Origin of the sequence: Helicobacter saguini, assembly GCF_000762875.2 — a bacterium.
In the GTDB taxonomy this organism is placed as follows: domain Bacteria; phylum Campylobacterota; class Campylobacteria; order Campylobacterales; family Helicobacteraceae; genus Helicobacter_A; species Helicobacter_A saguini.
This window is the reverse complement of the sequence record NZ_JRMP02000002.1, coordinates 1-115,343: the sequence shown is the minus strand read 5'-3', so window position 1 is coordinate 115,343 and position 115,343 is coordinate 1. Positions and strand designations below refer to the sequence as shown.

At 37.2% G+C, this 115,343-nt stretch carries 101 protein-coding genes and 5 pseudogenes (1 of these 106 running past the window's edge); 45 read left to right on the top strand and 61 right to left on the bottom strand.

The window, feature by feature from the left end:
- A protein-coding gene (locus LS64_RS01645; protein WP_118949255.1) for a sulfurtransferase TusA family protein crosses the window boundary here: on the top strand, positions 1-1,396 show its 3' portion. It extends 1,049 nt beyond the left edge of the window; the window shows 1,396 of its 2,445 coding nt (coding positions 1,050-2,445); its start codon lies beyond the left edge, outside the window; the stop codon is at positions 1,394-1,396.
- A 75-nt stretch (positions 1,397-1,471) separates the two neighbouring features.
- Here LS64_RS01645 and LS64_RS01640 read toward each other — a convergent pair whose 3' ends face one another.
- Both LS64_RS01640 and speA read right to left on the bottom strand, forming a co-directional pair.
- Positions 1,472-2,182, bottom strand: coding sequence for a YqiA/YcfP family alpha/beta fold hydrolase (locus LS64_RS01640; RefSeq protein ID WP_118949254.1), 711 nt, complete (start codon positions 2,180-2,182; stop codon positions 1,472-1,474).
- Between the two features lie 45 nt (positions 2,183-2,227).
- Positions 2,228-4,066, bottom strand: a complete 1,839-nt coding sequence (gene speA / locus LS64_RS01635; RefSeq protein WP_034571830.1) for an arginine decarboxylase — start codon at positions 4,064-4,066, stop codon at positions 2,228-2,230.
- A 320-nt stretch (positions 4,067-4,386) separates the two neighbouring features.
- Between speA and ftsH the strand changes: the two genes are divergently transcribed.
- From ftsH to LS64_RS01615, 4 genes are all read left to right on the top strand, one after another.
- Entirely contained in the window at positions 4,387-6,282 is a 1,896-nt protein-coding gene (ftsH, locus tag LS64_RS01630) for an ATP-dependent zinc metalloprotease FtsH (protein WP_034571832.1), read from the top strand.
- Between the two features lie 169 nt (positions 6,283-6,451).
- Positions 6,452-7,903 carry a hypothetical protein gene (locus LS64_RS01625; RefSeq protein WP_034571836.1) on the top strand — a complete coding sequence of 484 codons (1,452 nt, stop codon included), beginning with the start codon at positions 6,452-6,454 and terminating at the stop codon, positions 7,901-7,903.
- 17 nt (positions 7,904-7,920) lie between these two features.
- Complete coding sequence (locus LS64_RS01620) at positions 7,921-8,706, top strand: hypothetical protein (protein ID WP_034571839.1); 786 nt, start codon at positions 7,921-7,923, stop codon at positions 8,704-8,706.
- Positions 8,707-8,716: 10 nt separating this feature from the next.
- Positions 8,717-9,901, top strand: coding sequence for a sigma-54-dependent transcriptional regulator (locus LS64_RS01615; protein WP_034571841.1), 1,185 nt, complete (start codon positions 8,717-8,719; stop codon positions 9,899-9,901).
- Between the two features lie 60 nt (positions 9,902-9,961).
- Here the strand turns inward: LS64_RS01615 and LS64_RS01610 are convergent.
- The 7 genes and pseudogenes from LS64_RS01610 to thrS all read right to left on the bottom strand — a co-directional run bounded on the left by LS64_RS01610 (position 9,962) and on the right by thrS (position 17,675).
- Positions 9,962-10,706 (bottom strand): annotated as a pseudogene (locus tag LS64_RS01610) (IS1595 family transposase).
- Between the two features lie 59 nt (positions 10,707-10,765).
- Positions 10,766-12,796: a 3-phosphoshikimate 1-carboxyvinyltransferase gene (locus tag LS64_RS13890; RefSeq protein WP_052062456.1), complete on the bottom strand. Its 2,031-nt coding sequence runs from the start codon at positions 12,794-12,796 to the stop codon at positions 10,766-10,768.
- Position 12,797: 1 nt separating this feature from the next.
- Positions 12,798-14,015 carry a 50S ribosomal protein L11 methyltransferase gene (locus LS64_RS01595; protein ID WP_118949253.1) on the bottom strand — a complete coding sequence of 406 codons (1,218 nt, stop codon included), beginning with the start codon at positions 14,013-14,015 and terminating at the stop codon, positions 12,798-12,800.
- Positions 14,016-14,041: 26 nt separating this feature from the next.
- Positions 14,042-14,329 (bottom strand): hypothetical protein, encoded by a 288-nt coding sequence (locus tag LS64_RS01590; RefSeq protein ID WP_034573934.1) that lies wholly within the window; start codon positions 14,327-14,329, stop codon positions 14,042-14,044.
- A 233-nt stretch (positions 14,330-14,562) separates the two neighbouring features.
- Positions 14,563-15,183, bottom strand: a complete 621-nt coding sequence (locus LS64_RS01585; protein WP_052062733.1) for an META domain-containing protein — start codon at positions 15,181-15,183, stop codon at positions 14,563-14,565.
- A gap of 96 nt (positions 15,184-15,279) precedes the next feature.
- Positions 15,280-15,798 (bottom strand): translation initiation factor IF-3, encoded by a 519-nt coding sequence (infC, locus tag LS64_RS01580; protein WP_034573933.1) that lies wholly within the window; start codon positions 15,796-15,798, stop codon positions 15,280-15,282.
- A complete protein-coding gene (gene thrS, locus LS64_RS01575; protein WP_419879996.1) occupies positions 15,795-17,675 on the bottom strand; it encodes a threonine--tRNA ligase in 1,881 nt (626 codons plus the stop codon). The genes infC and thrS overlap by 4 nt, the downstream gene beginning before the upstream one ends.
- A gap of 525 nt (positions 17,676-18,200) precedes the next feature.
- Here thrS and apt point away from each other — a divergent pair.
- The 9 genes from apt to LS64_RS01530 all read left to right on the top strand — a co-directional run bounded on the left by apt (position 18,201) and on the right by LS64_RS01530 (position 23,969).
- Positions 18,201-18,776, top strand: coding sequence for an adenine phosphoribosyltransferase (gene apt / locus LS64_RS01570; protein ID WP_034575176.1), 576 nt, complete (start codon positions 18,201-18,203; stop codon positions 18,774-18,776).
- Positions 18,777-19,180: 404 nt separating this feature from the next.
- Complete coding sequence (gene rpmJ / locus LS64_RS01565) at positions 19,181-19,294, top strand: 50S ribosomal protein L36 (RefSeq protein WP_034573932.1); 114 nt, start codon at positions 19,181-19,183, stop codon at positions 19,292-19,294.
- A gap of 3 nt (positions 19,295-19,297) precedes the next feature.
- Positions 19,298-19,660, top strand: a complete 363-nt coding sequence (rpsM, locus tag LS64_RS01560) for a 30S ribosomal protein S13 (RefSeq protein WP_034573930.1) — start codon at positions 19,298-19,300, stop codon at positions 19,658-19,660.
- Positions 19,661-19,669: 9 nt separating this feature from the next.
- Positions 19,670-20,065 (top strand): 30S ribosomal protein S11, encoded by a 396-nt coding sequence (rpsK, locus tag LS64_RS01555; RefSeq protein ID WP_034573928.1) that lies wholly within the window; start codon positions 19,670-19,672, stop codon positions 20,063-20,065.
- A 9-nt stretch (positions 20,066-20,074) separates the two neighbouring features.
- On the top strand, positions 20,075-20,701 hold the full coding sequence (gene rpsD, locus LS64_RS01550) for a 30S ribosomal protein S4 (protein WP_118949251.1): 627 nt from the start codon (positions 20,075-20,077) through the stop codon (positions 20,699-20,701).
- Positions 20,702-20,713: 12 nt separating this feature from the next.
- Positions 20,714-21,721, top strand: coding sequence for a DNA-directed RNA polymerase subunit alpha (locus LS64_RS01545; protein ID WP_034571125.1), 1,008 nt, complete (start codon positions 20,714-20,716; stop codon positions 21,719-21,721).
- Positions 21,722-21,962: 241 nt separating this feature from the next.
- The gene (gene rplQ / locus LS64_RS01540) at positions 21,963-22,316 is read left to right on the top strand and encodes a 50S ribosomal protein L17 (RefSeq protein ID WP_034571122.1); all 354 of its coding nucleotides are present in this window, start codon (positions 21,963-21,965) and stop codon (positions 22,314-22,316) included.
- A gap of 57 nt (positions 22,317-22,373) precedes the next feature.
- Positions 22,374-23,114, top strand: a complete 741-nt coding sequence (locus tag LS64_RS01535) for an aminotransferase class IV (protein ID WP_034571119.1) — start codon at positions 22,374-22,376, stop codon at positions 23,112-23,114.
- Between the two features lie 75 nt (positions 23,115-23,189).
- Positions 23,190-23,969, top strand: coding sequence for a thiazole synthase (locus LS64_RS01530; RefSeq protein ID WP_034571116.1), 780 nt, complete (start codon positions 23,190-23,192; stop codon positions 23,967-23,969).
- A gap of 3 nt (positions 23,970-23,972) precedes the next feature.
- Here LS64_RS01530 and LS64_RS01525 read toward each other — a convergent pair whose 3' ends face one another.
- The 3 genes from LS64_RS01525 to LS64_RS13885 form a co-directional block, all read right to left on the bottom strand.
- Complete coding sequence (locus LS64_RS01525) at positions 23,973-24,395, bottom strand: hypothetical protein (protein ID WP_034571113.1); 423 nt, start codon at positions 24,393-24,395, stop codon at positions 23,973-23,975.
- A 65-nt stretch (positions 24,396-24,460) separates the two neighbouring features.
- Positions 24,461-25,153, bottom strand: coding sequence for a Bax inhibitor-1/YccA family protein (locus tag LS64_RS01520; protein ID WP_034571111.1), 693 nt, complete (start codon positions 25,151-25,153; stop codon positions 24,461-24,463).
- A 131-nt stretch (positions 25,154-25,284) separates the two neighbouring features.
- A complete protein-coding gene (locus tag LS64_RS13885) occupies positions 25,285-25,725 on the bottom strand; it encodes a methyl-accepting chemotaxis protein (protein ID WP_237416339.1) in 441 nt (146 codons plus the stop codon).
- A gap of 2,008 nt (positions 25,726-27,733) precedes the next feature.
- Here LS64_RS13885 and LS64_RS01510 point away from each other — a divergent pair.
- Positions 27,734-28,999 (top strand): aromatic amino acid transport family protein, encoded by a 1,266-nt coding sequence (locus LS64_RS01510; protein ID WP_034571109.1) that lies wholly within the window; start codon positions 27,734-27,736, stop codon positions 28,997-28,999.
- 150 nt (positions 29,000-29,149) lie between these two features.
- Positions 29,150-29,944: a tryptophan synthase subunit alpha gene (trpA, locus tag LS64_RS01505; RefSeq protein WP_034571108.1), complete on the top strand. Its 795-nt coding sequence runs from the start codon at positions 29,150-29,152 to the stop codon at positions 29,942-29,944.
- A 31-nt stretch (positions 29,945-29,975) separates the two neighbouring features.
- On the opposite strand, the gene LS64_RS01500 is transcribed toward trpA, so the two are convergent.
- Positions 29,976-30,887, bottom strand: coding sequence for a PDC sensor domain-containing protein (locus LS64_RS01500; RefSeq protein ID WP_118949250.1), 912 nt, complete (start codon positions 30,885-30,887; stop codon positions 29,976-29,978).
- Between the two features lie 204 nt (positions 30,888-31,091).
- On the opposite strand from LS64_RS01500, the gene LS64_RS01495 reads away from it, so the two are divergent.
- Entirely contained in the window at positions 31,092-32,021 is a 930-nt protein-coding gene (locus LS64_RS01495; RefSeq protein WP_118949249.1) for a ribose-phosphate pyrophosphokinase, read from the top strand.
- Between the two features lie 39 nt (positions 32,022-32,060).
- The gene (locus tag LS64_RS01490) at positions 32,061-33,335 is read left to right on the top strand and encodes a TolC family protein (RefSeq protein WP_034571328.1); all 1,275 of its coding nucleotides are present in this window, start codon (positions 32,061-32,063) and stop codon (positions 33,333-33,335) included.
- Positions 33,336-33,462: 127 nt separating this feature from the next.
- On the opposite strand, the gene radA is transcribed toward LS64_RS01490, so the two are convergent.
- The 4 genes and pseudogenes from radA to LS64_RS12270 all read right to left on the bottom strand — a co-directional run bounded on the left by radA (position 33,463) and on the right by LS64_RS12270 (position 37,717).
- A complete protein-coding gene (gene radA / locus LS64_RS01485; protein WP_081948424.1) occupies positions 33,463-34,812 on the bottom strand; it encodes a DNA repair protein RadA in 1,350 nt (449 codons plus the stop codon).
- A gap of 168 nt (positions 34,813-34,980) precedes the next feature.
- Positions 34,981-35,082 (bottom strand): annotated as a pseudogene (locus LS64_RS13005) (hypothetical protein); the annotation flags it as partial.
- A gap of 2 nt (positions 35,083-35,084) precedes the next feature.
- Entirely contained in the window at positions 35,085-36,605 is a 1,521-nt protein-coding gene (locus LS64_RS01480) for an MATE family efflux transporter (protein WP_202391508.1), read from the bottom strand.
- A gap of 116 nt (positions 36,606-36,721) precedes the next feature.
- The gene (locus LS64_RS12270; RefSeq protein WP_034571323.1) at positions 36,722-37,717 is read right to left on the bottom strand and encodes a shikimate dehydrogenase; all 996 of its coding nucleotides are present in this window, start codon (positions 37,715-37,717) and stop codon (positions 36,722-36,724) included.
- A gap of 90 nt (positions 37,718-37,807) precedes the next feature.
- On the opposite strand from LS64_RS12270, the gene LS64_RS01470 reads away from it, so the two are divergent.
- From LS64_RS01470 to LS64_RS01445, 7 genes and pseudogenes are all read left to right on the top strand, one after another.
- Entirely contained in the window at positions 37,808-38,224 is a 417-nt protein-coding gene (locus LS64_RS01470) for a hypothetical protein (protein WP_034571320.1), read from the top strand.
- Between the two features lie 40 nt (positions 38,225-38,264).
- A complete protein-coding gene (locus LS64_RS01465; RefSeq protein WP_034571317.1) occupies positions 38,265-39,410 on the top strand; it encodes an acyl-CoA dehydrogenase family protein in 1,146 nt (381 codons plus the stop codon).
- Between the two features lie 288 nt (positions 39,411-39,698).
- Positions 39,699-40,352, top strand: a pseudogene (locus LS64_RS13000) (septal ring lytic transglycosylase RlpA family protein); the annotation flags it as partial.
- 132 nt (positions 40,353-40,484) lie between these two features.
- Positions 40,485-41,243, top strand: a complete 759-nt coding sequence (locus LS64_RS13755) for an SPOR domain-containing protein (RefSeq protein WP_337190731.1) — start codon at positions 40,485-40,487, stop codon at positions 41,241-41,243.
- Positions 41,244-41,272: 29 nt separating this feature from the next.
- A complete protein-coding gene (locus tag LS64_RS01455) occupies positions 41,273-41,827 on the top strand; it encodes a L,D-transpeptidase family protein (RefSeq protein WP_034571045.1) in 555 nt (184 codons plus the stop codon).
- A 51-nt stretch (positions 41,828-41,878) separates the two neighbouring features.
- Entirely contained in the window at positions 41,879-42,265 is a 387-nt protein-coding gene (locus tag LS64_RS01450) for a GtrA family protein (protein ID WP_052062397.1), read from the top strand.
- Positions 42,266-42,359: 94 nt separating this feature from the next.
- Positions 42,360-43,004, top strand: coding sequence for a trimeric intracellular cation channel family protein (locus LS64_RS01445; RefSeq protein WP_034571048.1), 645 nt, complete (start codon positions 42,360-42,362; stop codon positions 43,002-43,004).
- A gap of 52 nt (positions 43,005-43,056) precedes the next feature.
- On the opposite strand, the gene LS64_RS01440 is transcribed toward LS64_RS01445, so the two are convergent.
- Positions 43,057-45,681, bottom strand: coding sequence for an ATP-dependent Clp protease ATP-binding subunit (locus LS64_RS01440; protein WP_052062398.1), 2,625 nt, complete (start codon positions 45,679-45,681; stop codon positions 43,057-43,059).
- 259 nt (positions 45,682-45,940) lie between these two features.
- Here LS64_RS01440 and LS64_RS01435 point away from each other — a divergent pair, with 259 nt between their 5' ends.
- Positions 45,941-46,561: a DedA family protein gene (locus LS64_RS01435; RefSeq protein ID WP_052062399.1), complete on the top strand. Its 621-nt coding sequence runs from the start codon at positions 45,941-45,943 to the stop codon at positions 46,559-46,561.
- Between the two features lie 53 nt (positions 46,562-46,614).
- Here LS64_RS01435 and LS64_RS01430 read toward each other — a convergent pair whose 3' ends face one another.
- Positions 46,615-47,748 (bottom strand): pyridoxal-phosphate-dependent aminotransferase family protein, encoded by a 1,134-nt coding sequence (locus tag LS64_RS01430; protein WP_052062400.1) that lies wholly within the window; start codon positions 47,746-47,748, stop codon positions 46,615-46,617.
- Positions 47,749-47,908: 160 nt separating this feature from the next.
- On the opposite strand from LS64_RS01430, the gene LS64_RS01425 reads away from it, so the two are divergent.
- Positions 47,909-48,406 carry a flavodoxin gene (locus tag LS64_RS01425; protein ID WP_034571051.1) on the top strand — a complete coding sequence of 166 codons (498 nt, stop codon included), beginning with the start codon at positions 47,909-47,911 and terminating at the stop codon, positions 48,404-48,406.
- Between the two features lie 247 nt (positions 48,407-48,653).
- Here the strand turns inward: LS64_RS01425 and LS64_RS01420 are convergent, their stop codons facing one another.
- From LS64_RS01420 to rpsO, 5 genes are all read right to left on the bottom strand, one after another.
- Positions 48,654-51,197, bottom strand: coding sequence for a TonB-dependent receptor (locus LS64_RS01420; RefSeq protein ID WP_118988382.1), 2,544 nt, complete (start codon positions 51,195-51,197; stop codon positions 48,654-48,656).
- Between the two features lie 550 nt (positions 51,198-51,747).
- On the bottom strand, positions 51,748-52,569 hold the full coding sequence (locus LS64_RS01415; RefSeq protein WP_118949245.1) for an amino acid ABC transporter ATP-binding protein: 822 nt from the start codon (positions 52,567-52,569) through the stop codon (positions 51,748-51,750).
- Positions 52,566-53,261, bottom strand: coding sequence for an amino acid ABC transporter permease (locus tag LS64_RS01410; RefSeq protein ID WP_034571804.1), 696 nt, complete (start codon positions 53,259-53,261; stop codon positions 52,566-52,568). Before LS64_RS01410 ends, LS64_RS01415 begins: the two co-directional genes overlap by 4 nt.
- Positions 53,262-53,455: 194 nt before the next feature.
- Positions 53,456-54,412 (bottom strand): tRNA dihydrouridine synthase, encoded by a 957-nt coding sequence (locus LS64_RS01405; RefSeq protein ID WP_034574348.1) that lies wholly within the window; start codon positions 54,410-54,412, stop codon positions 53,456-53,458.
- Between the two features lie 347 nt (positions 54,413-54,759).
- Positions 54,760-55,035: a 30S ribosomal protein S15 gene (rpsO, locus tag LS64_RS01400; protein WP_034571802.1), complete on the bottom strand. Its 276-nt coding sequence runs from the start codon at positions 55,033-55,035 to the stop codon at positions 54,760-54,762.
- Between the two features lie 299 nt (positions 55,036-55,334).
- Between rpsO and flhA the strand changes: the two genes are divergently transcribed.
- Both flhA and LS64_RS01390 read left to right on the top strand, forming a co-directional pair.
- Complete coding sequence (gene flhA, locus LS64_RS01395) at positions 55,335-57,602, top strand: flagellar biosynthesis protein FlhA (protein WP_034571800.1); 2,268 nt, start codon at positions 55,335-55,337, stop codon at positions 57,600-57,602.
- A gap of 130 nt (positions 57,603-57,732) precedes the next feature.
- Positions 57,733-58,134 (top strand): hypothetical protein, encoded by a 402-nt coding sequence (locus tag LS64_RS01390; RefSeq protein ID WP_118949244.1) that lies wholly within the window; start codon positions 57,733-57,735, stop codon positions 58,132-58,134.
- 41 nt (positions 58,135-58,175) lie between these two features.
- Here LS64_RS01390 and LS64_RS01385 read toward each other — a convergent pair whose 3' ends face one another.
- The 7 genes from LS64_RS01385 to LS64_RS01355 form a co-directional block, all read right to left on the bottom strand.
- Complete coding sequence (locus tag LS64_RS01385) at positions 58,176-60,479, bottom strand: motility associated factor glycosyltransferase family protein (RefSeq protein ID WP_064773704.1); 2,304 nt, start codon at positions 60,477-60,479, stop codon at positions 58,176-58,178.
- 66 nt (positions 60,480-60,545) lie between these two features.
- Positions 60,546-61,829 carry a lipid A deacylase LpxR family protein gene (locus LS64_RS01380; protein WP_034571158.1) on the bottom strand — a complete coding sequence of 428 codons (1,284 nt, stop codon included), beginning with the start codon at positions 61,827-61,829 and terminating at the stop codon, positions 60,546-60,548.
- 83 nt (positions 61,830-61,912) lie between these two features.
- Positions 61,913-62,287, bottom strand: coding sequence for a chemotaxis response regulator CheY (locus tag LS64_RS01375; RefSeq protein ID WP_034571156.1), 375 nt, complete (start codon positions 62,285-62,287; stop codon positions 61,913-61,915).
- Between the two features lie 72 nt (positions 62,288-62,359).
- A complete protein-coding gene (gene hisA, locus LS64_RS01370; RefSeq protein ID WP_034571152.1) occupies positions 62,360-63,058 on the bottom strand; it encodes a 1-(5-phosphoribosyl)-5-[(5-phosphoribosylamino)methylideneamino]imidazole-4-carboxamide isomerase in 699 nt (232 codons plus the stop codon).
- A 15-nt stretch (positions 63,059-63,073) separates the two neighbouring features.
- Positions 63,074-64,423, bottom strand: a complete 1,350-nt coding sequence (locus LS64_RS01365; RefSeq protein ID WP_034571151.1) for a sodium-dependent transporter — start codon at positions 64,421-64,423, stop codon at positions 63,074-63,076.
- Between the two features lie 125 nt (positions 64,424-64,548).
- Complete coding sequence (locus LS64_RS01360; protein ID WP_034571149.1) at positions 64,549-65,763, bottom strand: phosphoglycerate kinase; 1,215 nt, start codon at positions 65,761-65,763, stop codon at positions 64,549-64,551.
- A 271-nt stretch (positions 65,764-66,034) separates the two neighbouring features.
- Positions 66,035-66,337, bottom strand: coding sequence for an HU family DNA-binding protein (locus LS64_RS01355; protein ID WP_034571147.1), 303 nt, complete (start codon positions 66,335-66,337; stop codon positions 66,035-66,037).
- A gap of 277 nt (positions 66,338-66,614) precedes the next feature.
- On the opposite strand from LS64_RS01355, the gene LS64_RS12710 reads away from it, so the two are divergent.
- The 5 genes and pseudogenes from LS64_RS12710 to LS64_RS01330 all read left to right on the top strand — a co-directional run.
- Positions 66,615-68,033, top strand: a complete 1,419-nt coding sequence (locus LS64_RS12710; protein ID WP_081948291.1) for a type I glyceraldehyde-3-phosphate dehydrogenase — start codon at positions 66,615-66,617, stop codon at positions 68,031-68,033.
- A gap of 102 nt (positions 68,034-68,135) precedes the next feature.
- Positions 68,136-68,315: pseudogene (locus LS64_RS13750) on the top strand (phosphoglycerate dehydrogenase); the annotation flags it as partial.
- Between the two features lie 195 nt (positions 68,316-68,510).
- A complete protein-coding gene (serA, locus tag LS64_RS01340; RefSeq protein ID WP_034574119.1) occupies positions 68,511-70,112 on the top strand; it encodes a phosphoglycerate dehydrogenase in 1,602 nt (533 codons plus the stop codon).
- Between the two features lie 16 nt (positions 70,113-70,128).
- Positions 70,129-70,515 carry an O-fucosyltransferase family protein gene (locus tag LS64_RS01335; RefSeq protein WP_118962071.1) on the top strand — a complete coding sequence of 129 codons (387 nt, stop codon included), beginning with the start codon at positions 70,129-70,131 and terminating at the stop codon, positions 70,513-70,515.
- Positions 70,516-70,547: 32 nt separating this feature from the next.
- Positions 70,548-71,135, top strand: a pseudogene (locus LS64_RS01330) (alpha-1,2-fucosyltransferase); the annotation flags it as partial.
- Between the two features lie 79 nt (positions 71,136-71,214).
- On the opposite strand, the gene lpxD reads toward LS64_RS01330, so the two are convergent.
- The 6 genes from lpxD to rpe all read right to left on the bottom strand — a co-directional run bounded on the left by lpxD (position 71,215) and on the right by rpe (position 78,115).
- Positions 71,215-72,360, bottom strand: a complete 1,146-nt coding sequence (gene lpxD / locus LS64_RS01325) for a UDP-3-O-(3-hydroxymyristoyl)glucosamine N-acyltransferase (protein WP_034573312.1) — start codon at positions 72,358-72,360, stop codon at positions 71,215-71,217.
- Positions 72,361-72,497: 137 nt separating this feature from the next.
- Entirely contained in the window at positions 72,498-73,394 is an 897-nt protein-coding gene (gene lpxC, locus LS64_RS01320) for a UDP-3-O-acyl-N-acetylglucosamine deacetylase (RefSeq protein ID WP_034573314.1), read from the bottom strand.
- Between the two features lie 206 nt (positions 73,395-73,600).
- A complete protein-coding gene (locus LS64_RS01315) occupies positions 73,601-74,686 on the bottom strand; it encodes a hypothetical protein (RefSeq protein WP_052062653.1) in 1,086 nt (361 codons plus the stop codon).
- Between the two features lie 149 nt (positions 74,687-74,835).
- The gene (gene fabD / locus LS64_RS01310; protein ID WP_034573316.1) at positions 74,836-75,756 is read right to left on the bottom strand and encodes an ACP S-malonyltransferase; all 921 of its coding nucleotides are present in this window, start codon (positions 75,754-75,756) and stop codon (positions 74,836-74,838) included.
- A 103-nt stretch (positions 75,757-75,859) separates the two neighbouring features.
- Complete coding sequence (locus LS64_RS01305; RefSeq protein WP_034573319.1) at positions 75,860-77,392, bottom strand: Mur ligase family protein; 1,533 nt, start codon at positions 77,390-77,392, stop codon at positions 75,860-75,862.
- 81 nt (positions 77,393-77,473) lie between these two features.
- Positions 77,474-78,115 carry a ribulose-phosphate 3-epimerase gene (gene rpe / locus LS64_RS01300; protein WP_034574945.1) on the bottom strand — a complete coding sequence of 214 codons (642 nt, stop codon included), beginning with the start codon at positions 78,113-78,115 and terminating at the stop codon, positions 77,474-77,476.
- A 438-nt stretch (positions 78,116-78,553) separates the two neighbouring features.
- Here rpe and LS64_RS12265 point away from each other — a divergent pair, with 438 nt between their 5' ends.
- Entirely contained in the window at positions 78,554-78,706 is a 153-nt protein-coding gene (locus LS64_RS12265) for a hypothetical protein (protein ID WP_160662255.1), read from the top strand.
- On the opposite strand, the gene LS64_RS12260 is transcribed toward LS64_RS12265, so the two are convergent.
- Entirely contained in the window at positions 78,654-78,809 is a 156-nt protein-coding gene (locus LS64_RS12260; RefSeq protein ID WP_160662253.1) for a hypothetical protein, read from the bottom strand. The genes LS64_RS12265 and LS64_RS12260 overlap by 53 nt on opposite strands.
- Positions 78,810-78,813: 4 nt before the next feature.
- Here LS64_RS12260 and LS64_RS01295 point away from each other — a divergent pair, with 4 nt between their 5' ends.
- From LS64_RS01295 to pyrF, 3 genes are all read left to right on the top strand, one after another.
- Entirely contained in the window at positions 78,814-81,495 is a 2,682-nt protein-coding gene (locus LS64_RS01295) for a TonB-dependent receptor domain-containing protein (protein WP_034573322.1), read from the top strand.
- Between the two features lie 60 nt (positions 81,496-81,555).
- Positions 81,556-81,774 (top strand): FeoA family protein, encoded by a 219-nt coding sequence (locus tag LS64_RS01290; protein WP_034574947.1) that lies wholly within the window; start codon positions 81,556-81,558, stop codon positions 81,772-81,774.
- Between the two features lie 66 nt (positions 81,775-81,840).
- Positions 81,841-82,539 carry an orotidine-5'-phosphate decarboxylase gene (gene pyrF, locus LS64_RS01285; RefSeq protein ID WP_034573324.1) on the top strand — a complete coding sequence of 233 codons (699 nt, stop codon included), beginning with the start codon at positions 81,841-81,843 and terminating at the stop codon, positions 82,537-82,539.
- A gap of 1 nt (position 82,540) precedes the next feature.
- Here the strand turns inward: pyrF and LS64_RS01280 are convergent, their stop codons facing one another.
- The 3 genes from LS64_RS01280 to ppsA form a co-directional block, all read right to left on the bottom strand.
- Positions 82,541-83,326 carry an ABC transporter ATP-binding protein gene (locus LS64_RS01280; RefSeq protein ID WP_052062655.1) on the bottom strand — a complete coding sequence of 262 codons (786 nt, stop codon included), beginning with the start codon at positions 83,324-83,326 and terminating at the stop codon, positions 82,541-82,543.
- A gap of 25 nt (positions 83,327-83,351) precedes the next feature.
- The gene (locus LS64_RS01275) at positions 83,352-84,017 is read right to left on the bottom strand and encodes a hypothetical protein (protein ID WP_034573327.1); all 666 of its coding nucleotides are present in this window, start codon (positions 84,015-84,017) and stop codon (positions 83,352-83,354) included.
- A gap of 74 nt (positions 84,018-84,091) precedes the next feature.
- Complete coding sequence (ppsA, locus tag LS64_RS01270; protein ID WP_034573329.1) at positions 84,092-86,503, bottom strand: pyruvate, water dikinase; 2,412 nt, start codon at positions 86,501-86,503, stop codon at positions 84,092-84,094.
- Between the two features lie 302 nt (positions 86,504-86,805).
- On the opposite strand from ppsA, the gene LS64_RS01265 reads away from it, so the two are divergent.
- Complete coding sequence (locus tag LS64_RS01265; RefSeq protein WP_034573330.1) at positions 86,806-89,307, top strand: TonB-dependent receptor domain-containing protein; 2,502 nt, start codon at positions 86,806-86,808, stop codon at positions 89,305-89,307.
- Between the two features lie 21 nt (positions 89,308-89,328).
- Here the strand turns inward: LS64_RS01265 and LS64_RS01260 are convergent, their stop codons facing one another.
- From LS64_RS01260 to LS64_RS01245, 4 genes are all read right to left on the bottom strand, one after another.
- On the bottom strand, positions 89,329-90,159 hold the full coding sequence (locus LS64_RS01260; protein ID WP_237416248.1) for a YceI family protein: 831 nt from the start codon (positions 90,157-90,159) through the stop codon (positions 89,329-89,331).
- A 114-nt stretch (positions 90,160-90,273) separates the two neighbouring features.
- Complete coding sequence (cysS, locus tag LS64_RS01255) at positions 90,274-91,752, bottom strand: cysteine--tRNA ligase (protein ID WP_034573332.1); 1,479 nt, start codon at positions 91,750-91,752, stop codon at positions 90,274-90,276.
- 181 nt (positions 91,753-91,933) lie between these two features.
- Positions 91,934-93,313, bottom strand: a complete 1,380-nt coding sequence (locus LS64_RS01250; RefSeq protein WP_034573335.1) for an FAD-linked oxidase C-terminal domain-containing protein — start codon at positions 93,311-93,313, stop codon at positions 91,934-91,936.
- Positions 93,314-93,347: 34 nt separating this feature from the next.
- The gene (locus LS64_RS01245; protein WP_034573342.1) at positions 93,348-94,025 is read right to left on the bottom strand and encodes a bacteriohemerythrin; all 678 of its coding nucleotides are present in this window, start codon (positions 94,023-94,025) and stop codon (positions 93,348-93,350) included.
- Here LS64_RS01245 and LS64_RS12255 point away from each other — a divergent pair, their 5' ends adjacent.
- Positions 94,026-94,208, top strand: a complete 183-nt coding sequence (locus LS64_RS12255) for a hypothetical protein (RefSeq protein ID WP_160659327.1) — start codon at positions 94,026-94,028, stop codon at positions 94,206-94,208.
- 119 nt (positions 94,209-94,327) lie between these two features.
- On the opposite strand, the gene LS64_RS01235 is transcribed toward LS64_RS12255, so the two are convergent.
- Both LS64_RS01235 and LS64_RS12990 read right to left on the bottom strand, forming a co-directional pair.
- Positions 94,328-95,068, bottom strand: a complete 741-nt coding sequence (locus LS64_RS01235) for a hypothetical protein (RefSeq protein WP_034573344.1) — start codon at positions 95,066-95,068, stop codon at positions 94,328-94,330.
- Between the two features lie 68 nt (positions 95,069-95,136).
- On the bottom strand, positions 95,137-96,396 hold the full coding sequence (locus tag LS64_RS12990; RefSeq protein ID WP_052062656.1) for a DNA methyltransferase: 1,260 nt from the start codon (positions 96,394-96,396) through the stop codon (positions 95,137-95,139).
- Positions 96,397-96,562: 166 nt separating this feature from the next.
- On the opposite strand from LS64_RS12990, the gene rfbA reads away from it, so the two are divergent.
- Positions 96,563-97,435 (top strand): glucose-1-phosphate thymidylyltransferase RfbA, encoded by an 873-nt coding sequence (gene rfbA / locus LS64_RS01225; RefSeq protein WP_034573345.1) that lies wholly within the window; start codon positions 96,563-96,565, stop codon positions 97,433-97,435.
- Between the two features lie 37 nt (positions 97,436-97,472).
- On the opposite strand, the gene LS64_RS12985 is transcribed toward rfbA, so the two are convergent.
- The gene (locus LS64_RS12985; protein WP_034573348.1) at positions 97,473-99,932 is read right to left on the bottom strand and encodes an AAA family ATPase; all 2,460 of its coding nucleotides are present in this window, start codon (positions 99,930-99,932) and stop codon (positions 97,473-97,475) included.
- 258 nt (positions 99,933-100,190) lie between these two features.
- On the opposite strand from LS64_RS12985, the gene thyX reads away from it, so the two are divergent.
- Together thyX and LS64_RS01205 are read left to right on the top strand one after the other, a co-directional pair.
- Positions 100,191-100,706: an FAD-dependent thymidylate synthase gene (gene thyX / locus LS64_RS01210; protein WP_160659326.1), complete on the top strand. Its 516-nt coding sequence runs from the start codon at positions 100,191-100,193 to the stop codon at positions 100,704-100,706.
- 2 nt (positions 100,707-100,708) lie between these two features.
- Positions 100,709-101,494, top strand: coding sequence for a hypothetical protein (locus LS64_RS01205; RefSeq protein ID WP_034573353.1), 786 nt, complete (start codon positions 100,709-100,711; stop codon positions 101,492-101,494).
- Between the two features lie 203 nt (positions 101,495-101,697).
- On the opposite strand, the gene LS64_RS01200 is transcribed toward LS64_RS01205, so the two are convergent.
- Entirely contained in the window at positions 101,698-102,357 is a 660-nt protein-coding gene (locus tag LS64_RS01200; protein ID WP_237416247.1) for a portal protein, read from the bottom strand.
- Positions 102,358-102,469: 112 nt separating this feature from the next.
- Here LS64_RS01200 and LS64_RS12250 point away from each other — a divergent pair, with 112 nt between their 5' ends.
- A complete protein-coding gene (locus LS64_RS12250) occupies positions 102,470-102,640 on the top strand; it encodes a hypothetical protein (protein ID WP_160659325.1) in 171 nt (56 codons plus the stop codon).
- Between the two features lie 190 nt (positions 102,641-102,830).
- On the opposite strand, the gene LS64_RS01195 is transcribed toward LS64_RS12250, so the two are convergent.
- From LS64_RS01195 to LS64_RS01185, 4 genes are all read right to left on the bottom strand, one after another.
- Positions 102,831-103,667 (bottom strand): tetratricopeptide repeat protein, encoded by an 837-nt coding sequence (locus LS64_RS01195; RefSeq protein ID WP_138127226.1) that lies wholly within the window; start codon positions 103,665-103,667, stop codon positions 102,831-102,833.
- 470 nt (positions 103,668-104,137) lie between these two features.
- Positions 104,138-104,266 carry a hypothetical protein gene (locus LS64_RS13510; protein ID WP_272916610.1) on the bottom strand — a complete coding sequence of 43 codons (129 nt, stop codon included), beginning with the start codon at positions 104,264-104,266 and terminating at the stop codon, positions 104,138-104,140.
- Positions 104,267-104,610: 344 nt separating this feature from the next.
- Positions 104,611-105,249, bottom strand: a complete 639-nt coding sequence (locus LS64_RS01190; protein WP_118949240.1) for a hypothetical protein — start codon at positions 105,247-105,249, stop codon at positions 104,611-104,613.
- Between the two features lie 214 nt (positions 105,250-105,463).
- Positions 105,464-106,513, bottom strand: a complete 1,050-nt coding sequence (locus tag LS64_RS01185; RefSeq protein ID WP_034573365.1) for a D-alanine--D-alanine ligase — start codon at positions 106,511-106,513, stop codon at positions 105,464-105,466.
- Between the two features lie 178 nt (positions 106,514-106,691).
- On the opposite strand from LS64_RS01185, the gene LS64_RS01180 reads away from it, so the two are divergent.
- Entirely contained in the window at positions 106,692-107,129 is a 438-nt protein-coding gene (locus LS64_RS01180; RefSeq protein WP_034573368.1) for a pseudoazurin, read from the top strand.
- A 140-nt stretch (positions 107,130-107,269) separates the two neighbouring features.
- Here the strand turns inward: LS64_RS01180 and LS64_RS01175 are convergent, their stop codons facing one another.
- From LS64_RS01175 to LS64_RS12245, 8 genes are all read right to left on the bottom strand, one after another.
- Positions 107,270-108,064 (bottom strand): energy transducer TonB, encoded by a 795-nt coding sequence (locus LS64_RS01175; RefSeq protein ID WP_034573371.1) that lies wholly within the window; start codon positions 108,062-108,064, stop codon positions 107,270-107,272.
- Positions 108,027-108,422, bottom strand: a complete 396-nt coding sequence (gene exbD, locus LS64_RS01170; RefSeq protein WP_034573373.1) for a TonB system transport protein ExbD — start codon at positions 108,420-108,422, stop codon at positions 108,027-108,029. The genes LS64_RS01175 and exbD overlap by 38 nt, the downstream gene beginning before the upstream one ends.
- 22 nt (positions 108,423-108,444) lie before the next feature.
- A complete protein-coding gene (exbB, locus tag LS64_RS01165) occupies positions 108,445-108,873 on the bottom strand; it encodes a TonB-system energizer ExbB (protein ID WP_034574966.1) in 429 nt (142 codons plus the stop codon).
- Between the two features lie 299 nt (positions 108,874-109,172).
- Positions 109,173-111,401, bottom strand: a complete 2,229-nt coding sequence (locus LS64_RS01160) for an NADP-dependent isocitrate dehydrogenase (RefSeq protein ID WP_034573377.1) — start codon at positions 111,399-111,401, stop codon at positions 109,173-109,175.
- A 312-nt stretch (positions 111,402-111,713) separates the two neighbouring features.
- Complete coding sequence (locus LS64_RS01155; protein ID WP_052062659.1) at positions 111,714-112,367, bottom strand: DNA polymerase III subunit delta'; 654 nt, start codon at positions 112,365-112,367, stop codon at positions 111,714-111,716.
- Positions 112,368-112,387: 20 nt separating this feature from the next.
- Positions 112,388-113,482, bottom strand: coding sequence for a ribonucleotide-diphosphate reductase subunit beta (locus LS64_RS01150; RefSeq protein ID WP_081948381.1), 1,095 nt, complete (start codon positions 113,480-113,482; stop codon positions 112,388-112,390).
- Between the two features lie 241 nt (positions 113,483-113,723).
- Complete coding sequence (locus tag LS64_RS01145) at positions 113,724-114,557, bottom strand: HesA/MoeB/ThiF family protein (RefSeq protein ID WP_034573380.1); 834 nt, start codon at positions 114,555-114,557, stop codon at positions 113,724-113,726.
- Positions 114,558-114,595: 38 nt separating this feature from the next.
- The coding region (locus tag LS64_RS12245) for a bacteriophage T4 gp5 trimerisation domain-containing protein (protein ID WP_161976967.1) at positions 114,596-115,343 on the bottom strand (748 nt) is incomplete at its 5' end.

The window sequence follows — 115,343 nt, the reverse complement described above, 5'->3', positions numbered from 1 at the left end:
GCTAAATATCCATGAAACAACCATTTGCTTTACTGCAAATCAAAACTTTTATCTGCGACATTTAAAGGCTAGTGATGTTATCGCCCTGCATCCTATTATAGAATCTTTTTCGCACCAGAGTAAAAAGCCCACAATTATCGGTGATATGGTCGCTTGCACGGGCGCTGCCACTTGTCAGCTAGGCATTACGCGACCGCGTGGGGCGACTTTGGCAATCGAAGAATACTTGCGTAAAAAGAAGCTGAACTTGGATAAATTGCAAGGCTTTAGAATCAATATGTCTGGCTGTCCTAACTCATGTGGAAATCACGCTACGGCTAATCTTGGCTTTTTTGGAAAAGTGCTTCGTCAAGGAGAAATCGTATATCCTGCATATAATGTTTTGGTAGGTGCGGTAATAAAAGAGGGTGAAACGCGTTTTGCAAGGAAAATCGCCGAAGTGGCGGCTTTTCACGTTCCAAAATTCGTCCATGAAGTGCTAAAAACTTATATCGAGGTGCAGCCGCGTTTTAAAACCTTTGAGGCGTGGGTAGATAGTGAGGGAGAGGCGATTATCGTTGATATTGCGAAAAAATATGTGGAAGTCCCATCATTTGAGAAAGATAAAAATCCATTTTTTGATTATAGTAGCAATGAGATGTTTTCGCTTAAAGGGCGAGGGACTGGCGAGTGTAGCGCGGGTATGTATGACTTAATTGAGGCGGATAAAAAGGCGTTAAATGAAGCGATTAATGTCGCTATAGAATCTAATTTTGCTAATGCGGATTTGAGTTTAATTAGGCTACTTGCGTGTCGTATGCTTTTAGTTGCAAAGGGCGAAGATGCGCGCGATGAGGCAGGGGTAATAAAGGCATTTAAGCGACTTTATATTGATAGTGGGTTGATAGAATCTAAATATACGCCTTTACTCAACTTAGATTCTAAGGCGTTGGAATCTGCTAAAACGTCTAAAGATTCTAAGGTGCGAGATTCTATAGTCCAGCTTGGTCGTGATGTAATTGCGTTGTATGCTACGATGGATAATTCGCTAAAGTTTGCTAAGGAAAAAGAAGCAGCAATAAATGCGAGCATAGAATCTAGTAAGGATGATTCTAATGGTGCAACTTCGCAAGTAGTGGCGAAGAAATCTAGTCATGTTGAGCGAAGCGAAACATCTAAAAAAGATTCTAAACCCGATAAAACCAAAGATTTACGCGGTGTAAAATGCCCTATGAACTTTGTGAAAACAAAAGTCGAGCTATCAAGTATGCAAAATGGCGAGATTCTAGAAATCCTGCTAGATAATGGCGAGCCCATTGAAAACGTGCCAGGTAGCGTAAAGGGCGAAGGACACGAGATTCTATCACAAATCCAAAAAGACAACTTCTGGCAAGTCCTTATCCGCAAAAACGCCTAATTTATTTGTATATTCACCCACACAAACCCCACAAACTATAGAATCTAAAAACAAAGATTCTATAAATTTATATTACTATTTACTATATTCCACGTTATAGTTATCGTTTTGTGAATTTTCAAAATCTCTTAAAACCTTAGCAAAGGGCGAGAAATCATAAATCTTGTGAGCGCTATTAAATGTGATAATTTCGCTGCTATTTTGCCAATATTTTATGGAATCTTGCGCGTTAATTAGCTCATCTTGCAGGGCGATAAAGACATATCGCGCAATAGAATCTTTTGTATTTCCAGCGTGATTTAGGGCGTTTTTGTAGGATTGCAGCGTGGCATTGCTAAAGTCAAAATGCGTGTTTGTCGTGGTATTCAGGTTGTCGCCGATGTATTTTGTAAGCTGCAAAATGGCGTCACGCACGGGATTAAAAAGGAAAAGCGCACGCGGCTTTGGGAAGCTCTTATCAACCACGCTAAACGCGGCAAGTTGCGATAGATAAAACGCGCCTTGCGAATTACCGATAAAGCAAAATGGCGGATAATTTTTTGGCTCAAAAGTTTCATTATTTATAACTTTTTGTGTGCTAAAATTTGCACTCAACTTAGAATCTGTTTTAAAATTCGCATTCAAATAACTTAGAATCTGCTCCTTTAGCCACTTAATATTATCAAGGAAAAGCCCACCATTTGCGTATTCTAACTGCACAGGATTAATCTTTAACCCATCGCAAAGCCGCTTATACGCATCGCAATTAAGACTTGAGTGAAATCCATAAGTGTAGAAATATAGCATTTTTGTCCTTTTACATAAATTAAGATTCTAAACATTAAAAGTAATTTATCGCATGATTGTGCGGAGGTAGCCGTTTTCGCTAAGCATTACATATAGTTTGCCTAGCACGATTTTTTTGCTTTCAGAATCTAGGTTGCTATCTTCGATATGTTGTTTTAAAATGCGTTCGATATCCTTTGTGTCGTAGTCTAAATCGTCCAAAACATCTACGATTGTTTGGGCTTCCAAAAGATTGCTAATCTCATAGCCTTTGTTAGAATCATCATCAAAAATCACGCTAAACTCTGTAGGGTGCGTAAAAAGATTATGCCGCATACCTAGCACCTCCTGATACGCGCCAACTAAGAAAAATCCTAAAAAATACTCCTCTTTGCTAACATCCACATCATGCAAAAACAAAGGCATTTGCGGGTCAAAGCTAATCTCACCATCGCTATCACATGTAATATCCCAAAGGCTTGCCGCGCGTGTGGGACGCCGCTCAAGGCGATTTAGTGGCATAACAGGAAAGTGCTGTTTTAATCCCCAGTAATCAGGCAAACTTTGAAAAAAGCTGCAGTTAAGCAAATATCGTTCCTGCACACTTTTTTGAATTTTCAAAATCTCATTATGATTTTTATATTTCAAAAGTTTTATGACTTTTTTTATTATCAAATGCACCAAAACTTCGGTATTACTGCGGTCTTGCAAGTCAATATAGCCTAAGTCAAAAAGTGTAAGCAAAGATTCCATATTATCCAAGCTATCGTGTAAAAACTCAATGGCATTTTTTTCATTTATCGTGTTGTAAATCTCGTGCAGCTCGGCAATTAAGGGTGGATTAGAATCTTTTAAATGCAATGCCGCTTCATCATATTCCTGCGAAAATAATTCTAGCACAGGCGTAACCAAAACCGCGTGTGATGCGGAGATAAAGCGACCAGATTCTATAAAAATATCAGGCTCTGGCTCTTTTTTATTACTCGCGATTTCTTTAAGGCTAAAGACGACATTGCTTGAAAATTCATTTAATGTGTAATTTTTGCAGTTTTGATTTTCATGCTGTGTATATTCTACCGCTAAGCCGCCGCCGATATTTACGGCTTTAAGATTACTTGCGCCCATTTTACGCAGTTCCGCATAGATATTTCCCACTTCTCTTATCGCCTTTTTTAGCGGCGAAATATCGCTAATTTGGCTACCGATATGAAAGTGAATCATTGTAAATTTATGCAAAAGTTTTGATTTTTCTAGCATTTTCATCGCTTCTAAAAGTTCGGTAGATGTTAAACCAAATTTAGAATTTATACCGCCACTTTTTGCCCAAATGCCCGTGCCTACGCTATGCAAGCGGATTCTAAGCCCGATATTTGGATAAGGCTCACACATTTCACTTGCGACCTCGATTATCGTTTTTAGCTCGTTTAGCCCCTCAATTGTAAGCGTAATATTATGCCCCATATTTGCCGCGATAAAGCCTAGTGAAATCATTTCTCTATCCTTAAAACCATTCACGGTTATAGGACTTTTCATATTCGTATAAGCCATCGCCACGATTAGCTCACTTTTACTTCCTGCTTCTAGCCCATAGATTCTATCGCGGCTAAGCTCGACAAGTGGCAGGACAAAATTTGGCATTTGATTGACTTTAAGGGGGAAAACTGCCTTAAACTCGCCTGTGTAGCCATACTCGCTAATGCTAGTCTCAAACGCATCAAAAATCTTTGTGATTTGATTATCAATAAGATGTGGGAATCTTATAAGTAGTGGTCCGCGATAGCCACTCTCACGCACTTCTTTAACTATATCAATTAGGGCTGGTTTAGATTTAAAATTAACTTTTACCACGCCATCTTCGATAATAAAATCATCATTACTCCAAAATTTTATACCATAATCTACCATGTTTAATCCTTAGAACTTATCAATAAGATAATGATAAAATTGAATTTACCGCATCAGAATCTTTTTTGGTTGTTTCTCATTTTCATTTGCACTAATGGTATCCTAAAATTATGATAATGAAGAAAATATATTTTCAATTTAAGTCACAATTTACATAACCAAATAACACACACAAGGATTCTATAATATCCGCTCAAAATCTCCCAAAAATTCGAAAAAATATAACAAATAGTTTAGTGTAAATTAAGAAAAAAATTATATAATAATAGAATCTATTTTTTGCTTTAAGGTGAAAGATTTTAAGGAAACAAGGTGAGAATATGAATGATATGAATAACAAAAAACCTAACTCTAAGAACTCAATACTTCTATTTATCATAATTGCGATTGCTGGGGTGATGCTTTTTAAGATGCTATCGCCCGGAGATTCTAGCCTATTTAGCGGGCTTAGTGGCTCTAGCACTAGCCAGACTATCGAGTATAGCGAGTTTAAAAACCTTGTAAAGAGTGGGCAAATTAGCGATGTTTCAATCGGGCAGACGATGATTAAGGCGGTAAGCCGCAATACGCAGCCTGTGATTTATTACACGACTAGAAAGGTGCAAGACGCCACGCTTATTCCGCTACTTGAGGAGAAAAATGTCCGCTACAGCGGCTTTAGTGAGCAGAATTTCTTTACGGATATGATAGGGTGGCTTATGCCTGTGCTTATCATTATGGCGATTTGGATTTTCCTTACTAATCGCGTGCAGAAAAATATGAGTGGTGGGATGTTTGGCTTGGGTAATGCGAATAAGCTTATAAATGCCGAGCGTCCAAATGTGCGATTTGATGATATGGCGGGGAATAAAGAGGCTAAAGAAGAGGTCGTGGAGGTCGTTGATTTCTTAAAATATCCTGAGAGATATGCTGCGGTGGGCGCTAAGATTCCAAAGGGCGTTTTATTAGTGGGGCCGCCTGGGACGGGGAAAACCTTGCTTGCTAAGGCTGTGGCTGGTGAGGCGAATGTGCCGTTTTTTTCAATGAGTGGTAGTAGCTTTATTGAGATGTTTGTGGGGCTTGGGGCTAGCCGTGTGCGCGATTTGTTTGAAAAGGCAAAAAAGGATGCCCCTAGCATTATTTTTATCGATGAGATTGACGCGATAGGCAAGAGTAGGGCGGCTGGTTCGGTTGTCGGTGGCAATGATGAAAGGGAGCAAACGCTAAATCAGCTCTTAGCGGAAATGGATGGCTTTGGTAGTAATGCGCCTGTGATTGTGTTAGCGGCTACGAATAGACCTGAGGTGCTTGACCCTGCGTTATTGCGTCCGGGGCGATTTGATAGGCAAGTCCTTGTTGATGCGCCTGATTTCAAAGGTCGCATTGAGATTTTAAAGGTGCATATTAAGGGCGTGAAACTTGCTAAGGATGTGGATTTAAACGAGATTGCGAAATTTACGGCTGGACTTGCTGGTGCGGATTTGGCAAATATCATTAATGAAGCGGCACTCCTTGCTGGGCGTGAGAATCAAAAAGAGGTCAGCCAAAAGCACTTTAAAGAGGCGATGGAGCGCACAATGATAGGCTTGGAAAAGAAGTCGCGACGTTTATCGCTGAAAGAAAAGCGAATCGTAGCATATCACGAGAGCGGACACGCGCTAATGGGCGAGGTGACAAAGGGGGCGCATCGTGTGAATAAGGTCTCGATTATCCCGCGTGGTATGGGTGCACTTGGCTACACACTGCATACGCCAGAGGAAAATCGCCACTTGGAGCAAAAGCACGAAATGCTTGCTACCATTGATGTGCTGCTTGGTGGGCGTGGGGCTGAAGAGGTTTTCTTAGAGGAGATTTCAAATGGCGCTAGTGATGATTTGAGACGGGCGACAGGCATTCTAAAAAATATGATTGTATATTATGGTATGACTGATGTTTCGGGCTTAATGGTGCTAGAAGATTTTACAAATCGTAACAGATTTTTGGGCGGTGGGGGCAATACGCGTGAGTATAGCAATGAGACCGCCCAGCGAATCGATGAGTATATACAAAAGCGCCTTGAGGAGCATTACACACATGTAAAGCAGACCTTGCGTGATTATAAAGGTGCGATTGAAAAAATGGCACAAGAATTATTAGAAAAAGAAGTAATAGAGGGCGAGAGAGTGCGTGAAATAATAGAAGAGTATGAGAGCGAAAATAATATGGAATCTAGGCTAGTCAAAATCGAAGAGGCTTGAAACAAGAGACTAAAATATTTTATTTATATTCCATAAAAATTTCTAATGCTTAAATATGACTTTTTGTTCTATTTTGAAATATAATTTTATATATTTATTATTTTGTAAATATAAAAAATAATGCTAAAATATAGCCTTTAAACTTAGCAAAAACAAAAGGTAAAAACGAATGAATAAACTTACAAAATCTATCATAACTATCGGTGCGGTGGCGATTTTGGCTTTGGTTATCGCGCTATATTTTATCAGTCAAAAGGTCACAAAAAACATTGAAGAGCGCATTAACACAGGGCTACATGACGCACAAAACCTACTGCGTGAAAACCCTGATAAATACAACATCTCCGACTTTACATTCGAGCCATTTGAGTGTCATGGGCTTATGGATTACACGTGCAAATCTAGCAAAATGAGTATTTTTGTAACAGACCCAACTACGCGTGATAATACGCCTTATGAAAATGTGCAATTAAGCGATATTATCCTTGATTTAAAGGATATTAAGAGTAAAAAGCGGCTTAGTTTGAGTGTGAAAACGAATGTTGGTTATCCAAATATTGACAAATTTTTTGGTGTGGAGAGCGGAGATTCTAATAATGATTTGCTGATTTCTTTCCTAAATAAAAACGCACAAGCCCTGCTGCCTAGCACTTTGGAGTGTTCGCAAGATTATAATTTAAAGGATGTAAGCGAAGATTCTAAATCTAGTATAATCACGCTAAATACGATTTGTGATTTTAATTCCGCCCTTTTAAACACTAATCTTACGACTACAAATGTCTTTAATCCGCCGATAAATAAAAGCCACATTTTAGGCATTTTTTATGAAATAGCAATGGCAAATAATGATGATTCTATAGAATCTAGCCTGCGAGATTCTAAAGATTCTAAAGTTACAGAATCTGTAACTTCCACCACGCAAAAACGCCAAGATTTGCAACTTTTAAATATCCCACACGAACTAGAATTTATTAATTTAACGTTAAAAAATAAGCAAACTTTTAAAGAATTTTTAGCAAATAATAAAAGCCTTGATGATAAGCAAAAAGCCGAGCTACAGGCTAATTTTAATGGTGCGATAACGAGTGCTAAGATGTTTTCTACCTTTGGCAGTAAGATTTTTGGTTCATATCTTGGTGGGGCTGGGGAGAAAATTATTTCTAGTTTGATTGATTTAGCACAAAATAATATTAAGGAATTTAATGTGCAATTTAGCTTAAAGGGCGAAGATTTTAAGCCGCTTGAAGCCTTTTATACGCGAAATATTATTGAATGGCTTTCTTATTTGAATGAAAAATATGATGTGAAACTTGCTATAGATTCTAAAAATGTAGAGATTAGTAACACTAAAAAGGCTATTGAGAGTAACGAAACTTATGAAGTAACGCCTGATATTATTGATAATCCTAGCTTAGAATCTAGCATTATTGATAGCGACTCTAAAGATACTAACTTGCAAGATTCTAAAACAGATTCTAATAAAGAAAAAGAAAATGATTTAATGCAGCCGCCGGGCATTACAGAATCTTATTTAGAATCTAATTTTGAGAATTTATTAAAACGTGATGTAAAGTCGCTTTTTATTAGAGATTCTATAGAATCTAGTGAGACTTTGTTATAAATTTTAGAAGTTGTGATATGAAAGGCTTATTAATTTTATTATTTTTTATTGTTAATATTATAGAATCTAAAGCAGCAGATTCTAACCTTTATAACTCACAAGGCTACCCAAATACAACCGATAGTCTTTATGATACCGCCCCGGCAGATTCCAAAGACCAAGAGATACCACTCCCAAAGCAAGATGATGAAACAAAAATGCACCAAGACCAGCTAGGATACATTAAAAAAGAATATAAAGGAAACCCCGCAAATACCGATAGAATCTACTATCGACAAAACGAAAACATAAAAGAAATAAATAAAGATTCCACACTAAAAATAAGCCCAAGCACTAAGCCTGAAATCGAGGTAATGAGCGAGACACCGCAATATGAATTTATCATAAACTACGCCTTTAAAATCGTAGATGAAGTCCCCTTTGGCGAGACATATAGAATCTCCACGCCCTTAAACGCCTTGAATCTAAGAGCAACAAAATATGAACTTTCTAAAACTTGCGAGTTAAATCTAAAAGAAAAAAGCTTTGAAGTCCTGCTTTATCCGCACTATACGCAAGCCCAAACTAATGCTAGCCTTAAAAAACAAATGCAATTTTTGTTGTATAATTTCTTGCAAGATTACAAGGGCGAGGTTTTGGAATGCTTGATTTTAAATGAGGCGAGGCTAGATTCTATGGATACGACCATAAATTTAGAATCACGCACAAAAACGCTTACGCATGTAAAATCATATATGCTAGTTGATTTTAGCGGTGGGATATTAAAATTAGAAGTTTTTAAGCCTAAAAATTCTAAATATTGAAAGGATAGAGATGAAAATAGCTATTGTAGAAGATGATATAAGTATGCGAAAAAGCCTTGAGCTATTTTTCAAGGATTATAAGGATTTGGAAATTGTCGCGTTTAAAAATCCAAAGGACGCCCTAAAAGCCCTTGATGAGAGCTTTGAGCTAGTTATAACTGATATTAATATGCCGCACATGGATGGCTTAGAGTTTCTAACACAGCTAAATGGCAGGTATGAGGCGATTGTGATTACAGGCAATGCGACACTAAATAAGGCGATAGAATCTATTCGGCTAGGCGTTAAAGATTTTTTTCAAAAGCCCTTTGAGCCGCAGGATTTATTAAATGCGATTTATCGCTCAAAAAAGATTTTGCAGTTTAATAAAGAGCATACAAGCGGGGCGAAAAATAGCGGCAGCGTGGCAAATGCTAAGAAAAATAAAAAGCTTTTTAAATCGACTTCATCGCGTCTTGAAGAGGCTAAAAGCCTTGCCCTAAAAGTCGCCCCAACTGATGCTAGCGTGCTTCTTTTGGGCGCTAGTGGCGTAGGAAAAGAAGTCTTTGCAAAATTCATACATGAAAACTCAAAACGCGCCGCCGCACCCTTTTTAGCGTTAAATATGGCGGCAATCCCAGAGCATTTATTAGAATCTGAGCTTTTTGGCTACGAAAAGGGCGCATTTACCGATGCAACAGCACCTAAGCCCGGATTATTAGAATCTGCGCAAGGTGGCACGGTTTTCTTAGATGAAATCGGCGAAATGCCCTTAGGGCTACAAGCAAAGCTACTTCGCGCCTTGCAAGAAAAGGAAATAATAAGGCTAGGCAGCTCAAAAACTATCAAAATTGATGTGCGATTTATCTCGGCTACAAACGCAAATATACAAGAAAAAATCGCAAATAACGAGTTTAGAGAAGACCTTTTTTTTAGACTACAAACCGTGCCTATAAAAATCCCACCACTGCGTGAAAGAAGCGAAGAAATCTTGCCCCTAGCACAAATCCACTTGCAAGAAGTATGCGAGGCTTATGGCTTTAGTCAAAAATGCTTTGATGATAGTGCAAAAGAGCGACTTTTAGCATACTCTTGGCCTGGCAACATTAGAGAGCTTTTAAGCGTGGTGGAACGCGCCTGCATTTTGAGTGAAGGCAACACAATCACGGCAAAAGATTTATACTTAGATGAACGTGAAAAGGGCTTAGTGGGCTAGAATTTATTAAATAGAGTAGGGTAGTGTGATTTAAATAACCTAAATAATATTTTATTTGGCTCAAGACAACTTAAGCGGATATTTTCTAATCAATTTTAGTAAAATTTTATACAAATCTTTACCTTCATTTTTGACATTATATCTAAATTACTAAAGAAACTTCGTTTTCTGTTTCTTTTAAATGTAGGTAAAAATTTTCTTTTTTTATGCCTAACATTTGCTAATCTATGCTTTGCATAACCCCAAAAATTTTCGATTCCATTGATGTGATTTTTACCATTTACAAACTCATTTTCGCTGTGTTTCACTCTATAATGCGCCAACGCTCCATAATCAACTAAAGCGTCATAAGATTTCCACGTATCACTATAAATTATAGAATCTTTAAGGGCTGAAAACTGCGTAATTATCGGTATTAACTCGGTCTTGGAGCAATTTTTTACAATCTGCGTATATACCTTTCCATTGCGTTTTAGCATACCATGAAATTCCGCAAGGACAAAAACAGGCGTTTTTTTGCTAGCTCCTCTGCCTTTTTTGCCCTTTACTCTTTTTGGTCCAAAGTAGGATTCATCTACTTCTATTTCGCCTTTTAATTGTGAAATTTTTTCACATTCTTTTGCCATCAATTTTCGAATTTCTTTGAATATTTTATTGAGAGAATTTCTAGAAATTTTGCAAATTTTTGCGATTTTTACTGCTTCAATATCAAGACAAAAATGCCACAATGCCACAAAACTTCTCTAAATTTAGCCTCCGAAATTCGTGAACGTATTATAAAGCCATTTTTCATCGGTGTAATCATAACTTAAAGCCCATTACAAAAGAGCTTAAGTTGTCTTGAGCCTTTATTTTTTTGTTAAGTTACAATAGAAAATCCACGCCTAAAGTTTTTAGAATCTGCAAAAAATTTGGAAAGGAAGTATTAATACACTCAATATCACGCACATAACCACCAAAAAGACACGACAAAATTATAAAGCTCATAGCGATACGATGGTCACCTTTAGAATCTGCAATTTTAGTCGCTACAAAATTAGCATTTTTAGAATTTACAGAATCTTGTAAGTTAGAATCTTTGCCCTTAGATTCCATAACTTTGCATTTTTTATTATTAGTATTTTTAGAATTTTTATCCTTAAAAATATCAAATCCTATAATATCAAATCCATCATCAAATTCCACACACTCCACACCAAACGCTCTCAAACCAGCAAGCAAAACGCTTATTCTATCGCTCTCTTTGACACGCAACTCACGCGCATTTCGCACGCTTGACTTCCCAGCCGCCACAGCCATCGCCACGCTCAACGCAGGGATTTCATCAATGAGCCACGCGATATTGCTACTCACGCTCACGCCCCGCAGCCGCGCGTGTTTTATGGTAATATCGCCGCTTTTTTCGTAGTCATTTTTGATATTTTTGTAAGTGATATTCGCTCCCATTTTTTGCAGGATTTTAAAGCCCTCAATACGCGTAGGATTAAGCATTACGCGCTTCAAAGTAAGGTTAGAATTTGGAATTATACACGCCAAAATCGCGAAAAAAAACGCAGATGAAGGGTCATTTGCAATCTCAATATTAAAACTTTTCAAAGGTTTTTCGCCGCGATTATAAGGCTTAAAAGTGCTAAATGGCGAGATTTTTATTTTTTTATTTTGCGTTTCTACTAAATCTATTTTTATAGAATCTTTTTTATTTTTCGCCAAATCTTTATCGCTAGATTCTATAAAACTTAAAAACGGGGCTTTTTGAAAGGCAAGGAGCATATTTTCAGTGTGGTCGCGGCTTAGCGTTATCTCGCTATACACGCTAATTTCACTACTTTGGAGCGCGGCTAAAATCATTGCAGATTTCACTTGGGCAGATGAAATTTTTGAGTGGTAATTAAAGCCTTTTAATTTATTTTTTTGTGGGATTATAGTTAGCGGAGCTAGGATTTTTTCTTGAAGTTGATTATTTTTAGAATCGATATTTTTAGAATTTTTAGGCTTTAAAGTTTTAGATTCTATAATTTCTAAATTTTGTAAGTTAGAATCTTTTTTGCTAGATTTTGTATTTTTTGCTAAAATAGTTTTAGATTCTGTAACTTTAGAATCTTGTGTTATATTAGATTTTATAACTCGCCCAAAAATATTCGCACCCACTTCATTCAAAGGCTTTAAAATGCGTCCCATAGGGCGATTGTGCAAATATTTATCACCACACAAAATCGCATAAATATTCGCCCCAGCAAGTAAGCCTGTGTAAAGCCGCATACTCGTGCCAGAATTACCACAATAAAGCACATTACTAGGCGATTGCAGGGCATTTTCAAGCGGTGGATAAAGCAGTAAAATCTGCGAAGTTTTAGAATCTAAACTCTTAGAATCTTTAGAAATTTTAGAATCTAGTTTCTTGCAATCTTTAGAATTTTTAGCCTTTAAAGTTTTAGATTCTATAATTTCTAAATTTTGCAAGTTAGAATCTTTTTTGCTTGATTTTGTATTTTTTGCTAAAATAGTTTTAGATTCTATAACTTTAGATTCTATATTTTTAGAATTTCCCAAATTAGATTCCATATTCTTAGAATCTAAAGAATCTCTCAAAGTAGATTCTATAACTTTATTATTTTTATAACCCAAATTTTTAGAATTTTTCTTATAAATACTTCTAGATTCTATAAGTTTAGAATCTAGCTCACTTTCATTTATAAACTCATATTTTAGCCCTAATTCACTAGCAATTTTAAGGCTATTTAACGTGTCCTCAGCCTGCAAAAAACCTCGCACCACACACACATCATCGGCAAACAAGCCAAACATACACACACGATGACTAATACTCTTATCACTCGCAAGTATGTCAATCTCCGCATCCACCGCACTTTTTAACGCTTTTATTTCAATATCCATTTTATATCCTTGTTTTAATAAATTTAAAACTTATCCATTCATCAATTTGTTCTGATTCTAATAATTTTAAACTAGAAAAATTAGAAATAATAGTGTTTTCTTTTTCTTTTAAAATGCCTGATAAAATTAAGATTCCATTTTGCTTAAGATTATTAATTAGCTCATTTTTTAGGATTAAAATTATAGAAGTTATAATATTTGCCACGATAATATCATATTTATTAGAATCTTTTGTAATACTCCCACACCATAACTTTTTGTATTTTAAGTTATTAATTTTGAAATTTTTCTGCGTTTGTGAAATCGCAAAGCTATCAACATCACACGCATAAATATTCGCCCCAAGTTTAGCACCCACAAGCGATAAGATTCCGCTACCACAGCCCACATCTAGCATATTTTTATTTTTTAAATTGCAATATTGTGAGTTAGGATTTTGTATAGAATCTTGTTTAGAATCTTTAAAGTGCAAATTGCTTAACAAATTTATACACATCGCCGTGCTAGCATGATGACCGCTGCCAAAGCTAAGGGAAGGGTCAATTATTAATTCTATAAGTTTAGATTCTATAAAGTTAGAATTTTTAGAAGATTCTATAAGATTTTGCATTTTAGTAATATCATTAGATTCTAAAAGGCTTTTAAGCGTTGCAGACCAGCTAGGGCGAATATAGAAATTCCCACACACAACAGGCTTAATACTTTTTTGATATTCATTTACCCAATTCTTATTTTCACAAAGGAAAATATTAGTATTTATGAAGTTTTTATAGCTTTTAGATTCTATATTTTCTAACTTTTTATGTTTAGTGACAAACTTAGAATCTATATAGAATCTAGTTTTATTTTTCCTAACTTTTTGCTTTAAAAATTCTTTATTAAAAAATCTAAAATCTCGTTTCCTAAGTCTTTTGTAAAATTTATCACGCAATAAATTATCATAAAAATTAGCTTTTTTATAACTTTTATAGAATCTAGATTCTATATTTCCACGTCTATTTTTAGTTTTCAAATGATTAGAATCTATAATATTAAAATCCACACTAGATTCTAAACCAAGCTCTTTTAATAGCCCAAAAACCCTAGCATTTATTTTGGACAAAACATCCAAGATTGTAGGTAAATCCAAGTGCGAACGCCAAATAATATTGTTATTCCCAAGCTTTATATTATTAGAATCAAGCTTTTTACCAAAAATTTTATAAGAAAGATTAGCCATATAAAATTAAGCTTCTAAATTTGATGTTAATATTGGGTAAAAATAGCTTTATCTTTAGCGTTGAAAAAATACTCAATATCACTTAATGCTTTTAAGATATTTTTCTTTTTACCCTTAGCCTTATTCTCATTGTATTGAGATAAAAAATCATAAAGCTTCCTTACCTCATTTAGACTAATTCTAAGTGCACCATTTTCTTTACGCCAAAAATCCCTAGAAGACAAATCTTCTTTCCTAAAAAGGTTTTGAATAAATGCTAATTGTTCCTTTGCAATTATTTTTTTTAAATAAAATTCCCGCTCAATCTCTTCCATAATATCATCCTTACAACTTAAATCTAAATTTAACGCCGTAATTATAGTATCTTTTTTTTAATAAATATTAGTTTTCTGTTTTTTTTTTTTGTTTTCTTAAATTCAATATAAAATATCAAACTTCTAGATATTAATAAAATTATGAAAACTTGAATTTTCAAAATTTTATATATTAATTTTAAGTACTATATTATTAATTTATTATGTATTATATAATTTATTTATTTTATAAATTATTTTAAGTATATTCTAAGTTTTCCATTATTAAGGACATAACCTTTGCGATTTGTGAGTTTTGCGACCGTATAAATTCCATCAAGATTTCGTATAAAAGTATTTTGAAAGTCGGCTATTTCTTTTGGTGCACAAACCTTTCTTGTCCCAGCTGCACCAGAAATCACAATTTTAGTTGTGTCTTGCCAAAAAAATTTAGCAGTATAATCATTGCAACCAGCTTTACCATAAAGCATACCTTGTGTTTTGTCTAAATTAAAAGTAGATACTAAAGTTATATTTGCTAATTCACTAAGTGGTGTGCCTTTGTCTTTGGATTCACTTTGTGTTTTTAGTTCAGCAAATGCATCATTTATATTATCAATGCGATTTGCCTGTCTGCTTCTATTTATTTCATACATTTTTGTGATATCTTCTACACTTAGATTGCTATTTAACCTCTCTTTTGCTTCACGTGTTAGCTCTTGAGGGCTTAAAATCACTCTATTATCGATTTCTAATTTAACAATTTTGTAGTTACTTTTATCTAAAATTCCCTTTGTACCAAATAAAAAACACCCAGCAAATACACTTATAAAAATTGTCAAAATAAATAATTTCACACAATTAGTATATTTCATAAACTAAACCTTACCCAAGTTTTATATTAATAATAATTTACCCTACCCTACATCAAAATTATAGAATCTAAGTATCAATATTTACTAAACTACTAACTACGCTTTCTTATTCGGCAACATCAAAATACTAGCGTATTTGCCCTCGACTTTGGCTTCTTTATCCGCGTGGGCTAAGTCCTCTACCATAGCACACACTTTTTTTAGAATCTCAAATGCCTGTCCGGGATTTTGGATTTCACGCCCACGCAAATATACGCGAAATTTCACATGTTTTCCCTCTTCGAAAAACTCACGCGCATGCCGCACCTTGTAGTTTATATCATTTTGTGCGATTTGCGTGGAGAGCTTGATTTCTTTGACCTCGACTTGCTTTTGCTTCTTTTTAGCTTCCTTGCGTTTTTTCTCAAGCTGGTAGCGATACTTGCCAAACTCCACGATTTTACACACCGGCGGGGTCGCATTTGGCGAGATACACACTAAGTCCAACCCTTGCTCATTTGCAAGATTTTGCGCTTCCTTGCTACTCATAACGCCTAGCTGTTCGCCATCTTCACTCACACATCGCACCTGTTCAAAGCGAATTTGATTATTCACTAAAGTATCATCTTTACTCAAAAACTTACCTCACTATTTAGATTTTTTACCTTGACTAAAAAGTCGCTAATTGCAATGTCATACTGCAAAGATTCTTTAGAATCTTGCGACTTGTTAGTCCTATCACGCAGGGCTAAGGACGCATTTTCCACTTCCTTATCCCCGATAATTGCAATAAATGGAATCTTTTGCTTCTCGCTACTTCTAATCCGCTTATTTAGCGAGTCTTTCAAAGGCGAAATCTCAGCATAGATTCCAACATCACGCAAATCTAGTTGCAATTTTCGTGCCAACTTTTCGTGATTCTCATTTATCGGCACAATTGCGACTTGCGTTGGCGCGATAAAGAAAGGAAATTCCCCGCCAAAATGCTCGATTAATATCGCAATAAATCGCTCAAAACTCCCTAAAATAGCCCTATGTATCATCACCGGTTGCGAATGCTCATTATTTTCATCAATAAAACTTAGCGAAAAACGCGCTGGTAAATTCATATCCACTTGCACCGTGCCACACTGCCACTTTCGCCCTATCGCATCAGTGATTTTTATATCAATCTTTGGACCATAAAATGCACCACCGCCCTCATCAATATTGTATTGAATCTTATTTGTTTCTAATGCGTTTTTTAACGCAAGGGTCGCACTCTCCCATACAGAATCTTCACCGATAGACTTCTCTGGACGCGTGGATAATTCCATTTCATAGCTAAAATTAAACGCATTTAGAATCTTTTGAGTAAATTTTATAATGTTATTTACCTCAGATTCAATTTGATTTGCGCGACAAAAAATATGCGCATCATCTTGCGTAAATTCTCGCACCCGTAAAAGCCCGTGCAGCACGCCACTTTTCTCATGTCTATGCACCACGCCATATTCATAGAATCTAAGCGGCAACTCGCGATAACTTCGCACAGAGCTTTGATACACCTTTATATGCCCAACGCAATTCATAGGCTTTATACCATACTCGACATCATCAATTGTCGTAAAATACATATTTTCCTTATAATTTGTGTAATGTCCGCTAATTTTCCACACATCGCTTTTCAAAATCTCAGGACCACGCACAGGCTCGTATTCATTGTGGATTAGGGCTTTTGTCAGCAAAGATTCTAAACGTCTTCGAATGCGCGCACCACGCGGTAGCCAAATAGGCAGCCCAGCGCCCACTTGCTCATCAAATGTGAAAAGCTGCATTTCATTACCAAGCTTTCTATGGTCGCGTTTCTTAGCCTCTTCTAGCATAAAAAGATATTTTTTAAGATTTTCCTTATCCGCAAAGGCAATGCCATAAATGCGCGTTAGCATTTCAGCACTCTCATCACCCCCAAGATACGCTCCAGCAAGTTTTGTTAATTTAAAAGCGTGTAAAAATTTAAGATTTGGCAAGTGCGGACCACGACACAAATCCTCAAAATCGCCCTGCTTATAAATGCTAAAGTTATCGCCTTTTATGCGGCTCATAACGGCTTGTTTTAGCTCGTCATTATGGAATCTTTTTTCAGCATCGCTTCGGCTTAGGTGGATTTTCACTAGCTTTTCGCCCTTTTTTGCGATTTCTTTCATTTTAGATTCTATCTTAGGCAAATCCTCTTCACTAATCTTAGAATCTATTTTAAAATCATAATAAAAACCCTCATCTACTACAGGTCCTACAAAAAATTTCGCCTCTGGATATAACGCCTTAATCGCCTCCGCCAAAAGGTGTGCGCAAGTGTGGCGGATAATTTCGTGTGCCTCCTTGCTATCATCAAAATATATGGGGGTTATAGATTCTGTGTTTTTAGAATCTAGATTCTGTGTTTTGTTAGAATCTAACGCGTTTTTAGAATCTTGCGTGTTTAGATTCTGTGTTTTGTTGGAAACTTTAGAATCTGCTTTATTAGATTCTATATTTTTCTTAGAATCTTCTTTTGTTAGATTCTGTTTGCTCTTAGAATCTTTGGCTTTAGATTCTATGTGTTCTTTAGAATCTTGTGTTTTGTTAGAATCTGCTTTATTAGATTCTATATTTTTCTTAGAATCTTGCCCTATTTTAGAATCTAGATTCTGTGTATTTAAGCCGATTTCACTTGCTGTTTGCGTATCAATAATAGAATCTTTATAAATATAACCGATAATTTCATTATGTCCCAAAATACTTCCTTTAAAATTTTGTGAATAAAAGCAAAATTATACATTAAAACTTTTTGTAATAAAATAGATTTTATAGAATCTTATAGCATATTTACTAAAAATAATTGATTTTTACTTATTATTCATTTTGTAGATTCTATAAAAGGAATGGTTATGTTTCACCGACTGAATTTTCTCAAAGAAAGCATGGTAAAAAAGAAAAGTAAAGAGCTTGAAAAGCCCGTGAATGCCTTTAGTATCGAGGATTTGGCAATCGATGAGCAAAGCCATAATGATGTGAAAATGGCTAAACACACGCCCACGCTAAGAGAGGAGATTGAGGCGGCAATTACTGATGTGCCGGACTTTCCTAAAAAGGGCATTTTGTTTAAGGACATCACGACTTTTCTGCATAATGGCAAGCTTTTTAGCGAGTATATAGCCATGCTTGCAAACCGCTATCAAAGCTACAAAATCGAGTATGTGGTAGGCATTGAGGCGCGTGGATTTATTCTTGGAAGTGCGCTTGCTTACGCGCTGCAGGCGGGATTTGTGCCTATTCGCAAGAAAGGCAAACTGCCCGGCAAGATTTTGAGCCAAAGCTATAGTTTGGAGTATGGCAAAGATTCTATTGAGATAAAAGATGACGCGTTTGCTGGCATTAAGGGCGTGAATGTGATATTGATTGACGACTTGATAGCCACAGGCGGCACGGCAAATGCGGCGTTGAAACTTATCACAAAGCTAGAGGCAAAATGTATAGAGTTTCCTTGCCTTATCAATTTGACTGAGTTTAGCGAAAGCAAAGAACGCAAGGAATTAGAATCTAAAACGCACATTTTCCCACTAATTGATGTAGAGCCAGATTCTAAAAAGTAGATTTTGGTTTGATGTAACCATATTTAACAAAGTCTTATTTTTTAATGAACTTGGCTTTGATTCCTTGCAAAATTAAACTTTTTTTTATATAATCTTAAGTTTAATTCAATTTTTGGGTTAAAAAGATAGATTTAAGGGCTTTTGGTTGATAAAATGAGTTTTAGAATCTAGGCTAAAATTTTATAAAAGATTCTATATTTTATAAGAAAAAATGTAGTGCTTTTAAGGGTTTTGCGTGGTTTTTATTTTTTTATTGATTGAGAGCTTTTAATAAAAATGGGATTTGCAAGTTTAGATTTTATATTAATTTAGATTCTATAAATTTTATAATTTTTTGTAAAAAAAGTTAGAAATTTTAGATAATATTAGAATCTAATTTGCAAGATTCTATAAGGAGAAAAGGTATGAAGGTTAGACCATCGGTCAAAAAGATGTGCGATAAATGTAAAGTTATCAAACGAAAGCGTGTGGTTCGCGTCATTTGCGTGAATCCAAAACATAAACAACGACAAGGATAAAATATGGCTAGGATTGCTGGTGTAGATTTGCCAAAAAAGAAAAGGGTTGAATACGCCCTAACTTATATTTATGGTATAGGATTGAAAAGTTCTAGGGACATTTTGAATGCTGTAAATATTTCTTTTGATAAGCGAGTTAATGATCTCAGCGAAGATGAAGTTTCACGGATTGCTAAAAAGATTCAAGAAAGCTACATGGTTGAGGGTGATTTGCGTAAAAAAGTAACAATGGATATTAAGGCATTGATGGACTTGGGTAGTTATCGTGGGTTGCGTCATAGAAAGGGTCTGCCCGTTCGCGGTCAAACGACTAAAAATAACGCACGCACACGCAAGGGTAAAAAGAAAACCGTAGGTAGCAAGTAAGGAGAGGCAATGGCGAAAAAACAAGCGAATGTGAAAAAAAAGGTTGTTAGAAAAAATATTGCTAAGGGAATCGTGTGTATTTCCGCTTCTTTCAACAACACTAATATTACGGTTACCGATGAAATGGGAAATGTGATATGCTGGGCTACTGCTGGTGGCTTGGGCTTTAAGGGTAGTAAAAAATCTACGCCTTATGCCGCGCAACAAGCTGTAGAATCTGCAATGCTAAAGGCAAAAGAGCATGGTATCAAAGAAGTCGGTATCAAGGTGCAAGGACCAGGTAGCGGACGCGAGACTGCTATTAAGAGTGTGGGCGCGACAGAGGGCGTGAAAGTGCTATGGATAAAAGACGTAACACCACTGCCACACAATGGCTGTCGTCCGCCTAAAAGAAGAAGAGTGTAAGGAGGAAGTATGGCTAGATATAGAGGACCTGTTGAGAAAATCGAGCGTAGATTTGGTATGTCTTTGGGACTAAAAGGGGAGCGTAGAATAGCGGGTAAATGCTCACTTGAGAAGCGAAACTATGGACCAGGACAGCATGGACAACGCAAGGGAAAAATTAGCGATTATGGTTTGCAGCTACGTGAAAAGCAAAAGGCAAAGTTTATGTATGGAATAAGCGAAAAGCAATTCCGCTCCATTTTTAGAGAGGCAAATAGGCAAGAGGGCAATACAGGTGAGAATCTAATTCGCTTGCTTGAAACGCGTCTTGATAATGTCGTGTATAGAATGGGCTTTGCGACTACTAGGAGATTTGCAAGGCAGCTTGTAACGCATGGACATTTGCTAGTAGATGGCAAACGTGTGGATATTCCTTCTTATGTGGTAAAGCAGGGGCAGAAAATCGAGATTAAGGAAAAGAGTAAAAATAACGCGCAAATTGCGAAATCTCTTGACTTAACCGAGCAAACAGGACTTGTCCCTTGGGTTGATATTGACAAAGATAAACGCTTTGGAATCTTTACGAGAAATCCAGAGCGAAGTGAAGTTGAGATTCCAATCGAAGAGAGATTGATAGTCGAGCTATATTCTAAATAATGGGAGAGTGTGATGAAAAGTATAAAGATAAGACCATATATCCCAGAGAGACTAGAGATAGACGAGGTGTCGCCTAATCATATTCGTTTGCACGCATATCCATTTGAGCCAAATTTTGCGGTGACTGTGGCACATCCTATTCGGCGATTGTTGCTATCGTGTTGCGTTGGTTACGCGCCAACGGCAATTAAGATTGATGGCGTAGCACACGAGTTTGATTCAGTGCGTGGCGTGGCAGAAGATGTAGCCCCATTTATCTCAAATCTTAAGAATCTAAATTTTAAAATAAATGATGATTTTAAAAAGCAGGATAAATTCGAGCTAGATTACGAGTTTGATGGGCAGATGGAGCTTTTGGGTAAGCATTTGAGTAATGAGATAATTAGCGTAATTGACGCTGATTCTCACCTTGCTAGTATTAATGCGGAGGCAAAGCTGAAGTTTTCTTTGATTATCCAAAAGGGTATCGGCTATGTGCCTAGTGAAGATATTAGAGAGAGCGTTGGTAGTGATTATATCCCGCTAGATGCGTATTTCACGCCGGTTAAAAAGGCTGTGTATGAGATACAAAATGTCTTACATGAGAGTAATCCTAACTTTGAAAAAATCGTCTTTGATATTGAGACAAATGGACAGGTAGAGCCTATGGATGCGTTTAAGGAAGCGGTAGGGATTATGCACTCGCAAATGAGCGTATTTGGCGCGGAGCTGAGCGATGTGCCGACAAGCAATAATCGCTTGAATGATGATAGTCCAGAGCTAAAGACGTTGTTATCGAGTGTTGAGATTCTAAACCTTGAGCATCGTCCTAGCAATTGTTTGCAAAAATCAAACATTAAATACATCGGCGAGTTGGTGCTAATGAATGAAAGTGAGCTTAAGAATATCAAAAACTTAGGCAAACGTTCATTTGATGAAATCACACAAAAGCTAGCCGAGCTAGGCTATAACGTAGGACAGGAATTGCCAAATGACTTGGCTATTACGTTAAATAAACGATTAGCGAAGCTTAAGGCGTAGGTAAAAACACCTTAAAGGGTGGTAGGGTGCGAATAGATAAAAGTAATTTAAAATATTTTAACCCTATTGCCCTTTTGGATTGAGATTTAGAATCTAGATTCTATAAATTACCTTAAGTGGCGATAGGGCTTAAAATAGATAAAAGTAATTTAAAATATTTTTATTCCTAACGCCCACCCACCACCCTTTTTTTAGAGTGGATAGAATCTAGATTCTATAAATTATTATTAAAGGATAAAAAATGAGACATAAACATGGATACAGAAAGCTAGGTCGCACTAGCTCACACAGAAAAGCACTGCTAAAAAATCTTAGCATTGCCCTAATTACGCATGGCAAGATTGAAACAGGCGTGTTTAAAGCAAAAGAATTGCAAAGTCATATTGAAAAGCTAATAAGCACTTCGCGCAATGCAGATTCTAACACGCATAGGCTAGTATTTGCGGAGTTGCAAAATAAGGATGCGACTAAAAAAATCATAAATGAAATCGCTCCAAAATACGCAAATCGCAATGGTGGCTACACTAGAATCCAACGCACACGCACACGCCGCGGCGATGCCAGCACTATGGCAATCATTGAATTTGTGGAATAGATTCTAAAATTTACATGAGTTTTTTCTGCAAAACTTTCAAAAAGATATGGAATTGGGATGCAATACGATATATTTGAAACGATGTTGGTTTCAAATAATAAGATTTTTATCTTAAACCATCATTTACATCGCATGTTAAAAAGTGCTGAGATTTTAAATTTTAATACTTTTAATTTATTATCTAAGTTTAAAATTTTTTTTGATAGTAGTTTTTCGTATTTCGTGAATAAAAATATAAAGTTGACATCTTTAACCTTAGACAAATTTAAAAAAATAGATAATTTATGGTTCAATTTTCAAGATTTTTCTAAAATGCTTGGCTTAGAATCCATGGAGCTAGATAATAAAAACTATATTTTGAAATTAATTTTAAAATGTGATGGAAATCTTATTTATGAAGTATTGCAATTAAATAAATTTGCAAATAGCAATATTATTATTTCAAAAAACATTATAAATTCTAATAATATATTCTTGTATCATAAAACAACAAATAGAAATATATTTAAAGATTCGGTTGGTGATATACAGCTAAATAAATGTTTTGATTATATATATTTTAACGAAAAACATGAACTAACGCAGGGTAGCAGGAGTAATATTATTATAAAATTCAATGGAAGTTATCTTACCCCAAATGTAAAAAGCGGACTACTTCGTGGAACTTTATCTAAGTTACTTTTAGATTCTAAGATATGTAAAGAAACCATTATTTATATGGAAGATTTATTGAACGCAGAAAAAATTTTTTGTGTTAATTCAGTTCGTGGAATTTTGCAAGTGAATCTGCAGGAGTGATTCTAATATAATATACATTACGAATTAAAAAATTATATTTTTATGTTAGAATCTAGGCTATAAAAAGGAGAAAAAATGCCACTAATTATCGCAGGAAAAGAATTTAAATCACGATTAATCGTAGGAAGCGGGAAGTATAAAAATTTCGACATAACAAAAGAAGCGACCTTAGCAAGTGGCGCGGAAATGATAACCGTTGCCGTGCGGCGCGTGAATATCATGGATAAAAACTCGCCAAATTTGCTTGATTATTTCAAGGATACGCATATCACATTTTTGCCAAACTCCGCTGGGTGTGTGACCGCAAAAGAAGCCATCACGCTATTTCGCCTTGTTAGGGAGGGCGTTGGCATTGATTTTATCAAGCTTGAGATTATCGGCGATACGCAAAAGACGCTCTACCCTGATGTGCTAGAAACGCTTCAGGCTACCGAGATTCTAGCAAAAGAGAGCTTTAAGATTTTGGTTTATACAAACGATGATCCCATTATGGCAAAACGCCTTGAAAATGTAGGTGCGGCGGCTGTAATGCCGCTGGCTGCGCCTATCGGTAGCGGCTTAGGTATCCAAAATCGCTACAACATCGCCTTTATTAAAGAAGCGGTAAAAATCCCTGTGATAGTCGATGCGGGCGTGGGATGTGCTAGTGATGCTGCGATTGCTATGGAGCTGGGGGCTGATGGCGTGCTAAGCAATAGCGCGATTGCCCTAGCAAATGACCCTATTGAAATGGCGGTGGCTATGAAGCTCGCCGTAGAAGCAGGGCGTCTAAGCTACAAAGCAGGTCGCATACCTAAAAAGCCCTACGCCACGGCAAGCTCACCCACGGACTTTATGCCGAATTTGAATTTGTGATGTTTAATGGATAGATAGACTGCACAAAATCTCTTTATGCAAATTATAACACTCATAGCGAATAGCTTTAAATGTCGCAAAGTCGCCAAAGCTGTGGCAAGATTCTATCTTTAGAATCTCTTCTAACACCCTAGCACTCTCAAATGCGCGGTGGAAATTCGCACTCAATACCCCTTGCAAATTTTCACGCACACACTCACTATCAATGCTAGTTTTCCCTACATCTTTTATCACATCGCGACTTTGCAAAAGCTCACTCTCACAGGCTAAAATTGCCCTGTGTCGCAATGCTTTAAGCCTACTTGTGCAATCTTTCTCATCATAGATAAATCGCATAATATCTTCAATCACACGCAGTGCTTCTTTCAAGCGATTAAGATTCGCATCCAAGATTCTATATAATGCCAAGCTATCAAAAGAGTGCAAGATAAAACCTAAAAGTTATAGAATCTATAATAAGATTCTATAAAAATTCTAAAAATCATAGAATCTTAATCTTTACTACTACTCATACCCAAAATCTGCAACAAAGCAGTGAAAATATTTAGAATATCCAAATATAAGCCAATCGCTGCCATTAGCGGATTATCATATCGCCCACGCACAATGTTTTGCGTATCATACGCGATATAAAGGCTGAAAATAATCACCACCACGCTAGCAATCGCAAACTGCATCATAGGGCTTTTGAAAATAAACATATTCAAAAGACCAAACACAAAAATCACAACCACAGACCAAAACAACGCCACGCCCATATTGCCCAAATCACGCTTAGTCTTAAGCGCATAAAGGCTCATAATGCCAAAGATTATCATAGTCATAGCAAGAGCTTGAGCGATAATAGCAGGGTCTTTCATCATTACCATAGCCAAAAGCGGCACAAGCGTCATCCCACTAATAAACGAGAAAAGCGCGAACACAACGACATTCACACCCGGCTTATCCTGCACAAAACCTAACGCAAAAATCAGCACCAACTCGCCGATAAACAACGCCCACTTATACTGATAAACCATCGCAATGTCCTGCCATCCCACAAGCACGCCAATTAGGGCGATAAAAAGGCTCGCCGCCAAAAACTTATAAGTCGTCTTTACAAAGCTCACAAGTGCGGTATCGCTGTAACTTGACGCGATATTCACATCTTGCTGCTTGTTGTAATCTCTATCATACAAACTCATTTCTATCTCCTTTGAATAAAGTTTTGTTATGATAGCTAAGAATTATTAATAAAGAATAAAAATATAAATTATTTAAATGGATTTTAGGAATTTATAGTAAGACAGTATAGAAAATTATTAGGCCATCTCCATTAAAACTTTTTCTTATTCACATCATCCAAAATGTCGGTGGCGATTTGATTTACATTGTTTGCTATGGTTTGGGTTTCCTCAGCAATGGTTGAGTTATTTTGCGTGGTCTCCTCTAGCCCTGAAATCGTTTGATTGATTTGCTCGATGCCTGTGGTTTGCTCCCTAATAGATTCCACCATATCATTAATGCTTTGGCTTAGCACATTTGTATTCGCCTCAATCTCGCTTAACGATTTCTGTGTGCGTTCCGCTAGTTTTCGCACCTCATCGGCTACAACGGCAAAGCCACGTCCATGCTCTCCAGCCCTTGCCGCCTCTATTGCCGCATTTAGTGCCAAAAGGTTAATCTGGTCTGCTATATCGTGGATAATGCCCGTTACATTCTTAATATCCTCGCTTTGTGAGATTACCTCGTGCGTTTTACTATTCACATTTTGCATTGATGATGAGATTTCATTTACCGCCGTTGCCGTCTCCTCAAGGCTACTAGCCTGCGTATTAGTAGATTCTGTAAGTTTTTTTACTGAATCTTCTAGCAGCTGACATTGCGCCTCTAAGGTCTTAGCAAAGCCAGCAGAAGTCTGCAACATTTTCTTAATCTCCTCGCCCAAAATGTTAGTCGTAGTCTCCACATTCCCATACGCACTTTTCACCTCAGTGGTAAAATCTAGGCTCTTATAAGATTCAAACACACGTTTGATTTCATTCAAGTCGCGTCCTATGCGGTGTTGCAACACCTCAAGCATATTGTTTAGCACGTCACGCAAACTTTTTAACTGCGGATTATTCGTCTCGCCCTCAATTTTCACTTGCAAGTTACCATTTTCCACATCTTTTACGACCTGAATAGCGGCATTTACAAGCTGTGTATCCTTATTTAAACTCTCTTGTGTTTTCTCAATATTATTTGAAATCACCTGCGACATTGTGCCGATTTCATCATAGCTTTTAACTTTCAGTGGCTCTGGCTTTTGCCCCTCGTGATTCATATATTTAAAGAATTTCATCAAAAACTCATTTAATCTATGCAACCGATTAATAATCTGCAGTCGCATAAATGTCACAAGCACGACTAACAGCACACTTTGCACAAAACAGCTTGCAAAAATGGTCTGCAGCCGCAGTGAATAATACTCTTTTAACACATAATCACGCGGAATAAACGTAATCACATGCCAGTCAGTGTCAGTAAAAAGGTCTAAATCCATATTCGAATGCGCCGCAAAAGTGCGTTGTTTGCTAGTATCAACGACTTCTACCATTAGCTCCTCTTTATTCATAACGCGCTCTACCACAGGCTTTAAATGCGGCTGAATCGTGCCTAGCTGGGCTAAAGTCGCCCCCAAAATCTTAGTATTAGTCGCGGCGATAATCGTGCCATTTTGCGTAGTGAAAACGCGCGCATCCTTTAAATTACTTGGAATCTTCATAAAAGATTCAGCAATTTTCCCCACATCAAAAATACCACCTAACATACCGACAAGCTCGCCATTTGCGATAATAGGAAAGGCAAAAATGATGGCATAAATCTCTTCATTATTTAGCTTAATCTTAAGCGGATTGCTAATTTGCATTTGCCGTGAGCTAAGCACATCTTTAAAAGTCGGCAACTCCGCAATATCCTTTGTCGGCGCATCAATATGCCCCCCGCTATCATTTGCAATAATTAGCAATTCATTTCCCAAATGATACTTAGAATCTAAGTGCGAATAATCCCTATCACGCAGATACAAAAAGCCATGCGTAACGCTAGGACTATCCTTAACAATGCTACCAATACGATTAGAAATAGCCTCAGGAGCAAAATCGCGATAAGTATTCAGTGAATCTGCATACGCGTGAAACAGGTGCAAACCCATATTTATCTCATTTGAAATGCTGCTACCATAATACTTTGACATAAGTAGCATATTTTCCTTAGCGTTGTCGCCCTCGCGAGATTTCATACTTAGCAACACAAAAAAACAAAGGGCAGTAACGCACACTGCAGTGGTCAAAAGTGTGCAAAGCAGGACTTTTGTCGCAAGGGACATCGACTTTTTTATCTTTGTGTTTGGCATTCACATCTCCTTTTGCTTGGGCTTTTTGTATTTAGATTCTATAGAATCTGCGTTTGAAATTCTACTTTAGATTCTATTTTTGTTTCTATAGATTCTATAACTTATCGCAGATTCTACTAAAATGCAATTTTATCAAAACACGATAAGCAAAAAGCGTATTATACAATATTATTTAATTTACTTTTATTACAATGTTAAAAAATGTTACATATTTTAAAGTGTTTAAAAATGCGTGTATATCGAATATTTAAGTTTTTTTTCAAAAAAGATTCTAAAAGTATTTTTTACATAGGCTTTTAAAATAACGCATAATCGATAATTTTGTGTAGAATAAAAATAGTTATAAAAAGGTTATTTATAGAATCTAGATTCTAAACAAAGGACAAAAATGAAACTAAAAGAAATCGAGCAGGAGTTTATCTCCGAGCTAAAAGGACACCCAAAGACAAAAAAGCTAACATTTTTGGAGGGCGTCTCAATGCTAGTTGGCACAAATATCGGTATCGGCATCCTTAGCATAGCCCACACCGCAAAGCACGCAGGCTTTTTCCCCTTGCTTTTTTGGCTAGTAATCGGCGGCATTTTAAGCACAATCACAATGCTCTACATCGCCGAAGCCACGTTAAGAACCAAAGCCCACTTGCAGCTTACAGGCTTATCCGTGCGATATATCGGTCCTGTGGCAAAATACCTAATGTTTATCTCAGTCGCCGTCACATCTTATGGCGCGCTCACCGCGTATGAAAAGGCAGCTGGCGATGTAATGCATGATATTTTTGGCGTGCCGCACTATCTTGGCTCGCTTTTGTTTTTTATCCCAGCAGCGGGCGTGCTTTGGCTAGGGCTAAAGGCGATAGGACGCGGTGAAAAGCAAGTTGTAGGCATAATGTTTGTGATTTTAGTCGTGCTAATCATTGCGACATTTTTTAAGGCGGATATAAATTTCGCAAATACGCTTGAAATGCACTGGAGTTTGGGTGCGATTTTGCCTATTTTTAACACGGTCGTGTTTGTGTATTCATCTCAATATATCGTGCCTGAGATGGCGCGTGGCTTCTCGCACAAGCCTACGATGTTACCAAAGGCGATTTTGCTTGGCAATTTTATCACTTTTGCGATGTTGGCTCTTGTGCCACTATCGGCTATTGTGCTTGAGGGTTTGTCGAATATCTCGGAAGTCGTGACGCTCTCTTGGGGTCGGGCAATCGGTGATTGGGCATTTATCATTGCGAATCTTTTTGGGCTTTTTGCGATACTTACTAGCTACTGGGGCTTAGGCGGGATGTTTATCACAAATATCGCCGACCAGCTAAATAAGGACGCGGATAATAATTTGAGGCTGCGGTTTTTTATTTTGTTATTTGTGAGCTTACCGCCGCTATTTTTTGTGCTTTTGCGTGTGGCAGATTCTATACAGGATGCGATTTACTGGCCTGGTGTCGTGGGTGCGTTAATCCTTAGCTTTTTCCCGATTTTAATCTTGCAAAACTCGCGTAAAAAAGGCGATATGCAGGCTAGCTGGGTATGCCCTGCATTTCTTACTACATTTGGTGCAAAAGCTACCATTGTAATCGTATATTTAAGTGCCACGGTCTTTAGCATCGCAGCAAAATATGGCTTTTTGGATAAACTCATCGCCATTATTAGCGGATGAATTATTATTTATATTGCATTCTTGAGATATTCCAAATAGATTCTATATTTTTATAATTTTTTATTTATTTTAGTCGATTTTGTATTGTCTGTTGTTATTTTTTAGAATCTAAATTAAGTTTAAATATAAACTATTTAAAAAGGGCGTGAAATGCGGAATAAAATCGAGCTTATGGGGCATATCGTGGCGGGCTATCCTAGCATTGATGCGTGTTTGAAGGCAGGGGTTGGAATCTTGCGTGGTGGGGCAAATTTCCTTGAGGTGCAGTTCCCTTTTAGCGATGGAAATGCCGATGGGCTGCTTATCCAAAATGCGAGTGATTATAGTATTAAGCATGGATTTAGCGCGCGTCATGGCTTTATCGTGCTGCGTGAGCTGTGCAAGACAAATAAGCATATTTTGGTTATGACGTATGCGAATATTATCCTAAATTACGGCGTTTCCGCGTTTATTGACGAGCTAAAAAAGGCTGGTGCGTATGGGCTGATTGTGCCTGATTTTAGCTTTGGGCAAGATGATTTTAATCTGCGGTATTTGTGCTATGAGAATAATTTGCATTTTATCGAGCTTATCGCGCCGCTAACGCCTGTGAAACGCGTGCGTGAGATTGCTTGTGGGAGTGCTGCGCCCTTTATTTATGTAATCGCGCGAAATGGCATTACAGGTGCGACAACCGCCCTAAATAACGAGGTTTTGGAGTATATTGAGAGTATAAATGAGATTTGTCGCTTGGAGGGAAAGGAGATTATGCTAGGCTTTGGCATTAATGATAGTTCGCAAGTGGCGCGTCTGCGTGGGAAAATCTATGGCGTGGTGGCTGGTAGCTATTTTGTCAATGAGATTAATAAGAATATAGAATCTAGCGATTTGACAAAGGCGATGACGCAGGCGAGCGCTAGATTGCTTGGCATAAATGATAATATAATCTTTGAAAATCTAAAATAATAAATTTTTTATTAATGGATTCTACCCTACCCTACTCATCACTATCTTGCGCGCTAAAGGCGAATTTGACATAGATAGCCAAAGCGATTAAAAGCACGGCTACACCGACAATTAGATAGACTGAATACAGCAGCTTTTCAGGCGAGTAAATGGTAAATTTAAACACAAGCATTAACGCCTCAATGGCGAGTGCCACGATGATTGAGCCTAAGAATCTAATCATGGTTTTATGCACGGTGTAGGTTTTCTGCCCGACATTTTTGCCTAGCACTTCCTCCTCAAATATCGCTTTGACCAAATCAAAAATTGCCAACGCCAAAGTTAGCAAAATCGTAGATTCAAAAATATCCTCAATCTTAAAATTATCAAATCTTAGCAAATCCTCCGACCAAAATTTCACCATACCCTTAATCGTCAGCACCAACGCGATAAAAGAAAGCGAAAGCGAAAAAATAAAATACATCGCAATGCTAAAATTCGAAAATGAGCCAAAAAACCAGCTAGGCGAGCTAATCTTAATGGCGTCCTGCAAATGAATATCGATACACACGACAAAGAGCAACTCATGGTCGTGATTATACACAGGATAGGCGGCGGTAACGACCAAATTGCCATCCACACGCGATGGGTAGGGATTTGTGATAATACATCGCTGCTCGTCCAACGCCTCGTAAAAATACGCACGATTTGCGAAATTTTTACCATCATTTTTTATCACTTCATCGTGCTGGTAGGTATCGCTTACTTGCGTGCCATTTTTATCCAAAATATACATAGAATCAAAGTCTTTAATTTCACTTTTGATTTTCATTAAGCCCTTTTGCACGACATCTAGGCTAACACTTGGCATAAAATTCTTAATATTTTGCGTAAAAAGATAGCACATATACGCGCGCAGCTCATATCGCGTCTTAGAATAGGTTACAATATCGCGTGATAGCATAAAAGTCCTTTTTGTTAGTGAATTTATAGATTTTAGATAAACTAAAAGATAAATCTAAATCTAATTTTATTAGTTTATTGTTAAAACATTGACCATAAAAGTAAGTTGATAGGTCAAAATAATTGGTTTATATAATTTCAAGCATATTTTTTGCTACAATAATTCATTTTAGAATCTATATTAAAACACACAAAGGACAATGCGATGAAAGGCTTTAAATTATTCACAGGTAGTGCGCACAAGGAGTTTAGCAAGGAGTTAGCCCAGCACCTTGACTGCACGCTCTCAAAGGCGATACTCACGCGATTTAGCGATGGTGAAATCAATGTGCAAATTAGTGAATCTGTGCGTGGCAAAGATGTCTTTATCGTCCAGCCCACTTGCGCGCCCACAAATGACAATCTTATGGAGCTTCTCATTATGGCGGATGCCTTTCGCCGCAGCAGTGCAAACTCGATAAATGCGGTCATTCCCTACTTTGGCTATGCGCGTCAAGACCGCAAAGCCGCGCCGCGTGTGCCGATAACCGCGAAACTTGTGGCGAATTTAATTGAGAGTGCGGGGATAAATCGCGTGATTACGATGGACTTGCACGCTGGGCAGATTCAGGGCTTTTTTGACATTCCTGTGGATAATCTTTATGGCGCGATAATTTTTCGAGATTATGTGCGGCATAAAAATCTGGCAAATCCCATCATCGCTAGTCCTGACATCGGCGGCGTCTCGCGGGCGCGATATTTTGCTGATGGGCTGGGCTTGGACCTTGTCATTGTCGATAAGAAGCGACAGAGAGCAAATGAGAGCGAGGTGATGAATATTATCGGCGATGTGAGCGGGAAGGATGTGATTTTGATTGATGATATGATTGATACGGCGGGGACTATGTGTAAGGCTGCAGCGGTGTTAAAAGAGCGGGGCGCGGCAAGTGTAATGGCAATAGGCACGCATCCTGTGCTAAGCGGACAGGCGTATGAGCGCATAAATAATAGCGTGCTAGATTCTGTGATTGTGAGTAATTCTATCCCTTTAAAGCAGGATTCAAGTAAGATTAAGGTGCTATCTGTCGCCCCATTATTTGCGGAAGTCGTGCGTAGAATCTATCATAACGAAAGCGTAAATTCGTTGTTTATATAGAATCTAGATTCTATAAACTTACAATTTTTTGGATTTAATATGAAAAAAGTTATATTTTTTATAATGTTGATTTTTTTGCAATTATTTTCGCAAACGCATAATCACAGCCAAGATTCTAACAAAACAGATTCTACAAAAAACACTAAAGAAAACCCGTCCCACACGCATTCTTTAAAGGCTTTTTACAACCTAAAAGCCCTAGAAAATAATGAAAAAATAAAGCAGCTAAACTACGAAATACAAGCTATAGAATCTAGAGCAAAAGCCGCGAAAAAATGGGACAATCCGCGTCTAAATTTTGGCTACAATAACGCGGAAATCACGCAGCCTTTTAACCTAAACGCGAATGATATGCAAAATATTTTTATAGGCATTGAGCAAAGTTTTGACTTAAATGGGAAGCGAAAAATCCTTGCAAATACCTTGCAAAAAGAAGCTCAAATTAAGCTTTTAGAGCTAAAAAATCTAAAAAATCAATACATTTTTTCACTCATTAGTAATGCAATTAATATTAATAAGAATAAAGAGATTCTAAACGCAACTAATAATGCTATTCATAATGTAAATGTTGTGCTGGAGAGCCTAAAATCAAGCAATTACAACCCTTTGCAGCTCCAAAAGCTAAATATTTTGAAAGCCAAACTGCAAATGAAGCAAAATGAGATAAACAACATCCTTAAAAGTGCGCATATTAGCATAAGTGAGACGAGTTTTGAGAGTGTAGAAAACATTGATATTAAGGATATTTTAAGCCATTCACTAAATGAGATTGATTATGAAAAAGTTTTAGATTCTATTCTTAAGAATAATTATGAAATTAAGGCAGAAATCCTGCGTGAAAGCATTAGCAATGATTTGATAAGCTCGGCAAAGTCGCAGTTTTTGCCTGATTTAAACATCGGCTTTACATATATGTATCGCACAAATCGCAGTGATATGTTTGGGCTAAATTTCAGCCTGCCACTTGCGATTTTTGGCACTGAGAGTGCTAAAGTGGCGGAATCTAAGTCGCAAAATTTGATTGCAAAAAGCCTTGTTTTAGAGACGCAAAACCGCGTCAAACACAATGTTTATAGCCTTTTTAACGATTATAAGACCTTGAGTGAAAATCTTAGCCTGATAAACAAAGTGCTACTGCCTTCAAATGAGCAAATAATTAACCTTTATAGCCATCACGCCACAAGTCAGGCAAACCTGTTTCAAGAGTTCTACAACGCCCTAAATGACAAGGTTGAAGCCGAAATTTTACGCCTTGAAATCTTGGCAAAAATGAATATTATTTATTGGAATCTTTTGAGTTTGAGCGGGGAGTAAGAAGTATTAGCTAGCTATAAATTTACATTTTATCTTAATGTGGTAAGATGGTTTTAATACAATATAATAATAAACTTAACATAATTAATAAAAATTTATTTTTTATGACAGACTTATGGAACTTACCCTACATCCACTCGATGATTTTGGCGACTTCATCAACTGGAATGCACTTTATGTCGCCTTTGTAACTTTTGATAAATTTGCTACTTGCCCCGCTTGCGCCTGGGATTATCGCTTTTGCAAAGCCAAAGTTTTCAAGCTCTTTTAATCGCATTTCAAGCGCGGAAATGTCGCGTATATCACCTATCAAACTTACCTCGCCCAAAAATGCGGTGCTTGACTTCAAAGCGCGATTTTTATAGCTTGACAAAATGCTGGCAATCACGGCTAAATCGGCACTTGGCTCGCTAATTTTTATCCCACCAGCCACATTGATAAACACATCGTGGCGGTGCAGATGAATGCCCATTTTTTTCTCTAACAACGCCAAAATCATATTCAGCCTGTTGCTATCAAAGCCGTTAGTTAGGCGCTTTGGCACGCCAAACTCATTTTCACAAGTGAGCGCTTGAATCTCAACCACAATGCAGCGGCTGCCCTCCATAATCGCCGCCGCCGCACTTCCTGGCATATCGCGTTTGCCGCTAAAAAACTTTTTTGTCGCCTCAGTCGCACTCACCAAGCCATTCTCACGCATCTCAAAAATGCCGATTTCACTGGTCGTCCCAAAGCGATTTTTAAAGCCACGCAGGATTTTTAGCTCGCTACTTTTCTCGCCCTCAAAATACAAAACGCAATCAACCATATGCTCAAGCACGCGCGGACCGGCAATCTGCCCATCTTTTGTAATATGCCCGATGATGAAAATGGCGATATTTAGGCTTTTGGCGAGGTGCATTAGCTCAAAAGTGATTTCACGCACCTGCGAAATGCTGCCCGGTGCGGCATTCAGGGCTGGTGAATATAGCGTTTGAATGGAGTCGATTATGCAAACTTCAAAGCCGCCATTTAGCAGGTTTTCTCTTATTTCATCGATATTTATTTCGCTTAGTAGATAAAGATTCTGGCTTAATGCGTTGCATCTTTGGGCGCGATTTCTTATTTGGCTTAGGCTCTCCTCGCCACTTACATATAATACTCTTTTTGGTTTTATAGATTCTATATTTTGAAAGTTATTAGAATCTATAGTTTTAGATTCTGTAAGTTTTTTAGAATCTTGATTTTGTATAGAATCTTTTTTAGAATCTTGCACGTTAGATTCTATAACGTTTTTAGAATCTACACCTTGCGCTAATGAGCCGGCGACTTTCAATAAAAGCGTAGATTTACCAACACCAGGACTACCACCGATTAAATAGAGCCCACCACGCACGATTCCCCCGCCCAAAACGATGTCAAGCTCACTTTGTGTCGAGCTAAATTTCTCCAAACTCTCCTGCATAATCTCTGTGATTGCAATCGCATTTCCTATCATTTTAGGCGATTTTTGAGAATCTAGCAAAACAGAATCCGTAAAAACAGAATCTAGCGAAATATTAGAATCTAAACGCGTAGGAATGCTCTCAAACCCACGTTTCACACCAGCAAAACTAGACGCACTTTGCAAATAGCTAATCTGCTCTTTTTTAAGCTCGACCAAACTCTCCCAACTCCCGCAATTAGGGCATTTCCCAGTCCATTTGCTACTTTGCCATCCGCAATTTTGACATTCATAAAGACTACTTTTTTGCTTTTTTATCGCCATTTTCACACCTTATAATTATTAGAAACCCTGTAAAGCACCGCAACACTTGTAACAAGTGCCAGAATCTGCGAGATAGGATACGCCATAATAGCCCCATCAAAGCCAAGCAAACGCGCCATCAAAGGCAGTAAAATCACAATAAAAATCAATGTGTAACTCATCGTAACAATAAAACTTGCCAAAGCGCGTTGCAAACTTTGCAAATACAAGGCAATAATTAAGTTTATCCCCAAAAATATAAAACCAAAAAAATACACGCTCATAGCCGCCGCTGACTGCGTTTTAAGGCTCATATCTTTTAGAAATGCCGCTGCGATATACTCGCTAAAAATAAAAAAGATTCCATAAAGTGCGATAGAAATAAGCAATTCCGCCACGATATAAAAACGCAAAATAGCCCTTAAACGCGTAAAATTTCGCATACCATAGTTGAAACTTGCAATAGGCTGAATGCTCTCGGCTAAAGCAAGTAAAATCGTAAAATAATTAAACCCCGCATACAAAATCGCGCTATAAATGGCAAGGGCGGATTCACCCCCGATGCCTTTGAGCGTGGCGTTATAAAGCCACATCACAAAGCCCACACTTGCCTCACTACTCGCATAGGGAATGCCAAGTTTAGCCGAGCGAAAAATAAGCCGCCAACTAAAAGTGCGAGTAAAGCACAAATCGCCCTTTTTAGTTAGCAAAGTGCTTTTAGATTCTAAAAAATTACACAATCTAGTGCCAAAAAAAGTCGCAATTTTCACGCGAATTTCACTAGGAATATAATGAATTACCAGCACCAAGCTGCCGATAATATGCCCTAAAATCGTAGCCCACGCACTCCCAACAATGCCAAACTCAAACACAAATAAAAACAAATAATTCAAAATCACATTGCACGCCGCGCCCAAAAACATCGCAAACATCGCAAATCGCGGACGCTTATCATTCACCACGCAAATATCTAAAATCGGGTGCATAATAATGCCAAAAAGCCCGACACATACGCCTTTTAGATACTCGATTGCCATTGCTTTGACTTCGCTACTTAGATTTTTGACAAGCAGCTCAACAAGGCTATCGGCGTTAAAGTAGCAAAGGATTCCAAGAACAAGTGAAAATGGGAAAAGCAGGTAGCAAATGCTGCTAAAAATGCGACACGCAAGCTCTTTTTTGCCCTTAGCCAAGTAGTAGCTTATAAGACTTGCACCACCTAGTGCGAACATGAGCGCAAATGCCATAAGCGTGGGAAATATGGGCCAAGTCGCCACGATTGCCTTCATCGCGTCATCGCCTAGCTTTATGCTAACAAAGATTCCATCCACGGTGGAGTAACTAGCCATCGCCAGCATCGCAAAAAGCATGGGCAAAAAGTAGTTTAAAAATAGCTTAAAAATGCTGTCCGTGCTTAGGTTTATCGTGGCTTTAGATTCTATATTTTCTTTAGAATCTAGGCTAGAATCTTTTTTTAAATCTATGTTATATTTAGAATCTTGCGACTTAGATTCTATAGTAGAATTTGTATTATTAGATTCCATATTCACTTTAATTTCACCCTTAAAAATTATCAAAAATGTAATTTTATAGAATCTTTGTTGTGAAAAGAGAATATTTCACAATATTTCATTGTATTTCTAGTAACAATTTATATATTCTAAATTACCAAACTTTTATTCATAATAGTTATGATATTTTGAAGTTTAGAATTTTCTAAATTATGGAAGTATAGAAAGGAAAATGCTCCTTGAAAAACTAGCATATTTTTGCCATCTAAAAAGGGCGTGTGTGTGGCTTTTGCAAGATTGCAAAAAGGCGTTAAAGCGTCTTTAGAATACATTAAATCAAAGGCAAGTTTTGCGTTTTTAAATAAAGATTCTAACATATTAGAATCTAGTGGCAAAAGCCCTTGCACTCCGCTACTTGTGGCATTTACGATAATATCAAATGCGTTTTGCGATACCCATTTAGAATCTATTTTATCAAAAGTGATAGTGTTACAAAATTTCTCAAAATGTTTGAGTTTTTCGTGGCTACGATTTGCGATTGTAAAGGGGATATTGTGGTGGGATAAAATCGTGGCGATACTTTTAGCGCTCCCACCAGCCCCGAGTATTAGGACGTTTTTATTGTTAGATTCTATGGAATCTTTTTTTGAATCTTGCAAGTTAGATTCTATAAATTTATTAGAATCTTTAGAATCTTGCGACTTAGATTCTATAGAATCTTCGCCCTTAGATTCTATAAAATCAAGTTTAGAATCTCCATTCAATATAGAATCTACACAGGAGTAAAAGCCGAAAGCATCGGTATTATAGCCCTTTAAAATTTCTTTTCCTTTAGAATCTAAAAGCCGCACAATCGTATTTACTGCGCCGATTTTCTGGGCTAAAGTATCGATAGAATCTAGCGTCCCAAGCGCGATTTCTTTAAAAGGAAGCGTAACATTTAGCCCAAAAATATCGCTACTAAAAATAAAATCTTTTAAAAATTTAGCATCAATTTCGCGTGGCAGCAAGATTTTGGCATAAAACGCATTTAGATTCAGTGCATTTATCGCGGCGTTTTGAATCTGTGGCGAGAGAGAATGCTTGATAGGATTGCCTATTACAGCGTATAGTTTTTTTTTATTTGTTGTGATATTAGATTCCATACTTTTCCTTTACAATAGCTTAAAAACGCAAAAATTTACGAAAAATTATAGCTTATATGATAGAATCTAGCGAAATTTTAAGGAGAAAATATGAAATTTTTGGCGAAATTCATTGCGATTTTTAGCATTTTTGCGTGCGTTTTAAAGGCTGGGGCGGGGTTTGAGAGCGAGAGCTATCTTATTTGGATAAAGTCGTTTTGCCCTGTGGCTAGCACGACTTGCACGAATGTCGAGTATCATCAAACTGAGAAAAGTAGCGGTAAAAGCGTGGTTGTAAAGGGCGGTGAGCCTATTGTTGGCACGCTTTCTGGCAATCTTATCGGCTACAAATTTTATGATAAAAAAAATAACTTTGTGTATGAGCTGTCAATGGATTTGAATGGCGCATATACGCTATTTGTGCGAGCTTATGATGGCAAAGTAATCGGCAGGAGCTTTAAGCAAGAAAAAATCAACCCTTTAAAAGAGGAAACTTATAATAAAAAAATCGCTAAGATTAAGAAGTAGATTCTATAAAAAGTTAGGAAATTCATAATAAAGGAGAAATATGCCAGATTCTAATTTAGTGCTGAATTTAGAAAACTTAGAGAGCGTGACGCACGCATTTGCTAGGAAGTATATCGCGCCATTTACCAAAGAAGTCGATAGCAAGGGCGAGTTTCCGCGAGAGGCTTATGATGCGATGCGGCGGCTGAAATTCCTTGCGTTATTCGTGCCAAAGGAGTATGGCGGCTTGGGCGGGGGGATGCGAGATTATGTTACTATTTGTTACATTTTTGCGCAGTATTGCCCTACGACTGCCCTGTGCTACACGATGCATAGCGGTGGGACGCTCGCTATTGCGAAGTTTGGGACAGATTCTATGAAGGCTGAGTTGCTCCCAAAAATCGCAAATGGTGAGATTGTGATTGCCCTTGCGTATCGTGAGAGTGGGTCGCATTTTGGCATTGATATGACAGAGAAGCCAGAGAGCAAAAATGGCGTCCCGGGCGTGATTTTAAGCGGTCGTAAAAGCTTTGTGACTAGCAGCAATTACGCTGATTTTTTCCTTACATATACAAATTCGCACGATGTCAAAGGTGGGCGAAATAACTGGCTTGTGAGTGCAAAAACGCCCGGTCTAAGCGTTGAAAGTAGCACGTGGGACGGCTTAGGAATGCGTGGGAATAACTCCGCGCCGATTGTGTATAATGATGTGTGGGTTGATTCGCGTTATCGAATAGGTAGTGATGGCGAGGGTGGGACGCAGACGGATTTTACGATGATTTATGGAATCTTGGGCTTTGCTGGGGTGTATAGTGGCTTGGGACGTGCGGCGTTTGAGTGCATTTTGTCGCACTGCAAAAATCGCAAGTATGACGATGGTAGCAGCATTGCGGATGTCGAGCTGGTGCGGCTTGAGCTGGCTGATATTTACACAAAGGTGGCAAGCCAGCACGCACTGACTTTTAATGCGGTGGATGCGTATGAGCGAAGTGATGTGAATGCCTTGCGGCTGGCGTTTGCGGCGCGACTTAATGCCACGCAAAATGTGCTTGAGATTTGTGGCTTGTCAATGAAGCTAGGTGGGGGAATCGCATATAGCAAGCACTTGCCTTTGGAGCGATATTTACGCGATAGCTACGCATCTTTGGCTATGTCGCCTACGCCTGATATACTTAAAAAATGGCTTGGGGAAGACATTGTGAAGTAGGATAGCATTCTTGATTCTATTAAATCTTAACAATTAAAATATAGAATCTAATTCTTGTGTATGCGAAGTGAAGTTATAGAATCTAAAATTTTTCAAGGGAATATGTTGCGATATTTTGTATTATTTATGTTTATTTTTATGTTGGTAGGATGTGCGCCAGAGAGTAAATATCGCGGCGGGGCTGGGAGCTTTAAAAGCTATGAGGGCTTAAGCGACTACAATAATAATGCGGTGAAATACAAAAGCGAATACGCACAAGGTGGGCAAAGTAGCTTTGATACGCCATTAGTGGAAAACTCAAGTGTAGGGCAAAGTGGTGGCTGGGGCGGTTCAAGCGGCACTTCTAAAAGTGGCACTAAAGGCACGTCCAAAGGTGTTACAAAAAGTAGCAAGGATAAAGATTCTAAAACTTATGAGCCGCCGGTGGCTGGTAGCGGGCATTTCACGCCAACAGAGAGCCTAATGGGCGGTATGCGCGATAGCGAGGCGATACAGCGCGCCACGATGAAGCCCTACACCGTGCGTGGCAAGACCTACACGCCGCATCCTGTGAAGGTCGGCGATACTTTTGATGGCATTGCGAGTTGGTATGGTCCTGATTTTCACGCGAAGGCGACAAGTAATGGCGAGACCTACAATATGCACGCCCACACCGCCGCGCACAAGACGCTGCCGATGAATACGATTGTGCGTGTGTTTAGCAAGGATACGGGCAAAAGCACGGTGGTGCGGATAAATGACAGGGGTCCGTTTGTGGAGGGGCGCATTATTGATTTATCAAATGTCGCGGCGCACGATATTGCGATGGTTAGCAAGGGTGTGGCGAATGTGCGGCTTGAGGTCGTGGGATTTGGCGGGGATTTGGCTAGTAATAAGGGCGAGGATGCGCGTGATTCTAATAATTTGAGTAGGGATTCTAAGGCGGAATCTAAGGGAAGTGAAAGTGTGAAAACTATACAAGATTCTAAACAGAATATAGAATCTAAACCAAGCAAAACGACTAAAAAATCGCAAGATTCTATAGAATCTAAAGTGACTGAAACGCCCAAAACTACGCAAGATTCTAAAGATTCTATGGATTCTAAAAAGCCAGAATCTAAAGTGGAATCTAAGCCATTTACGCCAAAAGATTCTAAAGTGGAAGTGATAGAAACTACAGATTCTATAGAATCTAAAGCGGGTGAAACCACGCAAACACCGCAAGATTCTAAACCTAGTGAAATCTCCAAAGATTCTATAGAATCTAAAATGCCGCCAAAAGATTCTAAGAGTGAAGATTCTATATTTGAGGAGGAGTTGCTAAATGAGGAGCTAGATTCTAAAGGGAATGTGAAAGAGCCAAGCAAGGACACCAAAGAGGCTAAAAAGCCGCTTGAAAACGAGGTCACAAAAGAGCTAGAATCTATCAATAAAGAGCTTAAGGAAAACTTAAGCAAAGATATAGGAAATGCGAATAAAGACCTAGATAACGCCCTAGATAAGCTAAAAGATTTGACAAATGATATAGAATCTAAGAGCCAAGATTCTAAAGCTGTGCCGCAAGATTCTAAAGATTCTAAAATCGAGCCAAAAAATATAGAATCTAAATCACAAAATATAGAATCTAAAAAGGGCAATTTTATGATTTCGCTAAACGCATTTAGCAGCGAGCAAAACGCAAATAAATTTTTGCAAGAAATATCTAAAAACCCCGATTACAGCGACTATCAAGCCGACATTGTAATAACTGATAAGGGCTTATATCGCGTAGCACTTCGCGGCTTTAAAACTTATGATGAAGCCAAAGCCTTTATTGAAACCCACGCCATCAAAGGCCACATTGTAAAAGAGTAATCTTAAAAGATTCCAAAACGGAGAAAAAAATGAAAAAAATTTTATGTATTATAGGGTTTAGCATTGTTGCGATTTGTGGGATTTTCTTTTATTTGCAAGGCAAGGAAAAGGCGACTTATAGCATAGATTCCAAACTTTTAGATTCTAAAGGCGAGAGTAAAATAAATAAAATCATCGTGCATAAGGGCAAACGCGAGCTTAGTGTGTATCAAAATGACACGCTTTTAAAGACTTATAAAATCGCGCTCGGACGAAATCCTGTGGGGCATAAGCAATTTGAGGGTGATAAGAAAACGCCTGAGGGCGAGTATTTTATCGATTCTAAAAATCCAAATAGCAAGTTTTATATGAATCTTGGCATTAGCTATCCAAATGCGAAAGATAGAGCTTACGCGGCTTCGCAAGGTAAGAGTGCTGGTGGGGATATTAAAATCCATGGGCTACCAAATGGCTTTAATGGGCTGCGTGAGCTTTTTGCTAGCTATGGCGACTGGACTGATGGCTGTATCGCGCTATTTGACGCGGATATGTATGAGCTTTATCACGCGGTGCCACTGAAAACTAAGATTATTATTTTGCCCTAAGAGATTGTATAAATTAGCTCTCTTTTTCTTAAATTAACAAGGAATAATAAATTGAAAATTCTAACTAGCAATTTTATAAAATATCTATTTGTCGGTGGCTCTGCTGCCTTAGTGAATTGGGCTGTATTTTTTATTTTTAATGATATTTTAAAATTTCATTACTTATTTGCTGGATTTTTGAGTTTTATTATTGCAACTTTATGGAATTTCATTTTTGCGAAAAAATTTATTTTTATAAATTCTAAACATACACTATTTAAGGAAACTTTTTTTATTTATTTAGCTAGTTTTCTTGGGTTATTGATTGATATGAGTATGCTTTATGTTTGTGTGCAATTTTTTTTAATGCCACCACTTTTAGGTAAGATTCTAGCCACTGGTTTAGCTTTTATCTTTAATTTTAGTATTCGCCATTTTGTGATTTATAAATTAAGCTAGAATTTATTTTGTGTTAAGTGTTAGAAAATATTGTAGAATCTAATTAATTTAACCATTAATTCTTTTGGTTAATAACACTACACAAAGGTAAAAAATGATACTCCAAACCCTATATATCATCGCGATTGTTTCAGAATCTATCACAGGCACGCTTGCGGCTGGGCGGCATAAGATGGACCTTTTTGGCGTGCTTTTGATTGCGCTTGTAACGGCAATTGGCGGTGGGACAATCCGCGATATTGTGCTAAATATGCACCCGATGACTTGGGTAAAGCACCCTGAATATGTGCTGATGCTTTGCTTTTGCTCTATGCTAACCACCAAGATTCCATACTTTTTTGCTTCGCTCTCGCGACTTTTTTTGATGCTGGATGCCATTGGGCTGATTGCCTTTAGCATTATTGGCGTAAATAAGGCGATTGAGCATGAGTTTGGCTTTATTGTGTGTGTGATTTCTGGCGTGATTACGGGGATTTCTGGGGGGATTGCGCGCGATATTTTGTGTAATAAAATTCCGCTTGTGTTTCAAAAAGAGCTTTATGCGAGCGTGTCGATTGTGGCGTGTGTGCTGTATTATTGTTTGTATTTTTATACGCCTTTGAATGCCGATGTCAGCGTGATTTTGACGCTTATTTTTGGCTTTTCTTTTCGCATGATTGCGGTGAAATTTAAGCTAAGTTTGCCTGTGTTTATTTATGAGGATTCTAAGAAAGATATTGATAAAGATTCTAAAAAGTAGATTCTAAAACTATTTAAAATGTTGATATTTTTTTTAGCCAAGATTCTAGAATCTATTTTGCTTTGCTTTTGGCGCTACCTTTTTTAGTAGCGTTTTTAGAATCTGTTACTTTTGTAATGACCTTTTCATCCTTTATATCAAAAAATATTTCGCTTTTTTCATGCACTTCATTATTCAAAATAAGGTCGCTGATTTTATCTTCGATTATTCGTTGCACGGCGCGTTTCAAAGGGCGCGCTCCATATATAGAATCAAAGCCGATATTTGAGATATAATCTTTAATCTCTTCACTTAGTCTCAAAGTGATATGCCTATCTTTTAGCTTTTCTTGCACATTATTTATCAAAATGTCAATAATTGTGCGAATATCCTTAATGCTAAGCGGATTAAAGATAATTTTATCATCCAAGCGATTTAAAAACTCTGGGCGGAAAAAGCCCTTAAGCGCGTTATTTATCGCCTCTTCTCTCTCATTATCACTCATATCTTGCAAGATAAATTCGCTTCCTATATTACTTGTCAAAATGATAATTGTATTTTTAAAATCAATCGTCATTCCCTTATTATCAGTCAATCGCCCATCATCTAGAATCTGCAGCAGCACATTAAAGACTTTAGGGTGCGCCTTTTCTACTTCATCAAAAAGCACCACGCTATAAGGCTTCCGCCGCACCGCTTCAGTTAAGATTCCACCCTCTTCATAGCCAACATAGCCAGGGGCTGCACCTGTTAGCTTTGTCGCGTCAATTTCTTGCATATATTCGCTCATATCAAGGCGAATCAATTCTTTTTCACTATCAAATAAAAATTTTGCTAGCGCCTTAGCACTCTGCGTTTTGCCTACGCCACTACTACCTAAAAATAGAAAAGAAGCAATCGGGCGATTTGCATCATTCAATCCTGCCTTATTTCGCTTTATAGCCCTTGCAATAGATTCTATAGCGACATCTTGCCCTATCACGCTTTTTTTCAAATTCTCCTCAATTTGCAAAATCTTTTGCTTTTCGCTCTCTAGCATTTTGCCAACAGGGATTTGCGTCCAACGTGACACGACTTCAGCAATGCTCTCTTTACTAACCGAGTGCCGCAATAACGACCCCGCCTTTTGTATATCATCCCACTTAGATTCTAACTCTTTGAGTTTAGATTCTAAACTTGGAATCTTTGCATTTTGAATCTCAGCAGCCTTATTATAATCGCCGCTGCGTTTGGATAAATCTAGCTCGCGTTTCATAGAATCTATCTCGCTTTTAGTCTCGGCAATGTCCTTAAATACGCCCTTTTCATTTTCAAAAACCGCTTGGAGTTGTGCTAGATTCTCACGTTTATCGGCTAGTTCTTTTTCGATTTCTTTTAGCCGCTCTGTGTTTTCTTCGCTTTTTTCAAGATTTAATGCCGCTTTTTCTACTTCTAGCGTTTGCAATTCTCGCTCAGCTTTCAATATCTGCTTTGGCTTAGATTCTATTTGCATTTTTAGTTCTGCTGCTGCTTCATCAATTAAGTCGATTGCCTTATCTGGCAAATATCGATTTGTGATATAGCGGCTTGAAAGTTTCACGCTCTCCACAAGTGCGCCATCAGTGATACTAACATTATGGTGCGTCTCAAGGCTCTCTTTTATCCCACGCATAATTTGCAGTGCCTCATTTTGGCTTGGCTCATTCACACTTATAGGTTGAAAACGTCGTGCCAAAGCGGCATCTTTTTCAAAATATTTGCGATATTCTTTAAGCGTTGTCGCACCGATTGTTCGCAATTCGCCCCTTGCAAGGGCTGGTTTTAAGATATTTGCCGCATCCATCCCACCTTCACTAGCCCCCGCACCAACTATTGTGTGAATCTCATCGATAAATAAAATCACATCATTATTTTTCTTAACCTCATCCACAACAGCTTTCAGTCGCTCCTCAAAATCGCCCCGATACTTCGCCCCAGCCATAAGTGCGGTCATATCAAGTGCGACAACCCTTTTACTTTGCAGGCTAAAGGGGACTTCACCTTTGGCAATTTTTATAGCCAAGCCCTCCACCACCGCAGTTTTCCCCACGCCTGGCTCACCCAAAAGTATAGGATTGTTTTTTGTTTTTCTAATTAGAATCTGCATCATTCGCTCAATTTCTTCATTGCGACCGATAACGGGATTTAGCGAGTTTTCCTTAGCTAATTTTGTCAAATCAATGCCATATTTACTCAAAGTTTCTAGCATATCATCGCTACTTTGAGAATCTATTTTTGCACCCTTTCGCATATTTTTTAACGTATTTAGCAATTCTAGCTTGTCAATATTCTTAAGATAGTCTTTAAAATAAGAATCAAGATTGCTCCTTATATAACTATCCAAGCCGATGTAGCTATCGCCCTCCGTAGTCGCAAGGGCAAGGGCGTTTTGCAACGCATTATGCGTATCCTTTGAAATGCTCATATTTTCAGCATTTGTATTGCTAGTCTTTGGCAACTTTTCAATAGAATCTGTTAGCGTGGCTATGAGTGCGTTTATATTCTCATTATCTTTTTCTAAGGCTTGATACATAAGATTATTAGAATCTGCCACCATTGCAAGTAGCGTGTGTAGCGGCTCAATCTCTGGATTTTTATGCCTTATGGCAAACTGGGCTGCATTATTTAGAATCTCTCGCATTTGATTTGTCAATTTATCAAAAATACTGCTTTGGCTCATCGTCTCTCTCCTTGTGATTCTATGTTTTTAGAATCTTAATGTTATTTTACAAACGAAATCTTAACATATTTTTTAGCAAAATGGTAAATAAACTGCTAAATTTATAGTAATAATATAAAATAATATTAGTCTAATGCTATAAACTTTTATTAGTTAGATTCTATAAATATTTAGATTCTAAGAAGATTCTATAATGCAATGGAGCTAATCTTAAGGTTTTGTTTATATAATGTTAATTATTTCAAACAAAGGCTAAATCTTGGAAAATGAAGCATTTGAGATTCTAAAAAATTATAGCAATTTAGAGAGTTTTGGCTATCTTATTTTATTTTTGTATTGTATGGGCGGCGGGTATGTGGCGATTATCTCCGCTGGCGTGCTGGCGGCTATGGGGAAGCTTGATTTGAGTGTGAGTATCATTTTGGCTATCGTTGGGAATGTGCTTGGAAGCTCGATGTTTGCACTGCTCGCGCGTTTTCAACGCAAAGATATTGCCAAAATGCTACGAAAACATCGCCGCAAAATCGCGTATTTGCAGGTGATGATTCGTCGATATGATTGGCTATTATTTTTGGTTAGCAAATTTATCCATGGGGCGCGCACGTTCGTGCCTTTGGCGGTTGGCATTAGCGCGTATAATATGGTGAAATTTTTGGTGATAAATGCCGTGGGTGCAGTGCTTTGGGGCGTCTCGCTTGGGCTTTTGGGCTATTATGCCAGCGGCTTTTTCCTTGAAATCATAAAAGTGTTACTAAAATACCCATATTTCGCCCCACTCGTCTTTATCGGCATCGTAATCCTCATCGCATTTTACATGTATATCAAAAAACGTCTAAAACATAATGTGTTTTTGCAGAATCTAAAGAATAAAAATGAGTGAAATATAGAATCTAGATTCTATACATTTGTAGTTGTAGTTGATAATATTGTTTTTTAAATTAGACTCTCAAAAAAGGTGCGGTTGGCGCTCGAGTCAAATTTGCGAATGGAGAGTTTATCAAGGGCTAGTTCGATTGCATTTAGCACAAATGATATTTCATGTAATGGAATGTAGCCCATGTGATTTATGCGAAAGATTCTATCTTTAAGCCTATCTTGTCCGCCGGCTAGGTTGATTTTAAAGTCATTCTTTAGAATCTTAGCGACATCTTTTGCATACTCTGCTATAACTACACTCATACTATTTGAGGGAGTTTTGGGATATATTTTTAGTCCTAAGGACTCAAGGGATTTGCGTGTAGCGGTAGCAACTTTTGCAGTATAATGATAAATATCATCCATATTAAAGCCTGTTGATTCTAACATATCAAAATACGCCTTAAGCCCGATAATTATGCTAGTTGGCGCAGTGTAGGCGGTTGTATTTTTGCGTTGATTTTTTAGCTCTTTTCCTAGATTAAAATAGTATCCGCACGAGTTAGATTCTATATGTTTTACAGAATAAGAGCTTAAGCCTAAAATGGCTAAGCCGGGGGGCAACATAAATGCCTTTTGGCTGCCGCCTATTAGCACATCAATGTGGCTTACATCTAGCCTTTCTACGCCCATCGCGGTTATGGCGTCCGCTATGACAAAAGTGTGCGGGGAACGTTCTTTCAGCGCCTTTGCGATTTCTTTATATGGATGGCTCAAACCGCCTGCAGATTCACATATTTGAAAGCATACGCATTCCACATTAGAATCTAGATTCTGTAATATAGAATCTACACTCACAGGCGTATCCCATTCATTGATAATCTCGACTACTTCGCGTCCTAAAGCCCGTCCTATTGCTCCAAATCGCTCGCCAAATTTCCCACTATTTATGGTTAGAATCTTTTTTGTAGAAAAGTTAGCAATAGCCGCTTCCATTGCCCCTGTGCCGCTACTTGCTAGCATTAGCACTTCTGGCATTTCTAGCATTTTTAGCAGTCTAGCTCTTGCAGTGCTAAAAATAGATTCAAACTCGGGGGTTCTGTGATGAAGCGTAGGAATTGCCATCGCATTACGAATAAACTCAGGGCTAGGTGTAGGTCCGGGTGTGAAAAGTAGCGGTGTGGTAATGATTTTTGTGTGTTTAGATTCCATAAATTTCCTTTAAAATGTAAAGTTTTGTAAAAAAATGTAAAAATATTTTGCAAGTATAGCAAAAAATAATGCGTGAGTTAAGCAAATTATAGTATCCTTGCGTATAACAAACTTTAAGATTCTATCTTTTAGGTTGTAAATTTAATTTAAGGAATTAAACATGAGTATTGGAATATTTGTTGGAAGTGATAACGGGACTACAACTGAGGTGTGCGAAAAGCTAGCAAGTAAGCTAGGGGACGCAAAGCTAATTGATGTGGCAAGTGCGAAGCCTAGCGATATTGCAGGATACGACAAGATTATTTTGGCGAGTAGCACTTGGGGTGATGGCGAGTTGCAAAGTGACTGGGATAGCTTCGCGGATGCATTGAAGGGCGATAATGTGAGCTTTGCAGGGAAAACCGTGGCACTTTTAGCACTAGGCGATGCGGATAGCTATAGCGAGACATTTTGCGATGCGTTGTATCATTTGAAAAATATCGCAAAGGACGCTAAAATCGTAGGTGAGACTAGCACTAGCGGATATGAGTTTGATAGCTCAAAGGGCGCTAAGGATGGGAAGTTTTTTGGCTTGGCAATTGATGAGGTAAATCAGGATGATAAGACTGAAGACCGACTAGACGCTTGGGCTAAACAGCTTAAAAGCGAAGGGTTTTAGTTAGAAACTTCTTTTAGATTCTAATTTTATAATTTTATGTGCTTATAAATTATGGTTTTTGTAAGTGCTTAAGATTTTTTGTTATGTTACTTTCATTTAATTTTGTTTAAGCTTTAAGATTAGCTAGATTCTATAGAATCTAACTTATATAATAACAATACAAACAATAGCTAAAATATAGTGAAAATCTTTACAGATTGTCCTACAAATATGTTTTTTGACAATCTAGATTCTATAATTTGTATGATTACATCTTATAGCGGAGTTCTAGGTAGTAGGTGCGACCTGGGGCTGGGTAGTATAGTTGGTCTGTGTAGCCTGTGATTGTGCCACCTCGTCCTATTATGCCTTGTATTTCTGTTAGTAGGTTATATTCGGTATCAAAAAGATTGCGAATGCCCCCGCTAAGAGTAAAATTTGAAATATTATACACTAAGCCTAAATCGGTTAGATTATAGCCATTTTGCCTTTGATAAGTTGTGCCTTGTGCGTTAGTAAGTGGCATAGTTTGAGAGCCATAAAAAATCGTATTTACAAATAGATTTAACTTTTGATTACCAAAGTCAAAAATATCAAAGCTAAAGCCTAAAAATACCTTATAATTTGGCACGAATGGAATCTCATTTCCCGCATTTTCGCCACGTTGAATCTGCGAATACACATAGCTAAAGCTTTGATTTAAATGCAGCCAGCTAAAAAAGTCTTCTTTTGCATTGATTTCAAAGCCTAGACGCCCTGTCATAGCGTAGTTTGAATATCTCCAGCCATTCGCACTCATAAAGCCACCTGTGATAAAAATCTCATCGTAGGTTTGCGTATAATACACCGCACCACTTAAAAATATAGAATCTAAAAGATAATCTTTTGCGCCGATTTCAAATGTATCATAAGTTTCAGGCTTTACACCGCTATCGCTATATACGCGATTTGTACTTGAGCCTACTCCATTTGTTAGCTCTGATGGAGATGGCGAGATGTAGCCACGTTCATATTTTATGTATGCGTTTCCTGTGTCGCTGTAATTAAAGCTAGGCATAATTTCGATTGCAAAGTTTGTATAATTGCTAGTTGGATTTTGTATCGTGGTGACAGGTCCATTTGGCTGTGCTACAGGCAAAAGTTTTTGATATGAACGTCTATAAAGTTGATAAATCGTGTTTTCGATTCTAAGTCCAAAAGATGTATCAAGCCATGAAGTCCAAGTATTGCGATTTAGGGCAAAAAGTGCGTTTGAAAATTTCGTAGGATTATTTGTAATATCAATGATTAAAGGCATAGCGGAAGTGTTTTGATAACTTCTCCTACTCCCATTCGCCCACATAAACTCATATCCGCCGATTAGCTGCCCTTTAAAAAAGTTATAATCCCATTTCGCCTTTGTATTTAGCCCAGCCTTATTATCAAAAAAATGCCCTTGTGTGCCAACTAGCGTATTATTATCATAAGTGTAATATGCGGTAGCGTCAAATACTAAATTTTCTAATATTTTGTAATTATAATTCAAACTTATCAAAGTGGCGATTTTCATAATGTTATTTTGTGAATCTCCTTGCTTATATTGACGGCGATTAGCTTTTAGCTCATCGGCTGTAAGCCCATTAGCTAGTCTAAACCAGTCTTGATAAAAGTTGAAATTAAGGCTCAAACTCTGCTTTTCACTCAAATCATAAGTGATATTACTAGCCAAGTTATACCCACGATTAAACTCGCCCTCTCTAAAGCCATGCTTGTCATAATACCCAGCAGACGCGGTAATGAAAAGATTCTGCCCTGCTTTAAAACCGCCATTTACCGATACATAAGGGCTAAGACCATAATAATCATTCGCACTTTTTAAGCCATTAAAGCCAGTGCCGATAATTGCGTTAAAATAAGGCGTCTGCGATGCGCGTTTTGTAATAAAATTTACCACGCCACCACGCGTGCCATTACCATAAAGCACCGCGCCACCACCTGGGATAATCTCGATTTGCTCGATATTATTCACATCAATCGTATCAATGGGCGTGCGATTGTAGGCAAAGGGGCTATCAATAAGATTAAGTGTGACGCCATTTTGCAGGATTTTTACCGCACGCGGACTTGCTGCGCCTTGCCCACGCATATCGATATTTGGCGAGTTAAAGCCATTGTAGGTGAAAGTGATTTGCGTATTTTGCAAGGCATCGACTACGCTTGTGTAGCCTTTATCTTGGATGTCGCTGTTTTCGATTATTTGGACATTTCGCTGCTCTTGTATGAGCGTGGTTTGGAAGCCTGTGGCGGTGGTAACGACTTTGTTAAGGCGGTTTGTTTTGGTGGCTGGTATGCTTTCGTGTGGGTCGCTGTTGTTATACGGGGGGGGGGGGGTGATAGCTATATTTTCTGTGCTATCTGTGGCGTCCGCTAGTTTTATAATGTTAGATTCTGTGTTTGTAGAATCTTTGTTGTTAGATTCTATATGTTGTGTAGAATCTAAGTTTTTAGAATCTAATCTAGCTAGTGTTATAGAATCTATTTTATCCGTCATGTTTTTATCCGTCATGTTGAGCAATAGCGAAACATCTAGATTTTTTCTATTAGATTCTAATGTTTTTATAGAATCTTTGTTGTTAGATTCTATGTGTTGTGTAGAATCTATTTTTGTAGATTCTATGCGTTGTTTGGAATCTAAGTTTGCAAGTTTTATAGAATCTAGCCTTTTAGATTCTATATTTTGTTTAGAATCTCTAGATTCTATACTTCCACTCGCACCTAAACCCATTCCATTTAGTAGCACAAAAGCTACACTAATACTAACATATTTTCTCATAAGTTATCCTTTTTGTAATTTTAGATTCTATATTTATTTTAGATTTTATAAAATCTCGTCATTTTAGCTTTAGCAATACATCTATGCTTTTATAAAGGAGAATTTTGCTCCACTTAAAATAACACATTTATAGTCTAGATTCTATTCACTTCTTTAAAAGGGTGGTGAGTGGGCGTTAGGTTTATAAATTTATTTAAATTTATATTTTAAATCTATTCTAAGCCCTGCCACCCCTTAAGGTAAAAAATATTTTATAGAATCTAGATTCTAAAAACCTTTATCTTTAAAATCTTTCATAATGCAACTTAGATTCTATAAATTTTATAGACAATATTCTAAAATGCAATATTTAAAATATTAATAGAATAAATATCATTTTATCTTATCAAAGGTTAATTTTTCCTTAAAAAATAAAAATTAGATTCTATAATTTCTAATTTTTTCTTACAAAAAGTAACATACCATTATAATATATAAGAATTGTTATTGAAATTTAAAAGAAATTATATTTATTTTGAAAAAGTTTTATTAGCTTTGTATTAGATAAATCTCACACATATTTTTTATAATCCTGCATTTTGCTTAAGAATTGCTTAATGCGAAGTTGTTTAGAATCTAAAATCCTAGAATCTTCTTTGTTAGAATCTTGCAAATTAATTTCCGCATTATTAGATTCCAAAAAGCTAGATTCTAAGCCAAAAAACTCCCTTGGCGGCGAAATTTGCAAGATTTCGCCCGCGTCCATAAATACGATTTTATCCGCTATTGCGCGGGCGAAATTTAGCTCGTGCGTTACGATTAGCATCGTCTTGCCCTTGATTTCGCGGATTGTCTCTAGCACTTCGCTTACGAGTTCTGGGTCTAGCGCGCTTGTTGGCTCATCAAATAGCATTATGGGAAGATTTAGTGCCAAAGCGCGTGCGATGCCGACACGCTGGGCTTGTCCGCCGCTTAACTCATGTGTGTAGCTTAAAGCTCTGCTAGCCATTCCTACCTTTTCTAACGCCGCAAATGCCGCACTTTCAGCCGCTTTAGAATCCATTTTCTGCACGACTTTTAAGGCTTCAGTTACATTTTGCAAACAATTCTTATTAATAAAAAGATTATGACTTTGAAATACCATCGCACTTTTTCGCCTTAGATTCAAAGCTTCAAATTTAGTAAATTTTGCGTAATTTAGTTTCATATTTTCTAATTTAATTGTTCCACTTTGTGGCGTCTCAAGGAGATTTATAGTTCGCAACAGACTGCTTTTCCCAGCCCCGCTAGGACCGATAATCGCGATAATCTCGCCACGTCCAACATCCAAATTGATATTTTTTAGAATCTGCTTTTTGCCAAAACTCATATTCAAATCGCGAATTTCTATCATTTTGCCCTACTTCTAAAGATTTCTAGTCGCTTTTCAAAACGCGAAAAAATAAACTCTAGCCCCACGCATATCACCCAATAAAGCAATGCAGCCATTAAATAGACTTCTAAAAATTTCGAGCTAGCCCCAGATTCCATATCTGCAGCGCCCATCAAATCGCCAACGGTTATTATTGATACAAGCGAAGTATTTTTGAGTTGCATTATGAAAAAATTAAGCAAATTAGGAAGCGTTATCATAAAAGCCTGAGGTAAAATAATTCGCCAAAGTGCCTGTGTATAGGTCATCCCAACCGAATACGCCGCTTCAAGCTGCCCCTTATCAACACTCAAAAGTGCAGCGCGCGTAATCTCGCTAAGATAGCTACTCGCATACAAAGAAAAAATAAAAAGTGCGTAATATAGGGCGTCAATCTCATTAAGATAATCGCTATCAAAACCCAAAGTCCTTAGCATAATGGGAATGCCATAATAAAACATAAAAAGCTGCACAAGTAGCGGTGTGCCACGCAAAAAGGAGACATAAAATGTCGCAATTTGACAAAGCACAGGCACTTTATAAATGCGAATTAAGGCAATAAAAAAGCCCAAAATCCCGCCCACAACAAACGAAAAAATGGTAATAAAAAATGTAATAGGAATAGCAGGCAAAAGTTTAATAAAAACACTCAAAAAATACTGCGTATCAAACATTTTTTTCCTTTGATTCTGTAACTTTTATGATAAAAAACTATGAATTTACTAATCAACTCAAATCAAAAATTCAATTTATAGAATCTAGATTCTAGCATTTAAATATAAAGAATATAGATATTGAGATACTAAAATATTTTTTATTTAAGTGGAGCTTAGACAAAGCAGAATGAAAATAAATTATGTTTAAAATCTCACACGCTTTTTTTATTAAAAATGGGGGTTAGGTCGGTTGGTTGCAAAGTGTTAGATTCAAAAAAAGTGATGATAGAATCTCGCAAGGCGTGATAGTTGCGCTCCGTATTTACAAAGTCTTTATAGCTACTTGCATTCGGGACGCCCTTAGCATACGCGTGCAGATTCTTGCGAAACATCACCACGCCACGTTCGCCATAAAACTCAAACATAGAATCTAAATGACTTAGCACCAAGTCGCGTTTTAACTCAAAAGGCAGTGCCGAAGTATTGTTACGAATCTGCCAAAAAATCCAAGGCGACTTTAGCGCCGCACGCCCTATCATCGCCCCCGCAGCCCCAGTGCGACTCATCACCGCATTAAAAGATTCCAAAGAGCTAATCTCACCATTGACAATTAGCGGCACGTGCAGCCTTTCACGCATTAGTGCCACACTATCATAATCAATTTTTTCTTTTTTATAAGCATCCATTTTTGTGCGCGCATGCACGACCGCGTAATCTACGCCGCTTTCATTAATCGCATCCGCCAACTCTAGCGGGATTTTTTTATCATATCCTAGCCGCACTTTCACGCTATAAATCTTTTTAATTCCAGCCTTGCGAATGTTTTTTAGAATCTGCGTAAGTCGTGGCAAATCCTTTAATAAAGCACTGCCATTGCCGTGATTTGCGACCTTTGGGGCTGGACATCCGCAGTTAAAATCAATAATATCCACCCACGCAAAATCATTAATTTTCTCAACCGCTTTTTGCAAGATAGAATCTTTACTCCCAGCAATCTGGAGCGCGAATGGAATCTCATTAGGCGACTTCAGCGTCATAAGATTTGTTTTTTTATTTTCATACACGAGTGCGTGAGAGCTAATCATCTCGCTAACGGTAATATCCACGCCAAAAGTTTTCACCACTTTACGAAAGGGCAAATCGCTATACCCAGCCAAAGGAGCTAGCATTAAAAGTGGCTGTGGCAGGGGGTTTTGACCCTTACTTGCCTTAAAATTTTGCAGGTGAAAAGAAAGCAAATCTGCGTTATTATAAATCGTATTATAAGTCATTTTTTAGCCTTTTGCGTGTTTAGATTCTATGATTTTATAAAATATTATTATCGCTAGAACAAGGAATGCTAAAAGAACTATAATCTTTTGTGGAGATTAAATTCGATGTAACAATTATTTAAGTAATACTATACGATATTTTGAAGTATCGATTACATAAACATTTTATAAAATCTAGATTGTCACGCCTTTTGCCACGCAAAAGTCTCGCAATGACAAAACCACGCCTTAAGATTCTATAGAATCTATGCTTTATCTTTTATGCCTAGCTCTTTTATGGTTTTTACATAGGTTTCATATCGCGTTTTTTTAAGATATTTTAGTAGCGATTTTCTATCACTTACAAGCTTTAAAAGCCCAAGACGCCCTGAGTGGTCTTTAGGATTATTTCGCAAATGCTCTGTTAGCTTATTTATCCTAGCACTAAGCAGTGCGATTTGCACCTCACTTGAGCCTGTATCCTTGCTATCACGCGCAAATTTCGCAATGATTTCACTTTTATTCGCCAATTCCGTAGCCATAATAGCCTCCTAAATGGTATTAAAAATCAAAAATAAGCTTGAATTTTAACATAATTTTGTTTTATTTTTGCTAAAATTCAAAGTTTATTTATAAAATATCAAAGAAAGATTCTATGGAATCTAGATTCTAAAGGTGTAAAAGGCTTTTAAAAAATATCCTAAACGCCCACCCACCGCCCTTTATTGTGGATAAATTATAGAATCTAGATTCTAAAAATCGTGGTAGGTGGCTTTAGCCTAAAAACAACAGCCAAAAGCCCACCCACCGCCCTATTAAAACCAAAGGACAAACCAAAAAAATGGCAGCAACCGAGCAGAAAAATAGCATTTTACAAAAGGCTTTCCCTTTCCTAAAACTCGTAGGAAAGTCCAAAGACTTGGCTGTTGTCGTATTTATTATTGCCATTTTGGCGGTTATCATTATTCCGCTTCCTAGCTGGGCGTTGGACTTCCTTTTAACGATTTCAATGGCACTATCCATTCTCATTATTCTAATCGCGCTATACATTAATAAGCCTATGGACTTTTCAACTTTCCCTACATTGTTACTATTTGTAACGGCGTTTCGACTTGCCCTAAATGTCGCTACCACGCGTATGATTCTAAGCGAAGGGAGTAGCGGGGCAGGGCATGTTAGCAAGATTGTCGAAGCCTTTGGGCAATTTGTCGCTGGGGGCAATTATGTCATCGGCGTTATCATTTTCACCATATTAGTGATAGTGAATCTATTAGTAATCACAAATGGTTCAACACGTGTAACAGAAGTGCGTGCGCGTTTCGCACTAGATGCGATGCCTGGAAAGCAAATGGCAATTGATGCCGACTTAAACGCAGGGCTAATCGATGAAAAAGAAGCCAAATCACGCCGCGAGCTACTAAGCCAAGAAGCCGACTTTTATGGCGCAATGGATGGTGCGAGTAAATTCGTAAAGGGTGACGCCATCGCTGCTATCATCATTACGATTGTAAATATCGTGGGTGGCTTTGCAATAGGCGTTTTCCAAGATGGTATGGATATGACGAGCGCGGCTAAAACCTTTACGATTTTAACTATCGGCGATGGGATTGTAAGCCAGATTCCAGCGTTGATTGTCGCGACTGCCACAGGTATCGTGGCTACAAGGACTACGCGTGGCGAAGAGGAGAATTTTGCAAATAGCCTTGTAAAACAGCTTACAGATAAGTCTAAAACGCTTGTAATTGTAGGCTTTGTGCTATTTATTTTTGCCCTTGCTCCTAGTTTCCCAGCTGCGCCTTTAATGCTTGTCGCCCTTACATTTTGGCTAGCCGCATGGCTAATAAATCGCGATAATAAAGATTCTATACTTACAAGTATCACAAATCTTTTTGCACCCAAAAAGGCAAAAGCAAAAAAAGATTCTAAAGGTGGTGTAACGCCTAGTGGTGCGGCAGGGAGCACAGGTGCGTTACCGCAACAACAAGCCGCTAAAAAGCCCCCCAAAACGCAAGAAGAGATTAAAAAAGAAGAGGAAAAAGCGATAAATGAAGTCTTAAAAGTAGAATTTTTGGAGCTACATTTAGGCTATAACTTAATTCGCCTTGCAGCAGTAGACCAAGGTGGCGACTTGCTGGAGCGAGTGCGTGGTATCCGCAAAAAAATCGCCCGTGATTATGGCTTTTTAATGCCACAAATTAGAATGACAGATGACCCAGGAATAGGACCTACGACTTATCAATTCTTTTTAAAAGGCATTGAAATCGGTAGTGGCGAGGTTATGCCAGATAAGTTTTTAGCGATGAATATGGGAATGGTAGGAAAGCCCATCGATGGTATTCCCACAAAAGAGCCGGCATTTGGGCTTGATGCGATTTGGATTGATGCGAATTTGAAAGAGGATGCGATTATTCAGGGCTACACGGTTATTGACCCTAGCACCGTGATTGCTACGCACATGAGCGAGCTTGTGAAAGAATATGCGGAGGAATTTATCACAAAAGATGAGGTTAAAAAGCTTATGGATAGGCTTGAGGGCGAGTATCCAGAGGCTATTGCAGAGGCTAAGAAAGTGCCTACCAGCCTTATTCGCAAGGTGCTACAGAATCTACTGCATGAAGGCGTGCCAATTAAGGATATGCTAACGATTTTAGAGACTATTACAGATGTCGCGCCTATGGTGCAAAATGATGAATCTATCGTTACAGAGCAAGTTCGTGCGCATCTTTCACGCGTTATTACTAGCACGTTTAAAAGCGAGGATGGGACGTTAAAGCTTGTAAATATCTCAATGGATACTGAAACGCACCTGCTAAATAAGGTAAAAGAGCATAATGGCGCGATTTTGCTACTAAATCCAAATGAAATGCAAAAGCTAATTAGCGCTATAGAGCAAGAGTGCGTGCGTGTGGTGCAGCGAAATATCTCGCCTGTGATTTTTGTAGTCGACCCAAAACTGCGAAAGCCGCTATATAGCCGCATAGAGCAATTTAAGCTAGATTCTGTCGCTGGTAAAGGTGGCAATGGTATCGTAGTGCTAAGCAACGCGGAAATCGACCCAAATGTCACATTTGAAATTGTCGGCACCTTACAAGTGGATTTCCAAAACTAGATTCTAAGATTTATAGAATCTAGAATAAAATTTGCTTTTAGATTCTGTCAAATAGATTCTATAAAATTAGATACTACAAAGTTAGATTCTATAATTTAGATTCTATAAAAGTGTGCAAAAGGGAGAAAAAATGTATTCATATTTGTATTATGTGATTTTGTGGGTGGCGGGGCTTGTGCTTAGTATCCCTGTGATTATCGTGGGTGTGATTTACATTTTTATGAGTAATAAGCCTAAAAAAAGCAAGGATTTTACGATAAAAGATATGCTTGCGATGATTAAGGGCGCAAAAAGTGAGAATGATTTTAAGTCCGCGCTAATTCATTTCAAAAGCAAATACAAAGTGTTTAATGACGAGAAAAACACGGAAACTTGGCTAAATTGCATTAAAGATTTGGCGCATTTTAGCTATTGGGATACTGATGCGATAGCAAAATTTGGTCAAGAAATGGAGGATGCAAACCCTGCAAATGCTAAAAAAGTCTCCATTGCCATCGCCACGGTTCTAAAGACAAAGGAGCAAAAGAAGTGAAACTTCAGTGACCTAAAAAAGATAATGATTAATATAAACTACTATTTAGAATCTTTCTTTTTTTCTTCTTTTAGGCGTTTGTCTTTTAGGCTAATGTAGGGCTTGCCTGTAAGGTATTCTAGGGCTTTGCGAACAACGGTTACAACGGTATCAATGCCCCCAGCCAAGCTAAAGAGCCAGTAGCGATGGCAGTATAGCCACTCTAGCTCTTTGCCCCTCTTTTCCTCCTCGCTATTTATGGGCTTTACTAGCAAATACGCTATATCTAGCTCTTGGTGAAAAATGTAGCTTTGCAGTGCGTCAGTGAAATAATCATGGAACACACGCGAGTTAAAAGTATCCTTAATATCATCAATATCAGTGATTAGCTTATCCATTTTATCATAGTCAAACTCCTCAAGCCGCCCCTGCTTATTTAGCTCCTCTATCGCCTTTAAAAAATCAAGCAATTCTAAGAAAACTTTTTCAATATTTTCTTGCTGTGTCTCGCCATAATCTATCCAGTTTTGACAAGTCTCAATCGCCTTTTCTAGTCTAGAATCTCCCTCTGCCTTGCTAGGATTTTTCAAAACAATAGGCTTTTTTTTCACCTTTGGGATTAGCTCGCAAGCTTTTGCAAAAGGCATTTCAATCGTGCCTCTTATTCTAGCCCCGCCCTCAGTCGCATTTATCACCTCGATTTTATAAGGCGTATTTGCGATGTCCTTTTCATAGAATCCTAAGAAAAGCTTCCATACTTCAGTAGTCTCAACCACGCCGCCACCGCCATATTTTTCCACATATAGCTTTTCTTTTTTAGGTTTTATTTCATTTTCGCCATAGACTGCGCCTTTTGAATGCGAAGTGCCATCCGCACCAAATGCCAAATCCTGCCCGATAATGATACAACGCTTAAACTGCGAATGCACCACTAGCTCATACGCCATATTTGCCGCACTCATACCGATTCCCAAGTAGCCATATTCATGGAAATTAAAAAGCGTGGTATAGCCAAAAGGGCGGAAACTAAATTGTTTCACACCCTTTGTAATAGCGTGGATTGTATCCTCATGCACGATTGATGTAAGCGAGAAAATAACGCCCTCTTGCGCCTCAGTTGGCGTATCTGTGTAGAATCTAGCACTCTCTTTTACTCGCTCCAAAGAAAAAACAATATCAGGCTTTATGCCATGCTTTGTCAAAATAGGGAAACTCGCATCAATGCAAAAAAGTGTCGCATAGGGCGCGATTTCTTTTAGCTTATCAAGCTGCTTATAAAGGCTAGGACCAGTGGCGACAATTATGGCGGTATCACGCCCTTTCAATTTGCGATGAATGTCAATTAAAGATGGCGAATATAGCACATATTTCATATTCTCAATATGCTGTTTTATGCCGACAATCGCGTCCCGCGTGTCATTTCCCACACTTATCACATTATGCTCAATCGCCTGTATAAAGTCCTTATTGATTCTCAAAATCTCGTCATTATACAACTCATAATACGCATAAGGCAGCAACAAATCATACACTTTTGAATACACTTTTGAAAATTTATCCATATCAAAAAGCGAATTTATCATGTGAAAATTGCACTGCGGCGAGTGCATTAAAATAAGCCTGTTATTATAAATATCATCGGCAAAATCAATCAGATTCAGCACGATATAAATAATCTCAAGCTCTGGCTCAATCACCACAATGCGCTTTAAAATCTCGCTGCCTAGCATCATCTTATACAAGATTCCATTACCTAAACCATAGGCATAAAGGTAAGGATAGTAGCGATAGGCTTCGTATTCTTTCAGTCGCTCAAGGTTTTCTTGCAGTGGGTCACCAGCGTAAAGCGGACGATTATTTTGCGTATCGATAATGTTAAAATTAGCGCTATCGCTACCCATATAAACCTCGTATTTTGTGTTAGTTTCGATATTTATAAGGTTGTAAAAAAGCAGCGGGTCGCGAAAACTTAGGGCGTGGAGATTGCGTTTATAAATGGAATTTTCCGCGATTTGCGTTTGGGCATTTTCGTTATTTTGGTTGGCTAATATTTCGCTTATGGGCTGGAGATTTTCGTCATTTTCTATATTAGATTCTATGTTTTGCTCTGGTTTTTTGGTGGATTTTTTAGAATCTTTTTTTGTGGGTTTTTTAGATTCTTTTTTTACGCTTTTAGATTCAGTAATTTCTTTAGAATCTTTACTAGCTTTTGGAGCTTTTGCATTTGCAAAAAGTTTTATATTTTGTAATTTAATGCTATCATTTATTATAGATTCTATAGAATCTTGCCCTACCCTACTCTCTTTAGAATCTTTTATAGAATCTTTTTTAAAACTTTTTATAGAATCTTTTTTAAAACCAGCCATAAGAAACCCTTAAAATAAAATAAATTTAGATTCTAACAAAAATTTATGAATTTAAAATTTACCAACTTAAAAACTGATTTCTAGGCGGAAGGTGGCGAAGTTGTCACTGCCTATTTGCGTGGAAAATTCTTGGCTTCTAATCGTGTAGTTTAGCCCTAGTGAAAAGCCTTTCCACGCACAAAGTGCGCCGATATTTAGCTCATAAATTAGCGGATTTAAGGCGAGATTTGTTTGCAGTCCGCCAAAAGTGTTGCCTTGAATGAAAATATTGCGAGCGACAAGACGCGCTAGAATGTCAAGCTGTGCGTAGATTCTAAACGCGTTATTAATGCTAGTAGTATTAAAGCCACTATTTCGCGCGTAAGAAAAGCCAAAATCGCCATTTACGCCATAGCCAGCCCTTAGATTCAAAGCTAGGTCAAGGTGTGTGTGGGCGTTGCCAAGTGCGATTGCGGTGCGTGGGATAGCTTCAATAAAGCTCGGCAAAATGGGCATTTTGTAGGCGGCTTTGTAGTAAAGATTAAAAATCGGCTCATTTTGTAGCTGATAATTCCAGCCGGGATATTTGCCTACATTCAAGCTATCATGGATGCTATCTTGCGTCTCGCGACCTAGTGCGTAAGGTCCTACAACGCCGATATTTACGCTAGTTTGCTCTAGGAAATTATGAATGCGATTTTGTGCCATCGCACTTAGGTAAAGATAGCCTGAATAGGGCAAGTCATCTCTTGGCGTGTCAATGGCGAATTTATTGTGCGGGGTGTTTATTTCTTGAGCGGCGGAAAAGGCGTAGCGTGAGATGGGCTTACTTTGCCATTTGTTATGGAATCTGGTAATAAATTTTTGGGTTTTAGATTCTATGTTTTGTGGTTTGGAATCTTTTATGGAATCTTTTTTAGAATCTTGCAAGTTAGATTCAGTATTTTGTGAAAAATCTTTATTCTTAGATTCTATATTTTTAGAATCTAGATTCTTTGATTTTTTTTCAATAAGCCATGCAAAGCCGATAAAGCGTAAAATAGAATCTTCTCTCTCGCTATGCGTGTAAGTTAGCGAATGCCCGGCGGTGTAGTATCTATCTTTATCAGTGATGGGGAAATATGCGTCATTATCGGTAATTAGTGTAATTGTGCGTTTTTTGTAGGGAATTTGCAAGGTAGATTCTATAAAATTTTGCGAATTTTTAGAATCTTTAGAATCTAGATTCTGTGAATTTAAAGTGTTTTTAGAATCTTTAGAATCTTGAATGTTAGAATCTTGCGACTTAGATTCTGTAACGCCATTAGATTCTATAAAATCATTCCCAAAAATAACACCAAAAAGCAAAAACACCAAAATACATATTTTCACAAGAAACCTTAAGAAAATATCAAATAAGAAGAAAAGAATAAAGTTAGGAAAATTATAATTTAGATTCTAAAAAGTTATAGAATCTATTCATTAATACCAAGCACAACCTCTAATTTCTCTTTCAATACCTGCGGTGTAAAAGGCTTAACAATATAGTTATTCACCCCAGCTTTCAAAGCCGTGATAACCTCAGTCTTACCGCCCTCAGTGGTAACCATAATGATAGGAATATCCTTATATTTCTCCTCAGCACGCACCTTTTTAACAAGCTCTAAGCCATTCATTTCAGGCATATTCCAGTCGGTAATTAGCACATTTATGCCATCCACGGTGCACATCTGATTCCACGCATCAAGCCCATGCTCGGCTTCCAAAATGTCCTCGTATCCTAATCTTTGAAGCGTATTCTTTATAATTCTTCTCATCGTAGAGCTATCATCAACCACAAGCAATTTCAATTGTTGCTCCTTAAAAAACTTGATATTTTTGAAATTAGTGCGTTATTATAACATAATTTTAATAACCAAAAATTAAAAATTTACTTTTTTTAAATCAATCGCGTTTTCATAAAACGCCCTGCCGATTATCACGCCGCCGATTTTGCTGTATTTTTCGCCCTTTTGCAAGTCGCTAAGTCCATTAAAACCGCCACTTGCAATGGTGAATTTGTTACTTTTCGTAGCAATTTCTTGTGTTAGTTCCCAGTTAATCCCACCAAGCAGCCCATCCTTATTAATATCCGTGCAAATAATCGCTTCAATTTCACTATCTTTAAAGCTCTCCGCAAAGGAATCCGCCGCAATTTCACTCACATTTACCCAGCCATGCGTTGCTACCTTGCCATCTTTAGAATCTATGCTAATTGCAAGTGGATAAATCTTAGCCATTTCCTTGCAAAATTGCGGATTTTTAATCGCTATTGAGCCTAAAATCACGCGATTTACACCGATATTTATGTATTTTTTTATCGTGTTTTCATCTCTTATACCGCCGCCTACTTGCACGTGTAGTTTTGTAACATTTCGTATAGATTCTATCGTGTCTAAATTCTTAGGACTGCCATCAAATGCCCCGTTTAAATCCACGATATGCAGCCATTTCGCCCCACAAGATTCAAAATATTTTGCAAAATCTAGCGCGTCCCCATACACTTTCGCACTCTCCTTTTCGCCTTTAGTTAGCCGCACAGCCTTAGAATCTAGCAAATCAATCGCAAGAAATTTTTCCATAACTTTCTCCTTTGCCTACTTCAAAATATCATATATTTTATTTGCAAAAATTATTAAAATCATAAGTGGGGCTAGAATCCTAAGACAATAATACCACATATTAAAAATAAAATCACTTTTAAAATAACTAGCCGTCCAAGACCGCAGAGTAGCGCGTGGCACGAAGTAGCCGATAAAAATTGAGCCAAAAAAGCTACCCCAAGTTAGCAAAATATTCGCACTCAAAAGTATGCTAAGTTCAAACAAACTTTTGCCAAAAAGGCTAAGATAATCTCGCACACTCTCATTCATTGATAAAATTACGATAATGCCAACTAGGAAGATTCCAAAAGTTACAGAATATGTAATTTTTGCCCTACTTTTCTTAGTCCTATCGTGGAGATATTTTACGCAGGGTTCAAGCAGTGAAACCGTGCTAGAAATCCCAGCAAAGAGCAATCCAACCATAAAAAACACGCACAAAATACAGCCAAAAGCGCCCATTTTCCCAAACATCACAGGCAATGTGATAAAAATTAGCCCCACGCCATCAGCCACATTTCCATTATATTCAAACACAAAAGTGAAAATCATAAGCCCCGCAATAAGCGAAATCAAAATGCCAGAAAGCACGATAAATAGGCAGCTACTAAGCAGATTCTGTCTTTTGCTAATATGGCTTGAATAAGTCAAAATGCTACCTGCTCCAAGTGAGAGTGAAAAAAAAACTTGTCCCATTGCATCGGTAATCACATTAGAATCTAATTTGCTGAAATCCGGCTTAAACATAAAATCCACACTTTTAGCAAAACTAGGCAAGGTCATCGCATAAATTAGCAAACCAAAAAAAATAAAAAACAACAGCGGCATAAGCACAAAATTCAGCCTTTCAATCCCGCTAATCCCATGCACGACAAAATACGCCGTAGCAAATAAAATCACGCCAAAACAAGCGATTTGATAAAGCAAATACGCATTTGTCTCGCTAAAAGATTCAAAAATGGCGCGAGATTCCACCATATCATGTGGCAGGGAAAAACTAACGCTAAAAATATAATACAAAACCCAGCCCAAAACAGCGCAATAAAATGTGAGCGTAACAGGTCCTGTAATAAGGATAACGCCCATATATCGCCACTTTGTTTTTTTATTTTGCGAGATTTCTTTAAAGCAATCAGGCACATTTTTTCGCCCATGCTGCCCGATTAGCATTTCGGCAATTAACATCGCAATGCCGATAGTAAGGGCAATGGCTAAATACAAAAGCACAAACGCACTCCCACCGCTAGTGCCAGCCGCAGTAGGAAATCGCCAAATATGCCCTAAGCCTATCGAGCTACCTAATGCTGCCAAAATAAAGCCTAATTTTCCAAAATCACTTTTCATTTTTGTCCTAAGTTTTGTCCTAAAAGTTTTTAGATTCTATAAAATAAAAAATATAGCAAAAAATATTTAAGATTGTAGAAGCTAAAAGCAAGAATGACGTATTTAAAAAGACAAATAAGAAAGTTTTATTCTTTCCTATCCAGCACCTCAAAAGCGGGGAGAACGTTGCCCTCTAGTAGCTCAAGGCTAGCGCCCCCGCCTGTGGAAATAAAGCTCATATTATCGCGCTGCCCAGCCTTGTCAATGGCATCCGCCGTATCGCCACCACCGATAAAGCTAAAGGCGTAAGTATTCGCAATCGCATTTGCGATATTAAATGTGCCGCGCGAAAACTGATGGATTTCATACACGCCTAGCGGACCATTCCAAATAATCGTTTGGCTTAAGCCAACCACCTCGCTAAAAAGCTTCACACTCGCAGGACCAATATCCACCGCAATGTGATTTTCAGGCACATCTTGGGCTGGGCTAATTTTTATATCCTTTGGATTATCGATATTATCGCTGCTGACAATATCCACAGGCAAATAAACCTTGACATTTTTTTCCCTTGCTAAGTTTAGAATCTTAGTTGCCTCAGGGATTAAATCGCGCTCCACAAGGCTTTTTTGCATATTAAAACCAAGTGATTCTAAAAACGTATTACTCATCGCCCCGCCGATAATGATTTTATCAACGACATCAAGGACGCGCTGCAACAAACTAAGTTTAGAGCTGACTTTAGAGCCGCCAACTATCAATAATAAAGGACGCAAGGGATTTTGTATCACTTTTGCAAAGCTATCAATTTCTTTTTTTAGCAAGATTCCAGCGACTTTTTCACTCACAAATTTCGCAATGCCATAAGTGCTAGCATGCGCCCTGTGGCTCGTGCCAAACGCGTCATTGACATACACATCACAAAGGCTTGCTAGCTTTTTGCTAAGCTCGGTATCATTCTTAGTCTCGCCTGGCTCAAAGCGGATATTTTCAAGCAAAATAATCTTAGAATCTTTGCCATTAGAATCTAGCTCGCGTTTGGCAGATTCTATGCTATCGGCAAAAATAATGTTGCGATTTAGTAGCCGCTCAAGCCGCTTTATAATATGCTTTAGCGAAAAATCCACACTTCGCGCCTTTGGACGCCCAAGATGGCTAACTAGCACGATACTTTTCACACCAGAATCTATGCAGTAATTAATAGTCGGCAGGGCTTCACGGATACGCGTATCATCGCTAATGTTAAAGTCCTTGTCCATCGGCACATTGAAATCCACGCGGATAAGCACGCGTTTCCCCTTAATATCAATATCGCGGATACTTTTGACCTGCTGCATTTTGGCAATGTTATTTTTTGACATTTTGACTCCTTTTGGTTTATAAATCGTGGTTAGATTCTATATTGTATTAAAGATTGATTGAAATCCACATTCATAGAGATGTTGGATAGAATCTAACACAAATTCTTAATTTTACTATAACAATATTAAGATTCTAAAAACAATAAACTTAAAGCATAAAATGTTTATTCATCGAATGCCTAAAAGTTTGGATATAAAAGGGGGAAATAAATAAAGAATGTAGAATCTAGATTCTAAACATTAAAAGAATCTAGTTAAAAAAATGTGAAATCTATTTTTTCTTAACCTTAATCTTAGCGACTTCATCTTTCAAAGATTTTCCGGGCTTAAATTTAGGCACATACTTATCTTCAGTCTTATATTTTTTCTTAGGATTAGACCCTGGGATGATACCTTCCTTACCCTTCTGCAAAGCATTCTCAAACTTACCAAAGCCGACAAGCTCAACGCTCTCATTTTCTTTCAACACTTTGTGAATAGACGCCACGACAGAATCTAAAGCCTTTTCAGCTTCTTTCTTCTCGCTGTAACCGCCAACCTCTTTGATTGTTTTCACAAAATCACTCTTATTCATAACAAAACTCCTAAAATTAAATAAAATCTTTATCTTAAAAATAAAGTAAAAGAAATTCTATTTTAATTTTTCTTTAAAATCAAGACTAAAACGCAAAAAAATGCAAAATTTCTCATCTTTTTGTGTCATTTTCGCAAAATTTGGCAATTTTTAGCACAAATCGCTCTTTTTTTAACCCAAAAATTAACGCTAAAAAGTTAGAATCTACTTTGCAAATCAACTAAGATTCTATAAATTTCTTTAAAAACATAGAATCTAAAAACAAAAAGGAAGCAAAATGAGCATAAAAGTAGCAATAAATGGCACAGGGCGAATAGGACTTTCAGCCGCTAGAATCCTAGCCCAAAGAAGCGACCTAGAGCTAGTCGCAATCAATTCTACCGCACCCATTGATACATTAATACACCTTTTGCGATATGACTCAGTGCATGGAGTATGTGACGTAGAAAAGCTAGATTCTAACACGATTCGCATAGGTGGCAGGCTAGATTCTAACTTTGATTTAAACAAGGCTCAAATTGATAATATTATAGAATCTAACACGGCTTTACTCAACGATTTATTAGAATCTAGCATTGATTCTAGCGATTTCAAAGCCTTTAAAGACAAGGCAGTAGGCAAACTCAAAGCATTGATAGAATCTAAACAGGCTAGAAACATTAAAGGCGAAATCTTAGGCGGGGCGCGAAATGTCAAAATCATAAGCGATAGAGACCCAAGCAAACTTGACTTTGGCGAAGCAGAGTGTGTGATAGAATGCACCGGCAAGTTTAACTCGCTAGAAAAATCAAGCGCGCATTTGCGAAATAATGTCAAACGCGTGATAATCTCCGCTCCAGCGGACAACACGCCCACATTTGTATATGGCGTAAATCATAGCGATTATAAAGGGCAGAGCGTGATTTCAAACGCGTCCTGCACGACAAATGCCCTAGCGCCGATTGTAAAAGTGCTAGATTCTAACTTTGGCATTGAAAATGGCTTGATGACTACGATTCATAGCTATACAAATGACCAAAATCTGCTAGATGTGCGGCACAAGGACTTGAGACGGGCTAGGGCTGCGGCACTTAATATGATACCAACTAGCACGGGTGCTGCTAAGGCTATCGGCTTAGTTATGCCGCATTTAAATGGGAAATTGAATGGGATTTCCATTCGCGTGCCTACGCCTGATGTGAGTTTGATTGATTTAAGCGTAAATCTACGGGCGGCGGTTAGTAAAGATTCTATATTGAAAGCCTTTGTGGATGCGGCAAGTGGCGTTAGCTTAAATGGAGAATTACAGAATCTAATCTTAGTAGATAACGACTTACGCGTCTCTAGCGACTTTGTAGGAAGTCGCGCTAGTAGCGTAATCGTGCCTGATAAATGCGTGGTGATAGAATCTGCAGATTCTAAAAACGTAGATTCTAAAAATGGCGGTAACTCTATTTCCGCTGGCTCCGATGGTTCTAATGGCGGTAGCTCTATTTCCGCTGGCTCCGCTGGTTCTAGTGGCTCTAATGGCTCTAGTGTTTCTAGCGGTTCTAGTGGCTTTGGTAGTTCTAGTGGCGGTAGCTCTAACTCTCTTGGCTTTAATTCTAGTGGTTCTAGTGGCGGTAGCCTTGTTAAGATTCTAGCGTGGTATGATAACGAAATGGGATACACACACCGCCTAATCGATATGACCGCCCACATTTGCAAGGATTTATAGAATCCATATCTAGAAATTTATTCTATATGTTTATGAAATAATAGTTAATTAAGATAAAACTTAAAAGTTACCTTGTATAATTTGTGTTTTTGAAAAGGAGAGATGATGAAAAAGCATATAATTGTTTGCGACCACATACACGAAGAGGGTTTGAAAATCTTAAAATCTCAAAAAGATATTACTATGGAAAATTTGGCGAGTTTGCCAAAAGATGAGCTTTTAAAGCATTTGCATAAGGCAGATGTTTTGATTACTCGGAGTTCTACGGCGGTGAATGAAAAGTTGCTTAAGGCGGTGTTTGGAGATTCTATGGAATCTAGCTTTGCAGATTCTAAAGGTATAGAATCTAAAAACGCAAAAGCAGATTCTAAACAAACTATAGAATCTAAAAGCACAAAAAGCGTAAAAGAACCCACCCCCCTAACCCCCCTCCGCAAGGGAGGGGGGAACAACCCCACAAAAGATTCTAAAAAAACCATAGAATCTAAATCTACAAAAAACATAAAAGATTCTAAGATTACAGAATCTAAAAGCACAAAAAGCGTGAAAGACGCACTTAGTAAGGGGGGGGATAAATCCACCGCAGAATCTAAAAGCCTAAAAGATTCCAAAACCGCAGATTCTAAAAGCAAAGATTCCAAAACCACAGAATCTAAAGCCAAACTAAAGGCAATAGTGCGCGCTGGGGTCGGCGTAGATAATGTCGATATTGACGCTTGTTCAAAGCTTGGCGTAGTGGTAATGAATGTGCCAACTGCAAATACAATCGCCGCAGTAGAACTTACAATGACGCACATGCTAAATGCTATCCGCCGCTTCCCCGGGGCAAATCATCAGCTAAAGAGCGAGAGAAAATGGAAACGCGAAGACTGGTATGGCATTGAGTTAAAGGATAAAAAGCTAGGCGTTATCGGCTTTGGCAATATCGGCAGCCGCGTAGGTATCCGCGCAAAAGGCTTTGAGATGGATGTAATAGCCTACGACCCATATATCAACCCAAACAAAGCCCTTGATGTCGGCGTAAAATACACTAAAAACTTCGATGATATCCTAAACTGCGATATTATCACCATCCACACGCCTAAAAATAAGCAAACCACAAATATGATTACCGCGAAAGAAATTGCTAAGATGAAAGATGGCGTGATTTTGATAAACTGCGCACGTGGCGGGCTTTATAACGAAGCGGATTTATACAAGGCATTGAAAAGTGGCAAAGTGGCGTGGGCTGGGCTAGATGTCTTTGATAAAGAACCTGCTACTGATAATAAACTGCTAGATTTGCCAAATATTTATGTGACGCCGCACATAGGGGCTAATACGCTTGAATCGCAAGAAAAAATCGCCATCGAAGCCGCTGAAGCCGCCATTTCAGCTGCACGTGGCTCTGCGTTTCCTAACGCTTTGAATCTACCGACTAAAAATCAGGATATTCCAGATTCTATCACTGCGTATTTGGAGTTGGCTCAAAAGTTGGGCTATTTTGCCGCACAAGCGGTAAATGGTGCGATTAGCGCGATTAGTTTGCAAATTCACGGCGATGAGCTTGAGAAATATAAGGACGCCCTTAGCACTTTTGGCATTGTGGGTGCGTTAAAGCCTAGTTTGGATGATAAAATCAACTATGTAAATGCGCATTTTGTGGCAAAAGATAGGGGCATAGCGGTCAAAACCACGCTAAAACGCAACGATAGCGCCTATCGCAATCTTATCACTTTGAGTTTGAGAGGCGATAAGGACACGATGAGCGTGAGTGGCACCGTGTATGATGGCAAAATCGTGCGGTTTAATAACATAAATGGCTTTAATATGGATTTAGAGCCGCGTGGGAATATGATACTCTTTAAAAATACCGATGTGCCCGGCGTAATCGGCAATGTGGGAAATACGATTGCAAAGCATAAGGTGAATATTGCGGACTTTCGGCTTGGACGCGCGGAGAGCTTTGGCTCAAGTGGCTCTAAGTCTAAGGGCGCGGCTTTGGCGTTAATCTTGGTGGATAATAATGTAACCCCTGCATTGCTAAAAGATTTACAAGCGATAAAAGAGTGCATAAGCGTGCGAAATGTGTTGATGTAGAATCTTAGGGCATAAAATGGTAGTAAATATTCAATGTGGTCTTGGGAATCAAATGTTTCAATACGCCTTTGCCAAGGCATTGCAACTTAGATTTGGTAAAAATGTGAAGCTTTTTGTGCCTGTTGGGTATGATAATATGATAAATAGCGATATTAGGCGACTCGAGCTGCTATCTTTTAATATAAGTTTAGAATTTTTACAAGAAAATCAAATGCAAGAGTTTTTTAAACAGCATGATTTTGGCTACTATTTTGTGGAATCTAATCGTGATAGTAAAATATTTAAGATTCTAATGAGCTTAATCCCTAGAAGGATTCGTAAGCAAGGGTATAAATATTTGATTGAAGATTCTAATAATTTACTGCAAGATATAAACTCCATAGATAACGGGGGGGGGGGGTAACAACCTTTAATGATGGTTCTTATTTTGTAGGATATTTTCAGAATCTAGCATATTTTGATAATATTAGAGATGTTTTGTTAAAAGATTTTAGCCTTAAGATTCCCTTAGATTCTAAAAATATAGAGACAAAAAGGCAGATTTTAGCTACGCAAGATTCAGTATCTTTGCATATTAGACGCGGTGATTATCTAAATTATGACAATATTTTTATAAATCTTGGCAGTGGGTATTATAATGGTGCGTTAAATGCTTTGCAAAAGCGGCTTAAAAGTGCGCATATTTTCGTATTTAGCAATGATATTTTATGGTGTAAAAAGCATTTTTTAAGCCATATAGATTCTAAGTTTAGGGCTGATTTTAGCTTTAGTTTTATTGATAATAATAGTGAGGGCAATGCCACATTTGAGCTAGAATTAATGAAAAGTTGCAAACATAATATCATTGCAAACTCCACTTTTAGCTGGTGGGCGGCGTATTTGAATGAAAATCCACAAAAAATTGTAATCGCCCCAAATAAATTTTTATCAATCACTCCAAGTGACGCGTATAAAGACCACGAAGACAAAATCTATAAAAAAGAATGGATAAAAATCGACTATGTCTGGGGCGATGAGATTTAGATTCTATTCTATCCATAAATTATCAAGTAGGCGCACTTCTTTTGGGTTACAACAAAATATAAATTCTTGAATATTGATACTAAGGTTTAGAATCTTCCCTCTCTTTCAACAATCTCCGTAAATTCACATAAAATTTCATCCACGAGTCAAGTGGCATAATGGGATGTCCGCCCCACTTTGTGTTTGGCGGTAGATTTTTGCTAACCGCGCCACGCCCAGCCACCTGCGTAAAATCGCCGATATGCACATGCCCACCAGTGCCGACTTGCCCGCCCAGCACGACATTTCGCCCCATTGTAGTAGAACCTGCCAAGCCTACTTGCGCAATCAGCAGTGAATGCTCGCCCACCACGCTATTATGTGCAATCACGCAGCTATGCCCAACCTTGCTCCCACGCTTCACACGCGTCTGCCCAAAAACAGCCCTGTCAATCACATTATTCGCGTGAATCTCCACATCATCCTCAATCACGCAAATGCCGTTATGCTCGATTTTCTCATGCTCTCCCTTAGCAGTTTGCGCATAGCCAAAGCCATCCGCACCTATCACAGACCCAGCGTGAATTAGCACTCTATCACCCACTCTGCTATCTCTATAAATCACGACATTTGGATAAATCACGCAATTTTCACCGATTTCCACATTATCACCGATAACGACATTTGGCATAATGTGCGTTCCTTTGCCAACTTTTACATTCTTGCCAAAGACTACATTACTCGCAATCTCCGCAGTTTCATCAATGTTAGATTCTATCTTTGGGTATTCTTTAAAGTCGCTTTTTCTAAAAAGCTGGCTTAAAAGTGCGAAGGCTAAGTGCGGATTATCAACGATTAGAAATTGCGTTTTTTTATGGGTATTTTTAGAATCTAGATTCTGTGTATTTTGGGCTAAAGATTCTTTAGTGTTGTTAGTTATAGAATCTTTAGTCTCTTTAGCTAAAGAATCTTGCGATAAACTTTGTATAGAATCTTTAGTCCCTTTAGATATAGAATCTTGCAAGGCTTTATATAAAGAATCTTGAATAAATATCGCTCCAGCCTTGCAATGTTGCAACTTAGATTCTAACTCATGGCTAAGCTTAGAATCACGAATATAACACGCCTCGCACTCATTAGCAGATTCTAAAGGCGCTAAACCTTGCAACTCAAAATCCCTAGCAATCTCATTTTTTAAGCTTAATTTATCCTTAAACGCCCTTTTTATCGCCTCGCTTAGTAGCATAATCTCTCCTTTTTAAAACTAGATTCTATAATGTTTTAACTTATTTTTGCTATTCCGTAATATTATAAAATACTTTAATATATGTTTTTTAACTAACATAAACAAGAACGTTAAAACATAAGATATTTATGTAGATTCTAATTTGCAAAGCTTGTGGCAAGGGCTTTTTCTTTTTCAAGGGCTGTTTCACCAAGCTCGACTATTTCATACGCATTACTTGACGCCATAAGTTTTTTGGTTAAGAAATGATTAAGTTTATGACTACCCGCAAAGGAGAAATATCCGCCCATAATAGGCATCCCAAGCAGGCTCATATCGCCGATAGCATCAAGGATTTTGTGTCGCACAAACTCGTCTTTATACCGCAGCCCATCCTTATTCATCACGCCATTTTCATCCAGCACAATGCAGTTATCAAGGCTGCCGCCAAGCCCTAAGCCCATAGCACGCAAGGCATTTACCTCCTGCACAAAGCCAAAAGTGCGAGCCCGCGCTATCTCATCTTTATATTTTTGCGTGCTAAAAGTAAATTTATAACTTTGCTCCATAATCGCCCTGTGCGGAAACTTTATGCTAAAATCAAAAATCATAGAATCTGAAGGCTCCAAACGCACAAACTTGCCATTTTCAGCCACTTCAATAGGCTCTTTTATCGCAATCGCCTTTTTATTCGCATTCAATTCGACAATCCCAGCCTCCTCCAAAAGCATACAAAAGCCGATACTTGAACCATCCATAATAGGCGCCTCCTCATTATCAAGGACAATACGCAAATTATCGATACCATAGGCATTTATCGCGGATAGCAAATGCTCAATCGTGCTAATTTTCGCGCCACTCTTACCGATAACGGTTGCCATAGTCGTATCTATCACATTCTCAATCTTAAGCGGAATGCTAACGCCCAAATCGCTACGATAAAAGACAATGCCGCTATTTTCAGGCAGTGGCTCTAAAATCATCCTAACCGGCACGCCCTTATGCAGCCCGATACCCACAAGCTCGATACTTTTGGCTATAGTTCGCTGTTTCATAACTTTATCCTTAAAATTGTTATAAATTATAAAATTATAGAATCTAAATCGTCTATTTTTGTAAAGATTTAAGATTAATTCTTAAAATTTCTAACTTAAAAATTTCTAATTATCCTAAATTTTTGCTTAAAACCACCTTAAAATTCGGTAATTTTTTGCGTTTTTTTGGCTAACTTTTTTGCTAAAATATTATGAAATTCATAACTTTAACTCAAATCAGCAACCTTAATTATACCATTTTCAACGTTTAGAATCTTTAGCTTAGAATCTTTAAGCCTGCTTAGCATTTTTGCTTCCAAACTTATATTTTTTAGTGCAATTTTTGTTCCATTAAACTTTTTTAGCATAATAAAATCGCCAAAAGATTCTATATTACCCTCGCAGTTTGCGTAGATTTGCAGGTTTCCTTGCGTTATGATTTTTGCACCACTATTGATATTTTTTAGAAAAATCGCATTTGCATTTAAGATTAGCTCCTCGCCATTTCGCACCGCGCGATTAAATGTGATAGTTGGGAGATTATTACTTGTAACATTATTTCCAAAGTTATTATTTATAGAATCTTTTTTAGTATTTATACTAGATTCTATAAGTTTTATAGAATCTATTGTGCTTTTAGATTCTATAGAATCTTTAGAATCTTGCGTAGTTTTAGATTCTATAATTTTAGATTCTATAAAGTTAGGATTATTAGAATCTTTTAAGCTAGATTCCACCACGCTAGTAATAATTTTATTGCTTTCTAAATCAAGGGAAAGTTTTATCTTTTTTGGTTTTAAATTATCATTTTGCTTAGAATCTTGGGAATTTATAGAATCTGTTTTTATAGAATCCACTTTTATAGAATCTTGGGAAATATTTTGCGAATTTATAGAATCTTTATTTGTAGATTCTGTAATGTTAGAATCTTTTTGCGTGTTAGATTCTTTCGCTATAAAATCTTGTGTGTAATTTTGTAACATATTATTAGAATCTTTAGAATCTATTTTTATAGAATCTTTATAATTTTTAGAATCTCCTGCTTCCTTAGATTCTAATATTTTATTAAAATTAATACCAGATTCTATAACATTAGAATCTTTTTCCTTAAAAATATCATAACTTTTTATACAAAAATAATTTAGATTTTTTGTCCGCAAAAATGCCCTTAATTTCGCATCGATTTTAAAATCAAATGCAAGGCAATGATTCTTAATAAAATACATATTTTGCGAAATATATTCAATGAGTTTTTGCGTCTCATTTTTCTTAAATTCTAAGATTATAATTTTTCGCTGCCGCATATTTATCATAAATTTACCTTAAGATTCAATAAAAGGGCGGCGGGTGGGCGATAGGTTTAAAATATAGATTCTATAATTACAAGCCTACTCCGCCATTTTAGTGAATGTTTAGAATCTAATTTAATAATTCCTAATCGCCCACCCACCGCCCTTTTTTATTACTTCAACTTATTCAAAGATTCAATACTATTCACACTAATAGTTTCAATATTTGTAATTTTATTATTTAGCCCAGCTAGCACATTTCCATTCCCAAACTCTATAAACTTTTCCACACCAACATCCACCGCCTTTAACACACACTTTTCCCACAGCACCGGCTCTACAATCTGCTTAGTCAAATTCACCAACGCATCACTTTTTAGCCGATACAACGCCAAAGTCGCATTTGAAATCACATCCACATCGCAATCCTTAATCTTAGATTCCAAAAGCTCTCCAAAGGGCTTTACAGCATCGCTCAAAAGCGGACAATGGCTTGCGATGCTCATTTTTAGTAGCATTGCACGTTTTGCCCCTGCTTCTTTCAAAGCCACCGCCAAAGATTCTAAGTCGGCTTTGACCCCGCCAACCACAATTTGCGTGCTTAAATTAAAATTTGCCGCCCACACTTTGCCGCCCTTAGTTCGACTTTCTTCGCACAATTTTGCCACGACATTAGAATCTAGCCCAAGACTAACTAGCATTCCTACTTCAGAGCCGCTTTTATCGCAGGTTTCCTGCATTAATTCGCCGCGTTTGTGTGTCAAAATTATTGCATCTTCAAAACTCGCCCCACCATTCAAACAATAGCTACTTACTTCACCCAAACTATGCCCAAAAGCAAGCGCGCATTCTAGCCCAAACTCGCTCTGTGCGACACTTTGCGCCATCGCACTAACTAGCAAAATCGCTGGTTGTGTGAATTTAGTTTGATTTAGCAAAGTTTCATCGTTTAGAATCTTATTAAAATCTTGCCCTAACGCGTCACTAGCACGCTCAACTAGCTCACGCGCGACTTTGAAATTTGCCACAAATTCACTTCCCATTCCCACACTCTGAGAACCCTGTCCGGGATAAATAAACGCCAACTTACTCATAAAAATCCTTAAAAATATGGAATCTAAAAGCCAAAATTATACAAAAATTTATAAATTAGATTCTAAATTATTTGTAACTTTAAAACAATATCATGCAACCTACTTAAATAAAACTAGGGGCGTCATTTGCAAATAACACCAAATCGCCACTTTTTAAATGCGCGGCTAGAATCTCTTGCATTTCGCCCTTATCTTTCATTATAATCTTTTGCGGTTTGCTTATCTTAGAATCTAAAAGTGCGGCATTTAGGCTACCTGTGATAATCGCAAGGTCAAAGACCTCATTTATGCGCTTTGCAAGGGCGATATTACTAGCCTCATCGCACTCAATTAAGCCAGGCGTAATAATCACCTTTCGCCCATTATGCAGGCTTGCAAGTCGCAGCGCTTCAAGCATCCCATCCAAATTCCCATTAAAACTATCATCAAGGATAATCTTGCCGCCCGCATCAATGCGTTGCAGCCGATGCTCCACAGGCTTTAAAGAAGCCACAGCGCGTTGCAAACTCTTAGAATCTAGCCCTAAGTAAAAGCCCAAAAGAGCTGCCACAGCGATATTATCCACATTAAAACGTCCCAAAATTTTCGTCTCAAAATCCACCCATTTAGAATCTAAAAGCATACTAAATTTTGTAAAACTCAAAGTAGATTCTATATTTTTGATAGAATCTGGCGGTGGATAAGTTATGATTTTACTAATATTTTCTCTAAAATCTTGCGAAATATAGTCTTTTTTAATCTCATTATCTTTATGCATAAATGCCTTAATTAATCGCTTAGAATCTAGCAATTCTAATTTAGTTTTTAGCGTATTTTCTTTGGTTTTAAAATACTCAATATGCGCACTGCCAACCTTGCCAATTACCGCGTACTGCGGGTTTAAAAGCCTTGCAATAGAATCTATATCGCCACGCGCCCTAGCCCCAGCCTCAGCCACATAAATATCGATATTTCCGCTCACATTTGCGTTAATATCAGCGACCAAACCTTTGAGCGTATTCACACTTTTTTGCGTGCGATAAACGCGGTATTTTTCACTTAGAATCTCTGCTACAAAATTTTTCATACTTGTCTTGCCAAAACTGCCTGTGATGGCGATAATTACAAGATTTTCTAGGCTTTCTATCTTTCTTTTTGCCCTATTTTTATAGCCTTGAAACAAAATAGATTCTATAATGTGCGATAAAAAAACACTTAAAAAAATGCTAAAAATATAAAGAAAAAAGCACAAAACAAGGCTAACTTTAGAATCTAAGTCATTATAAAAATAATAACTTAAACTTGATAAACTTATAAAAATTATAATGAGTAAAAAATATCGCTTCACTCGTCCTGTAAAGACTAGCTTTTTATCCAAGCCCTTTATCCATAAAATAAATGCTGGGATATAAATCGCACAAAGCCCGATAGATACGGCAATCGCGCTATATTTAATAGGTAAGGTTACTAAAAGTAACAACGTCACAATGATAGGTAGCAAGAAATAAAAAAAGTGCCATTTTTGCTTATGATGTTTAAACAAAACTCGCCCTAGCGAATAATTATACCACTGCAAATTTGTAATCAAATAATACGCCAAAAGTAAGGCTAACACAGCGAAGTTAAAAATATTTAAAATAATTTGTAAAGTTTGCATAAAAGTCCTAGATTTATTTGAATTAAATTAAAATTATAAGATTAAATTACAGAATCTATCTTATTAAAATTAAACAAAATCTCACACTTTCAAACTCGCAATTGCCTCTTTGCGATTAATCTGCTTAAAGATAAAACTCCCAGCCACAGCGATGTCTAGCCCCGCATTTTTCAATGCCAAAATGTTAGAATCTGTGATACCGCCATCGGCTTGGATTAAGCAATTTGGATTGCGTTTTTCTATCATTTCTTTTAAATCTGTGATTTTTTCGATACTAGATTCTATAAATTTCTGCCCGCCAAAGCCCGGATTTACGCTCATTACAAGCACCATATCAATATCGCCCAAAATATATTTTAGCCCCTCGATACTTGTGTGCGGATTTAGCGCCACAGCTGGGCTAATATCAAGGGCGCGAATCTTTTGGATAACGCGGTGCAAATGACGCTCAGATTCTATATGCACGCTCATATATTTGGGCTTCAGCCCCGCATACATATCGATAAATTTCTCCACGCCCTCAACCATAAAATGTATATCAAGCGGAATGGGCGTAAGCAGCGGAATCTGCTCTAGCACGCAAGGACCAATAGTCAAATTCGGCACAAAATGCCCATCCATAACATCGATATGCAGCATATCGCAACCCGCCTCAACGACACTTTTTATATCCTCTTCAAGCCGCAAGAAATTCGCAGATAGGATACTTGGCGCAACTTTCACTCTATCATCTTTGGCGAGATTATTGACAAAACTCTGGCTAGCACTAGCCTCCTCATTCATATTTCGCACCGATAAATTCGCCAAATCCTCAAGGCTGTGGCTCTCTTTTAGTGAGCTAAGCAGCTGCTCAAATTTTGGATTTAATCCTAACATAAGATTTCCTTAAAATTTGTTTAAGGTAGAATTATAGCATATAGAATCTATGTTAAATTTAAAATTATGAAAAATGTTAAATTGAAATTAGATTCTATGAATGTTTAGAATCTGTGTAGAAATTCGTAATTTTTGGAAATTTTTACAAGTAAATTTTAATCTTTTTTAATTTTTAAGATTAATTACTATATTTTTTTGCTAGAATATAGGGAGTGATTTAGAATTTTTTGAATATAAAAAGATTCTAAGTTATGAATTTTATAATTTTCACTCAAAAGGATTAGTATGAATGTAGGTATTAAAAATGTAGTTATTTCTAGCCTTATCGCTTTTAGTGCGTTAGATGCTAGTAGTTTTATAAAACCAGATTCTATAGAATCTAGCGTTAGCGACTACGAGAGAGAGAGAGAGAGAGAGAGAGTAACGCACGCGTTTTAAGCAAGGCAAACTCTAAAGATTTTATAGAATCTAGCCACGTAGATTCTATAAAACTAGCTAGTTTAGATTCTAAAAATATAGAATCTAGCTCAAAAGATTCCACACAAATGGCAAATATAGAATCTAATTTGAGAGATTCTAAAGATTCTATCACTTTGGCTAGTTTAGATTCTAAAAACATAGAATCTAGCCACGTAGATTCCATAAAACTAGCAAGTGCGGATACTAAAAGCAATGATAGAATCTTAAGCCTAAATGGTAAGATAGATTCTACAATTACCTTAGCTAATAATATAGAATCTAATAGCCAAACGCACACCCACCGCCCTATTTATAATACAGAATCTAATAAGATTCTAACTTTAGCGGATAATGAAACTTCGCAAAATATAGAATCTAGCACACAAACGCCACAAAGCCCAAGCCAAGATTCTAATACAGGGCAAAATATAAGCCAAGATTCTAACAATACGCAAAGCAACGCACAAAATAGCACACAAACAACAGATGCCAAAAAATCCTATAAATTAGAATCAGTAGTCGTCTCCGCAAGTGGTAATGAGCAAGAATACACCCTAGCCCCAGCAAGTATCAGCGTAGTAAGCCCAAAAGAAATACAAACGCGCCCCTTTAGAGACTTAGCCGAAGCCTTGCAAAATGTCCCGGGCGTAAGCATTGATGATAACGTTACAAAGACAGGCGGATATGGAATCTCCATTCGTGGTATGGGTAGTTCTTACACACTCATACTAATTGATGGGAAACGTGTGAATGCAGATTCTAGCCTTTTCCCTAATGGCTTTGGAGATTCTCAAACTAGCTTTATGCCACCACTATCCGCTATTGAGCGGATAGAAGTGATACGCGGACCAGCTTCCACGCTTTATGGTAGCGATGCAATAGGCGGCGTGGTAAATATTATTACTAAAAAGAATTTTAGCAAATGGGGCGTATCCGCTAGTTATGACTACACTTTTCAAGAAAAAAGACCATTTGGTAATACACAACGCTTTCAGTTTTTCTCTGCAGGTCCCTTAAATAGTGCTAAAAATATGGGACTTATGCTACGTGGTAGCGTATATACTAGAGATGGGGTAACTACGGCTGATTTAGCGGTAAGCCCTACTAATACAGGAGCGCTAGGCAGTAATGGCACGATACAAAACTCATCACTTACCGCTGGCGCGATAGTAGGTAGTGCGCCCGGGCGTGTGTATAATGTGGGCGGACGCTTTTTGTGGAATAGTCAATCTTATACAGGGAGCAAACCTACACATAGTGCGTATTTAGACTTAGATTATTCACAGCAAAATTATGATAATTCACTAGGGCTTGTAATGAGTAATAGAAATGCAAATTCATTTAATATCACTTGGAGTGATGAAATGTTTAAACGCAGAAGTGGCTATGAGAAAAAGTATAATATCTATCGTGGAAATGTGGTCTTAAGCCATACAGGACATTATATTGATAATGTAGATTCTATCCTTGCTAAGCTTAGTAGTGATACATCACTTATTTATAATGTAATGAATAATGATGGACGAACGGTAGCCTACACCGCTGTAACTGGTGCTGGTGGGACAGCTGATACTACAAATTATATAAGTAGTGTAAATGGCGTTACAAGTGGGGATAGCAGGGAATTATTTAGCAATGATATTATTTTAGATTCTAAAGCAAATGCGTTTTTAAATATTGCTAAGTGGTTTAATATCAATGCGACTTTGGGCGGGCGATACTGGTTTAATAGCTTTAATGATAAATTGCTACAATTATCTACAAATAGCTCTTTTAAATATCAACATATAGGTGCTTTATATGGTGAAGCGGAATTTGGCTTTTTAGATAGAATCTTTCTTACCGCTGGTATAAGGGGGAATTTTAACTCGCTTTTTGGTGCGAATATAAGTCCTAGATTCTATATCTCATATAACGCAATAGACTCTTGGCTAACTATTAAAGGTGGTATAAGCACAGGGTATAAAAGCCCAGCTCTAAATAATCTAATACCTGAAATAGTAAGTTTAAGTGGTAGCGGTCAAGCCCCAACTTATGGTAATCCAAACTTAGTGCCAGAATCTAGTATAAATTATGAATTGTCATTTTTAAGTGATAATGAGTGGTTTAGTGCGTCTATCACAGGCTTTTTTATACAATTTAATAATAAAATCACGCAAGTAGGCGGTCTTGCAGGTGGTATAACAAATGGTAGTGTCGTGCCAATCCCAGGAAGCCCTACATGTAATGCAGGACCAAACTATGGCTGCTCATATTATGATAACGCAGGGAAAGCTATAAGCTATGGTATTGAAATCTTTGCAAGTATGAAGCCTTTAAGTCTTTGGCTAGGATATTTAAGTGCAAATGCGGCATATACGTGGAATTACACAGAGATAACGCAAGATAATACCGCTAGTGATGTAGGCACACCTTTTAATGATGTGCCTTTGCATAGCTTTAATGCAAGTATAAATTATGACTTTAAAAACTATGGATTTTATTTAAGAGAAGAGATAAAAGCAGGTATATGGCGTGGGAATCCAAGCGTGGCAAACTCGGCTGCTGCGGCTTTAGGCGAATATTATAAGCCATATTTTCTAACGCATTTAGGTGGATATTATAGCTTTAATGAGAAATTTAGGCTAAATGCCGCAATCTACAATCTTTTTGATTTTAACTTTATACAATACACAGCCTATGGGACTAATAACGCAAGTTATGAAAATGCCTTTAACTATGTGCGCGAAGGTCGCCGCTACTACATAGGCATCACGATGGACTTTTAGGAATATTTAGTGATTTTTGTTATAATCTACCTTTTAATTTACATAAATGGTTGGTTACAGATGAGTATAATTAATTGCAAAATAGGTGAATTTCACGAAATAAAGTCCATAAACACAAATGATAATGAACTTTTACAACGTCTTTATTCAATGGGCATTTTCGAGGGTAACTTAATCGCACTAGAACATATATCTGCGTTTCACAATACTTATAGTATTAGTGTTTATGGCTCTCAAATTGCCTTGCGTAAAAGCGAGGCAGAAATAATTGAGGTTTAACATTCAAAAAATATTATACGTAAATTATGAATGTATAAAATCTAGATTCTAAGTAAAAGGCGTTAAATGAAACTTTGTATAGCGTTAGATATGGATAGTAGGGATTGCAACTTGGCTTTGGCTAGGGAGATTAAGGATAGTTTTAAGGAAAAATGTGCTGATATTTGGCTTAAGGTTGGCTTAAATGCCTTTATTCGAGATGGTATTAGTTTCGTGCAAGATTTACAGAATCTAGGTTTTAGAATCTTTTTAGATTTGAAACTATATGATATTCCAAATACAATGCTAAATGCGATAAAAGAAATGGACAAACTTTGTGTTGATATGGCTACAATCCATGCTAGTAGCGGACTTAAGGCGATGAAAAGTATCGCACAATATCTTAGGGAAAATAATAGTAAGATGAAAGTTATCGCGGTAAGTGCGCTTACAAGTTTTGATAATGAGATGTTTTCGCAGATTTATAATGCAAGTATAGAATCTAGCGTGCGAAATTTTGCAAATATTGTGTATAAAAGTGGTTTAGATGGGCTTGTTTGCTCTATTAGTGAAGTAGAAATTATTAAAAATATTTCACCTAGTTTGCTTTGTGTAACGCCTGGAATACGACTAGATTCTATAGAATCTAGTGACGACCAAGAGCGAATTGCCACGCCAAAAATAGCTAGGGAAAAAGGAAGCGACTTTATCGTAGTCGGTCGTCCGATATATCATGCAAAAGATAAAATAAAAGTTATAGAATCTATTTTAAAAGAAATCAAATAGCCTATATCACATATTTTTCTTGCGTTGTGGTTTGTGGGTATTTTAGGGCTTCATAGATTTCTTCTTGCAAGTTGTTAAAGTAGGAATCTTGCTTGTTATATTCCCTATTTTGCGTGATTTGCAAGGCGATGTTGCCCTCGATATTATTCATCACCACGATTTTGCTGCCTAAAATCATAGATTCTATCACATCATGCGTCACAAAAATGCAAGTGGTCTTAAGCCGCTGCACGATTAATTTTAGCTCATTTTGCAAATTCTCGCGCGTAAAGCTATCAAGCGCACCAAATGGCTCATCCATCAAAAGCACTTCAGGCTCGACACTAAGGGCGCGCGCGATACTTACGCGGCTTTGCTGACCGCCGCTTAGCTCATGTGGGAATTTATAAATATGCTCCTTTAGTCCTACAAGCTCAAGATAGTTTAGTGCGATGTCCTTAATCTCACCCTTAGATTTTTTAATATTTGCCGCAGCAAGACTTGATTTTAAGGCGAAAATGACTTGATTTAGCGCATTTTTCCACGGCAAAAGCACATAATTTTGAAACACTTTAATACGCGTAGGCGAAAGGTTGAGTGTGTGTGTATAAACTTTAGAATCTATGCTAATCTCGCCGCTATCAAAGCTACTAAATCCGCCCAAAATATTAAGCAAAGTGGTTTTCCCACAGCCACTACTGCCAAGCAAGGTCACAAAATCACCAGCGTTTATATCAAGGGAAATGCCACGCAAGATTCTAGCTTTATCATAACTTTTTGTAAGGTTTTTAATGGAGATATTTTGCATATTAAAACTTTTAAGGTAAAAAATTCTAATTCAACGAACTATTATAAATATACTGCACAGGGCGGCGGAAGTCCATTCTAGTAATCGTATCACTCATCAAAGTATTAAGCACCTGCAAATCCGTGTAAGTCCCAGTCTCAATCGTAGTCGTGCCAGCCACATACAGCACACGCACCTTTTTATACACATCAAGCCAGTCAAACGAAATCTTGTAAGAATCGCGTATCGGTCGCTTAATGCTATTCGCAGTCGCCTCGCTATTTTTGGTATCCACGCTACATCGCGGCACGCCATTTACCACATTACACACACCTGTCGCGTTAAAAGTGTATTGATAGTTGCTAGATGGGTCAAGCCGCTCCTTGCTAACCTTTACATGTATCACATTTCGCGCGAAACTTGGGTCAATTTGCCCTTGCAAATAAATGTTGTTAAAGCCACGTTTTTTAAAATATTCCAAAGCCAAACCAGCGTAATATTTCGAGCTTAAATCCCACGGGTCAGCCACGATGATAGTTGGCGCATTCGTGTCAAAATCGTAAGTTGGCAGCACCGTTGAGTAGTATTCAGCCTTAAGCCCTTTGCCACCAAAAATGGAACATCCCAAAAAGAATGCAACAACAAAAGCATTAAATGCCATAATTACAAATATTTTTCTATATTCCCTTATATTACAATAACGTCCCATCATAACAATCCTTGCAGTTGCATATTAGAGTTTAAAATTCATTAGCAAAAAGGATTCCAAACTTTAATTTATAGAATCTAACCTTTTAACTTCTTCTCAAGGTTTTCAATGCACTCCCAGGTTTTGACTACGGAGTCGGGGTTCAAGGAGACGGATGTGATGCCCTCTTTTACTAAAAATTCGGCTACTTCTGGGTAGTCACTTGGGGCTTGACCGCAGATTCCACAATATTTATTGTGTTTTTTACAGGCTTGGATGGCTTGTTTAAACATTTCTAGCATAGCTGGATTTCTCTCATCAAATATGTGGCTAACTAAGTCGCCATCTCTATCCACGCCTAAGGTTAGCTGTGTTAAATCATTTGAACCGATTGAGTAGCCATCAAAAAGGCTTAAAAATTCATCCGCTAAGATAATATTTACAGGCAGTTCGCACATTACATAGATTTCTAGTCCATTTTCGCCCTGCACTAGCCCATTTTTCCGCATAATTTCTAGCACTTTTCGCCCCTCATCTGGCGTGCGTAAGAATGGAATCATAATTTTCATATTAGTTAGCCCCATTTCATCACGCACCATAGCCAACGCCTGACACTCCCACTCAAATGCAGCGCGATACTGCGGTGAGTAGTAGCGAGATGCCCCGCGATACCCTAGCATAGGGTTTTCCTCTTGAGGCTCATAAAATTCGCCCGAAATCATACCGCGATACTCATTACTCTTAAAATCACTTGTCCGCACAATCACAGGCTTAGGATAAAACGCGGATGCAATCATCCCCATACCCTCCGCGATTTTTTTCACAAAAAAGTCTTTTGGGCTATCATATCCATGTATTAGTTTCACAACCTCATCTTGGTTATGTATCGTCTTATCATTTTGCAAGTCAAGCAATGCCAAAGGGTGTGCGACAATTTGGTGCAAAATAATATGCTCCATTCGTGCTAAACCTACGCCATGATTTGGTATCATTGAAAAACCAAAGGCTTTTGCTGGGTCGCCGACATTCATATAGATTTTCGCCTTTGTCTCGCCTAAATGCTCTAGGCTAACAGATTCTACTTCGTAATCGTGGATTCCTGCATATACATACCCCTCTTCGCCCTCAGCGCACGATACGGTTACCTCCATACCTGTGTAAAGCCGCTCTGTTGCGCCATTTGCTCCAACTATCGTAGGCACGCCGATTTCCCTTGCGACTATGGCAGCGTGGCACGTTCGTCCGCCGCGATTTGTAATAACTGCTGCTGCCTTTTTCATTACCGGCTCCCAGTCTGGGTCAGTATTATCAGTTACTAGAATCTCGCCATCCTTAAAGGTATTCATGTGTTCTATATCATTTATGATTCTAACTTTTCCATTGCCGATTTTAGTGCCAATTGCCATTCCTTTTAGCACGATTTCACGTTTTTCATCTGGGTTTTTAAAGTGGAATTTCTCAATTTTTGCGCCTTTTCTTTGGCTTTGCACGGTTTCAGGTCGCGCTTGGACTATAAAAATCTCGCCACTTTGCCCATCTTTAGCCCATTCCATATCCATAGGGCGATATTCGCCTGCTTCTTGCGTATAGTGCTTTTCAATATTTATCGCATATCTTGCTAGTGTCAAAACATCCTCATCAGTGATAGAAAAGCTCTCCATTTCTTGATGTGTCGCCTTTACATTCATCGTAGGCTTTTCACTACCAACGGGGGCATATACCATTTTCACATCTTTTGTGCCTAGCTTCCTTTTAATTATAGGTCGTTTGCCCTGCTCTAAAGTCGGCTTAAATACATAAAATTCATCCGGATTAACCGTGCCACCCACGACATTTTCACCTAAGCCCCAAGAACTTGTGATAAACACCGCATCCTTAAAGCCTGTCTCAGTATCAATGCTAAACATAACCCCAGCCGCACCTTTATCAGCCCTAACCATCTTTTGCACGCCAACACTTAAGGCGACTTTAAAATGGTCAAAGCCCTTGCTAGAGCGGTAACTTGTCGCCCTATGCGTAAAAAGGGACGCAAAACACGACTTAATATAATGCACAAGCCGCTCCTTACCCTTAACACTCAAATATGTATCTTGCTGCCCAGCAAAACTAGCATCAGGCAAATCTTCCGCAGTAGCACTACTTCTAACCGCGACATCCGCCTCCTCCATACCATAACGCGCCGATAATTTCTCATAGGCTAAGAAAATCTCCTCTTTTAAATCGCTAGGCAAAGGCGTGCTAAAAATTAGCTTTCTTATCTCGCTACATCGATTGCGAAGCACGTCCATCTCGGTATAATCCACATCTTTTAACAAATCCTTGATTTTTTGCTCAATGCCGCCGCTACGGAGCAGATACCAGTAAGCATCGCTAGTGATAGCAAAGCCATCAGGCACTTTAATCCCGACAGAAACAAGCTCTTTAAACATCTCGCCGATACTCGCATTCTTACCGCCAACAAGCGGGACATCCTTATTATTCAGCTCTTCAAAGAATTTTATATACTTCACAATCTCTCTCCATTTAGAAATGCTATATTTTAGTGAAAAAAAGTAAAAAAGATTCAAAATATTCAAAAAAATGTAAAATTTGTAATCTTGTGTGGTAAAAAGTTAGAATCTATTAGGTTGTTAGCTTAGTTTCTTGTTATTTTTACTAAAGATTTATAATAAAATTTTACATATTTTGCAATAAATTCGTTATTTTGGGTTGTATTTTGAGAATCTTTACTTAAAAATTACTTTAATGTGATATTCATTCTTATATTTTTTATGGTAGAATTGCAAACATATTATTTTTTAAAGAAATGAATATGTTGTGTAGAATCTTAGTTTTTTTATTATTTATTAATATTGCGATAAGTAAAGATTCTATAGAATCTAACAACATAGAAACCAAACAAAACATAGAATCTATAACCCTAGCAAGTAACGATATAATTCAAATAAATACCACCGATAAACAAATCGAGCTAATAAACCAAGATTTAGCCCAAAATAATATAGAATCTAAGAAAGATTTAAACCAAGATTTAGCCCAAAATAATATAAAATCTAACACAATAGAAAGCCTAGAAAATGAAGAACTAGCCTTAAATGATAATTTCCCCCCACCGCGTGAGAGCTACACCATAGATAAAGTCGTCACATCCGTTAAGGGAACTGAGCAATTACTCAAAGATGCCCCCGCAAGTATCACCATTATCACAAGCGATGAGCTAGAAAATAAGCCACACCGCGACTTAGCCGAAGCTTTAGCAGATATTCCTGGCATTGATACTGCTACGCATATCGGTAAGACGGGCGGTTTTAATATTTCCATTCGCGGAATGCCAGCTAGCTACACGCTCATCCTAATCGATGGCAAACGCGTTAGCAGCGGTGGCGATGTCAATACTGCAAATATCGGCTATAGCGAGGCAAACACGAGCTTTATGCCGCCACTAAATGCAATAGAGCGAATCGAAGTGATACGCGGTCCTATGGGGACACTTTATGGTAGTGATGCTATCGGTGGCGTGGTAAATATCATCACTAAAAAAAGCTTTGATAAGGCTGGGGTAAATCTTAGCTTTGATACGATACAAAATGAAAATCGCAATTTTGGCGCAAATTATATGCTAAATTTTTATGCGGTTACACCTTTAATAAAGGATAAACTAGGCTTACAAATTCGCGGTAGATATATGTTTCGCCCTGAATCTAGGGTAAATTATACCTACGAAATAACGCAAAATCCGCCAACTGATTTAAACGCAAATACCACAAGATTCCCAAATAAGGGTGAATTTGTAACGCAAAGCCCACGATTTACAGGCTCTCCTACAAGAGCTTTCATACACGATACAGCTTTTAGGCTTCTTTTTAATCCAAGTGAGAATCACAATCTATATTTTGACGTGCAATATGCTGGGCAGATTTATGATAATAGCAAAGGGCAAATTGACTTCCCACAAAGCACGGCTAGTGAATACAAAATCACGCGAAATAACTATGTCCTAAATCACCGCGGCGATATGCAAAATAGCGTTAGTTGGAATATGGATAACACAATTCTTTTTAATATTAATGAGAATGATGGCAGGCTTACAGGCACGCAGCCAAACCGCCCGCGTGAGATAAAGGCAAAGGATTTGATAGTAGATTCTAAACATTTTTTTGACTTGCCTTTTAGCAATTCTTTGAGCGTTGGAATCTATTATTGGTATGCGTGGATGCAGGATTTTATCGCTACGCCGCATTCATTTTCGCAACACACAATTTCGCTATTTGCTGAGAATGAATGGGAGGCATTTGATGGGTTTAAGATTACACTTGGAATGCGTGAAGACTGGAACTCGCGGTTTGGATTCCACAGCTCCCCTAAGGCGTATATTGTGTATGAAGCCTTGCCTGATTACTTGATACTAAAAGGTGGTGTAAGTATGGGTTATAAAGCGCCCTTTTTAAATGAGCTAATTGATGGGAGATTTGGCGCGGATGGTCCAGCGGAGTTTTTTGGGAATCCGGATTTAAAGCCAGAATCTTCGCTCTCTAGCGAAATTAGCGTAATTAGTGATAATGAATATTTTGAGTTGGGGGCGACTTATTTTTACTCACTTTTTTGGGATAAAATTGATTTTTCTTTGCCGGTAAATAACGATGTAAAGCGTATAAATGTGGGTCGTAGCTATATTCAAGGCGTAGAGACTTATTTTGGTATTAAGCCATTTTGGGGGCTAAATTTTGATATTAATTATACATTTTTAGATTCTATGCAGCTAACAGGTTTAATGCGTGGGAAGCCGCTGAATGACACGATACATCATCGCTTAAATGCGCGGCTTGGCTATACTTTTAAGGATTTGAATGTGTATGTGCGTGGGGAGCTTTTTGGGGAGCGATTTCGCGGGACGTCAAGCTTGGCAGAGCGCGCTGCTTTGGGCGAATATTACAAACCTTATTTTTTATTGCACTTAGGAGCGACTTATAGAATCAATTCGCGTTTTAAACTAAATTTTGCTGTGTATAATCTTTTGGATGTGAATTTCGCCCGATATACGCAGTATGGCTGGGAAAGCTCTGCTGTTGGCTCTTCTGGCTCTTCTAGCTCTGGCGGCTCTGGCGGCTCTTCTAGCTCTGGTGGCTCTGGTTCTAGCGGTGGCGGTTTGGGTGGCTCATCTGGCGGTTCGGGTTCTGCTGGTTCTGCTGGTGGCTCTAGCGGTTCTGCTGGTGCTAACACACGAAACTACACAGGAAACGCTTTGGCTGGAAACGCCTATCCATTCATAATCGAAGGTCGCCGCTACTACGCAAGCATAAATATGGAATTCTAAATCTAAAAAATACACAATTTGTCAATTTGACGCTTCAATGATAATTTTCACATCCACAAATTCGCCGAGCAATTCACGTGGCGTGGTGGGCGAAATGTTAAAATCAAAGCGATTAATCCTGCCCTCTAAAACAATGCCTAGCACATTATCACCAAAGCTCACATAGCAGCCGCAATCTTCCTTATTATCGCTTAAATCTTGCGTTGGAAAGTGCGGATTAATTAATACATTTTGCGTGTTAGAATTAGTGCTAAATAGCGGATTTACCGGGCTTTTAGATTCAATATTTTGCTTGCTTTTAGAATCTTTAGAATCTTTTATATCAAGGCTAGGATTGCGAATGGGACCTGTGATTTTCACATTGAACTTTACAATTTTTGTAATTCCATTTATACTAACTTTTGCATATAAAATATTATCTTTTTTGGAAGTAGATTCTAAACTAATATTCTTAATTATGAAAAAATCGGTATTCCTTAGCTCCTCATCGCGCCCCACATTAAACGAATTGACACTATCCACATCTAGCGAGCCCTGCAATCGCAAATCACGCGTATTTTTATCATAAAAAATCTGCCCGCTAAAATCAGTGAAAACGCCGATAGTATCGGCAACACTCAAGTGCTTTACCGCGAAACTCACACTTGAATGCGTTGGGTCTAGCATATATTCTTGCAAATTTTGCGATTTAGATTCTATATTTTTAGATTCTTTGCTTTTAGATTCTACATTTTTAGAATTTTGGCTTTTAGATTTTATAGAATCTTGCGACTTTAAAGCCTCTTTAGCAAACATAGAATCTAAGCAAAAAATCGCACACAAAACGCCCAAAAAGATTCTAAATTTTCTCATTTTCACCCCTTTATTCGCATAATCTAAAACGCATATTCTACTTTTTTAAAAACAATATTTAAATAATTCTCATTTTATAATATCCTTTGAGTTATAAATATAAATTTATAGAATCTACATCTTTTCCCATTCGGTGATGTTGCCTGGTTTGTCCATTATGGCGATGCCTTGTGCTAGTAGTTCATCGCGGATGGAGTCGGCTAGGGCGAAGTCTTTATTTTTTTTCGCTTCTAAACGCGCATTGATTTTAGATTCTATATCTTTTTTCATTTCATCACTTACGCCTAGCTGAAAATATTCCACAAAGCTAAGTGCCCCCAAGCCTAAAGTAAAATCAATTAGCTCTAAAGTGGCTTTCAACCTTGCTTTTAACGCCTTATCTTTTGGGTTAGAATCTAGCAATTCGTTCGCTTCTTTTAAAAATTCCTCAACCACGCTTAAAGCCAAAGAAATGTTTAAATCATCGCTTAAACTTTCAAAAAATTTCGCACTAAACGCAGTATCACATTCACGCAAAATCCGCTCTAAATGCGAATGCCAAGCCTTAGAATCTAGCAAATTTTTAGAATCTAAATGAGAATTTGCCGTAAAATCAAGCCGCTTTTTCAACCGATAAATCTTATCAAGCCGCTTTTTTGACGCTAATAAATCCTCCTCATTAAAATTTAGCGCAGCGCGATAGTGAAACCCAAGCAAATAATTGCGTAAAATCTCGCCGTGATAGGATTTTAAAGCGTCTTTAATAAAAAAACTATTCCCAAGCGACTTACTCATTTTTTCGCCATTGATATTCACAAAACCATTGTGTAGCCAGTATTTCGCGATTTCCTTATTATGCAAACATCGCGTTTGACTTGCCTCATTTTCGTGGTGCGGGAAAAACAAATCCGCGCCACCCGCGTGAATGTCGATTTGAAACTCGCCATCTTTGTAGGCAAGGGCAGAATCTATCATCGCGGAGCATTCGATATGCCAGCCCGGACGCCCTTTTCTTAGCCTTGAGTTTGCCACTTCATAGCCGATGTCGCTGCTGCCCTTGTAGGCTTTCCATAGGGCAAAGTCGCGCGCATCTTTTTTACCCTCCGCGTTTTCTACGCGATTTATGGAATCTTCGGCATTTAGGTGGTGTGAGAGTGTGCCGTATTTGGCGTCTTTAGCGACTTCTAAATACACATCGCCGCTTGGCAACTCGTAAGCCACGCCTTTGTCTAGCAAGGATTCTATAAATGTTACGATTCGTGACAAGTAGTGCATTGCGCGTGGCTCGATTGTGGGTCGCAAGACATTTAGTTCGCTCATTTCTTTGAGATAAGATTCTATGTGTTTGCTTGCCAAAGTTTCCACGCTCACGCCTGTTTGCAGGGCTTTGTTGATTAATTTATCATCGATGTCGGTGAAATTTTTAGCGAGTATCACCTCAAAGCCTTGCGTGATTAAAAATCGCGTTAATAAATCAAAGCTAATAGAGCTTCTAGCATGTCCTAAATGTGCGTCATCATAGACCGTGGGACCGCATATATACATAGTTATTTTTTTTTCTTTCATAGGGGTTAGGGTCGTTTTTTCTTTCAAATGTGAGTCGAATATCTTCATTATTTTCCTTAAATTAACACTTTAGTTAGGCTCTATATCTCATCTCACAATTAAAAGGAACGTGCTATGAAATAGATTAAAACGCATTATAGTATCTTATTATAAAGTTTTTCAATATAATTCATTTTTTACATCATTTTATAATTTAAAAAACTTAAAACATAAAATCAACTATAAGATTCTACAACCCCATTTTGCCTGGGTTTAGAATATTATTTGGGTCAAAGGCGTGTTTGATTGCGCGAAAAAGATTCATTTCAGCTTCGCTAAAAGCAAGATTCATAAAGGGCGCTTTAGCCAAGCCTATGCCATGCTCTCCGCTAAGTGTGCCTTCTAAATCAACCGCGATTTTAAAAATCTCAGTGATTGCCTCATGCCCTTTTTCAATATCTTTCAAATCCTCAACCATCACATTTGTATGCACATTCCCATCGCCTGTGTGACCAAAACATGGAATCTTAAAGCCATATTTCTTACTCACGCCATCGATTGCACGCAGTAAATCAGGCAACTTCGCACGCGGCACGGTAATGTCCTCATTTAGCTTCTTTTTCCCATAAATGCTAATGCTCTGGCTTACATTTTTACGCGCAAACCACAAGTCCTCGCCCTCTTTGCTATCTTTTGCCACGCGAAACTCAATGCACCCATTTTCCTTAAACTTAGATTCTATCACACCCATTTGATAGCTAATCTCATCATCCAAATTGCCATCCACTTGCGTTATTAAAATCGCTCCAGCATCAGTAGGCAGCCCTTTGTGAAACTTGCTCTCAACCGCTCGTATGCTTAAATTATCCAAAAACTCCATTGCCACAGGCGTTACGCCACTTGCCATTGTTTTATACACCGCATTCATCGCATTTTCAATCGTGTCAAAAATGCCCATCGCACTTTTAGCAAGTCTTGGTTTTGACAATAATTTCAATGTGATTTCGCTAATTACCGCCAAAGTCCCTTCACTTGCTATCAAAATGCCTGCCACATTGTATCCGGCGACATCTTTAATGGTCTTTTTGCCAGCACGGATAATATCGCCATTTGGCAGCACAGCGCGGATTGCCATTACATAGTCTTTGGTGATTCCATACTTTGCAGCGCGCATCCCGCCGGCATTTTCGCTGACATTCCCCCCTAGCGTGCTTTGATTTTCACTTGCTGGGTCTGGGGGGTAAAAAAGCCCTTTGCTTTCCACAAAATTTTGCAAATCTTTGTTGATAACGCCTGGCTGCACGCGCACGATTAAGTTTTTAGAATCTAATTCAAGGATTTTATTCATGTGCTTTTCAAGGGCAAGGATGACGCCGCCACTAGCCACAATGCTACCACCTGTAAAGCCGCTACCAGCGCCACGTGGGACAATGGGGATAAGATTGTCATTGCAATATTTTAAAATCGCGCTAATATCGCTCTCATCTCGCGGAAATAGCACAATATCAGGCTCTCGTTCCTCGCGTGTGGCATCATAGCTATATGCCATCTTGTGCATAGAATCTGCCTTTGTGTTCTCTTTGCCGATTAGATTCTCAAAGTAAGTTATATGTTGTTGTAAATTTTGCATTTTTTTGCCTTTTTTAATTAGTTTATAAAATATCTCACACCTTCATATCATTAATAAAAGTAATATTATTCTTGCAATGTTTGCAGTAGATTTTGCCGCCGTTTTGGATTTTTTCATGGATATTATCGGCGATATTATAGACCTTGCCACATAAGCATGTGTAAATATGTAACACTGAATCTTTTTTTAGTGGCGTAGCCTTATTTTCACTTGACTTGGACGAATAAATAGACTCCACCGAAGACTCCGCTAGCACCACATCTTCCTTGCTAGGCGTGCTAGCCGCAGAAGTAGATTCTATAGAATCTTGCTTACGCCTTGCTGCAAGCAGCTCTAGCTGATACTCGCCTATCATCATATCATCCTGCAAAATGTGCTTAAGCAGCCACTGCTCTGTGATAATCGCCAGCTGCTGCTTAAAATCATGCTTCATATTTTTCACAAGCAACGTCATCTCGCTAATAATGCTCCTGTGCTTCATCGCGTGGCTCTCAAAGCCTGGATAATTAATGCTTTTCATATAGGCTTCCTCGTCCTTAAAATGCGTTTTCATATACTCAAAAAGCGCAATTAGCACCTTTTTTATCTCGAGCGCGTCCGTTTGCCTGCCTATCATATTATCAGCGATATTTGCTATCTCAAATAGCTTTTTGTGCTGCTCATCAATCATAAAGTTATGAACGCTATATTCATTACTCCATTTTGGTAGCATTTGCTTCCTTTAATCTTAAAATTCATAGATTCTAAAATCCTAATCTTTCACCAAAATATGCAAATATTCCATCGTGGAATCTTGCCTTTGAGTGCGATTAGAATCTGCTTTAAAACGTTGATATTTTTGCGTTATAAAGGAGTAGATTCCATATTTTTCAAAAATTGCTTTGATTTGGCTTAAATCTAGTAAGCCTTCGTTATTGTAGCTTAAAAATATGAATTTGAAATTTGCATTTTTGATTATAGAATCTAGGTTAAAAATTTTGCTTTTAAAGTCGCTAAAAGTTTCAAAATTTGATTCTACAAATTTGAATGATTTTTGAAAAGTGATTGATTTTGCTTTAAGGCGAGCTCATATTCATTGATAATGTCGCTATCTTTGATAAATTCCACACGATTTTGAATGTTTTTAAAGGCGATTTTGCTTAATTCTTTCTTAAATTTTTCATATCGATTTTGACTTGCCACGCAATAAAATCGCGTGTAAAAATCCTGCATTTCACTAAATTTTACCAACGCATCGCGAAAATTCGTGCTAGTCTCCACCTCAAAAATGCTATCAGCAAACCCACGTTTATTAATCCACACCACATCGCAAAAACTAGCCGAATTTTTCACAATATTTTCATAAGTAAAAAGCGGTAACCTTTCCAAAGTCGCAATTTTTTGCAAAGAAATATTCTTAAAAGTGCAATTTTTATCACTTGTGTAAGTTTCAAAAGCCTTGCTATTGCCAATTTCAAGGAGCATTCCTTGCAGTTGCGTGTGGTATCGTTGCGTCTTTTCTTGCTTAGTTTTAGCTGGGATTATTTTTTCTAGTGTGTTTTTAAATCTACTTAAGCCATAGATTCCAAGTCCCACTCGGTAAAATTTGCTATCTCGCTGCACCCTTTCTTGTATCGTATTATTCGGCGTTCTGCCCTTTAAATTTTCCAAATTTTTATATTTCCAAATGTCTTTATAGAGTTGCTTAAGCGTGGCTACACCGCCATTTTCTAGCATAATTTTTTCAATCGCCTCGCTATAAGTCAAATCCTGCATATTTTTCCTTTAGATTCTAAATTTGCATATTATAACACTTTTTTATTTTTAAAACGAAAAATTAAAAATCACAAATTGTGTTTATAGAATCTAGCTAACATTTTTAGCGCCCTGTATCGCCAGATATTCGCACTGCCTAGTTTCCCACGATTGCCCTCAATATTTTTCACAATTATACCTTTTAATTTGACTTTGAAATTGCGTTTTATCATATCCATCGCATAAAAACTAAGCGGTTTTACCTCGCTATCCTTATACACATCGCCGATAACAAGGGCAAAGTAACGCCCTTTATCAAGGTAAATTAGCGTATTTTGCAGGGTTTTTAGAAATTTGGGTAAAAATTCTTGCAGGGTTTTTGTGTGGCTTAAGTCGTTTGTGTATTCGGTAAATTTCACAATATCCATATAGGGCGGATGATAGATGATAAATTGCACGTTTTTAGATTCTATGGAATCTGTTTTTTTAATAGGGTGGTGTGTGGGCGTTTTTGTTTTATTAATAGTAGGGCGGTGCGTGGGCGATAGGTTTTTAGATTCTATATTTTGCAAATTTTTAGAATCTGTTTTGTTAGAATCTAAGTAATTTAGGGCATTTTGCATATTAAAATCTATCGCTTTAGTATCTGTATTATCGCAACAAGCGATATAAAATCTATTTTTGCAAGAAAAATGAAAATTAGATTTTATGTTTTGTTGCCCTTTAGATTCTATAATTTTCTCCGTCATATTAAGCGAATGCGAAATATCTATTTTAGAATCTTGTATTAAATTTTGTTTAGAATCTAAGTTAGATTCTATATTTTTAGAATCTAGCAAAATATTTTCTTTAGAATCTTGTATAAATTGTGTGCTAGATTCTATGTTTTCATTTGATTTTTTAGAATCTAGTTTAGAATCTTGCGTATTTTGCAAATTAGATTCTATGTTTTTAGAATCTTGTTTTTTAGATTCCAAATTTTTATTTGACTTTTTAGAATCTTGCTTAAAATTTTCTTTAGAATCTAACTTAGTTTCCATATTAGAATCTTCACTCATATTTTCACGCACAAAAGACAAAATTTTCTCATTTATATCAAAACCGATACATTTTCGATTCAAATTTTCACATTCATACAGGCTCGTGCCGCTGCCTAAAAACGCATCTAGCACAATCTCATTTTGACGCGTATATCGCCTAATTAATTGATTTGCAATCTGTGGAATAAAATTGCCATGATAGATATTTTTATGCTTCCCTTTTTTATCACGGCTAGGGATAATCCAAAGCGAATCGCTCTCCACATCACAACTTTTCCACGAATCCATATCAATATCATTTATTTTCATTTAGAATCCCTTGCTAGATCAAATTTGTAAGATACGCTCACAAAAAAAACTGATATTTTATCACAATTAAAATAGAGAAAAACTTATAATTCTTGATTCCAAAACATATTATCTTTTGCTAAAATTTAGAATCTTTTAACCCAAAAATATCCACAAAAGGACAAAAATGAAAGGCATAATTCTAGCTGGTGGCAGCGGCACAAGGCTTTATCCCACCACTTTGGGCGTGTGCAAACAGCTGCTACCCATTTATGATAAGCCCATGATTTACTACCCGCTATCCGTGCTAATGTTGGCTAAAATAAGAGAGATTCTAATCATTTCCACGCCCAAAGATACGCCACGTTTTAAAGAGATTTTTGGCGATGGGAGTTGGCTTGGGTTGCATATTGAATATTGTGTGCAAGAGCATCCAAATGGCTTGGCGGAGGGCTTAATCTTGGCTGAAAATTTCATAAAAAAGGACAATATTTGTCTTATTTTAGGTGATAATATTTTCTATGGACAGGGCTTAACTGATATGCTTTTAAGTGCTAAAAACCACGCAAAACAGGGCTTTGCGACCATTTTTTCATATCGTGTAAAGGATGCGCGTAGCTTTGGTGTAATCGAGCTAGATTCTAAAGGAAATGTGATTAGCTTGGAGGAAAAACCACAGAATCCAAAGAGCAATTTTGTCGCCACAGGGCTTTATTTTTATGATAACGCCGCGATTACTATCGCCAAAAATTTGCAAAAAAGCCCACGCGGTGAGCTAGAAATAACAGATGTGAATATCGCGTATTTGAACGCTGGGAAATTGCGTAGCGAAGGGCTTGGACGCGGCTTTACTTGGCTTGATACAGGCACGCATGATAGCCTACTTGATGCTGGCACTTTTGTGCAGACAATTGAGCTGCGGCAGGGCTACAAAATCGCGTGTTTAGAAGAAATCGCCTTTTATAACAAATGGATAGATTCTAAAATGCTGTTGAAACGCGCCGACTATCTTGCCAAAAGCGGCTATGGGGAATACCTCCGCAACTTGCTTTTGTATTGATTTGTTATAAACTTACACGCAAATATTAAAATAGATTCTATGCTAAAGCGGTGGTTTTTGTCTTTGTTACGTCAAGAGTTAGCGTGTCTTTTTTCACATTGATTGTGGCGACTCCGCCCTTGCGTAAGTTGCCAAATAGAATCTCGTTGCTTAAAGGAAGCTTAATTGATGTATCAATGATTTTCTTAATCTCGCGCGCTCCTAGCTCTGTATCAATGCTGCTTTGCGCGATAAATTTCGCCGCTTTGGCACTTAGTTTCAAGGTGATATTTTTCTCTTTCAAGCTCTCATTCATATCAGCGATGTATTTTTGCGCGATGCGTTCAAAATCGCTTGATTTAAGCGGTGCAAATGGTATAATCGCATCAAGCCTACTTCTAAACTCAGGGCTAAAAGTATCCTTAATAGCGCGGGTAGAACGCACATCGCTAGTATCCAAAAATCCAACGGAGTTGCCCTCCTTACTCCCCGCATTACTTGTCATTATTAGAATCACATTTTTAAAATCCGCTTTATTCCCCTGATTGTCCGTCAATACCGCTGCATCCATAATCTGCAACAGCACATTATACACATCAGGGTGCGCCTTTTCAATTTCATCAAGCAACAACACGCAGTGCGGATAAGTGCGGATTTTATTGATTAAAAGTCCGCCCTCTTCATAGCCTACATAGCCAGCTGGTGAGCCTATTAGCTTACTTATGCTATGGCTTTCGGCGTATTCGCTCATATCGATTTTTTCAAATTTTATGCCTAAGATTTTGGCTAACTCTTTGCTTAGCTCCGTCTTTCCTACGCCTGATGGTCCAGTGAAAAGGAAACTTGCAATGGGGCGATTTAGCTCGCTTAAACCCGCTTTATTTATTTTTATTTTCTCAGCGATTTTTTCTATCGCGTTATCTTGTGAAAAAATGCGTTTTTTAAGATTAGATTCTAAGTTTTTAAGCTGCGCACTTTCATCGGCGTTTATCGTGGATTTGGGGATATTTGTGATGTCTGCCATTAAAGATTCTATGTTTTGTTGTGTGATTATTTTATGCGTTTTATTCTTAGAATCTGGCGACTTAGAATCTTTAGAATCTTGCGTCTTAGATTCTATAAAATCAAGCTCTTTTTCTATAATCTCTTTTTCATTATTTATAATTTTCATATCCTTTTTTAGCGACTTAGAATCTTTAGAATCTAAGTTAGATTCTATATCAATAGTTAGCGAATTAATATCTCTAGATTCTGTAACTTTCTCCCCTAAAAAGTTAGAAAATTTAGATATATTAGAATCTATATATTCATTCAACTGCGCTTTAGCTCCCGCTTCATCAAGTAAGTCAATCGCCTTATCAGGCAAGTGCTTTTCACTCAAATATTTGCTTGACAAAGTTACACACGCCTTAATCGCGTCCTTTTGATATGTTACATTATGAAACTTTTCATAAAGCGGCGCGATTTTTTCTAAGATTTGCAAACATTCATCTTCACTTGGCTCTTCAATTTTTATCTGCGTAAAACGCCTTGCCAACGCCTTATCCTTATCAAAGCTAGTCTTATACTCGCTAATCGTGGTCGCCCCGATACATCGCAGTTTGCCATTGCCTAGCATAGGTTTTAGCAGATTGCTAAAATCCATTCCGCCGCTGTGGCTTTGCCCAGCGCCCACAATCATGTGGATTTCATCAAAAAATATAATTGTATTTCTATCCTTTTCAATCTCGCCCAAAATCTTTTTGATACGCGTCTCAAACTCACCGCGATACTTAGTCCCGGCAATCACAGAGCTTATATCCACAGAGTAAATCACGCTATTTAGCAGTTTCGCCGGGACATCACCTTGCACGATTTTAAGGGCTAGACCTTCGACAATTGCGGACTTCCCTACACCTGCCTCGCCGATTAAAATAGGGTTATTTTTCTTGCGGCGGCAAAGCACTTGTGAGATTTGATTTATCTCATGCTCTCGTCCTATAAGCGGGTCGATTTTGCCCTCTAGGGCTAACTTATTAAGATTTTTTGCGTATTTTTCAAGCTGACTTGGGTTGTCATTATGTGCTTTTGCCTTTTTTTCTTGCTCGTCAAAATCGACAACAACGCGCATAACCTCCGCAATGCCTACACCTTGAGAACTAAGCAAACGCGCGCTATATGACGCATCTTCACGCATTAATGCGACAAAAAAATCGCCAATACCGATGGAGTTTTTACTAGAATTTTGCGCATGAGTTATCATCCTATCAAAAACGCGTGAAAACGCCGGCGTTTGTGCAGGTCCTTCAAGCTCTTTTAGCTGTTTGCTTTTTGGGATATATTTTTCAAGATATTCGATTGTAGAATCTGCTAGGACATTGACATTAGCGCCAGTTGCGCCCACCATTTCACTGCCCATAGGATTACGCAAAAGTGCGTAAAACACATGCTCAATCGTCATTACATCATGCCGCATATCAGTGGCGATGCTTAGTGCTTTTTGCAATATTTCGCTTAAAGTATCGTTAATATTTCCCATGCCATTCCTTTGTGTGTAAATCTTATATTTTATCGTTTTTTGTGTTTATTTATTAAATATGTGGATATTTTTAGGATAAAATGATTTGTTAATGAAAATAAATAACAAATTTTAAAAGGACAAGTATGACAAAGATTCTAAAAGGCCAAAAATTTGGGATTAAAACATAAAGTTTTAAACAAATTTTATCACCCAAAGTCTTTAAAAAGATTTAGATTCTATATTCTTTAGGTTATATTTAAGATTTTAGCAAAAAATGTGACGTGGCTTTTGGCTCGTGATTTATGTAAGGCAAAGCACATACATTCACTACAACAATATCTTATTTATACTTTTGATATAAAAGGAATAAGTCGCGCTTGTTTGCAAGAATTAGCTAGACATAGAATTGCATCTTTAAGCGTAAAATCTACAAGATATACGCTAAAAGAATTAGCTAGAGAAGCTGAGAGCTTAGGTCAGCCGCATATTTTATCAAAATATGTTGTAATAAGTGATATAAAAGAAATAAATATGAAAAATACTGCGACTTTGGAAGCTATACAAAAGCTACTAAATCAAAAAGAGCCACAAGATAAAGTAAAATATCTACTGCCTGAATCTTATAAAACTAATTTAGTATGGACTATAAATGCTAGAAGTCTGCAAAATTTCTTAGAATTACGCACAAGTAAAGCTGCGTTAAAAGAAATACAAAATTTAGCACATAAAATATACGAAGCCCTGCCTAGCGAGCATAAATATATCTTTAAAGATTCTATAAAAAAGGTATAATAATGTTTAGTTTTTTAAAAAAAGGCAAAAGTGTGGATGAGATAATTATTAGCTTAAAAATAGAAAAACATAAGGCACTTGATGTAAATGTTTTAGGAAATGCTTTAATCTCTTTGAATAATCTAGTAAGTGAATATTTAGAATCTAATATTAATGCAGAAGTAAATTTGAATTTAAAAAATGTAGAAAAAGGTAGCGATATATTTAATTTTATAATCTCTATATCACAAAATTTATTTTCAAAAGATAGTATAGATTATATAAATTCTTTGTTTGACTTATTTAAGAGTTTATCCACAATAAAAGATAAAAAAGTCAATGAAATAGAAAAAGAAACACATTATACGCAAAAATTTCTAAAAGACTCTAAAAATGTGATAAATGTGGGAAATTATGCTAATTTAACAATCAATAGCAATGTTACAAATAACTATATAACAATCACAAAAGACACTCAAGAATCTTATAGTAGCGGAATAGATACAATAGAAAACATAAAAGGATATAAGGAAAAAAGCTCAATTAAAAAAATATATCATAAAATGTTAATTGAATTTTATCAAACTACAAACGAAACTAAAAAAGATGTAAAGTATAAAGCCTTTTGTTATGATATTTGCAAAAAAGCTATTCCTACGATTATAGATTCTAAAGAATTTAAAGAAATAGTGCTGGAAAATCCATACAACTATCAATTCTTATGTGATGTAGAAATATATGTAAATGCAAAAAATGAAATTTCTAATTATAGAATCTTTAACTTTACTGATAGAATCTTAAAAGAATAGATATTTATTATAATTCAAATTCTAAAATTTAGAATTTTTAAGCTTATTTAGGAGAATCTTATACGCTAAAAAACAAGAAAACAATCAAATGCCCTTATTTATAGAATCTTATGTCGAAAAATCTTAGAAATTTCGATATGTTGTAAGGATGTGTCGAAAAAATAAATATTTTTAAGCCTATCGCCTTTAAGGAGATATAGAATCTATTTATCGCCCTTTGGGAGTGTTATATCACTTGCGTTTGCTTGGGCTTCGTATTTCATAGCTTTTGCTTCTTTTTCTTTTGCGGTGGCTTCTAGGACTTTTGCTTGGAGTTGCTGCATTTGCATTTGTAGTTCTTGCATTTGTTGCGCCATTTGATTATTTTTTGCTTCTTCTTGCTTTTGAGCGAGTATTTTTCTAACTTTATTGCTAACACTAGAATCTGAATCATCTAGCACAAGTGGCAAGATTTCATTCATAGCATCTTGTGGGATAAATCCGCTTTTAATTAATTCTACCCACTGAGTGAAACGCTCCTCTCTTGTGCTATTATTTTTGGCTTTTGTTTCGATTACTATATCATAGTTGCCTAATTCTATTTTATTATTAGAATCTGTGTTGATTTCAAAATAGTTTTCAAATGTATCTTCTTCGACAATCCTAAATATTTGTGGTTTATCAAAGTATTTTGTGATAAATTCAATGCAAACGCTAAATACTTGCTTATCAAATAAGTCACTTGCATTTAGAAAGCGTTGAATACCCATAAGCCCTGCGTTTGTGCGTTGCTGGACTACTACACCACTAACGCGATTGCTTACCTGCCCTAGTGCTTCATCATTAAAGCCTGCTTGAAAGTAATTAGGAAAACACTTAGACAAAAAACTTTTTTAGTGAATGCAAGTGCGGATAAAGGCGAATATTTTGTAAGTATTTCAAATGGTATTAAACAAACTAGAAATATAAAAGCTAAACTTAAAAAAGGTGCAAAACTTGTATATCAATCCCAAAACTTTCAAGTCAGCTCGCATCAGTTTTTACAAGACTCGCAATCTTTATCTCATTGACAGAAAATATTCTATCAAAAATGTAGAAAATATACAAGATTATAGGATAAATTCTATTGATACAAGCAATAAAGATTTGCCGATTAATCGGCGTTAGATTCTATATTTTAAGGGTTTTGAAAAATAAATAAAAGCGGCAAATGCGGACGTATTATGAGTTGTATTTTTAAGGATATAAAAGATATTGCAAAATTATTTAAAGTGAATGAGCGAACTTTATAGAATCTAGATTTATAAATCCTGTCAAACGCTTTTTTTAAAACAATATAAAGATTCTAATATCCTTGCTAGTTTAAATCTTTATAAGCATCGCAACCATCTTGATAGCCCAAATCACAGGCTTTATCAAAATATTCTTTTGCCATAGATTTATCTTGCCTTGCACCTTCACCATTATAATAACGCACCCCTACATTATAACAGCCAATAGCACTCTGTCCATCACAAGCTTTTGTAGCTAGTTCTTTTGATTTTATAAAATCTTGTCTTATGCCTTTACCTTCAGCGTATAATGCACCCAAACCGGCACATGACTCATAATCATCACCATTACAAGCCTTTGTGTAATATTCTCTTGCCTTAATATAATCTTGCTTTACACCTTTGCCATCACGATATATAACACCTAAATTATTGCATGCAAAATAAATATTGCCATTACACGCCTTTACAAAATATTCTCTAGCTTTAACTAAATCTTTTTTAATACCATCGCCATTAGAATAAAATAGACCAACATAACCACACGCTACCATATCTTTAAGATTGCATCCTTTTAATATAAAATTAAATGCTTTTGTTAAATCTTGTTTGATACCGAAATTATCATTGCCATCATAATAAGTCATAGCTAAATAATTACAAGCCCTAGCACCCCCGCCATTACAAGCTTTTGTAGTTAGCTCTATTCCCTTTTGCGTATTTTGGGTAACATTAACCCCAAATAGATAAACCACACCAAGATTAGCGCAACTTACAAATTTATTAGCACTGCATTCTTTTTCTAACGTAGGTATATCAGGGTTAAACTCATTAGAATCTTCTGCCTTTAACGCACCCATAAAACACAAAACCACAAAAAAGATTCTAAAAATCTTAGAATCTACAAAAAATCTAGCACACATTTCGCACCCTTTGAATCTTAAAATAAATAAAACTTTAACACAAAGTTATTAAAAACTAACAAAATTTGAAACTTTAATCTATCTTTAAGGAAAAAACGTAATATTTATAATTTTGGAGTTTCATTATAGAATCTAAAATAAGATTCTATAATTTCAACTTAATGATTTTTCAAAACATTCCTAAGTTTTTGCAAAATATTTTAAAATAGCAATGTGTGTAGAATAGAAAATTAGATTCTATAATTTTTAGTCATTTTAAAGCGAAGAGAAAAATCAACAATGAAAATCTTAGAATCTAAAAAATAAAGTTTTCATTTTCTAGCCTTTCTAACTATCAAAATAAACACCAAAATAAGAAATCATAGAATCTAAACCTTAAATTTAACACAAAATTAACACAATCCGCTACTAAAGCCCTAAAATAGCCACTTATCAAGGAATACAGATTCTATAACATTACTAAATTATCATTAATGTTTAATTATAATAACATCATTGTAAGGCGAAACCAAAGCAATCCATTCCATAGAATCTATCGCAAACTCCACAGGGAAATTTTCACTCGCCCTAATTTTAACCCTACGCCCTTTAACACTCACGCATTCACAATCTAAATGTTACAAAACTAAACACAACAAATAAAAAACTTTTATTTCAAAAGCCTTGCGTGTAAAAGGCTCAAATTTTGGGCTTTAAATGGATTTTTGATAGAAAGCGGGGGGCTTTAAATCCCAGCCACACCTTTTTTTTCAGCATAAAGCAAATATATTAAATTTTCAAAATTTCTAAGACTTACAACACAAAACCTAAAATATATTTCCTACTTTATATTTATGACCCAACAAAACTCAAAGCAAATTCCAAAAAAAAAAAATCATAATTTTTAATAAATTTTTTTTAGCATTTTTTACTTTTTTATCACCACTACTATGCGTAATAGAATCTAGATTCTGTGTTTGATTAATTTTATATTTTCGTATAAATACCATAAAATTAGGGCGTATAGGGCGAAAATGATTAAGATTAGTGGATTAGTAAATGTCATTAAAAATGAGAATATGCAAAGCAAACCAAAAAGCACTAAAAGCGTGTAATATGCGTAAAGTTTTTTATTTTTAAAGTAGTCATAAAACACAACAAGATAAAAAAATGCGATTAAAATGCAAAAAATGTAGATAATATATTCTTTGTTAGCCCCTTCAATAGCCCTAAGTATCAGCATAAATTGTGCTCTGTCTTCATTATAATCAGGTAACAAAATGCTGCCATAAGTTTCTTTTGCTTCCAAAGCCTTGTAAAACATACCGCAAGATACGTATAAAAATAATAGGGTTATTGCGACGTTAAGGGCGATTAATATTTGAAATAAAATTCTAAATTTTAGAATTTTTAGTGTAATTAAACTCATATTTTTAGAGTTTATATTTTGCAAGGTTTCATTAGAATCTAGCTTATGATTTTGCGAGCTAGATTCTATAATTTCGCTTTTAGATTCTATAAAATCATTTGAATCTTTATTTATTTCCTTACCACAAGAGTAGCAAAAGTTCGCTTCTTTTATATTTGAATGCTCAAACAACACAAAGGATGAATATTCACTCGAATTTTTTTATACTTAGGAATCCCTCACAAGCTAGGAAAAAGGATGAACAAAATAAAATAACGCAAAATATATCCCTTTAAAAGAATCTAAAAAGGTAATTGTAGCTTAAATGTAAGTTTTTCCAGAATCTGGATTCTATGGATTCTTACCTAAAGATTTTAATATTAAATCTCTCTGTTTGTTTAATAAAATTTTATTTCCCCTTTGCGCTTTGGATTTTGTTGATATAGTTGTAGTTGATTTTAATATGATTTGTGCGTGGCAGGGCGTTCGCTAGAGATTCTAGCACACTTTCAAAATTTTCAAACAAATAATTTGCCATGCTACCAGGGATTGGATTTATCTCATTTAAATAAATCTTAGAATCTATCACAAAAAAATCACAGCGAATAAGTGCGCCACAAAACATTTCACCATAAATTTTTTTAAAAATTCCTTGCATTTCACCCTTTAAAGATTCGCTAATTTCCGCACTTAAAACCTCGCTCGTGCGCGAAAAATCCAAATATTTATCATCAAAATTTAGCAAATCCTTTTTCTGTGGCTCCTCCACAACGCTAAAAATAAACTTAGAATCTAGCCTCGCCCCAGCCAAATTATACTCGCGCACACCCTTTATAAACGGCTCGATAATGACCTCATCGCTATACTCAAAGGCGCTATCAAGGGCGTATTCAAGCTCTTTAGAATCATTTGCAATATTCACACCAATAGAACTCCCAAGGCAAGTAGGCTTAATAATAATGGGAAAATCAAAAGGCAAATTTGGGGTATCGCCGCGTTTCAAAATAGCGTAAGGCAGGGCATTTACGCCGATTTCTTTAGCATAAAGTTTTGTTAAATGTTTATTAAAACTAATCGTGCTTGCCTCCAGACGCGGACCGATAAATTTGATATTAAAAAAAGAAAAAAGTCCAGCCAGCACGCCATCTTCGCCATCTCCGCCATGAATGAGATTTAAAATCACATTTGAGACAACAAGCTTTTTTTTGCCAAGCATACCGCTTTCATAAAAGCCGCCCATGCCGATTTCAAGGCGTTTTGCCTTTTTAAAATCTTGCGAACTAAAATATTTTGACGTCATATTTTTAGATTCTATAAGATAGAAATTATGCTCGCCATCAAGGAAAATGCACGCGCTAATCTCGTGCTTCCCCTTTAATTTTTGCAAAATCGTAATCGCACTCACAATGCTAATCTCATGCTCAAAACTCGCCCCACCAAATAACAAACTTAACTTCATATTTTGCCTTTTTGTGTGTTTAGATTCTAAAATTTTACTATTTTTTGTATTAGAAATTGCTTAAGATTTTGGCGTAAAAACTGCAAGATTCTATAAATTTTATCTAATGTTAATGATTTCTAAACAATTTATTTGCTAAAATTTCATTTCTAAACATTTCATTTTTAGGAGATTTACCATGAAAAAGTATATTTTAGGTTTGGCTATGAGTGCGTTGTGTTTTACTGCGTTGAATGCGGCAAATCACGAGATTAAAATGCAAAACAAAACTGCGGATGGCACGATGACTTTTGACCCTATCTATTTGAAGGCAAATGTCGGTGATACCGTGACTTTCAAGGCTGTAACTAAGGGTCATGACGCTGAGAGTGTGCTTGTGCCTGATGGTGCTAAGCCTTTTAAAGGGAAAATCAATGAGGAAATCACTTATACCCTTGAAAAAGAGGGCGTGTATGTGTATCTTTGCACTCCGCACAAAGCGATGAATATGACAGGTATTATCCAAGTTGGAAACGCTGTAAATAAGGCTGCTGCGGAAGCGAAAATCAATGAGCTAGATTCTAAAGCTGCAACAAACAAAGGTAGATTGAAAAAATACGCTGCACAAATTAAGTAATTAATACAAAATCTACCGACTTCGTAAATAAACTGATTTTACAATACTCTAACTCGAAAGAGGGGTTAGAGTATATAATTCTCTTTGGCTACTGAGCATTCAAGCTAGAAATGTTTGTTTTATATTAAAGTTTTTAAACCTTACCCGCGGGTTAGGACATAGGCGATGGGGATTTCAATAAATGTTGTTTCATCAGGCTTTGGGAAGTCGCGGCAGGCGCGTTTAAGCGTTTTTACCGCAGCCTTATCCAAAATAGGATGCTTTGAAGTGCGAACGACTTGAATGTGAGAAACCTGCCCCTTATCATCAATCAAAAATTTCACCAACACCTCGCCCTCATAGCCCCTTTGCCGCGCTAGATTTGGATACTCATGACGCTTTTCAATCGCCGCTCTTATCGCCTTTAAAAACGCATTTTCCACGCCCTCGCTATATCGCATAACCTTAATATTTTGCGTAGAATTTGCATCAGGGCTAGACTGCACGGTGGTGGCTCTATCGCCCTCTTTTACATCATCTGGCGTTGGCTTTACCTCATTTTGTGCGACCTCAGGCGTTGGCGTATCATCCTTTGCTACTTCGGTCTCTTTTACCACTTCCTGCTGGGCTTGATATGGGGCTGGCTCATCTTTTGGTGGGGCTTGTATTTCCTCTTTTTTCTTAGGTTTTTTTTCTTTTTTATGCTCTTGGGGCTTTGGCTTTTGAATCTCTTCTGCAATAGGGTCATTGCTAGGGGGTGCAAATGCCGATAGATTCAGCGTTACGAAGTTGTCACCATCCTCTTTTTCCTTCCAAGATTCACTATGATGATATGCCGTATAAAAAAAAATCGCAACCGCGCCGACAAAGGCTAATGTGCCGCCATAAAAGCTCGAATTTTTATAGAATACAGGGTCGTCAATTACTTCGTTGTGTGTCGATTCTAAATTTGTCATGCTCATGTCCTTTCTTTGTCAGCTGGTCGATTACAAAAATCAGCTCCTTAAGGCTAGAATCCTTGTCCCCGCGAAAATTCACAATCTTATCATTTGGGATACCCGCGATAAAAGATTCCAACTCCTCTTGCGTTTTCTCCACATCATCAATGTAGATTTTATTATCATTGCTAACCACTATCACTATGGGCTTTTCCTCGTCTTGCTGCTCTTGGGGCGCATTATTTGCCGTGGGGACCTCGACTTTTATTTTCCCTTGCGAGATGAAAGTCGAGATTGACAGCACAAGTGCCAAAAGCACGAGCATAACATCGATAAAAGGCACGATATTTAGCCCATCTCCGCGTTTTATTTTCATTATTTATCCTTTTTAGTTCTCATTATGAAAGGTTATTTGCTAACTTATAATGATTCACTTTCTTATCACTCACACGCAACATCGCATTGTAAATCATAAGCGTAGGAATCGCCACAAGTAAGCCCATCGCAGTAGCCTTCAATGCCATCGACAAACCAAGCGTAATGCTTTTCACATCGATATTCCCACTGCTACCCATATCATAAAACACGACCATAATACCCACAACGGTGCCAAGCAGCCCGACATACGGCGCATTTGAGTAAATCACATAAAGCGTGGTCATGTGCTTTGTCACATCCTCTTCTAGCTCTTTGACATCCTTGTATTTATCAAGGGCGAGATTGCTAAAAAAAATCATTCGCTCAATGGTGAAAAATATCACAAGCAGCGACATAAAGCCCAGCACACTAAAGACAATCGGATCCAAATAAGTTTTCAAAAATTCCATAAGTGAGTTCAAAATATGCTCCTTAAACTTTGCTTTTATCTTACAAAATAACTTTATTTTACAAAATAATTTTTATCTCACAAAATAATTCGACATTATAGCATAATTTTTAATATTCATTTTTACTTTTATGTGTTAAATTATTGTAATATTTGTTTTAGTATTATAATTCAAGCAAAACAAGAATAAATTTAAGCTAAAAAATCAAACTTTATATAAAAATTTAATAGAAATTATAATATAGAATCTAATATTCTATATTATTAAAAGTTGTATGTTGAGTTAAAACATAAGATATTCTAAACCTTAGCGATTTTTGCGATTATGTCATTAAAGCTCTTGCTGGGGCGCATGATGGCTTCGGTTTTGGCGTCATCAAATTTGTAATAGCCGCCTAAATCGACTTTGTGACCTTGCGCGTTATTAAACTCGCTTCGTATAGAATCTTGATTTTTTTCCAAATCATCTGCGATAGGTTTGAAAAATGCCGCAATTTCGCTATCCGCGCCTTGTGCCGCCAACGCCCTAGCAAAATACATCGCCAAGTAAAAATGGCTTGTTCTATTATCATCCTCGCCTACTTTTCTTGATGGCGCTTTATTATTATCAAGCCACTGCCCGATAGCGACATCCAAGGCATCCGCTAAAACCTGCGCCTTTTTAGAATCAACTTTCAGCGCGTAAAACTCAAGACTAGCCTGCAGTGCCAAAAACTCGCCTAAACTATCCCATCGCAAGTGATTTTCATTCACAAGCTGCTCGACTTGCTTTGGCGCACTCCCACCAGCGCCTGTCTCAAACATCGCGCCACCATTTAGCATAGGCACGACAGAGAGCATTTTCGCACTAGTGCCAAGCTCTAAAATAGGGAATAAATCGGTCAAATAATCACGCAAAACATTGCCTGTGATTGAAATCACATTCTTACCAGCGCGGATTTGCTTTAAAGATTCTAAACACGCCTCTTTTGGACTCATAATCTTAAGACGCCCACGCAGTGCGGAATCTAGCCCTTTGCTATCAAGCCTTTTTTCCACATTATCAATCATAATTTTATTGCTAGGACGATTAGAATCTAGCCAAAAAATCGCCTCATCACCGGTAATTTTCGCGCGCTCAACACCCAAATCAATCCAGTTATCCACAGCCTCTTTTTTCGCCTCATTTGCGCGGTAAATATCGCCCTTTTTGACTTGATGTGCCAACAACACAGCTCCGTTAGAATCAATGATTCTAAACTCGCCATCACTTTGTGCGATAAAAGTCTTATCATGTGAGCCATACTCTTGCGCCTTACGCGCCATAAGCCCTACATTGCTTACACTGCCTAGTTTTGCAGGGTGCAGTGTGCCATTTTTACGCAAATCTTCTAACACAGCCTCATAAATTGTCGCATAAGTTTTGTCCGGTATCACGGCATTCGTGTCCTTTTCTTTGCCATTTTTATCCCACAGGCGCGCACCATTTTTTAGCATCGCAGGCATACTCGCATCGACAATCACATCACTTGGAACGTGTAAATTTGTAACACCTTTATTAGAATCTACCATCGATAGCGGCGCGCTCTTTTCAATAATTTCGTGGTATTTTTTGACAATCTTATCTTTCAAAGGCGAATTTTCAATCTTAGTAAGCAACTCGCTCACACCATTATTCGCATTAACTTTTAGCTTTTCTAGCTCGTCTTTAAACTCATCAAAAAGCGGCTTAAAATACGCTTTTACCGCATGTCCAAATATCACAGGGTCGCTTACTTTCATCATCGTAGCCTTTAAATGCAAGGAGAACAAAATATCATTCTTGCGACACGCCTCAATCTGCTCCTCATAGAATCTAAAAAGCTTCCCACAATCCATAAAAGTCGCATCCAAAATCTCGCCAGATTCTAACTTCAAATTATTTTTTAGCACGATTTCATCTTTAGAATCACTTGGCACAAACACGATTTTAGCAGTGGTATTTTCCTTAATAAGCACCGCTTTTTCATTATCAAAAAAGTCGCCACTACCCATAAAACTAACGCGCGTTTTAGAATCCGGGCTAAATTCACTCACTTTATAGGGATTTTTTTGCGCGTAACTTTTCACAGCCTTAGTGCTTCGCCTATCGCTATTACCAGCACGCAAGACCGGATTTACCGCACTTCCTAGCACTTTTTGATACTTTTCTTTTATTGCTTTTTGCTCTTCACTTGCGGCTTCATCAGGGAAGTTTGGCACCGCATAGCCCTTATCTTGCAGCTCTTTTATGGCGGCTTTGAGCTGCGGGATTGACGCGGAAATATTTGGCGTTTTGATTAAGTTTGCATCCGCTTGTAATACCAACGCGCCTAGCTCGCTTAGTGCGTCAGGGACTTTTTGCTCTGGTTTTAATCTATCTCCAAATTGCGCTAAGATTCTGCTAGATAGCGAAATGTCGCTTGTTTCTACGTTTATCTTTGCGTGGTTTAAAAACGCTTTGGCAATGGGCAAAAACGAGTAAGTGGCAAGTGCTGGGCTTTCATCGGTTAATGTGTAGGTGATTTTCATGTGTGTCCTTTGTTATGATATTGCTAACTTTTAAGCCTTAAAACTTGTATAGAATCTAACTTTATATAGAATCTTTTGTGTTTTAGATTCTAAAAATCTTTTAGATTCTACTTTCATAGAATCTATAGACTTTTTAAATCCTACCTTGCAGATTCTAAAAAAACTAAAATTCTACTCGCATAAAATTTAAGACTTAAAATTAAATAGTATATCAAAAATTTTGCATTATTGCGTGAAAATACCCTTTTTAGCCTTAAAAATACTAAGGAGGATAACGAAAATAAACATCTACAAACAAAATAGATTCTAAATTTATTGTCTAATAAGTGATAAAAGTATTGGTAATAAAACTAAATGCACACTTTGCTTTGCCTTTAAGCTTTTAATAGCCTTATCAAATCGTTCTAAATCTCGTCTATTTAAGTTGATATTCTTACTTGCAATGGCATGGAGTAAAGATGTTAGAATCTTATGCCCATTCTCACTATTTAAATTTTGCACTTCTATATCTCTAATATAATTATACACAACAGGAATACTTAGTTTAGTAATATCAAGCGGAAAAGCTTCAATAGATTCTAAATTTCGCCTGTCAAAATGTGCAAGTCGTGAAAAAATCGTAGGAATTAGCTTATTTCTACCATTAATATAAAGAATAAAACTAACATTCTTAGGTGGCTCTTCTAGGACTTTTAAAAGTGCGTTTTGCGATATAATATTGTAACTATAGGCAAAAATAGCTATAATTTTTTTTGTGCTGGTTGTTATATAGGCTTCATTAATAATATCATGTGCATCATTAATTTTCAATTCATTTGTAAATTCATTTTTGTTAAAATCCACACCAAAGATTCTAAGAGTATTTATATCTTTTGTGTTTTGCAGTAAGTTTAATTCACCATTAAAATCATTAGTAATAATAATATGTGATTTTTGATAATTATCTGTAAAATTAGAATCTAGCATTTTTACTCTTTGTATATATTCTAAAACCCATCGAAGTTTAAGCCGCCTTTTTTGTAGTTTGTGACTTTGCCTTCAAAAAAGTTCGTGCGCTGGTCGTTAAATTTCGCATAATCATCAACCCAAGTTATAGGATTTTTCTTATTATAAAGCTTTTTTAAATTTACAGCATTTAGCCTTTTATCCGCCAAATACTCGATATAGTCACGGATAATCTCGCTTGTAAGCCCTAAAATGCGCCCTTGCGTAATATAATCTCCCCAGCTAGATTCTAAATCTACAGCTTGTCTAAACATCTCTATTACTTCCTCTTCTAACGCGGGGGTAAAAAGGTCAGCGCGCTCCTTTTGCAAGGACTTTATCATATTTTGAAAAATGCTTAAATGCGTTACTTCATCTCGTTGTATAAAGCGTATCATTTGCGCGCTATTAAGCATTTTCCCACTTTTTGCAAGGGTGTAAAAATAGCTAAAACCGCTATAAAAATAAATCCCCTCCAAAATTTGATTAGCATACATCGCCTTTATGATATTTGTCTCTGTTGGATTGGCGGCTAAATCGCTATAAACCTTGGCAATATAGTCATTTTTCCCACGCAGCCGCTTGTCCTTTCGCCACATATTATAAATCTCATCAGTGTTTGCCGAGATAGAATCTACCATCACAGCGTAGCTTTGCGCGTGTAAGGACTCTTCAAAAGCCTGTCGCACAAGTAGCAAATTTATCTCAGGGCAGGTAATAAATGGATTTATGTTATCAGTCAAGTTATTTGTCTGCAAGCTATCCATAAAAATAAGTTGAGCTAGCGCCCTATCATAGCCATCTTTTTCTTGCGTGCTTAGCTCTAAATAGTCGCGCTTGTCTTGATTCATATTCACTTCTTCTGGAAACCAAGTGTTTGATAACATAACTTTCCATAGCTTATAAGCCCAGTCATACTTAATTTTATTTAGCTCAAACATAGCAGTAGGATTCCCCCCAAAAATCTTTCGCTCATTTACGCTTTCATTTGAGTTTGGATTATAGATTTCTTTTTTAGGGACAATGGGTTCTTTTGGGCTTAAAGCAGGCTGTGTGCGCTCTTTATAGACATTATGTATATGTTGAAAATTATCCATTTTTAATCCTTTTTAATCCCTAATTATATCCATGATAAATTTAGAAAAGTAGAAACGAAATTATAGAATTTTATTCATTAAATTATCATTAATTCTAGCTTTAATTTTTTTTAAAGAGACTTTAAAGAAAGCTTAAAAATTTCATATTTTAAAACTTTGGGAATTGAGATTGAATTTATATTTTTAAAAGTTAGACTTGTATGTTTATTTATTGTAATAAAAAAAATATAGATTCTATTTTTTACTTAGAATCCCCACAAACAGGGCAGTTTTCCTTGCGTTCAATAGTTTCATTCACGCCTTTCATCTCGCGTGTGTGAAATGTTAGGAAATTATTAAAAAGCGGCGTTTTAATATCACATAGAATCTTTATTGCTTCAGTTGCCATCATAGAGCCCGAAATGCCCGCCACAGAGCCTATCATCGCACTTTTAGCACAAGTTGGACCGCTAGATTGAGCATTCTCACACGACTTAGATTCAGTATTTTTACTACCCTTAGAATCACCCAAAATAGAATCTAAAAAGCCCTTACTAACGCCAAAAATACACGAATAACACGCGCTAATACGCGGCTTCACACTTAAAATCTGCAAACTCAAATCCACAACGCCCCCACTAATTAAAGTCGCGTTAGCCGCGATACACACGGCATTTACCAGCATTTTTGGCACAAAACTATCACTGCAATCAAGCACAATATCATAACTTTTGACAATTTTCACAAGCGTAGCGAAATTTTGCGGCGTTACAGAATCTTTGTAGGTTTTCACGCTTAAGTGCGGATTTTGCGACTTTAGACGGCTTTTAAGCACACTAAGTTTGCTCTTACCCACATCCTTAAAAGTGTATAGAATCTGCGTGCTAATATCGGCATTTTCCACCACCGCATCGCCCAAGATTCCAATATTTCCCACACCTGTGCTTGCCAAATATTGCAACGCACTACACGCAATAGCACCAGCGCCCACCACCAAAATCTTAGAATCTAAAATCCGCTCAACACCGCTCACACCGACATCTTTAAGCAAAATCTGGCGTTGATAAATCTCCATCAATTCGTCATTCCATTCCATATTTTTCCTTTTTGAAATATAAAAAATATTATATTATTTTATTTTGTTAGTATTTGCATTTGTTTGTTTAATGTTATACCATTTTCATCTATTTTTAATTCAGTATCTTTTACTTTTAGGATAATGCTATCTTTACACATTGATATGCTTGTATCTTGTGTTATGAAAAGATTTATATTTTCTCCTACATATAGATTAATATTATCTTTAATACTGGCAAGAAAGTCTCTTGTGTTTAGCGTAAGATTATCACTTGATTTAATACCCAGAGAATCTTTTGTGGTTATAAGTAAATTATGCAATGAAACAAACGTTAGCTCATCATTAGCACTTAAATGTAAATTTTTATTAGAATGAATATTTGAGTGTTGTTCTACCACTTCACTTTTATTTCCTTTAATAGATTCTATACTATCTCCTTTTATGACTTTGTGGTGATTTCCATGCGTGATAGCTTCCCTATCTCCTTGTATAGATTCTATGTGATTCCCACCTATACTTATTTTATTATCTCCTAATATATTTAGTGTGTTTGATAAGCCTACTAATGTATCTTTGCTTAAATCTACTTTTGTAAAGTATTCTCCTTTTACATTTACGCTTTTTGATTGAAGTATGTTTTGTGTGTGAGATTTACTTATAGATTCAGTGTAGCTTCCTTTTACTACAGAATCTTTATCTTGTTTTATTACTTGATTAAAGTTAGATTCTATGATTTCTTTATAGTCTTTTTGGGCGTGTAAGTATATTTGTTCGTTATTCTTTGTGTTGGTTAATGTTAGTTCG

What these genes read in the sequence shown, in the direction of transcription:
- LS64_RS01640 (WP_118949254.1), bottom strand. Translation starts at nt 2,182, where the DNA reads ATGCTATATTTCTACACTTATGGATTTCACTCAAGTCTTAATTGCGAT.
- speA (WP_034571830.1), bottom strand. Translation starts at nt 4,066, where the DNA reads ATGGTAGATTATGGTATAAAATTTTGGAGTAATGATGATTTTATTATC.
- ftsH (WP_034571832.1), top strand. Translation starts at nt 4,387, where the DNA reads ATGAATGATATGAATAACAAAAAACCTAACTCTAAGAACTCAATACTT.
- LS64_RS01625 (WP_034571836.1), top strand. Translation starts at nt 6,452, where the DNA reads ATGAATAAACTTACAAAATCTATCATAACTATCGGTGCGGTGGCGATT.
- LS64_RS01620 (WP_034571839.1), top strand. Translation starts at nt 7,921, where the DNA reads ATGAAAGGCTTATTAATTTTATTATTTTTTATTGTTAATATTATAGAA.
- LS64_RS01615 (WP_034571841.1), top strand. Translation starts at nt 8,717, where the DNA reads ATGAAAATAGCTATTGTAGAAGATGATATAAGTATGCGAAAAAGCCTT.
- LS64_RS13890 (WP_052062456.1), bottom strand. Translation starts at nt 12,796, where the DNA reads ATGGATATTGAAATAAAAGCGTTAAAAAGTGCGGTGGATGCGGAGATT.
- LS64_RS01595 (WP_118949253.1), bottom strand. Translation starts at nt 14,015, where the DNA reads ATGGCTAATCTTTCTTATAAAATTTTTGGTAAAAAGCTTGATTCTAAT.
- LS64_RS01590 (WP_034573934.1), bottom strand. Translation starts at nt 14,329, where the DNA reads ATGGAAGAGATTGAGCGGGAATTTTATTTAAAAAAAATAATTGCAAAG.
- LS64_RS01585 (WP_052062733.1), bottom strand. Translation starts at nt 15,183, where the DNA reads ATGAAATATACTAATTGTGTGAAATTATTTATTTTGACAATTTTTATA.
- apt (WP_034575176.1), top strand. Translation starts at nt 18,201, where the DNA reads ATGGCTAAACACACGCCCACGCTAAGAGAGGAGATTGAGGCGGCAATT.
- rpmJ (WP_034573932.1), top strand. Translation starts at nt 19,181, where the DNA reads ATGAAGGTTAGACCATCGGTCAAAAAGATGTGCGATAAATGTAAAGTT.
- rpsM (WP_034573930.1), top strand. Translation starts at nt 19,298, where the DNA reads ATGGCTAGGATTGCTGGTGTAGATTTGCCAAAAAAGAAAAGGGTTGAA.
- rpsK (WP_034573928.1), top strand. Translation starts at nt 19,670, where the DNA reads ATGGCGAAAAAACAAGCGAATGTGAAAAAAAAGGTTGTTAGAAAAAAT.
- rpsD (WP_118949251.1), top strand. Translation starts at nt 20,075, where the DNA reads ATGGCTAGATATAGAGGACCTGTTGAGAAAATCGAGCGTAGATTTGGT.
- LS64_RS01545 (WP_034571125.1), top strand. Translation starts at nt 20,714, where the DNA reads ATGAAAAGTATAAAGATAAGACCATATATCCCAGAGAGACTAGAGATA.
- rplQ (WP_034571122.1), top strand. Translation starts at nt 21,963, where the DNA reads ATGAGACATAAACATGGATACAGAAAGCTAGGTCGCACTAGCTCACAC.
- LS64_RS01535 (WP_034571119.1), top strand. Translation starts at nt 22,374, where the DNA reads ATGCAATACGATATATTTGAAACGATGTTGGTTTCAAATAATAAGATT.
- LS64_RS01530 (WP_034571116.1), top strand. Translation starts at nt 23,190, where the DNA reads ATGCCACTAATTATCGCAGGAAAAGAATTTAAATCACGATTAATCGTA.
- LS64_RS01520 (WP_034571111.1), bottom strand. Translation starts at nt 25,153, where the DNA reads ATGAGTTTGTATGATAGAGATTACAACAAGCAGCAAGATGTGAATATC.
- LS64_RS13885 (WP_237416339.1), bottom strand. Translation starts at nt 25,725, where the DNA reads ATGCAAAATGTGAATAGTAAAACGCACGAGGTAATCTCACAAAGCGAG.
- LS64_RS01510 (WP_034571109.1), top strand. Translation starts at nt 27,734, where the DNA reads ATGAAACTAAAAGAAATCGAGCAGGAGTTTATCTCCGAGCTAAAAGGA.
- trpA (WP_034571108.1), top strand. Translation starts at nt 29,150, where the DNA reads ATGCGGAATAAAATCGAGCTTATGGGGCATATCGTGGCGGGCTATCCT.
- LS64_RS01500 (WP_118949250.1), bottom strand. Translation starts at nt 30,887, where the DNA reads ATGCTATCACGCGATATTGTAACCTATTCTAAGACGCGATATGAGCTG.
- LS64_RS01495 (WP_118949249.1), top strand. Translation starts at nt 31,092, where the DNA reads ATGAAAGGCTTTAAATTATTCACAGGTAGTGCGCACAAGGAGTTTAGC.
- LS64_RS01490 (WP_034571328.1), top strand. Translation starts at nt 32,061, where the DNA reads ATGAAAAAAGTTATATTTTTTATAATGTTGATTTTTTTGCAATTATTT.
- radA (WP_081948424.1), bottom strand. Translation starts at nt 34,812, where the DNA reads ATGATAGGAAATGCGATTGCAATCACAGAGATTATGCAGGAGAGTTTG.
- LS64_RS01480 (WP_202391508.1), bottom strand. Translation starts at nt 36,605, where the DNA reads ATGGAATCTAATAATACAAATTCTACTATAGAATCTAAGTCGCAAGAT.
- LS64_RS12270 (WP_034571323.1), bottom strand. Translation starts at nt 37,717, where the DNA reads ATGGAATCTAATATCACAACAAATAAAAAAAAACTATACGCTGTAATA.
- LS64_RS01470 (WP_034571320.1), top strand. Translation starts at nt 37,808, where the DNA reads ATGAAATTTTTGGCGAAATTCATTGCGATTTTTAGCATTTTTGCGTGC.
- LS64_RS01465 (WP_034571317.1), top strand. Translation starts at nt 38,265, where the DNA reads ATGCCAGATTCTAATTTAGTGCTGAATTTAGAAAACTTAGAGAGCGTG.
- LS64_RS13755 (WP_337190731.1), top strand. Translation starts at nt 40,485, where the DNA reads ATGGATTCTAAAAAGCCAGAATCTAAAGTGGAATCTAAGCCATTTACG.
- LS64_RS01455 (WP_034571045.1), top strand. Translation starts at nt 41,273, where the DNA reads ATGAAAAAAATTTTATGTATTATAGGGTTTAGCATTGTTGCGATTTGT.
- LS64_RS01445 (WP_034571048.1), top strand. Translation starts at nt 42,360, where the DNA reads ATGATACTCCAAACCCTATATATCATCGCGATTGTTTCAGAATCTATC.
- LS64_RS01440 (WP_052062398.1), bottom strand. Translation starts at nt 45,681, where the DNA reads ATGAGCCAAAGCAGTATTTTTGATAAATTGACAAATCAAATGCGAGAG.
- LS64_RS01430 (WP_052062400.1), bottom strand. Translation starts at nt 47,748, where the DNA reads ATGGAATCTAAACACACAAAAATCATTACCACACCGCTACTTTTCACA.
- LS64_RS01425 (WP_034571051.1), top strand. Translation starts at nt 47,909, where the DNA reads ATGAGTATTGGAATATTTGTTGGAAGTGATAACGGGACTACAACTGAG.
- LS64_RS01420 (WP_118988382.1), bottom strand. Translation starts at nt 51,197, where the DNA reads ATGAGAAAATATGTTAGTATTAGTGTAGCTTTTGTGCTACTAAATGGA.
- LS64_RS01415 (WP_118949245.1), bottom strand. Translation starts at nt 52,569, where the DNA reads ATGATAGAAATTCGCGATTTGAATATGAGTTTTGGCAAAAAGCAGATT.
- LS64_RS01410 (WP_034571804.1), bottom strand. Translation starts at nt 53,261, where the DNA reads ATGTTTGATACGCAGTATTTTTTGAGTGTTTTTATTAAACTTTTGCCT.
- LS64_RS01405 (WP_034574348.1), bottom strand. Translation starts at nt 54,412, where the DNA reads ATGCTAGCTCCTTTGGCTGGGTATAGCGATTTGCCCTTTCGTAAAGTG.
- rpsO (WP_034571802.1), bottom strand. Translation starts at nt 55,035, where the DNA reads ATGGCTACGGAATTGGCGAATAAAAGTGAAATCATTGCGAAATTTGCG.
- flhA (WP_034571800.1), top strand. Translation starts at nt 55,335, where the DNA reads ATGGCAGCAACCGAGCAGAAAAATAGCATTTTACAAAAGGCTTTCCCT.
- LS64_RS01390 (WP_118949244.1), top strand. Translation starts at nt 57,733, where the DNA reads ATGTATTCATATTTGTATTATGTGATTTTGTGGGTGGCGGGGCTTGTG.
- LS64_RS01385 (WP_064773704.1), bottom strand. Translation starts at nt 60,479, where the DNA reads ATGGCTGGTTTTAAAAAAGATTCTATAAAAAGTTTTAAAAAAGATTCT.
- hisA (WP_034571152.1), bottom strand. Translation starts at nt 63,058, where the DNA reads ATGGAAAAATTTCTTGCGATTGATTTGCTAGATTCTAAGGCTGTGCGG.
- LS64_RS01365 (WP_034571151.1), bottom strand. Translation starts at nt 64,423, where the DNA reads ATGAAAAGTGATTTTGGAAAATTAGGCTTTATTTTGGCAGCATTAGGT.
- LS64_RS01360 (WP_034571149.1), bottom strand. Translation starts at nt 65,763, where the DNA reads ATGTCAAAAAATAACATTGCCAAAATGCAGCAGGTCAAAAGTATCCGC.
- LS64_RS01355 (WP_034571147.1), bottom strand. Translation starts at nt 66,337, where the DNA reads ATGAATAAGAGTGATTTTGTGAAAACAATCAAAGAGGTTGGCGGTTAC.
- LS64_RS12710 (WP_081948291.1), top strand. Translation starts at nt 66,615, where the DNA reads ATGAGCATAAAAGTAGCAATAAATGGCACAGGGCGAATAGGACTTTCA.
- LS64_RS01335 (WP_118962071.1), top strand. Translation starts at nt 70,129, where the DNA reads ATGGTAGTAAATATTCAATGTGGTCTTGGGAATCAAATGTTTCAATAC.
- lpxD (WP_034573312.1), bottom strand. Translation starts at nt 72,360, where the DNA reads ATGCTACTAAGCGAGGCGATAAAAAGGGCGTTTAAGGATAAATTAAGC.
- lpxC (WP_034573314.1), bottom strand. Translation starts at nt 73,394, where the DNA reads ATGAAACAGCGAACTATAGCCAAAAGTATCGAGCTTGTGGGTATCGGG.
- LS64_RS01315 (WP_052062653.1), bottom strand. Translation starts at nt 74,686, where the DNA reads ATGATAAATATGCGGCAGCGAAAAATTATAATCTTAGAATTTAAGAAA.
- fabD (WP_034573316.1), bottom strand. Translation starts at nt 75,756, where the DNA reads ATGAGTAAGTTGGCGTTTATTTATCCCGGACAGGGTTCTCAGAGTGTG.
- LS64_RS01305 (WP_034573319.1), bottom strand. Translation starts at nt 77,392, where the DNA reads ATGCAAACTTTACAAATTATTTTAAATATTTTTAACTTCGCTGTGTTA.
- LS64_RS12265 (WP_160662255.1), top strand. Translation starts at nt 78,554, where the DNA reads ATGAATGTAGGTATTAAAAATGTAGTTATTTCTAGCCTTATCGCTTTT.
- LS64_RS01295 (WP_034573322.1), top strand. Translation starts at nt 78,814, where the DNA reads ATGGCAAATATAGAATCTAATTTGAGAGATTCTAAAGATTCTATCACT.
- LS64_RS01290 (WP_034574947.1), top strand. Translation starts at nt 81,556, where the DNA reads ATGAGTATAATTAATTGCAAAATAGGTGAATTTCACGAAATAAAGTCC.
- pyrF (WP_034573324.1), top strand. Translation starts at nt 81,841, where the DNA reads ATGAAACTTTGTATAGCGTTAGATATGGATAGTAGGGATTGCAACTTG.
- LS64_RS01280 (WP_052062655.1), bottom strand. Translation starts at nt 83,326, where the DNA reads ATGCAAAATATCTCCATTAAAAACCTTACAAAAAGTTATGATAAAGCT.
- LS64_RS01275 (WP_034573327.1), bottom strand. Translation starts at nt 84,017, where the DNA reads ATGATGGGACGTTATTGTAATATAAGGGAATATAGAAAAATATTTGTA.
- LS64_RS01265 (WP_034573330.1), top strand. Translation starts at nt 86,806, where the DNA reads ATGTTGTGTAGAATCTTAGTTTTTTTATTATTTATTAATATTGCGATA.
- LS64_RS01260 (WP_237416248.1), bottom strand. Translation starts at nt 90,159, where the DNA reads ATGAGAAAATTTAGAATCTTTTTGGGCGTTTTGTGTGCGATTTTTTGC.
- cysS (WP_034573332.1), bottom strand. Translation starts at nt 91,752, where the DNA reads ATGAAGATATTCGACTCACATTTGAAAGAAAAAACGACCCTAACCCCT.
- LS64_RS01250 (WP_034573335.1), bottom strand. Translation starts at nt 93,313, where the DNA reads ATGCAAAATTTACAACAACATATAACTTACTTTGAGAATCTAATCGGC.
- LS64_RS01245 (WP_034573342.1), bottom strand. Translation starts at nt 94,025, where the DNA reads ATGCTACCAAAATGGAGTAATGAATATAGCGTTCATAACTTTATGATT.
- LS64_RS01235 (WP_034573344.1), bottom strand. Translation starts at nt 95,068, where the DNA reads ATGCAGGATTTGACTTATAGCGAGGCGATTGAAAAAATTATGCTAGAA.
- LS64_RS12990 (WP_052062656.1), bottom strand. Translation starts at nt 96,396, where the DNA reads ATGAAAATAAATGATATTGATATGGATTCGTGGAAAAGTTGTGATGTG.
- rfbA (WP_034573345.1), top strand. Translation starts at nt 96,563, where the DNA reads ATGAAAGGCATAATTCTAGCTGGTGGCAGCGGCACAAGGCTTTATCCC.
- LS64_RS12985 (WP_034573348.1), bottom strand. Translation starts at nt 99,932, where the DNA reads ATGGGAAATATTAACGATACTTTAAGCGAAATATTGCAAAAAGCACTA.
- LS64_RS01205 (WP_034573353.1), top strand. Translation starts at nt 100,709, where the DNA reads ATGTTTAGTTTTTTAAAAAAAGGCAAAAGTGTGGATGAGATAATTATT.
- LS64_RS01195 (WP_138127226.1), bottom strand. Translation starts at nt 103,667, where the DNA reads ATGTGTGCTAGATTTTTTGTAGATTCTAAGATTTTTAGAATCTTTTTT.
- LS64_RS01185 (WP_034573365.1), bottom strand. Translation starts at nt 106,513, where the DNA reads ATGAAGTTAAGTTTGTTATTTGGTGGGGCGAGTTTTGAGCATGAGATT.
- LS64_RS01180 (WP_034573368.1), top strand. Translation starts at nt 106,692, where the DNA reads ATGAAAAAGTATATTTTAGGTTTGGCTATGAGTGCGTTGTGTTTTACT.
- LS64_RS01175 (WP_034573371.1), bottom strand. Translation starts at nt 108,064, where the DNA reads ATGACAAATTTAGAATCGACACACAACGAAGTAATTGACGACCCTGTA.
- exbD (WP_034573373.1), bottom strand. Translation starts at nt 108,422, where the DNA reads ATGAAAATAAAACGCGGAGATGGGCTAAATATCGTGCCTTTTATCGAT.
- exbB (WP_034574966.1), bottom strand. Translation starts at nt 108,873, where the DNA reads ATGGAATTTTTGAAAACTTATTTGGATCCGATTGTCTTTAGTGTGCTG.
- LS64_RS01160 (WP_034573377.1), bottom strand. Translation starts at nt 111,401, where the DNA reads ATGAAAATCACCTACACATTAACCGATGAAAGCCCAGCACTTGCCACT.
- LS64_RS01155 (WP_052062659.1), bottom strand. Translation starts at nt 112,367, where the DNA reads ATGCTAGATTCTAATTTTACAGATAATTATCAAAAATCACATATTATT.
- LS64_RS01150 (WP_081948381.1), bottom strand. Translation starts at nt 113,482, where the DNA reads ATGGATAATTTTCAACATATACATAATGTCTATAAAGAGCGCACACAG.
- LS64_RS01145 (WP_034573380.1), bottom strand. Translation starts at nt 114,557, where the DNA reads ATGGAATGGAATGACGAATTGATGGAGATTTATCAACGCCAGATTTTG.